We start from the raw sequence: 113,794 nt of genomic DNA, 5'->3' as shown, positions 1-113,794 counted from the left end.
GGGCGGCCGGAGAAGGCGCTGGACATGGCCGGCGCACCCGAGGTGCACAAGCTCGACAAGGCCGGGCAGGTCGAGATGCGGCTCGTCGCGGCCGGCGCACGGCGTGACATGGGGCAGCTGGACGCGGCGATCGTGACGTTGCAGAGCCCCGAGCTGGCCTCCAACTCCGTGCAGCCGTGGACCGCGCGGCTGCGGTACGCGTACGCGGACGCGTTGCTCGCCGCCGGGCGTGAGGGCGAGGCGCGCGAGTGGTTCGCGAAGGCCGTGGAGGCCGACCGGGACGGCAGCACGGACGCGTCCGACCGGCTGGCCGAGATGGACGGCGTGGAGTTCGTCGACGCGCTCGACGAGGAAGCCGTCAAGGACGAGCCGGCCGAGCGCCACGACGACGCCGACGACGCTCAGGACTGAGGCGTCGAGGCGCAGGCATCGAGGCCCAGACACTGAGGCCCAGGCGCTGACGCGCTGGAAGTGAGAGGGGCGGGATCACGGTCGTCATGACCGCGATCCCGCCCCTTTCATGTGTCCGGGGTCAGAGGTCCAGCGCGCGCAGGACCAGGCCGGAGGCCGGCTTCGGGCCGAACGACGTCGACTTGCGGGGCATCGTGACGCCCTGGCGGGCCAGGTCGCGGACGACCTCCTCGCGGACCGGGTGCAGCAGGACCGCCGTCCCGCCGTCGCGCTCCGCCTTCTCGACGGTGGCGGCCGTGTCATGGATGTAGGCGATGCGCGTGGGGTCGTCCTCGGGGATGTGCCACACGTGGTCGAGGAGGGTGGCGTGCAGGACGGTCGCGTCCAGGGTGCGCCAGGCCGGCGGGCGGTCGGTGGGGACCGTGCGGGCGAGGAGGTCCGCGTCCGGGCGGTCGAGGAGGTGGAAGGCGCCGTCGCCGGCCAGCAGGAAGGCGTTGCCCGTGACCGCCGCGTCCCCCAGGGCGTCGAGTGCCCCGGACAGCGGGGAATCCAGGCGGCGGACGCGGAACAGGCCCTCGACGGCGGACAGCGCGTCGCGGACGGGCAGGCCGTGCAGGAGACGGTGGATGGCGCGGACGCGCAGCGGATAGCGCAGCGTGTCGACGAGGAGGACCAGGCCGTGGTCCCAGGGGCTGGGAGAGGTGTGCTCCGCGCGTAGACGGCGGTAGGTCGCCCAGCGGTGGTGGCCGTCGGCGATCAGGGCCTGGTGCGGGGCGAGGTCGGCCTGGACGCGGGCGAGTTCGGCCGGGTCGGTGATCGACCAGAGGCGGTGGCTGTAGCCGTCCTCCGTGGTCGTGCAGAGCAGCGGGGGCTGTTCGGCGGTGCGGTCCACGACGTCCGCGGTCGCGCCGTCGCCCCGGTAGGTGAGCAGGAGCGGTTCGAGGTTCGCGTTCGTGGCGCGCATCAGGGCCGCGCGGTCGGCGACGATGTGGGGCATGACGTCTTCGTGGGGGAGGACGACGCCGGCCGAGGGCTCGGAGACGCGCAGGGCCCCGATCAGGCCGCGCTGGAGCATGCCGTCGGCGTGCCGCTGCTCGTAGACGTAGAGGGCCGGCTCGGGGTCGGGGGCGAGGACGCCGTCGGCGAGCCAGCCGCGGAGGGTCTTCGCCGCCTGTTCGTTGCGTGCGCTCGGGGTGGTGGCCTGAGGGAGGATCAGGCGGACGATGTTGTGCGGGTCCGCGTCCTGGAGCTGATGCAGGCCGTCGGGGCGGACGACGACGTCGTACGGCGGGGAGGTGACGGCGGCGAGGCTGCCGACCCGGTCGGGGTCGTAGCGCAGGCCTCGGAACGGGGTGAGTTCCAGGCCTCGGGGCGCCGTTGCTTCCGAGTGACCTGCTGTGTTCATCCCGGCATCGTACGTGTGTCGGTGGCGTGCGCGATGATCGAGGCAAGAGCGAGCGAACGAGGAGCGATGCGGAATGAGTCCGAGCGTCAGGACGAGGCCCGAGGGCAGTGGGCAGGCCCTGAGCGAGGCGTACGACACGGCGCTGCTCGATCTCGACGGGGTGGTGTACGCCGGCGGGAGCGCGATCGTGCACGCCGTCGAGTCGTTGGCGACGGCCCGCGCGGGCGGGATGCGTCTCGCGTACGTCACCAACAACGCGCTGCGGACGCCCGACGCGGTGGCCGGGCATCTGACGGAGCTGGGGATCGCGACGGAGGCCGATGACGTCATCACCTCGGCGCAGGCGGTCTCCCGGCTGATCAGCGAGCAGGTGCCGGCCGGCGCGCGGGTGCTGGTGATCGGCGGGGAGGGGCTGCGGGTCGCGCTGCGCGAGCGGGGGCTGACGCCGGTGGAGTCCGCCGACGACGATCCGGCGGCCGTGGTGCAGGGCTTCGGCGGGCCCGACCTGCCGTGGGGGCGGTTCGCCGAGGCGTCCTACGCGGTCGCGCGCGGGGTGCCGTGGTTCGCGTCCAACACCGATCTGACGATCCCCAGCGGACGCGGGATCGCCCCGGGCAACGGGGCGGCGGTGGAGGTCGTGCGGATCGCGACCGGGGCCGAGCCGCAGGTCGCGGGCAAGCCGCTGCCTCCCATGCACCGGGAGACGATCCTGCGGACGGGCGCGGAGCGGCCGTTGGTGGTCGGGGACCGGCTGGACACCGACATCGAGGGCGCGTTCAACGGGCGGGTCGACTCGCTGCTGGTGCTCACCGGGGTGACCGACGGGGCGCAGCTCCTCGCCGCGCCGCCGCAGCACCGGCCGACGTACGTCGACGCCGATCTGCGCGGGATGCTCACCGGGCAGCCGGAGGTGACGGCGGACGGGGACGGCTTCCGGTGCGGCGGATGGACGGCGACGGCGGGCGCGGAGAGTCTGCGGCTCGACGGGGACGGCGAAGCCCTCGACGGGCTGCGGGCGTTGTGCGCCGCCGCATGGACTTCGGCGGGGGAGGGTTCGTGCGGGCTGGATTCGGGGAAGGCGTTGGCCCGGCTGGGATTGTGAGACCGTCACCGTCCCGGCGCTGCGCCGGGCCCGCGACCAGGGAACCGACCGCAAAGGAGGGTAGGCTAACCTAACCGGGTGTTGGTCGACAGTGTTCCCGAACAGCGCGCGGAGACCGCCCCCGCGCCCCCAACCCGCCGGGCGATACGTTTCGCCGGACTGCTCCTCTCCGTCGCGGTCCTGCTGCTGGTGGCGATGGCGAGCATCGCCATCGGGGCCAAGGAGTTGTCCCTCGCGCAGGTCTGGCACGGTCTGTTCGAGAGCACGGGGACCTACGCGGACGTCGTCGTCGACGAGCGGCAGTCGCGGACCGCGCTGGGGCTGCTCGCGGGGGCCGCGCTGGGCCTGTCCGGCACCGTGCTCCAGGCCCTCACCCGCAATCCGCTGGCCGACCCCGGCCTGCTCGGCATCAACGCGGGCGCCTCGGCCGCCGTCGTCACCGCCATCACCTACTTCGGCGTCACCAGCCTGAGCGGCTATGTGTGGTTCGCCTTCCTCGGCGCGGCGGCCGTCGGCGCGCTGGTGTGGTTCCTCGGCGGCAGCCGCGGTGCCACGCCGGTACGGCTGGCGCTCGCCGGCACCGCGATCAGCGCCGCCCTCTTCGGCTACGTCCAAGCCGTGATGATCATGGACAAGGCGGCGCTCGCCAGGATGCGTTTCTGGACGGTGGGTTCGCTGTCCGCCGCGACCGAGGACATGATCTGGCAGGTGGCGCCCTTCCTCGCGGTCGGCACGCTCCTCTCACTCGCCCTCGCCCGCCCGCTGAACGCGGTGGCCATGGGCGACGACACCGCCAAGGCGCTCGGCGCCCACCTCGGCCGCACCCGGGCGCTGTCGATGCTCGCCGCCACCGTGCTGTGCGGCGCGGCGACCGCCGCCTGCGGGCCGATCGTGTTCGTCGGGCTGATGGTCCCGCACGTCGTCCGCTCCTTCACCGGCCCCGACCTGCGCTGGATCATGCCGTACGCGGCGATCCTGTCGCCGGTGCTGCTGCTCGGCTCCGATGTGATCGGGCGCGTCGTCGCCCGCCCGTCGGAGGTCCAGGTCGGCATCATCACGGCGATCATCGGCGGGCCGGTCTTCATCTTTCTCGTACGACGGCGGAGGACGGCCCAGCTGTGAAGACCGCACCCCACACCGCACCGGAGAGGACCACGGAGACCGGGCCGGACACCCGGCCGGACGCGCGGCCGGGCGCACGCACCCCCGGCGCTCCCCGCGCCCTGCGCACGCCCGGCGGACTCTCCCTGCGCCTCGACCCGCGCGCCCTGGCCGTCGTCGTGCTGCTGCTGGTCGCCGCGCTCGCCGCGAGCGTGGTGCTGATCGGCACCGGCGACTTTCCGATCTCCGCCGGGGACGTGCTGAAGACGCTGGCCGGCGACGGCACCGAGGGCCAGGAGTTCATCGTCAACGAGCTGCGGCTGCCGCGCGTCCTGGTCGGGCTGCTGGTCGGCGCCTCGCTCGGGCTCGGCGGCGCGGTGTTCCAGGCCGTGTCCCGCAACCCGCTGGGCAGCCCGGACGTGCTCGGGCTCGGGCAGGGGGCGGCGGCCGGCGCGCTCGTGGTGATCGTGCTGATGTCCGGCTCCGCCAACCAGGTCGCCGTCGGGGCGCTCGTCGGCGGTCTGGTCACCGGCGCCGCCATCTACCTGCTCGCCTGGAAGCGGGGCGTGCACGGCTACCGGCTGGTGCTCGTCGGCATCGGCGTCTCGGCCATCGCCACCGCGGTCAACGGCTATCTCATCACCAAGGCCGACCTCGTGGACGCGGCCCGCGCGATCGTGTGGATGACCGGCTCGCTCGACGGCCGTGACTGGAAGCAGGTCTGGCCGCTGCTCGGGCTGTTCTGCGTGCTCGCCCCGCTCGTCCTCGCCAACGCGCGCGGCCTGCGGATGATGGAGATGGGCGACGACGTCTCCAACGCCCTCGGGGTGCGGGTGGAGCGCGTACGGCTGCTGCTGATGGTGGCCGCCGTGCTGCTGACCGCAGCCGCGACCGCCGCCGCCGGCCCCGTCGCCTTCGTGGCGCTCACCGCGCCCCAGCTCGCCCGGCGGCTGACCCGCTCGCCCGGGCCGAACCTCGTGCCCGCCCTGTGCATGGGCGCCGCGCTGCTGGTCACCGCCGACTGGGCCGCGCAGCGGCTGTTCGGCGACGGGCAGCTGCCCGTGGGCGTGGTCACCGGCGTCCTCGGCGGCGTCTACCTGCTCTGGCTGCTGGTCACCGAGCGCCGGGCGGGCCGGATATGAGCCCCCGCACTCCCGAGAACCGCGGGACGAACAACCCTAGGAGCACCGTGAACCGCCTGTCCGCCGAGAACGTCACCCTCGCCTACGACCAGCGGGTCATCGCCGAACAGCTGTCGGTGGAGATCCCCGACAACTCGTTCACCGTGATCGTCGGTCCGAACGCGTGCGGCAAGTCGACTCTCCTGCGGGCGCTGTCGCGGATGCTGAAGCCGAACGAGGGCCGGGTGCTGCTCGACGGGCAGGTCATCCAGTCGATGCCCGCGAAGAAGGTCGCGCGCACGCTGGGCCTGCTGCCGCAGTCCTCCATCGCGCCCGACGGCATCACCGTCGCCGACCTGGTGGGCCGCGGCCGCTACCCGCACCAGGGCATCCTGCGCCAGTGGTCCACCGAGGACGAGCGGGTCGTCCAGGAGTCCATGGCGCAGACCGGCGTCGCCGAACTCGCCGACCGGTACGTCGACGAGCTGTCCGGCGGTCAGCGGCAGCGCGTGTGGATCGCGATGGCCCTCGCCCAGCAGACCCCGCTGCTGCTGCTCGACGAGCCGACCACCTATCTCGACATCCAGCACCAGATCGACGTCCTCGACCTGTGCGCCGAGCTGCACGAGGAGCAGGGCCGCACCCTGGTCGCCGTGCTGCACGACCTCAATCACGCCGCCCGGTACGCCACGCACCTGATAGCGCTCAAGGGCGGCACCGTCATCGCCGAGGGCGCGCCGGACGACGTCGTCACGGCGGGGCTGGTCGAGGAGGTCTTCGGGCTGCGCTGCCAGGTCATCGACGACCCGGAGACGGGGACGCCGCTGGTGGTGCCGGCGGCGCGGAAGGCGCGGACGGGGGCGAAGGCCGAGGTGGCGAAGGTCGCGGCCACCGAGGGCGCCTGAGCTCCTGGGCTACAGGAGTTTCCGCAGGCGGAACAGGTCGCGCAGGCCCGCCTCCAGCCGCACCCGGCCCGAGCCCCACGCCTTCGCGAAGTTCAGCTCGCCGTCGACCAGCGCCACCAGGTCGTCGCCGGCCATCGCGAGGCGGATCTGCGCCTTCTGCGGCGGCGGCCCCTGGAGGGTGTCGTCGATCCGTATGCGGCCGTCGCTCATGCGGCCGGCGAAGGTGACGTCCAGGTCGGTGACATGGCAGCTGACCGAGCGGTCCATGGCCGCGGCATCGCGGGCGTCGCCCTCGGCGTCCCGCAGGTTCTCCGAGAACTTCTCCAGTGCCGCGCGGCACTCCTCGATCGTGGCCATCGCGCTCGACGGTACCTCAGGGGTTCGCGGTAGCGTCGAGGCATGAACGACTCAGTGCCGGACGGCGAGGTCCCGCGGGACGCGCCGGCCGGATCCGGGGACGACCCGTACACCGGCCCCGGGACCGACCCGTACAGCGGCCCTGAGGCCGACCCGCGGTCCGCCTCCGAGGCCGACCCCGGCGCGCCCGCCCCGCTGCTCGTCCCCCGCACGCCCACCGGCCACGCCGAGGTGGACGGGCACCTGGACCGGCTCGCCGACGCCGACCACCTCGCGACCGACGGCCATGTCGAGGTGTACGAGGATGTACACCGGGGGCTGCGCGACGCGCTCACCGCGCTCGACGCCCGCCCGGGACCTCCGGGTCCCGCCCGCCACCCGACCACCACCCCTCAACGAGACCCTTCGGGTCGCCCCCTTTGATTCGCCGTACGGACAACACAGGAGCTGAACCGAACGTGGCAGGAGTCGCACGTCGTCGTCTGGACGCGGAGTTGGTGCGCCGCAAGCTCGCGCGGTCGCGGGAGCACGCCGGCCAGCTGATCGCCGCGGGGCGGGTCACGGTCGGCAGGACCGTCGCGACCAAGGCGGCCACGCAGGTGGAGACCGCGGCCGCGATCGTCGTCGCGACCGACGACGGCGATCCTGACTACGTGTCACGGGGCGGGCACAAGCTGGCCGGAGCGCTGGAGGCGTTCGTGCCGCGAGGGCTCGTCGTCGAGGGGCGGCGGGCGCTGGACGCCGGCGCGTCCACCGGGGGGTTCACCGATGTGCTGCTGCGCGCGGGGGCGGCGCACGTCGTCGCCGTCGACGTCGGATACGGACAACTCGCCTGGTCTCTGCGGAGCGATGAACGCGTCACCGTCAAGGACCGTACGAACGTACGCGAGTTGACGCTCGAAGCGATCGATGGGGAGCCTGTGGATCTTGTCGTGGGGGACTTGTCCTTCATTCCGCTCGGGCTGGTGCTGCCGGCCCTGGCGCGGTGCACCGAGCCGGACGCCGATCTGGTGATGATGGTCAAGCCGCAGTTCGAGGTGGGTAAGGAACGGCTGGGCAGCGGGGGCGTCGTGCGCAGCCCGCAGCTGAGGGCGGAGGCGGTGCGGGGTGTGGCCGACAAGGCGTGGGATCTCGGACTCGGGGTGAACGGGGTCACCGCCAGTCCGCTGCCCGGTCCTTCGGGCAACGTCGAGTACTTTCTGTGGCTCCGGGCCGGGGCGCCTGCCCTGGACCCGGCCGATGTCGACCGTGCAGTGGCGGAGGGGCCGCGTTGACCCAGAATCGAGCTCGTACTGTTTTCCTGCTCGCCCACACGGGCCGGCCCGCCGCGATCCGCAGCGCGGAGCTGGTGGTCAAGGGGCTGCTGCGGTCCGGCATCGGGGTGCGCGTCCTCGAGTACGAGGCCGCCGACCTGCCGCTGCCGAGCGAGGTGGAGCTGGTCTCCGAGGCCACCCCGCAGTGCCTGGAGGGCTGTGAGCTGCTCATCGTCCTCGGCGGCGACGGGACGCTGCTGCGCGGCGCGGAGTTCGCGCGGGCGTCCGGGGTGCCGATGCTCGGCGTGAACCTGGGCAGCGTCGGCTTCCTGGCCGAGGCCGAGCGCGACGACCTCGACAAGGTCGTCGACCGGGTGGTGACGAAGGCGTACGAGGTCGAGGAGCGGATGACCGTCGATGTCGTCGTGCACCGCAACGGTGACATCGTGCACACGGACTGGGCGCTGAACGAGGCGGCCGTGCAGAAGGCCGGCGCGGAGAAGCTGCTCGAAGTGGTGCTGGAGATCGACGGGCGGCCGGTCACCGGCTTCGGCTGCGACGGGATCGTCCTGTCGACGCCGACCGGGTCCACGGCGTACGCGTTCTCGGCGGGCGGGCCGGTGGTGTGGCCCGAGGTGGAGGCGCTGCTGATGGTGCCGATCAGCGCGCACGCGCTGTTCGCGAAGCCGCTCGTGACCTCGCCGAACTCCGTGCTCGCGGTGGAGCTGCTGCCGCACATCCCGCCGGGCGTGCTGTGGTGCGACGGACGGCGGACCTTCGAGCTGCCTCCGGGGGCCCGGGTGGAGGTGCGGCGCGGCTCCGTGCCGGTGCGGCTGGCCCGACTGCACCACGCGTCGTTCACCGACCGCCTGGTGGCGAAGTTCGCGCTGCCTGTCGCCGGGTGGCGGGGGGCGCGGCACTAGCCGGTACGCGAGGGGGCCCGAAGGCAACGAAGTTCGCCTCATGGAGGTAACGCCCGCTCCTCGTTACGGGGGGTGGCGTCGCACGGCGTCGGCAAAACCTCGTATGGTCGGGGGCGTGCTGGAGGAGATGCGGATACGGTCACTCGGGGTCATCGACGACGCGGTCGTCGAGCTGTCGCCCGGCTTCACCGCCGTCACCGGTGAGACGGGCGCGGGCAAGACCATGGTGGTCACCAGCCTCGGGCTGCTGCTGGGCGGGCGCGCGGACGCCGCGCTCGTGCGGATCGGCGCCGAGAAGGCGGTCGTGGAGGGGCGGATCACCGTGCCCCCGGGCGCGCCGGTGGTCGTGCGGGCCGAGGAGGCCGGGGCCGAGCTCGACGACGGCGCGCTGCTGATCAGCCGTACCGTCTCCGCCGAGGGGCGCTCGCGGGCGCACGTCGGCGGGCGGAGCGTGCCCCTGGGCGTGCTGGCCGACCTCGCGGACGAGCTGGTGGCCGTGCACGGGCAGACCGACCAGCAGGGGCTGCTGAAGCTGTCCCGGCAGCGGCAGGCCCTCGACCGGTACGCCGGGGACGCCGTGACCGTGCCGCTCGCCAAGTACACCGAGGCGTACCGGCGGCTGCGGGCCGTCGCCGTCGAGCTCGACGAGATCACCACGCGTGCGCGTGAGCGGGCCCAGGAGGCCGACATGCTGCGCTTCGGGCTCGAGGAGATCGGCGGCGCCGAGCCGCGCGCCGGGGAGGACGTGGAACTGGCGGAGGAGGCGGAGCGGCTCGGGCACGCCGAGGCGCTGTCCTCGGCCGCGACGGCCGCCCACGCCGCGCTGGCGGGCAATCCCGAGGATCCCGAGGGCATCGACGCCGCGACGCTCGTCGCGGGCGCGGCGCGGGCGCTGGAGGCCGTGCGTGCGCACGACCCGGCGCTGGCGGCGCTCGCCGACCGGATCGGGGAGATCGGGATCCTGCTGGGCGACGTGGCCGGTGAGCTGGCCGGGTACGCCGACGACCTGGACGCCGATCCGCTGCGGCTGGCGGCGGTCGAGGAGCGGCGGGCCGTGCTCACCGCGCTGACGCGCAAGTACGGCGAGCACGGTGAGGGCGTCGACGCGGTGCTGGCCTGGGCCGAGCGGGGCGTCGCGCGGCTCACCGAGCTCGACGGCGACGACGAGCGGATCGACGAGCTGACCGCCGAGCGGGACGCGCTGCGGGCCGAACTGGGCGGACTGGCGCAGGCGTTGACCGACGCGCGGGCGGAGGCCGCGGAGCGGTTCGCCGCCGCCGTCACCGCCGAGCTGGCCTCGCTGGCGATGCCGCACGCGCGCGTGTCGTTCGAGATCCGGCAGACGGAGGACCCGGAGGGCGTGGAGGTCGGCGGGCGTGCCGTCGCCTACGGGCCGTCCGGCGTCGACGAGGTCGAGCTGCTGCTCGCCCCGCATCCGGGAGCGCCGCCGCGGCCCATCGCCAAGGGCGCGTCCGGCGGTGAGCTCTCGCGTGTGATGCTCGCCGTGGAGGTCGTGTTCGCGGGCACGGACCCGGTGCCGACGTATCTCTTCGACGAGGTCGACGCGGGCGTGGGCGGCAAGGCGGCGGTGGAGATCGGGCGGCGGCTGGCGCGGCTCGCGAGGACCGCGCAGGTCGTGGTGGTCACCCACCTTCCGCAGGTCGCCGCCTTCGCCGACCGGCAGTTGCTGGTGGAGAAGACGAACGACGGGTCGGTGACCCGGTCCGGGGTGAAGGTCCTGGAGGGCGAGGAGCGGATCCGGGAGCTGTCCCGGATGCTCGCCGGCCAGGAGGACTCCGAGACGGCACGGGCGCACGCGGAAGAGCTGTTGGCGACGGCGCGAGCGGACGCATAGGAGGCGCGGAGGGGCGCGTTCAGGGGGCGTGAACGCGTTCACGCCCGGGTGCGAGCGGGACGCCCTTGAACGGAACCCCGGCTTCCTTCACTCGTGTGGGTGATAGCCGGGGCCGTGTTGCCAGGAGCGCGGCTGCTCGGCGGCACGGAACACCCGTACGTGCTGGCATCCTTGGCACAGGACGTGGAGGAGCCCGAGCGGTCCACCCCTTCGCGCGGCCCTTCTGTACGTTTCCTCGTGACCGTCCGACGCCGAACCAGGAGCCCCGGCCCCGTGAGCAGCCACTCACCGCACGGCCAGTCGCCGCTGCGCACCGTGCAGGTGCTGGGCGGCGGCAACGCCGGCAGCAGCGCCCATGTGCGCTCCCTGGCCGCGGGGCTCGTCGCACGGGGCGTGCGGGTGACGGTGTGCGCCCCCGCCGAGGCCGATCACGCCCACGGCTTCACGGGCGTCGGCGCCGGACACGTGCACGTGCCGCGCAGCAGCGACCCCGGGTCCGTGGCGGCTCTGCGCGCGGCCTGCACGGACGCCGACCTCGTCCACGCGCACGGGCTGCACGCCTCCTTCCGGGCCGTCCTCGCGCTCAGCGGACGCCGCACCCCGCTCGTCGTCACCTGGCACAACCGGGCGCACGCCGAGGGCGCCCGCGCCCATCTGCTGCGGCTGCTGGAGCGGCGGGTGGCGAAAGCGGCGTCCGTCGTGCTCGGCACCACCTCCGACCTCGTGGACCGGGCGCGCCGGACGGGCGCGCGGGACGCGCGACTGGCCGCCGTGGCGCTCGCCGGGGCCCGGCCCGCCGCGGAGGACCCCGACCGGCCGCGCTCCAAGGTGCGGGCCGAACTGGGCGCGATCGACCGCCCGTTGCTGGTGGCCGCCGGGCCGCTGGACCGGCATCGCGGTCATGACGTCCTGCTGGACGCCGCGCGCGCGTGGCGCGGGCTCGACCCCCAGCCGCTGGTCGTCGTCGCGGGGGAGGGGCCGCTGCGGGCGGAGCTCCAAGGGCGCATCGAGGCCGAGGAGTTGCCCGTCCGGCTCGTCGGACACCGCGACGACGTGGGCGAACTGCTCGCCGCCGCCGACCTCGCGCTGCTGCCCGGCGACGGGGAGTCGCGCTCGGTCCTGGCCCAGGAGGCCCTCCACGCGCGTGTGCCGCTGGTCGCGGTCCTCACCGGCGGAGTGCGCGAACTCGTCGGCGACGCCGCGCAGCTCGTCCCGCACGGCGACGCGGAAGCCCTCGCCGCCGCCGTCGTGGACCTCCTCGACGACCCCGCCCGCTGCGACCGCCTCCGCCACCTGGGCGCCCGTCAGGCCGGCACCTGGCCCACGGAGGACGAGACCGTCGCCCAGGTCCTCAGCGTCTACGACGAACTGACCCAGCCCCGCCCGATGATCTGATGGCCGGGAGGCTGCCCGGCCGCCGGGCGCACCGGGTCACGGCGTGTGCGCGCCGCCCGGGTCACGGCGTGTGGCGGCGGGCCCGCAGGGCCAGGCTCAGGGCCAGGACCGTCTGGGGGTCGTCCAGGTCGGTGCCCAGGAGTTCGCCGATCCGGGCCAGGCGGTTGTACAGGGTCTGGCGGTTCAGGTGCAGTTCGCGGGCCGTCTCCGCCTTGCGGCCCGCGTGGGCCAAGTAGGTCTCCAGCGTGGGCAGCAGGGGCGGCTTCGAGCGGCGGTCGTGGTCGCGGACCGGGCCGATCGCCCGCTCCACGAAGGCCGCCAGGTCGGGATGGTCGCGCAGCCGCCACAGCAGCAGGTCGATGTCCAGGCGGCGGGCGTCGTACCAGGGGCGGTCCGCCAGGCCCTGCGCCGCCGTCGCCGTCTCCGCCGCGTGTCTGAGGCCCGCCGAGGCCGCCGCCCAGCCGCCCGCCACCCCGACGACCACGACCGGCGGCCGGGAACCCGGCCGCTGGATCCCGGCCCGCTCCACCCCGGCCCGCAGCGCCGCCGCGACCCGGTCCGCCACCGCCGGCCGCTCCGACTCCGACCGCAGGCCGAGCAGCAGGGGCACCCGGCCCTCCACCGGACGCACACCCAGCAGCACCGGCACGCCCACCGACGCCAGCTCCTCCCCGACCGCCCGCGCCAGCACCGCCCACCCGCCGCCGGGGGAGAGCGTGTCGCCCAGCCGCATCACCACCGGCAGCAGCGTGCCCGTGCCGGGCTTGAAGCCCAGGACGCGCGCCTGCGCCGGCGCGTCCTGCGCCGCTACCCGGCCCTCGGCGAGGTCCGTCAGGAAGTCGCCCCGGCCGCGCGCCGCCAACTCCTCCTCCTGGCGCGCCTGCATCAGCACCACGGCCAGGATGCCCGCCGCCCGCTCCGCGGCGATCCGGTGCACCGGAGCGAGCGGGGCGCGCACGGGGAGCAGCACGAGCCGGGCGCGCGCCGAACCCGCCCCCGCTCCCGACGCCGCCCCCGAGCCCGTCCCCGGCCCGCCGCCGGGCACGTCCACCAGCAGCGAACCGGCGGGCGGCGGCGCGCCCTTGTGCGGGCCGCGCAGCCCCTCCCACACCTGGAGCGGATCCGCCCCCTCCGGCCCGGCCCCCGCGGCGTACAGCAGTTGGCCGTCGGTCGTCTCCAGGAAGACGGGGTTGCCGCTGAAGTCGGCCAGGATGCCCAGCACTTGGGGGATGCCGCCGCCGCCCAGCAGGGCCTCCGTGCAGCGGCGGTGCACCTCCTCCGCCCGCTGGAGCAGGGCGTAGTGGCCGTTGACGATCTCGGTGTGGATCTCCTCCGTGACCGTCACGAACGCCACCTCGCGGTGCAGTTGAACCAGGGGGAGGCCGGTCGCCCGCGCCGTCTCCACCAGGGCCGAGGGCAGGCGCGTGAAGCGCGGGCCCAGCTCGATGACGAGGGCGGCGATGCCCCGCTCGGCCAGGGTGCGGACGAACGCCCGCTGCTCGGCCGGGCGGGTGCCCAGGCCGTAGCCCGTGGTCAGCAGCAGCTCGCCGCCCTTGAGCAGGGAGGCGATGTGCGGGACCTCGCCCGCGTGCACCCAGCGCACGGTCCGGCCGAGCCGCTCGGCGCCGGCCAGGACCTCCGGCAGCCCGCTGTGCAGCCCCGGCAGCTCCAGCGCGCGCCGCACCGTGATGCCGGCGGCCTGGCTGTCGAGACGGTGGGGGTCCGTACGGCTGTCCATGCAGCGGACGCTACCTCCCGTGCCCGGCCGGCTCACTCCCCCATAGGGCGATCACCACGCGAGTCAGGCCGCCGACGCGGGGTAGCGGCGCGGGCATGGACTTCAGTGTGGTTGCCGTGGCCCGTGAGGACGACAGCCCGGTCGACGAGCCGCTGCGGGTCGCGGCGCTCGCAGACCGGCTCGGCTTCCGGGAGGTGTGGGCCGGGGAGGGGCCGACCTGGGACGCGTTCGTGCTCGCGGCGGCGCTCGGACGGGTCACCGAGCGGGCCGCGCTGACGGCCGGGCCCGTGCCGGTGAACGTGCGTGATCCCTACACGCTGGCCCGGGGCGCCGCCTCGGTCGCCGCCGTCACCGGGCGGTCGGTCGGGGTGGCGCTGGGCACCTCCAGCAAGCGGGTGGTCGAGGGCGTCCACGGACTCCCTCGTACCCGGCCCGCCGCCGCCCTGGCGCGGTGCGCGCAGGAGCTGCGCGGTCTGCTGCACGGGGCGCCGGGCGAGCCGGTCGTGCCCGGCAGCCCGTTCGTACGCCGGCTGCCGCCGCCCGGCGGTCCGCTCACCGTGGCAGCGTTCGGCGACCGGGCGATCGAGGCGGCCGTCGCCCACGCCGACCGTCTGCTGCTCGACCTCGTCTCCCCGGAGCAGGTGCGCGATCTGCGCGCCCGGATGACCGCGGCGGCCGAACGGGCGGGCCGCACCCCGCCCACGCTCGCCGCCTGGCTGCCGGCTGCCGTCGACCCCGACCCGGAGTCGCTCGCGCAGGTGCTGGGCAGCATCGCGGGCTATCTGACCGTGCCCGGCTACAGCGACGTGTTCGTGGAGGCCGGCTTCGGCGAGGCCGTCGAACTGGCCGCGTCCGGCGCCGACCGCGCCACCCTGGTCCGCGCCCTGCCCGCGGCGGCCGCGGCCACGGTCGGCCTGATCGGCGACCCCGACACCGTACGGTCCCGGATCACCGCGTACGCCGAGGCCGGCCTCGACGAGATCGCCCTGGTCCCGGCGACGGCGGGCGACCCGGCGGGTGAGCGCACGCTGACGGCGCTCGCCCCGTCCTGACGACGCACCGGAGGTCGGGCCGGCACAGCGTTCCACTCGGCCATTCGGAAACATGGCCGTCTCGGCCGGCCTCACGGCCGGGTCAGCCCGGCTTGACCGCCAGCGTCGCAAAATAGTTCGACATGTATTGAGCGGATGCGTTGGATTGGTGCGGCGCTTCCGCGAAGCCGGTGAGGACGAAACCCGCGGCGAGTTGCCCGCCGATCTGGTCGGTGAGGGTATGGCTGTATTCAAGAGCGGCATCCGCGCCGAATTTCGTGGCGCGTTCCTCGGCGGAGTACTGCGTGACATCGCTATAGGGCAGCTTGTGTACGACGATCATCTCGCCGCGTTCGTCGAGCGCCTCAGGGTCGAACAAGTACACATCAGGGTTGAGGAAACCCGCGAGCAGTGTTCCGCCCGGTCGCAGGACGCGGAAGCACTCACGCCACACCAGTGCCAAGTCTGGTACGAACAGGTTGGAGACCGGATGGAATACGACGTCGAATGTTGCGTCGCCGAAGGAGCTGAGGCCGCGCATGTCGCCCAGAACGGTGCGCAGCTCGAGCCCGTCGCGCGCCGCCACCATCTGGTCCTGGCCGAGCTGGCGGGGTGAGTTGTCGAACACGGTGACCCGCGCCCCTGCGGCGGCGAGGATCGGACCCTGCTGGCCACCGCCGGAGGCCAGGCACAGCACGTCCTTGCCGGTCAGGTCCGTCGGCAGCCAGGAGCGGTCGACCGGCTCACGCCCGATGAGAACGATCGACCAGTCGCCCATGCGGGCGCGCTCGACATCCTCAGCCCCCACCGGCCTCGACCACTCGCTGCCCTCTTGGACATACCTGTCCCAGGCCGCCCGATTGTGGGCGACGGGGTCGACGACAATGTCCTGCACGTTCAACTCCCTGCTACAGCCAAGCGGACGCCTGCGGTACTGACAGTTCGGTGCCGCTAGCCAACACGATTGCAGGATGCGGGCTCAACCGAATTGCCGGGCATCGAAGGGAATTACCGTGGCGGTGTGGTGGCATGCCGGCAGCGTTCATGAATCCCGCTCACCTGTCGTATCCGGCACGGCTACGACAGCCTCGCGCGGAATCCGACACGGGGAACGGGATCCCGCAAGTCGCTCAGCCCCCGTACGCGCCCGACGCCGTGAGGCGCAGGGCCGTGTCGATCAGGGGGACGTGGCTGAAGGCCTGGGGGAAGTTGCCGACCTGGCGCTGGAGACGGGGGTCCCATTCCTCGGCGAGGAGGCCGAGGTCGTTGCGCAGGGCGAGCAGCTTCTCGAAGAGCTTGCGGGCCTCGTCCACGCGGCCGATCATCGCGAGGTCGTCCGCCATCCAGAACGAGCAGGCGAGGAACGCGCCCTCGTCGCCGGGGAGGCCGTCGACGCCCTCGTCGCCGCCCGAGGTCGGGTAGCGCAGGATGAAGCCGTCCGGCGTGGACAGCTCCCGCTGGATCGCCTCGATGGTGCCGATGACGCGCTTGTCGTCGGGCGGCAGGAAGCCCATCTGCGGGATCAGCAGCAGCGACGCGTCCAGCTCCTTCGAGCCGTAGGACTGCGTGAAGGTGTTGCGTTCCTTGTCGTAGCCCTTCTCGCACACGTCCCGGTGGATGTCGTCGCGCAGCTCGCGCCACTTCTCCAGCGGGCCGTCCGCGTCGCCGGACTCGATCAGCTTGATCGTGCGGTCGACCGCGACCCAGGCCATGACCTTGGAGTGCACGAAGTGGCGGCGCGGGCCGCGCACCTCCCAGATGCCCTCGTCCGGCTCGTCCCAGTGCTTCTCCAGGTAGCGGATCAGCTTCAGCTGGAGCAGCGAGGCGTAGTCGTTGCGGGCGAGGCCGGTCATGTGGCCGAGGTGCAGGGCCTCGGTGACCTCGCCGTACACGTCCAGCTGGAGCTGGTGGGCGGCGCCGTTGCCGACGCGCACCGGCGCGGAGTTCTCGTAGCCGGGCAGCCAGTCCAGCTCCGCCTCGCCGAGCTCGCGCTCGCCGGCGATGCCGTACATGATCTGGAGGTTCTCCGGGTCGCCGGCGACCGCGCGCAGCAGCCACTCTCGCCAGGCGCGGGCCTCCTCGCGGTAGCCGGTGCGCAGCAGCGAGGACAGGGTGATCGCCGCGTCGCGCAGCCAGGTGTAGCGGTAGTCCCAGTTGCGGACGCCGCCGATGTCCTCGGGCAGGGAGGTGGTGGGCGCGGCGACGATGCCGCCGGTGGGGGCGTAGGTGAGCGCCTTGAGCGTGATCAGGGAGCGGATCACGGCCTCGCGGTAGGGGCCGTGGTACGTACAGTGCTCGACCCACTCGCGCCAGAAGTCCTCCGTCGCCTCCAGCGACTGCTCCGGCTCGGGCAGCGCCGGCGGCTCCTTGTGGGAGGGCTGCCAGGAGATGCTGAACGCGATCCGCTCGCCGGGGGTGACCGTGAAGTCGGCGTAGGTGGTCAGCGACTTGCCGTAGGTCTCCGCCTCCGCGTCGAACCACACGGAGTCCGGGCCGGCGACGGCCACCGTGCGGCCCTCGTGCTTGTGCACCCAGGGGACGACCCGGCCGTAGGAGAAGCGCATGCGCAGGGTGGAGCGCATGGGGACGCGGCCCGAGACGCCCTCGACGATGCGGATGAGCTGCGGGGCGCCGTCACGCGGGGGCATGAAGTCGGTCACCCGGACCGTGCCGCGCGGGGTGTCCCACTCCGACTCCAGGATCAGGGAGTCGCCCCGGTAGCCGCGCCGCACCGCGCGTGGCGGTTCCGCGTCGGCGGCGTGCGCCGGGCCCAGCCGCCAGAAGCCGTGTTCCTCGGTGCCCAGCAGCCCGGCGAAGATCGCGTGTGAGTCGAAGCGGGGCAGGCAGAGCCAGTCCACCGTGCCGTCCCGGCAGACCAGCGCCGCTGTCTGCATGTCTCCGATGAGTGCGTAGTCTTCGATGCGCCCGGCCACGTGCAACTCCAGTCGAACGGCCACGTCACCCCACGAGGGGGCTGTCGCTAGTGCGGTCAAGGGGGGATGTTGTGCTGCGTCGTACTGCGTCGTTGAGCGTTCAAGCAAAGCAGTCGCCCAGCTTCATTGGCAAAACGCCAATTCTTGCTCAACGAACTGACGAGCTCTCGTTGTTCCGGTGAATACGGACGGGGGTGGTGCCGCGTTCGGAAGGTCGGGCTCGGCAGCGAGTGTCCGAGCAGGATACGACGCACGTAGATGATCTGTGTGCCGCTCCGGGCAACGCGGGTGAGCCGAACGGGTGAGCAGGGGTGATGAGCCGCCGCGTGTGCGCACGTCCGTGTCGGCCCGTGCGCGGAGCGTGGCCGGAAGCCATCTCCCCGAGGCGCTGATACCCTGGTAGCCCGTGGACCGGTGGGCACGAAACCCCCGAACCGCAGCGACGGCACCCCCGGAGATCCCCGGCGGAATCCGCTGGTGACAGCCTCCGGGAGCCGCACCGCACCCCCAGACCGCGACCACGGGAGCCCCCTCTTGGCCATGCCGCCCGCTGCTTTCCGAAACAGCACCACGACGACCAAGCACATCTTCGTCACCGGGGGTGTCGCCTCCTCGCTCGGCAAGGGCCTGACGGCCTCCAGCCTCGGCATGCTGCTCAAGGCCCGTGGCCTGCGCGTCGTGATGCAGAAGCTGGACCCGTACCTCAACGTGGACCCCGGCACGATGAACCCCTTCCAGCACGGTGAGGTGTTCGTCACCAACGACGGCGCCGAGACCGACCTGGACATCGGCCACTACGAGCGCTTCCTCGACCGCGATCTGGACGGCTCCGCCAACGTCACCACCGGCCAGGTGTACAACACCGTGATCGCCAAGGAGCGGCGCGGCGAGTACCTCGGCGACACCGTGCAGGTCATCCCGCACATCACCAACGAGATCAAGCACCGCATCCGCCGCATGGCGACGGACGAGGTCGACGTCGTGATCACCGAGGTCGGCGGCACGGTCGGCGACATCGAGTCGCTGCCGTTCCTGGAGACCGTCCGCCAGGTCCGGCACGAGGTCGGCCGGGACAACGTCTTCGTGGTCCACATCTCGCTCCTGCCCTACATCGGCCCCTCGGGCGAGCTGAAGACCAAGCCCACCCAGCACTCCGTCGCCGCCCTGCGCAACATCGGCATCCAGCCGGACGCGATCGTGCTGCGCTGCGACCGCGAGGTCCCCACCGCGATCAAGCGGAAGATCTCCCTGATGTGCGACGTGGACGAGGCGGCCGTGGTGGCCTGCCCCGACGCGCGCTCGATCTACGACATCCCCAAGACCGTGCACGGCGAGGGCCTGGACGCCTATGTCGTACGGAAGCTGGACCTGCCGTTCCGCGATGTGGACTGGACGACCTGGGACGATCTGCTCGACCGCGTCCACAACCCCGACCACGAGATCACCCTCGCCCTGGTCGGCAAGTACATCGACCTGCCGGACGCCTACCTCTCGGTCACCGAGGCGCTGCGCGCGGGCGGCTTCGCCCACAAGGCCCGCGTGAAGATCAAGTGGGTCACCTCGGACGACTGCAAGACCCCGGCGGGCGCCGCGGCGCAGCTCGAGGACGTCGACGGCATCTGCATCCCCGGCGGCTTCGGCGACCGCGGCGTGCTCGGCAAGGTCGGCGCGATCAAGTACGCCCGCGAGAACCGGATCCCGCTGCTCGGTCTCTGCCTGGGCCTCCAGTGCATCGTGATCGAGGCCGCCCGCAACCTGGCCGACATCTCCGACGCCAACTCCACCGAGTTCGACTCCGCCACCGGGCACCCGGTCATCTCCACCATGGCCGAGCAGCTCGACATCGTCGCCGGCGAGGGCGACATGGGCGGAACGATGCGCCTGGGCATGTACCCGGCGAAGCTGGCCGAGGGCTCCATCGTGCGCGAGGTGTACGACGGCAAGGAGTACGTCGAGGAGCGGCACCGTCACCGCTACGAGGTCAACAACTCCTACCGCGCGGAGCTGGAGAAGAAGGCGGGCATCCTGTTCTCCGGCACCTCCCCGGACGGCAAGCTCGTCGAGTACGTCGAGTACCCGCGGGACGTCCACCCCTACCTGGTGGCCACGCAGGCGCACCCCGAGCTGCGCTCCCGCCCGACGCGACCGCACCCGCTGTTCGCCGGTCTGGTGAAGGCCTCCGTCGAGCGTCAGCAGGCCGAGGGCGCGCGGAATTCGAAGTAACGCACCGGTTGTACGGTGGCCGGGGTGACTGCCTTCAAGAGGTGGTCGCCCCGGTTCTCGTTTTCCGGGTATTCGTTCGCGGCACAGGGAAGGGCACCCCATGACGATCAAGGACACCGCCGAGGAGTGGGAGATCCGGGCGACGGAGACCCCCTTCGTGGGCAACAAGACCTCCGTCCGCACGGACGAGGTGGTCATGCCCGACGGCACGGTGGTCGGCCGCGACTACCAGGTCCACCCCGGCTCGGTGGCCGTCCTCGCCCTCGACGACGAGGACCGGGTCCTGCTCATCAAGCAGTACCGGCACCCCGTCCGCGAGAAGCTGTGGGAGATCCCGGCCGGCCTGCTCGACGTGCCCGGCGAGAACCCGCTGCACGCCGCCCAGCGGGAGCTGTACGAGGAGGCGCACGTCAAGGCCGAGGACTGGCGGGTGCTGACCGACGTGTACACCACGCCCGGAGGCTGCGACGAGGCCGTACGGATCTTCCTCGCCCGCAACCTGTCCGAGGCCGAGGGCCGGCGCTTCGAGGTCGAGCACGAGGAGGCCGACATGGAGCACGCGCGTGTGCCGGTCGACGAGCTCGTGCGCGGGGTGCTCGCGGGCGACCTGCACAACACCTGCCTCGTCGTCGGAGTCCTCTCCCTGGTCGCCGCGCGCACCGGCGACGGGCTCGACGCGCTGCGCCCGGCTCAGGCGCCGTGGCCGGCCCGTCCGTTCGAGGCCTAGAACGGTCGAGGCCTGAACGTTCGAGGCCTGAACGCGGCACGCCCCGGTGTGACGATCGCCTGATCCGATCGGGCGACGCCACCGCCGCGCTCCTCCCGGTACGTCGCAGAGCGTGAACTAGGCTCTGGAATCGCCCGATCCGGAGTCCCGGCGGGCTTGCGCGCGCGGTGGTACGGGAGGGTGGCCCGTGACGGATCAGGCAGTGGACACAGACGGCGTCCAGCTGTCGGGACACGCTGTGACGGAGGGCCATTTCCTGGGCCGCACCCGGGAGTTGAAGGAGCTGTGCGCGGACATCGAACGCGCGGGCCTGGACACCCTGGCAGGGAAGAAGGCCCCCCGCGCACGCGTGCTCCTCATCGCCGGACGGCCGGGATCCGGCCGCAGCGCCCTCGCCGAGGCACTCGTCCGCCGGGTCGCCGCCCGCTACCCCGACGGAGTGCTGCGCGCCCGCCTCGGCGAGCCCGACGGCGCCCCTGTCCCGGTCGAGCGGGCCGCCCGCGAACTGCTCGCCGCCCTCGACCGGCCGGCCCCGGCGGGCGCCTCGCAGGACGACCTCTCGGCCTGTCTGCGCGAAGCGCTCGCCGAGCGGCGCGCGCTGATCCTGCTCGACGACGCGGCCGGCGCCGAGCAGGTCGACGCACTCCTCCCGGACACCCCGGAGTGCCTGGTCGTCGCCGTGTCCGCGGGACCGCTCACCGGCATCTCCGACGTGCGCCCCTGCACCCTGGGCGGCCTGGACACCAAGTCCGCGCTGGAACTGCTGACCCGCCACATCGGCTCCGTGCGCATCACCGTCGACCCGTGCTCCGCCGAGGGCCTCGTCGAGACCTGCCAGGGGCATCCCGTCGCGCTGATCCTCGCCGGCGGCTGGCTCGCGGCCCGCCCCAAGTCGGCCGTGGCCGACCTCGCCAAGCAGCTCCACGCGGAGGGCGACGAGGGCACCCCGCTCAGCCGGGTGTTCGGACTCGTGCACGCCGGTCTGCCCGCGACCGCCGCCCGGATACTGCGACTGCTCTCCCTCGCCCCCGCCGGGCTCGTCGACGCCCACACCGCCTCCGCGCTCGCCGGCTGCTCGATCGGCGCCGCCCGCGGCACCCTGGACGACTTCGCCGCCCTCGGCCTGCTGCGGCCCGTGGCCTCCTCGCCGCCCCAGTACGAGGTCCCCGGCTGTCTGCACCCTTTGCTGCGCACGGCCGCCGAGGCCCATGAGCGGCCGGCCGAGCTCCAGCTGGCCCGCGCCCGCATGCTGGAGCGCACGGTGCGGCTGCTCCAGTCCTGTCGCGCCGTCACCGAGACGGACAACCCGCAGGCCCGCGAGAAGCTCCAGGGCATGCCCCGCGCCCTGCGCTTCGACTCCCCGCACGCCGCCGCCGAGTGGCTGAGCGTCCGCCGGCCCGCGCTGCTGGGCGCCGCCCGGCTCGCGGTCGCCGACGGCGAGCTGGACACCCTGGCCAGGCGGCTGATGGCGCAGCTGGTCAAGGCGATGGTCGCGCACTTCGGCACCCAGGGCGCCGCGCCCGATCTGTACGGCGTCCACCAGCTCGTCCTGGACGTCGCCGAGCGCCGCGGGCTGCCCCGGGAGAAGGCCGCCGCCCTGCTGAACCTGGGCGACGTGGACGCCCGCACCGGGCGCACCGCGGAGGCGCTGGTGCGCTACCGGGCCGCGCTGGACGCCGGACGCGAGGCGAACGACCCGTACGCGACCGGCCGCGCGATGGAATCCGTGGGCGGCGCGCATCTGGAGCTCGGCGACTTCGAGCGGGCCGCCGACTGGTTCGGGCGGGCCCTCGCCCAGCGGCTGGCCCGCGACGAGCGCGTCGACGCCGCCCGCCTGTACGGCCGGATCGCCACCGCGCACACCTACGCGGGCCGCTACGGGGAGGCGCAGCGCGGCTGGCGGGCCGCGGCGGCCGTGCACCGCAAGAACGGCGATGTGGCCGCGCAGGCGCGGGCGTTGAGCGAGCTGGCCCGCGTCCAGGAGTACGCGGGCCGGCCCGCGGATTCGCTGCGCACCTGCCAGGAGGCGGTGGAGTGGGCGCGCCGCGCGCGGGACGCGCGTCTCCAGGCCGCGCTGCACCTGCGGCTGGCCGACACCTGCGAGCACCTCGGCGACCCGGCCGCCGCCCGCCTGCACCGGGGCGCTGCGGAGCGCATCCTGGGAGAAGAGGCCCCCGGCAGTGAGTCAGGGCCGGAACAGGACGCTAACGCCTGCGAAATCCGCAGTACACCTGCTGAAGATTGATGCTTTGAAAGGCTAGACAGCGGGAACACCTTCATTAGACTGGCTCTGCCGCGTTCTCCTGCGGTGTATCCCGGTGTGCCCTTCGCATCCGGGTTCGTACTGATATGACCCCACACCCCCTGAGCCAAGGACCGTGATCGACGTGAAGGTCGGCATCCCCCGCGAGGTCAAGAACAACGAGTTCCGCGTGGCCATCACCCCCGCAGGCGTGCACGAGCTGGTGCGCCACGGCCACCAGGTCGTCGTCGAGCAGGGCGCCGGCGTCGGCTCGTCGATCCCGGACGAGGAGTACGTGACCGCCGGCGCCCGCATCCTGCCGACCGCCGACGAGGTCTGGGCCACGGCCGACCTGCTGCTGAAGGTCAAGGAGCCCATCGCCGAGGAGTACCACCGCCTCCGCAAGGACCAGACGCTCTTCACGTACCTGCACCTGGCCGCGTCCAAGGAGTGCACCGACGCCCTCGTCGAGTCCGGCACCACGGCGATCGCCTACGAGACCGTCGAACTGCCCAACCGCGCGCTGCCGCTGCTCGCCCCGATGTCCGAGGTCGCGGGCCGGCTCGCCCCGCAGGTCGGCGCCTACCACCTGATGGCCGCCAACGGCGGTCGCGGCGTGCTGCCCGGCGGCGTCCCCGGCGTGCTGGCCGGCAAGGCCGTCGTCATCGGCGGCGGCGTCTCCGGCTGGAACGCCGCGCAGATCGCCATCGGCATGGGCTTCCACGTGACCCTGCTCGACAAGGACATCAACAAGCTCAAGGAAGCCGACAAGGTCTTCGGCACGAAGATCCAGACGGTCGTCTCCAACGCCTTCGAACTCGAGAAGGCCTGCCTGGAGGCCGACCTCGTGATCGGCGCCGTCCTCATCCCGGGCGCCAAGGCCCCGAAGCTCGTCACCAACGAGCTGGTCTCCCGGATGAAGCCCGGAAGTGTCCTTGTCGACATCGCGATCGACCAGGGCGGCTGCTTCGAGGACTCCCGCCCGACCACCCACGCCGAGCCGACCTTCCCGGTCCACAACTCGGTCTTCTACTGCGTCGCCAACATGCCCGGCGCGGTCCCCAACACCTCCACCTACGCGCTCACCAACGCGACCCTGCCCTACATCGTCGAACTCGCCGACCGGGGCTGGGCGGAGGCGCTGCGCCGCGACCCCGCGCTGGCCAGGGGCCTCAACACCCACGACGGCAAGGTCGTTTACCGCCAGGTCGCCGAGGCCCACGGCCTCGAGCACGTGGAGCTCGCCTCGCTCCTCGGCTGAGACGCTCCGCCAAGTCACCTTTTCGTAAAGGCGATACGTCAACAAGATGCCGCAAGGGCGTACGCACGGCCGGACCTTGCCCGACAAGGTCCGGCCGAGTGTGTGTATGGTCACTTTGCCGCTCTCGGCCAACTCGCCTCGAACGTAAGCCTTCGACCGATTCGCACACCGGTGAAACCTGCTGTGCGACGGCCGTACGCCCTTGACAGCGGGATGTTTCATTGCCGACACATCGGGCCGGGTCCGGCGGATTGTGTTGCTGCGGATGCCCGACACGCCATAGAGTCGCCAATCGTCGGCATGGTGCCACGCTGACCTTGTCTAGAAGTTTCCTGGTCACCAAGGAGGTAAGACGACTTGTGAATGAGTCGACATTTTCTCCCGGGGGTGGTCATCCAGGAACGCCTACGCGGGGCCCGGGCCCCGCGGGGCGCGAGGCTGTCGGCTCCGTCGCTGTCCGAACCTTCGCAGCCCATCAGAGCCAGAGAAGCCCCCATATGGCTCAGCCAGCACTCCACAGCATGGATGGCCATCACGTGAACGCCATGGCCGGCGACGGAAGTGGCGCGCCCCGCAACCACTTCGCCGACTACGACGAACTGCCCGAAGGGCACTTCTACGACCCCGACGCCGAGTACGAGCCCGACCCCGAGTACGCGGCCACGCTCGCTCCCGACGCGGCACGCCAGCGTCGCGAGCGCATCGGCCCGACCGGTCGCCCGCTGCCGTACTTCCCGATCCCGGGCCCGCTGACCGATCACGGGCCCGCGAAGATCATCGCGATGTGCAACCAGAAGGGCGGCGTCGGCAAGACGACGTCGACCATCAATCTGGGCGCCGCCCTCGCGGAGTACGGACGCCGGGTGCTGCTCGTCGACTTCGACCCGCAGGGCGCGCTGTCGGTCGGTCTCGGCGTCAATCCGATGGAGCTCGACCTCACCGTCTACAACCTGCTCATGGAGCGGGGCATGTCGGCGGACGAGGTGCTCCTGAAGACGGCGGTCCCCAACATGGACCTGCTGCCCAGCAACATCGACCTGTCCGCCGCCGAGGTCCAGCTGGTCTCCGAGGTCGCGCGCGAGTCGACGCTCCAGCGGGCCCTGAAGCCGCTGCTGGACGACTACGACTTCATCGTCATCGACTGCCAGCCCTCGCTCGGCCTGCTCACCGTCAACGCGCTCACGGCCGCCCACAAGGTGATCGTGCCGCTGGAGTGCGAGTTCTTCGCGCTGCGCGGTGTCGCGCTGCTCACCGAGACCATCGAGAAGGTCCAGGAGCGGCTCAACCCGGAGCTGGAGCTCGACGGGATCCTGGCGACCATGTACGACTCGCGCACCGTGCACAGCCGTGAGGTGCTCGCGCGTGTCGTCGAGGCGTTCGACGACCACGTCTACCACACGGTCATCGGGCGCACGGTCCGCTTCCCGGAGACCACGGTCGCCGGCGAGCCGATCACCACCTACGCCTCCAACTCCGTCGGCGCCGCCGCCTACCGCCAGCTCGCCAGGGAGGTGCTCGCCCGGTGTCACGCCGAGTGAGTCTGCCGGGGGCCGACGAACTCTTCCGTACGACAGGGGGGACGGCGCTCCAGCCGTCCGCACCGCGCCGCCCGGCCAACGGCGAGGCGCGGGTACCGGCTCCCGCCGGGGAGAGCGACACGGCGGCAGCGGCGGCCTCGGCCGAGGACGCGCCGCAGGCCGTGCCCGCGCAGGGCGGTGACGGCGAGGGCGCCGAGCACGTGGCGGCCGACGCCGACCAGGGCGACGCCGGGGAGTCCCGCAGCCGGGCCGCCGGCGCGGAGCGCTCCGCGCGCCGCCAGGGAGCCGCGCAGGAAGGTTCTGCCACCGCCGGCGAGGCGACCCAGCCCCGCAAGCGCGGCCGGGCCGCGGCCCGCCGGCCCAGCGGCCGGGAGCGACACGACGAGAAGATCACCGTGTACGTCTCCGCCGAGGAGCTGATGGACCTGGAGCACGCCCGACTGGTGCTGCGCGGCGAGCACGGGCTGGCCGTCGACCGGGGCCGGATCGTCCGTGAGGCGGTCGCCGTCGTCCTGGCGGACCTGGAGGCCCGCGGGGACGCCAGCATCCTCGTACGCCGGCTGCGCGGGCGGTAGCGGTAGCCTGCGGGGGTCATGACCTCGAACGACGTCCCTTCCCCCGCCCCCGCCTCCGGCGGTCCAGCCGGTGGCCGCCGGCGTGCGCTGGGGCGCGGGCCGGGGGCGCCTGCCGCGCCGCCGGCGGCCGAGGCTGAGGTCGCCGTCGAGGTCGAGCCCGGTGGGCCGTCGAGCCCGCCCGCTGCTCCCAGCGGAACGCCTGTCCGCGACGGAGGTGAAGCCGTCCCGGCGGAGGGCGAGTCCTCCGACGGGGAGACCTCCGACGGGGAGACCTCGGACGGGGTCTTCACCGTTCGGCTGGCCAACTTCGAGGGGCCGTTCGACCTGCTGCTCCAGCTGATCTCCAAGCACAAGCTGGACGTCACAGAAGTCGCGCTCTCCAAGGTCACCGACGAGTTCATGGCGCACATCCGGGCGATGGGGCCGGACTGGGACCTGGACCAGACCACCGAGTTCCTGGTCGTCGCCGCGACGCTGCTCGACCTGAAGGCGGCCCGGCTGCTGCCCGCCGCCGAGGTCGAGGACGAGGCCGACCTCGCCCTCCTGGAGGCCCGCGACCTGCTCTTCGCGCGCCTGCTCCAGTACCGCGCGTACAAGCAGATCGCCGACATCTTCAACGGCAGGCTCGACGAGGAGGCCCGCCGCTACCCCCGTACCGTCGGCCTCGAAGCGCACCACGCCGAACTGCTGCCCGAGGTCGTCATCAGCATCGGCCCGGACGGGTTCGCGAAGCTCGCCGTCAAGGCGATGCAGCCCCGGCCCAAGCCGCAGGTGTACGTCGACCACATCCACGCCCCGCTGGTGAGCGTGCAGGAGCAGGCCCAGATCGTCGTCGCGCGGCTGCGGGAACTCGGCGAGGCAAGCTTCCGGGTGCTCGTCGAGGACACCGACGACACCCTCACGGTCGTGGCCCGCTTCCTGGCCCTGCTCGAGCTGTACCGGGAGAAGGCCGTGGCCCTGGAGCAGGAGACCGCCCTGGGCGACCTGCTCGTGCGGTGGACCGGCGGGGACGGGGACGAGACGCCGAGGGTGACCGACGAGTTCGACCGGCCGCCCGAGCCGCCCGAGAAACCCGAGCCGCCCGAGAAACCCGAGCAGCCGGAGAGGCCCGAGGAGGAGAGGACGCCGTGAGCGAGGAGACCATCGGGACCGCCGGAGCCCCGGCCGGGCCGCGCACCGTCGCGGACCTCGCGCTCAAGCCCGCCCTGGAGGCCGTCCTGATGGTCGTGGACGAGCCCGCGACCGAGGAGCACCTCGCGAAGATCGTGGAACGGCCGCGCCGGCAGGTCGCGGACGCGCTGCGCGAACTGGCCGACGAATACACCGTGCAGGGGCGCGGATTCGAGCTGCGGCTGATCGCCGGCGGCTGGCGGTTCTACACCCGGCCCGAATACGCCGCGGCCGTCGAGCGGTTCGTCCTGGACGGGCAGCAGGCCCGGCTCACCCAGGCCGCGCTGGAGACCCTCGCGGTGGTCGCCTACCGCCAACCGGTCAGCCGTTCCCGGGTGTCCGCGGTGCGCGGGGTGAACTGCGACGGCGTGATGCGCACCCTCCTCCAACGCGGTCTCGTCGAGGAGGCGGGCGCGGAACCCGAAACAGGTGCGATCCTGTACAGGACGACGAACTACTTCCTGGAGCGGATGGGCCTGCGCGGTCTGGACGAGCTCCCGGAGCTCGCGCCCTTCCTCCCGGAGGCGGAGGCGATCGAGGCCGAGACCCAGGAAGCCGTACCGTCGTTCGACCCGGACGCCCCGGACCCGGACGACGGCGCGGGGACGACCATGCCTGACACGACGACGACGGAACTTTGATGCGAAGCAGCGGTAGCGGTAGCGGTAAGGGCGGCGGGCGCGGCAACCAGCGCGGCGCCGGCAACAACAGGGACCAGAAGCAGGGGCAGGGGCAGGGGCGTCCCCGCAAGCCCCGTCCCGAGGAGCGCCGCTACGACGTGGGCCCCGGCGCGTCCCCCGAGGGCCCGAAGTCGGGGCGCGGCGGCGCGGCGCGCGGCGGCGCCAAGGGCGGACCCAAGCAGTCCCCGCAGGGCGGTCGCGGCCGTACGGCGCCCGCGCGCTCCCGGGAGTACGAGGCACGCGCCGAGGAGCGCAACCGCGAGCGGTACGCCGGCAAGAAGGACGTCAAGCTGCCCAAGACCTTCCCGGGCGCCGAGCAGGAGGGCGAGCGGCTCCAGAAGGTCCTCGCGCGCGCGGGCTACGGCTCCCGGCGCGCCTGCGAGGAGCTGATCGAGCAGGCGCGGGTCGAGGTCAACGGCGAGATCGTCCTGGAGCAGGGCAAGCGGGTCGACCCGGAGAAGGACGAGGTCAAGGTCGACGGCCTCACGGTCGCCACGCAGTCGTACCAGTTCTTCTCGCTCAACAAGCCGGCCGGCGTCGTCTCCACGATGGAGGACACGGAAGGCCGCCAGTGTCTCGGCGACTACGTGACCAACCGCGAGACGCGGCTGTTCCACGTCGGCCGGCTCGACACCGAGACCGAGGGCGTCATCCTGCTCACCAACCACGGCGAGCTGGCGCACCGGCTGACCCACCCCAAGTACGGCGTGAAGAAGGTCTACCTCGCGCACATCGTGGGCCCGATCCCGCGCGACCTGGGCAAGCGGCTGAAGGACGGCATCCAGCTGGAGGACGGGTACGCGAAGGCGGACCACTTCCGCGTCGTCGAGCAGACCGGCAAGAACTACCTGGTCGAGGTCACCCTCCACGAGGGCCGCAAGCACATCGTGCGCCGCATGCTGGCGGAGGCGGGCTTCCCCGTCGACAAGCTGGTGCGCGTCGCGTTCGGCCCGATCACCCTGGGCGACCAGAAGTCGGGTTGGCTGCGCAGGCTGTCGAACACCGAGGTCGGCATGCTGATGAAGGAAGTCGACCTCTAGACGTCGATCCCTGGACAGGGGGCGGGCGAGCGCGGCTCGCCCGCCCCCTTCACCGTTGTATCCACCGTCGTGGCGGCCGACGTTCGTGCCGCGACCGTCCCGGGAAGGACGTTCCGCATGACCGCCCCCACCACCGTCAGGAAGCGCGCCGCCACCGGAGCCCTCGTGGGCCTCGCGCTGGGCGACGCGCTCGGGTTCCCGACCGAGTTCAACGACGTCCCCTCGATCCTCGCCAAGTGCGGGCCCTGGCGGCAGATGCGCCTGGCCGAGCCCGCCTTCGTCTCCGACGACACCCAGATGACGCTGGCCGTCGGACACGCCCTGCGCACGGCCATGGACCGCGGGCTGCTGGTGCCGTCCCGGCTGGCGCGCCCGCTGCGCGAGGAGTTCGTGAACTGGTACCGGTCGCCGGAGAACAACCGCGCGCCCGGCCGGACCTGTTTGACGGCGTGCGACCTGCTCGAGGACGAGCGCCGCCCCTGGCAGGACGCCGGCCAAGTCGGCTCCAAGGGATGCGGCGCGAACATGCGCGTCGCGCCCCTCGGCCTCGCGCCCGGCCTCAGCGACGAGCAGCGGGCCGGCGCCGCCCAGCTCCAGTCAGGCCTCACCCACGGCCACCCCACCGCGCTCGCCGCCTCCGACCTCACCGCCCACGCCGTACGGCTCCTCGCGCAGGGCGCGCAGCCGGCCGAGCTGATCGGGCTGCTGCGCTCGTACGCCCGGGAGAACCGCAGCCGCTACCACGAGCGCTGGCTCGGCGACCTGTGGACCCGCGCCCAGGACCCGACCCCCGAGCACTTCATCGCCCGCGGCTGGGACGACTGCCTGGCCGTCCTGGACCGCCTGGAGGCGGCCCTGCGCGACCCCTCGCCCGAGACCGACCCCTGCCTCGACACGGGCGAGGGCTGGATCGCGGAGGAGGCCATGGCGGGCGGTCTGCTGTGCTTCCTGCTCTTCCCCGACGAGCCGGTGACCGCGCTGCGCCGGGCGGCCTGCTCGTCCGGGGACTCCGACTCCATCGCCTGCCTCGCGGGAGCCTTCGCGGGCGCGTACGCGGGGGCCGAGGCGTGGCCCACGGAGTGGGCGGACCGGATCGAGTACCGAGGGGAGCTGGTGACCCTCGGGGCCTTGTGGGACCTGTGACGGCCCCAGGCTCCAGGCCGTCGGCCCCCGGCTCCCGAGGGCTCGCGCTCACGCCAGCCGGATGGCGTTCCCCTCCACCGTGATCTGCTCCGCCGGCAGCGGCCTGGTCGCCGGGCCCGCGGTGACCGCGCCGTCCGTGATGCTGAAACTGCTCTTGTGGCAGGCGCAGTTGATCGTGCTGTCGGCGACGCTGGTGACCGTGCAGCCCTGGTGGGTGCAGATCGCGGAGAAGGCCTTGAACTCGCCCTCCTTCGGCTGGGTCACCACGACCTTCTCCTCCTTGAAGATCGTGCCGCCGCCGACCGGGATGTCGGCCGTGGTCGCCAGTTCCTGACCGGCGGAGGCGGCCGGCGACTCGGCCCCGGCGGTCCCGCTGGCGGCGGGCGTCTCGGACTCGGCGGAAGAGCCGCCGTCGCTCTCGCTGCAGCCGACGGCGAGTGCCGCCGCGCCCGTCGCGAGGAGGACCGTACGGCGGGTGGCGGTGTGCGTCATGTCGTCACTCCGAAGGTGCGGAAGGTGCGAAGAACAGCCGGTGAGGCGCTCCGAACGGAGCATCAGCAATCTTGGCACCGAACCCACCGAAGAAGAAGCAACTCGGGAGGGAACGCCGTAAAACGCACGCCGGGCCCGTCTCAGCGGGCGGGCGGCGGGCACCCCCCGGACGCGGGCTGACTAGGCTGGACGCAGAGCCGACGCCTATGCGAACGAGGAGCAGCACCGTGGCGGTACGAGCGGTCCGCGGGGCCGTCCAACTGGAGCGGGACGAGGCCGGCCACATGGACGAGCAGGTCGGAGCCCTGCTCACCGCCATCATGGACCGGAACTCGCTCAGCGCCGACGACCTCATCAGCATCTGGTTCACGGCCACCCCCGACCTGCACAGCGACTTCCCGGCGGCCGCCGCCCGCAAGCTCGGCATCGTCGACGTCCCGCTGATCTGCGCGCAGGAGCTCGACATCCGGGGCGCCATGCCGCGGGTCGTCCGCGTCCTCGCCCACATCGAGTCCGACAAGCCGCGGACCGGCATCAACCACGTCTACCTCGGCACCGCCGCCGCCCTGCGCAAGGACATCGCCCAGTGAGGACCGCGCTCGTCATCGGAACCGGGCTCATCGGCACCTCCGCCGCCCTGGCCCTCGCCCAGCGGGGCGTCGTCGTCCACCTGGAGGACCACGACCCCGAGCAGGCCCGCACGGCCGCCGCGCTCGGCGCCGGCACCGACGCGGCCCCCGACGGCCCGGTGGACGTCGCCATCGTCGCCGCGCCGCCCGCCCACGTGGCCGCCGTGCTCGCCGACGCCATGCGCCGGGGCGTGGCCCGCGGCTACCTCGACGTGGCCAGCGTCAAGGGGGGCCCGCGCCGCGAGCTGGAGGCGCTCGGCCTGGACCTGTCGACGTACCTCGGCACGCACCCCATGTCGGGCCGGGAGAAGTCCGGTCCGCTGGCCGCGTCCGCCGACCTCTTCGAGGGCCGCCCCTGGGTGCTGACGCCCACCCGGGACACCGACACCGAGGTGCTCAACCTCGCCCTGGAACTCGTCTCGCACTGCCGGGCCGTCCCGGTGGTCATGGACGCCGACGCCCACGACCGGGCCGTGGCGCTGGTCTCCCACATGCCCCATCTGGTCTCCAGCATGGTCGCCGCCCGCCTGGAGAAAGCCGAGGAGGCCGCCGTACGGCTGTGCGGGCAGGGCATCCGGGACGTCACCCGGATCGCCGCCTCCGACCCCCGGATGTGGATCGACATCCTCTCCGCCAACCCCGGGCCGGTCGCCGACCTCCTCGCCGACGTCGCCGGCGACCTGGAGGAGACGGTGCGGGCGCTGCGGGCGCTCCAGTCCGCCGACGAGGCCAAGCGGCGCGAGGGGGCCGGCGGCGTCGAGGACGTCCTGCGGCGCGGGAACGCGGGGCAGGTCCGCGTCCCCGGCAAGCACGGGTCCGCTCCGCGGGCGTACGAGGTGGTCGCGGTGCTCATCGACGACCAGCCGGGGCAGCTGGCCCGGATCTTCGCCGACGCGGGGCTGGCGGGGGTCAATATCGAGGACGTCCGGATCGAGCATGCGACGGGGCAGCAGGCGGGGCTGGTGCAGCTGATGGTCGAGCCCAAGAGCGTGGGGGTGTTGTCTTCGGCGTTGCGGGAGCGAGGGTGGGCGGTGCGGCAGTAGGTCGCCGCCTGTGCGCCCGGGTGTGCGGCCGGACGAGTGAGTCGTACCCAGTAACCTTGTCCGGGGCGTGTTCTCGCCCCGTGGTCCTCCGCCTCGCACCAGGAAGGTGTCCCCCCGTGGAAAACGGCGCCGCCCAGCCCGTGATCGTCGCCATCGACGGTCCCTCCGGCACGGGCAAGTCGAGCACGTCCAAGGCCGTCGCCGCCCGGCTCGGGCTGAGCTACCTGGACACCGGTGCGCAGTACCGGGCGATCACGTGGTGGATGGTGAGCAACGGGATCGACATCGAGGACCCCACGGCGATCGCCGCCGTCGCCGGCAAGCCGGAGATCGTCTCCGGCACCGACCCGTCGGGCCCGACGATCACCGTCGACGGCGTCGACGTGGCCGGTCCGATCCGCACCCAGGAGGTCACCTCCCAGGTCAGCGCGGTCAGCGCGGTGCCCGAGGTGCGGACCCGGATCACGGAGCTCCAGCGGTCGCTGGCGGTCTCCGCCGAGCGGGGGATCGTCGTCGAGGGGCGGGACATCGGCACCACCGTGCTGCCGGACGCCGATCTGAAGATCTTCCTCACCGCCTCCCCGGAGGCCCGCGCCGCCCGCCGCAGCGGTGAGCTGAAGGGCTCGGACGTGCACGCCACCCGCGAGGCGCTGATCAAGCGCGACGCGGCCGACTCCTCCCGCAAGACCTCCCCGCTCGCCAAGGCGGACGACGCCGTCGAGGTGGACACCACCGAGCTGACGCTGGCCCAGGTCATCGAGTGCGTCGTCACCCTCGTCGAGGAGAAGCGGGCGGGGAAGTGACACCGCCGTCCGCGCCCTCGGAGAAGGGCGCCGAGGTCGGACGCCGGATCGGCGTCGGGCTGATGTACGGGCTGTGGCGGCCGCGTGTGCTGGGCGCCTGGAAGGTGCCCGCGACCGGCCCGGTGATCTTCGCCGTGAACCACTCCCACAACATCGACGGACCGATGGTCATGGGCGTCGCGCCCCGGCCGACGCACTTCCTGATCAAGAAGGAGGCGTTCGTCGGCCCGCTCGACCCGTTCCTGACCGGCATCGGCCAGCTCAAGGTGGACCGCGAGACCACCGACCGCACGGCCATCACCCGGGCGCTGGGCGTGCTGGAGAACGGTGGGGTGCTGGGGATCTTCCCCGAGGGCACCCGCGGCGAGGGCGACTTCGCCTCGCTGCGCGCCGGGCTCGCCTACTTCGCGGTGCGCGGCGGAGCGCCGATCGTGCCCGTCGCCGTCCTGGGAAGCACGGAGCGGCGCGGACGGTTGATGAAGGGGCTGCCCCCGCTGCGGTCCCGCGTCGACGTCGTCTTCGGCGACCCGTTCGACGCGGGCGACGGCAGCGGGCGGCGCACGCGCAAGGCGCTGGACGAGGCGACCGAGCGCATCCAGAAGCAACTCGCCGCGCACCTGGAAAACGCCAGGCGTCTCACCGGGCGCTAGGCGACACTGAGTAGTGGATCACCTGACGAGGGAGGTCCACCGATCACCACGATGAACGAGGTACGGACTTCATGAACGACCACATCCAGCCCGGCGGCTCGGACGGGTTCGAGCACGATCACGGGGCGCTCGGCGAAGCCGAGTACGCGGAGTTCATGGAGCTCGCCGCCGAAGAGGGCTTCGACCTGGAGGACGTCGAGGGCGCCATCGAGGCGGCCGGCCACGGGCCGCTGCCCGTGCTCGCCGTCGTCGGCCGCCCCAATGTCGGCAAGTCGACCCTGGTGAACCGGATCATCGGCCGCCGTGAGGCCGTCGTCGAGGACAAGCCCGGCGTCACCCGCGACCGGGTCACCTACGAGGCCGAGTGGGCGGGCCGCCGCTTCAAGGTCGTCGACACCGGCGGCTGGGAGCAGGACGTCCTCGGCATCGACGCCTCCGTGGCCGCCCAGGCCGAGTACGCGATCGAGGCCGCCGACGCCGTCGTGTTCGTCGTCGACGCCAAGGTCGGCGCTACCGACACCGACGAGGCGGTCGTACGGCTGCTGCGCAAGGCCGGCAAGCCGGTCGTGCTGGCCGCCAACAAGGTCGACGGCCCCAGCGGCGAGGCCGACGCGTCCTACCTGTGGTCCCTGGGCCTCGGCGAGCCGCACCCCGTCTCCGCGCTGCACGGCCGCGGCACCGGCGACATGCTGGACGCCGTCCTGGAGGCGCTGCCGGAGGCCCCCGAGCAGAGCTTCGGCGCGGCGGTCGGCGGACCGCGCCGCATCGCCCTCATCGGCCGCCCGAACGTCGGCAAGTCCTCGCTGCTGAACAAGGTGGCGGGCGAGGAGCGCGTCGTCGTCAACGAGATGGCCGGCACCACCCGTGACCCGGTCGACGAGCTGATCGAACTCGGCGGCGTCACCTGGAAGTTCGTCGACACGGCGGGCATCCGCAAGCGCGTCCACCTCCAGCAGGGCGCCGACTACTACGCCTCGCTGCGCACCGCCGCCGCGGTCGAGAAGGCCGAGGTCGCGGTCATCCTGATCGACGCCTCCGAGTCCATCTCGGTCCAGGACCAGCGGATCGTGACGATGGCCGTCGAGGCGGGCCGCGCGATGGTCATCGCCTACAACAAGTGGGACAACCTCGACGAGGAGCGCCGCTACTACCTGGAGCGGGAGATCGAGACCGAGTTCGGCCAGGTCGCGTGGGCGCCCCGGGTGAACGTCTCGGCGCGCACCGGACGGCACATGGAGAAGCTGGTCCCCGCGATCGAGACCGCCCTGGCCGGCTGGGAGACCCGGGTCCCCACGGGCCGTCTGAACGCCTTCCTGGGCGAACTGGTCGCCGCCCACCCGCACCCCATCCGGGGCGGGAAGCAGCCGCGCATCCTCTTCGGCACCCAGGCCGGCACCAAGCCGCCGCGGTTCGTGCTGTTCGCGTCCGGTTTCATCGAGGCCGGCTACCGGCGCTTCATCGAGCGCCGGCTGCGTGAGGAGTTCGGCTTCGAGGGCACGCCGATCCACATCTCGGTGCGGGTGCGCGAGAAGCGCGGCAAGAAGAAGTGACGACGTGAGGACGTGACGCGACGGCTGGAGGGCGGCGCCCGGGGGTGGGGCGCCGCCCTCCAGCCGTGTCGGGAACTCCCGTGGCTCAGTAGCCCCGGCGGGCCGGCGGCAGGGCCGCCGGGATGTGCTGCATCCCCGTCTGCCCCTGCGGCCGGCCGACCTGGGTGAGCGGGCCGACCCGCTGCCACTGGGACTGCTGCCCGAGCCCGTTGCGCGCGCTCTGCGCGCCGGCGCTGTAGGCGCTGTAGCCGCCGCTGAACGCGTTGCCGAGCGTGCTGCTGAACGACCCGGTGCTGTGCGGGACGTTCCCGAAGGCGGTGAACGCCAGCTCTTCCTCCCCGCTGCGGTCACCCGGCAGCGAGCGGAACGACTTGACGTACTCGGCGTAGAGCGCGTCGTAGATCGGCGTGGCCGAGGGGCCGCCCTGGGGATCCTGGTCCGGCCGGGCGGTCGAGGTCGGCTGGAAGGCCTGGCGGCGCGGAACGTCGTAGGTGTGCACGTATGTCCAAACGACCCGGCGCGGGAAGGGATGCGGCCGGACGGCCCGCGTCGGGGGGGGGCGGGGGCCCCCCCCCCCCGCCGCCCCCCCCCCCCCCCCCCCCCCCCCCCCCCCCCCCCCCCGCCCCCGTCTTCCGCCCCCGCCCCCGTCTTCCGCCCCCGCCCCCGGCTTCCGGCCCCGGCTTCCGTCGCCCGGTTGCCTGCCGGGGTGCGTCAGGCGGGGCTCAGGTGCCCGCGAGCGGCAGGGCCGCGCCGACGAGCTTGCCGGCCGCCGCGGCCTTGTCCAGCGCGTCCCGCAGCAGGTCCTCCCGGGGCTGACGCCCGATGGAGCCCACCGGCGCCGCGAACATCAGCACCTGCTGGTGCTTGTTGGCGGCGGCCCGCCATCCCTCGGTGACCTGGAGCGGCTGGTGCGCCTGCCACCAGGCCACCGGCTGGCCTCCGTTGGCCGAGGGCTGGAGCACAGCGTGCAGCTGCCCCATCGCCAGCAGCACGGACCAGCCGTGCTGCACCGGCGGCGCCTCGGACAGCTCGGTCAGCGGCATGAAGCCCTGCTCGATGAGGAGCGGCAGGAAGTCGTCGCCGAGACCGGTGGCACCGGGGCGCGCGATGGGCGCGGTCGGCTCGACGACCAGGGCCGGGTGCAACTCCCCGGCGATCAGGACGAGTCCGCTGGTGACCCCGAGCACGGCCTGCTCGGGCACGACCCTGGCGGGGTCCGGGGCGGCGTCGCCGCTGATGGAGCGGACCGCGCCCTGGAGCTGCTCCTCGGTGACCTGGACGACCTGCGAGGGCAGGCAGGTGGAGTGGGCGAAGGCGAGGACGGCGGTCTCGTCCCCGATGAACAGGACGGTGCTGGTGCGCTCGTGCGCGGAGTCGCCCGGGGTGCGGCAGGACGTGCAGTCGTAACTGCCCGGGGCGTTCTCTCCGGCGAGCAGCCGGTCGGCTTCTTCGTCGCCGATCTCGGCGCGTACCTCGTCGCTGACGTCGAGCATGCGCGGCACGGGTGGCTCCCTCGGAATGCGGTGCGTTGGCGGGGCCGGGATGCTCCCCGGCTCATGAAGAAGACAACGGCGGATCTGTGGCGGGAGTCACGCTGCACGGCGAAGGGAATCGAACCGCCCTGCGCGCACGGTCACGAGGTGTGCGGAATCGAACACTCACCGTCAAGTAACGAGATGCTAACGGAAGTTGGTTCCGTGAGGTGGGACACAGATCAACAAGGTGGCTGGCCCGACAAATGGCGACATCGCCGGATCAATCAGTGCGTTCAATGGGGGGTGTTACTTGCGGTAATGGCCAACTGGCCTGCGACAACCTGGAGTTGGTTGATAACGAACCGTCAGAGTCCATAGATTCCTCCGCCGTGTGCAGCCAGCACCGCCCGGGAACGTCCGCCGACCGCGCAGAGCAACACACCGCGCAGCACCACCGTCGGCGGACAGGGCGGAGCGCGACGACCGCGTCCTTGCGCGGACGGCGCGCCCCGCTCGGGGGGAGACCCGGGTTCGCAGAGAGGGATCTACATGTCCGAATGTGCCGATAACACCCGCTCCACCACCCGCTCCACCGCCCGTACGGGCGCCGGCAAGGCGCGGACGACGGCGGTCATCGCCGGGGCGGCGCTGCTCGCCCCGCTCGGCCTGCTGGCCGCGACCGGCAACGCCGCGGCGGCGGACAGCGGGGTGTGGGACCGCATCGCCCAGTGCGAGAGTGGCGGCGACTGGCACATCAACACCGGCAACGGCTACTACGGCGGACTCCAGTTCTCCGCCTCCACCTGGCGGGCGTTCGGCGGCGCGCAGTACGCCTCCACCGCCGACAAGGCCAGCAAGTCCCAGCAGATCTCCGTCGCCACCAAGGTGCAGCGCTCCCAGGGGTGGGGCGCGTGGCCGACCTGCTCGGCGCGCGCCGGGGCGTCCGGGAGCGCTCCCTCGGGCGGCTCCGCCTCGGCCGACTCGGGCTCGTCGACGTCCAAGTCCTACGGCTCCAAGTCGACCGGCTCGTCCAAGAAGTCGTCGTCCGGCTCGTCGAAGAAGTCGTCGACCGGCTCGTCGAAGAAGTCCTCGGCCGCGAGCGGCTCGGTGGAGCGTTCGGCCGGCTCGGGCCACAGCAGCCGCGACAGCTCCCGCGGCGACTACACCGTCCGCGAGGGCGACACGCTCAGCACCATCGCCGCCGGCAACGGCACCACCTGGCAGCGGCTCTACGCCGCCAACAAGGACGCCGTCGGCGCGAACCCCGACCTGATCATGCCGGGCCTGCGCCTGGCCTTCTGAGGGCCGCTCACGCCCCGGCCCCACCCCGGTTGCCCGGACCGGGCGGGGCCGGGGCGTCCCGCGCGGCTCAGTGGCCCGCCTGATGCTTCTTCGGCTCGGGCTGCGGGATCTGCGCCGCGTACTCCGGGTGGTTCAGGTCGAACGCCGGGGACTCCGAGCGGATCCGGGGCAGCGCGTGGAAGTTGTGACGGGGCGGCGGACAGGACGTCGCCCACTCCAGGGAGCGGCCGAAGCCCCAGGGGTCGTCGACCTCGACCTTGCGGCCGTACCGGGCGGTCCTCCAGACGTTGTAGAGGAACGGCAGCGTCGACAGGCCGAGCAGGAAGGAGCCGATGGTGGAGACGGTGTTGAGGGCGGTGAAGCCGTCCGCGGCCAGATAGTCGGCGTAGCGGCGCGGCATGCCCTCCGCGCCCAGCCAGTGCTGCACCAGGAACGTGGTGTGGAAGCCGACGAACAGCGTCCAGAACTGGATCTTGCCGAGCCGCTCGTCGAGCAGCTTGCCGGTGAACTTGGGCCACCAGAAGAAGAACCCGGCGAAGATCGCGAAGACGACGGTGCCGAAGACGACGTAGTGGAAGTGCGCCACCACGAAGTACGAGTCGGTGACGTGGAAGTCCATCGGCGGCGAGGCCAGGATCACCCCGGTCAGCCCGCCGAACAGGAACGTCACCAGGAAGCCCACCGCCCACAGCATCGGCGTCTCGAAGGACACGGAGCCCTTGAGCATGGTCCCGGACCAGTTGAAGAACTTCACCCCGGTCGGCACCGCGATCAGGAACGACATGAAGGAGAAGAACGGCAGCAGCACCGCGCCGGTCGCGAACATGTGGTGCGCCCACACCACCACCGACAGACCGGTGATCGCCATCGTCGCCCCGACCAGCGTCAGATAGCCGAAGATCGGCTTGCGGCTGAAGACCGGGATGATCTCCGTGATGATCCCGAAGAACGGCAGCGCGATGATGTACACCTCGGGATGGCCGAAGAACCAGAACAGGTGCTGCCACAGCAGCGCCCCGCCGTTGGCCGCCTCGAACACCTGCGAGCCGAACCGCCGGTCCGCCTCCAGCACCAGCAGGGCGGCCGCCAGCACCGGGAACGCCATCAGGATCAGGATCGACGTGAACAGGGTGTTCCAGGTGAAGATCGGCATCCGGAACATCGTCATGCCGGGCGCGCGCATCCCGATGATGGTGGTGACGAAGTTGACCGCGCCGAGGATCGTCCCGAAGCCGGCCAGCGCCAGGCCCATGATCCACAGATCGGGGCCGAGGCCGGGGGAGTACGCCGCGTCGTTGAGCGGCGCGTAAGCGAACCAGCCGAAGGCGGCGGGCCCGTCCGGGATCAGCAGCGAGCCCAGCACGATCAGCCCGCCGAACAGGAACAGCCAGTACGACAGCATGTTCAGCCGGGGGAAGGCCACGTCGGGTGCGCCGATCTGGAGCGGCATCAGCTCGTTGGCGAAGCCCGCGAAGGTCGGAGTGGCGAACAGCAGCAGCATGATCGTGCCGTGCATCGTGAACAGCTGGTTGAACTGGTTGTTGTCCACGATCTGGAGCCCCGGGCGGGCCAGTTCGGCCCGCATGATCAGCGCCATCGCCCCGCCGACGAGGAAGAACGCGAACGACGTGATCAGGTAGAGGTGTCCGATCTTCTTGTGGTCGGTGGTGGTGAGCCAGTCCACGACCACCCGGCCGCGCCGCCTCGCCCCGGTGGTCCGTGCCGTGACCGCCACGGTCTGCGTCCCCATCGCTCGCTCGCCCCTTCGCTCGTCGCGCCCCGGGCCCGCTGACGCCCGCGCCGCACGGGTGCGCGCGAGCTCTCGTCATGATGCTCGCGCGGCGGCCCGCTCCGACAGGGGGCGTACGGAGGACGTGTGGGGGAGCCGTGCATTTCCTATGGTGAGAAGGCTCCGCGAGGCCCTGCGGAATGGGAATGGAACGGGCTCCGGGGACGGTTCTCCGGGCACTTTCCGCCGGGTTTTCAGGGGAGCGGGGACGACACGCGGGAATTACGTTCGAATGCGCGCGAAAGATGCAGGAAACCGCTCGTACGTGTGACACGTCACCGCGCCGGAAGTCGTTTCCCGGAGTCCTAAACGTGTGTCATGGTCCTGTGACAGAAGTGTGACCGGAGTGATCCACATCTCCGGTTCGGGGTTCCCGGGAGGGCGCGCTCCGCCTAGCGTGGCGGTATGGCACCGAATCCCACTCCGCCCGCGGAGCCCCAGGACAGCCCGGACGGGTACGTCGGCCTCGACGCCGAGCGCGCCGAGCGGCTCGCCCGCGAACGGGGGTGGTCGACGGTGCGCTCACTGGCGCCCGGCACGATCGTCACCATGGAGTACCGCGAGGGCCGACTGAACTTCGAGGTGGACGGCGGCCGAGTGACCCGCTCCTGGAAGGGCTGACCCCCGGCCCCCAGCCCCCGGCCCCCCGCCGGCGACGAACGGCGAAGGCCCCGGCTCCTGAGACGTGAGGTTCAGGAGCCGGGGCCTTCGTGCGCGGGCGGGCGAGACGCGAGCGTGGGCCGGAGAGCGCGGGCCGGAGGGTGCGTACCTGTGGCTCGCGTCGGACGGTCAGTCGGCGGTCAGCTGCCGGTGGCGGGGTGGGCTGCCGAGGTGGTTGCGCCGCGTGGCAGCCGGTCGGCGTGCGGTGGGCGGCGGCTGCCGACCGGGGCGAACGGGGGGCGCTCCGAGCGCGTCCCGTGCGGGCCCGTCGTGAGATGCAGCGTCGACCTGGGAGAACGGGCCGGCCCCGAGACCTCGCAGGCCACCGGGGTCTCGCCCGGGGGCGTGCTGCGCGTCGTGATCGGCACGGACACCGGGACCGGCGTCGGCGCGGGCAGAGCGCCGCTCTGGCGGGCGCGCCAGCGTTCGCGCAGCTCGAAGATCCGGACCTCGGCGCGGGCGATCAGCGGCTCGAACCAGGGCAGCGCCAGCAGGATCAGCAGCCCCGCGGCCCAGCCCAGGACCACGTCGCTCAGCCAGTGGGTGCCGAGGTAGACGGTGGCCAGTCCGACGCCGAGCGAGGTCACCGCGGAGAGCGCGGACAGCCAGCGGCGGGCTCTCGGGGTGGAGGCCAGATACGCCAGGATTCCCCAGGTCACGACCGCGTTGGCGGTGTGGCCGCTGGGAAATATATCGCCGCCCAGACCCATCTCGTTGGCGCCGATGGCGGTGGCGTAGTGCGGCCCGAGACGGCCCATGCCGATCTTGGCGGCGCCCACGGTGATGTTGAGCAGGAGCAGCGAGGCGCCCAGCGTGAGCAGCGGACGCAGGGTGTGCTGCCGCCATGATCTCCAGCCGAGCCAGGCGGCGACCATCACCGCGGTCGGGCCGCGCTGTCCGAGGACCACGTAGTAGTCGACGAACCAGTGGATCCCCGGCCACTGCTGGTACGGCCGGAAGAACATGACCTGCCAGTCGAGGCGGACCAGCCACGACGTGATCACCACGAGCCACACGATGGCCAGGTAGAAGGCCAGGGTCGCCGCGAACAGCACGACCCGGTGCCGGCTCATCTTCGGCACATCGATGTGGGACGGTCGTTCCGGCTCTCGGTCGAGCCTGGCGAACACCCGGTCCAGACGGGTGAGGGTTGGTTCGGTACGCACCCAATCGACGTTACAGCGAGTGATCTCAGTTCCCGGCCGATTCCACGGGTTTGTGATGACGATGTGATGTGGGATTGCTCTCAGCGGGGCTGATATTCCTACGGAATCCGTAATCCCGGGCGTTCATGCCCTTCAATTCTTTTGATCGTTCTGAAGGGTTGTTTTAGGAAACTTATGAATACGCTGATCGATCGCCGTGTCACGGCGGACCGGATCCGTTCAGCCACCACGCGCCGTACACGGCCGCCGCCACCGCCGCACCGCCGACCACCAGCGCCGATCGCCGCGTCCGCAGCCGGACGAGGGCCAGGGCGAGCGGGAACAGCAGCGGGAACGCGGGCAGCAGCAGCCGCGGCTTCGAACCGAAGTAGCTCGACGCGCAGAGCGCCAGCGCGAGGACCACGCCCGTGTACGTCAGCAGGGGCCACGGCTGGCCCTGCCGGACGCAGACGACGTAGAGCCGGATCAGCAGCGCGACGCCGACGACCAGACCGACCCCGGCGAGGGCCGACGGGAACGACGTGAACTTGTCGGCGACGAAGCGGGCGAAGGCGTAGCCGCCGTCGAAGCCGTTGCGCCAGCCCGCCTGGACGTCGAGATAGCCGAGCAGGCCCCCGCCGGTGCGGTGGCCCACCCACAGGACGTAACCGGCGGTGCCGAGAGGCGCGAGGAGGAGCCCGAGGGCGCGCCGCACGGCACGCGCGCGCCCGCCGGGAGCGGCTGTGCCGCGCTCCCGCACGAACGAGACCGTGCCGGCCACCCATACCGCCGCCACCACCGCGAGCCCCACCGGCCGGGTCAGCCCGGCCAGCGAGGCCAGCACGCCCGCGGTCACCCACCGCCCGGTGAGCACCGCGTACAGCGACCACGCGGCCAGCGCCGTGAACAGCGACTCGCTGTACGCCATCGACTGCACGATCCCGACCGGCAGCACCGCCCACAGCAGCACCGCGCACACCCCGGCCCGACGGCCGTGCGTGGGGCCGTACACATGGTCGGCGACCGCGAAGATCCCCCAGGCCGCGGCGAGCGAGGCGAGCAGCGAGACGACGAAACCGGCGGCCGCGTACGACAGCGGCGTCGTCGTGTGCAGCAGCCGCTCCAGCCACGGCAGCAGCGGGAAGAAGGCCAGGTTGGAGTGCACGTCGCCGTTCGGCAGCCGTACCTCGTAGCCGTACCCCAGCTCGGCGACCCGCGTGTACCACAGGGAGTCCCAGCGGGCCGTCAGCAGCGTGTACGCGCTCTTGTCGCGCGCGGCGCTCCACACGGCGAGCGCGAGCAGGCCGAGGGCCCGCACGGCCGCGTACCCGAGGAGGGCCGGGGCCGCTCGGCGCAGGGTCGCCGGGCCGGCGGACGTCGAGCCGGCGGACGCCGTCCTCGCCGCACGATCCTCGGTCACGGGAGCGTCGAGATCGGTCACGGGCCCGATTATCGACCGGGCACGCAAGCGGAGAGTGCGCCGGGGCGCACAGGCCGGTGAACTACGTGGCGTACACCACACAGGTTGCCGCTGACTGTGAGAGGTCCGCCACGTGGCCGACGCGCGAACTCGCGTACGCTGCCAATCACTCGTCGTTCGTTGCGCGGGCCGGAGACCACCGCTCCTCTCCGGCCGAGTCGCGGGAGTCCCCGCTCCGCGAGCCCGCCGAATCCGAGGAAACACCTGGGAGGTACGTACATGTCCGGGACGACCGCGGCTGCCGTCGGGCTGCGCCGCCGGGCGGCCGGGGCCGGTGCCAACCGCTGGGTCGTGCTCCTGGTGCTCTGTGTCAGCCTGCTCCTGGTCGCCGTCGACGCGACCGTGCTGCACGTCGCGGTGCCGGCGGTCACCGAGGACCTGCGGCCCGGCGCGATCGAGCTGCTCTGGATCGTCGACACCTACCCGCTGGTCTGCGCCTCGCTGCTGATCCTGTTCGGCACGCTCGGCGACAAGGTCGGCCGCAGACGGGTCCTGCTGCTCGGCTACGCGCTGTTCGGCGTCGCCTCCGCGATGGCGGCGTTCGCCGGGACCGCCGAGATGCTCATCGTCGCGCGGGCGCTGCTCGGCGTCGGCGGCGCGATGATCATGCCCGCGACGCTGTCCATCCTGCGGCAGGTCTTCCCCGACCGGCGGGAACGGGCGCTCGCGATCGGTGTCTGGAGCGCGGTGGCCGCGGTCGGCGCGGCCGTCGGACCGCTGCTCGGCGGCTTCCTGCTGGAGCACTTCTGGTGGGGCTCGGTCTTCCTCGTCAACATCCCGCTGATGCTGATCAGCCTGCCGGTCGGCCGGCTGCTGCTGCCCGAGTCGCGCGGCGCGGGGGACGGGCCGTGGGACGTCGTGGGCGCGCTGATGGCGGCGGCCGGACTGTTCGGCCTGGTGCTCGGCGTGAAGCGGCTCGGCGGCGGGGAGCTGGGCCCGCTGACCGTGGTGCCGCTGGCGGTGGGTGCGGCGCTGGTCGCGCTGTTCGTACGGCGTCAGCGACGGCGGAAGCACCCTCTGGTGGACCTGCGGATGTTCGCGCGGCCGGCGTTCAGCACCTCGGTGGGGTGCATCGTGCTGGCCATGCTGGCGCTGGTGGGTCTGGAGCTGATCGCCGCGCAGTATCTGCAACTGGTGCTGGGGCTGTCCCCGCTGGAGACGGGGCTGCGGCTGCTGCCGCTGACCTTCGCCGCGATGGCGGCGGGGCTCGCCGGGGCGCGGCTGCTGCGGCGGTTCGGGCCGCGGCGGATGGTGTGCGGGGGGTTCTGTCTCACGGCGGCGGCCGTGGTGACGCTCACCGCGATGGGCGAGGCGGACAACCCGGCGCTGATGCTGCTCGGGTTCGTGCTGCTCGGGTTCGGGCTGGAGACGACGCTGTTCGCGGCGTACGAGTCGATGCTGAGCGAGGCTCCGCCGGAGCAGGCGGGGGGTGCGGCGGCGATCGGTGAGACCTCCTACCAGCTGGGGGCCGGGATCGGGATCGCGCTGCTGGGCAGCGTGATGAACGCGGCGTACGCGCCGGGGTTGTCGTCGGTGCCCGGGGTGCCGACCGCGGCCTCCGCTGCGGCGGGGCGTTCGCTGGGGGAGGCGTACGAGGTGGCCGGGCGGCTCGGGGGGCCGGCGGGGGATGTTCTGCGGCGGACCGCGCGGGACTGTTTCGTGCACGGGCTGCATGTCACGTTGCTCGTGAGTGCGGGGTTGTTGTTGCTGGGGGCGGTGATGGCGTTGCGGTTGCCGCGGGCGATGCAGTGTGAGGTGCCTTCGGTGGAGGTGCCGGGGCCTCGGGAGGTCTCAGAGCCGAAGGTCTCGCTGCGCTGACTGACCTGCGGGGCGCGTTCGCCGTCGGCGGCTGCGGGTGGGGGGTGCGCCGACGGTGTTGTGGGCTCGCCGACGAGACGTTCACCTTTTCATCGGTGGTGGACGGGGGGTGTGGGGGTGGGGAGACTAGCGGTGTTAGTTTTTTTGGGTTGTGGAGGTGGCGTCGTGGCGTTCGATCCTGCGGATTTTCTGGGTGTCGACGAGTTGTTGAGCGTCGAGGACCTGGCCGTTCGGGACACCGTGCGGGCCTGGGCCCGGGACCGGGTGCTGCCGCATGTCGCCGAGTGGTACGAGAAGGGGGAGCTGCCCGGGATCCGGGAGCTGGCCCGTGAGCTCGGCGCGATCGGGGCGCTCGGGATGCCGCTCCAGGGATACGGCTGCGCCGGCGCCAGCGCCGTGCAGTACGGGCTGGCCTGCCTCGAGCTGGAGGCCGCCGACTCCGGCATCCGCTCGCTCGTCTCCGTACAGGGCTCGCTCGCGATGTACGCCGTCCACCGCTTCGGCAGCGAGGAGCAGAAGCAGACCTGGCTGCCCCGCATGGCCGCCGGCGAGGTCATCGGCTGCTTCGGGCTGACCGAGCCCGATCACGGATCCGACCCCGCCTCCATGCGGACCCACGCCAAGAAGGACGGCGACGACTGGATCCTCAACGGCCGCAAGATGTGGATCACCAACGGGTCCGTGGCCGGCGTCGCCGTGGTGTGGGCGCACACCGAGGAAGGCATCCGCGGATTCGTCGTCCCCACCGACACCGCCGGATTCTCCGCGCCCGAGATCAAGCACAAGTGGTCGCTGCGGGCCAGCGTCACCAGCGAGCTCGTGCTCGACGACGTACGGCTGCCCGCCGACGCCGTGCTGCCGGAGGTCGTGGGGCTGAAGGGCCCGCTCAGCTGTCTGTCGCACGCCCGGTACGGGATCGTGTGGGGAGCCATGGGAGCCGCGCGGTCCTGCTTCGAGACCGCGCTCGACTACGCGAGGACGCGGGAGCAGTTCGGACGGCCGATCGGGGGCTTCCAGCTCACCCAGGCCAAGCTCGCCGACATGGCGGTCGAGCTGCACAAGGGGATCCTGCTCGCCCATCATCTGGGGCGGCGCATGGACGCCGGCCGGCTCCGCCCCGAGCAGGTCAGCTTCGGCAAGCTGAACAACGTGCGCGAGGCCATCGAGATCTGCCGTACGGCGCGGACGATCCTCGGGGCCAACGGGATCTCCCTGGAGTACCCCGTCATGCGGCACGCGACCAACCTGGAGTCGGTGCTCACCTACGAGGGCACCACCGAGATGCACCAGCTCGTGCTGGGCAAGGCGCTCACCGGACTCGACGCCTTCCGCTGACCCCGGAGGGGGCAGGGCCGGCGAGCGGCCCTGCCTCAGCTCTGGTTGAAGAATCCGTCGGACCGGCGCGCCGCCGGATCCCCGTTGATGATCTCGGTGTTGGCGGGGGTCAGCAGGAACACCCGGTTGGAGACCCGGTCGATCGAGCCGCGCAACCCGAAGATCAGGCCGGCCGCGAAGTCGACGACGCGCTTGGCGTCGGCGGGCTCCATGGCCGTGAGGTTCATGATGACCGGGACGCCCTCGCGGAACAGCTCGCCGATCGCCCGCGCGTCCCGGAAGCTGTCCGGGGTGACGGTGCCGATCCGACGGCCTCTCTCCTCGGCCGAGTCGGTGGCGACCTTCACCCGCGGGTCGGTGACCCAGGCGTCTCCGGAGTCGGTCCCCTCGGAATAGTCGTCGTCGTAGTAACGCTCGTCATCGTTGTCGTCGACGAGGCCAAGCCAGGCACTCGCCTTGCGTACCGATCCCATGGACGCCTCCTCTCACTGCGGTCATTCTTGCCTTCCGCATTCCCCATGGTCGTCCATGATGCGGATGTCGCGCCAAGTGGATAGACGCCGCGCGGGGGGTTTGTGACGGTACTGGTGCACAGCCGATCCGTCGAGAGTCCAAGTGCCCCAAGGGTCCTGCCGTACACAGGTGCTGACTGAGAGTGAAATATGATTCTTCTCGGCGTCCGGGTGACGAGTAGGGCGTACGGGTGAACCGGGCGAGCCGTTGCCGCACGACGGTCCGCGGCTACGATGCCGCACGTCGCGGCAGTTCAACGTCGCACGGATCATGGGGGATCGATCGTGTTCGGAATCGTCAGGCCCTGCCGGCACCGGCTCGGTGAGGGGCTCAGCAGGCAGTGGATGGCGCATCTGTGCGGGCTCTGCCTCGCGCTGCGCAAGGACCACGGGCAGTTCGCCCGGGTCGTCACCAACTACGACGGACTGCTGATATCGGTCCTGACGGAGGCTCAGGCCGAGCGGGGCGAGGGCTCGCGGCGTACGGCGGGGCCCTGCCCGCTGCGGGGGATGCGCACCGCGTCCGTGACGCAGGGTGAGGGCGCGCGGCTCGCGGCGGCCGTCTCCCTGGTGCTGGCCGCCGCGAAGGTGCGCGACCATGTGGCCGACGGGGACGGGCTGCTGGCCCGCCGTCCGGTGGCCTCGGCGGCGCGCCGGGTGGCCGCGGGCTGGGGCGCGGCGGGGGCCCGTACCGGATCCGCCGTCGGGTTCGACACGGCCGTGCTCGTCGACGCGGTGGACCGGCAGCTCGGCATCGAGGCGCTCGCCGGGGCCGGGACGCCGCTGCTGACCGTCACCGAGCCGACCGAGACGGCCACCGCGGCGGCCTTCGCGCACACCGCCGTGCTGGCGGGCCGGCCGGGCAACGCCGAGCCGCTCGCCGAGGCCGGCCGGCTCTTCGGGCGGCTCGCCCATCTGCTGGACGCCGTCGAGGACCGGGAGGCCGACGCCGCGTCGGGCGCCTGGAACCCGCTCACCGCGACCGGCACCTCCCTGCCGGAGGCGCGCCGGCTCGCCGACGACGCCGTGCACGGGATCCGCCTCGCGCTGCGCGAGGTCGCCTGGGCGGGCGGGAAGTCCCCGCAACAGCACGACGCCGAGGCGAAGTTGGCCCATGTGCTGCTGGTGCACGAGTTGCGCGGCTCCGTCGACCGCGCCTTCGGCACGGCCTCGTGCGGACACGCTCACGCGACGGGGCGGCACGGCCCGCCGCCGGGCAATCCGTTCGCGCCGGGCGGGCCCGGCGCACCGCCGTCGCCGCCGGAGCCGCCGCGCCGCGACCGGCGCGGCCTTCTCGCCGGGTGCCTGGTCTGGGCGGGCCTCGCCTGTACGTGCCAGATGTGCTGCGGCGAGTACGAGGACCCGTGGACGCGGGAACCCAAGGACGGCTTCTGCCGGCGCTGCGACGACTGCTCCGATTGCTGCGACTGCTGTGACTGTTGCGGGAACTGCTGCGACAACTGCGGTTGTGACGGCTGCGGCTGCGACTGCTGAGGTGGCTCGGGTCCGTCCGCCGGCGGGGCGGGCCCGGGTCGGTGAGGGAAGCGCTGAGGGAGGGGAAGGCGCGGGTGAAGGCGAGAAAAGGCGAGAAGGAGGCCAGAGAAGGGGAGTGCTCAGGCGGGAATGCGCGGCCGGCGCCCAGGGACCAGGGCGGCAGGTGGTCGGCTCAACAGGAACAGGACCACACTCGACCGAAGTCGATGTGGGAGCGGGTGACCAGCCACTGCTGCGGATGCATGGGCCAAGTGGAACAGGCATCCGATGTCCCGTCAACGAATTGAGATCTACGGCTCACAGTGTGGACAGCCTTGACAGTGAGGGGAAACGCCGCCGTAGTCTCGGGGCACGGCCCTGCTGAGGGGCTCGGCCGTATCGCGCCGCGCGGCGCATCGGTGTGAAGGCACCCGCCCTCACCGTCCTCGGCTCCGTCCGAGCGGGAGGGACACCCGTCCGACTCGCTGTCACGGAGCCTTCGCATGTCCTCAGACACCTTCCTCCCGTCTCCCGGAACCACCCGATGAGGCACTCGCTGGTGATCGTCGGAGCCGGACCGCGGGGGACCGGACTCATCGAGCGGATCGCCGCCAACGCGCCCGAGCTGTACGCCGGTTCGGGCCTCGACATCCATCTCGTCGACCCGCATCCGCCGGGCGCGGGACGCATCTGGCGGGCCGCGCAGTCACCGCTGCTGTGGATGAACTCGCACGCCGAGGACGTCACCATGTTCACCGACGAGACCGTGGACATGGCCGGACCCGTGCGCCCCGGGCCCACCCTGCACGAATGGGCCGGCGTCGACGGACGGCTCTTCGCCGACCGGCAGCTCCAGGGCTCCTATCTGCGCTGGGTGCACGAGCAGGCCGTCGCCGACCTGCCCCCCGAGGTCACCGTCCACCACCACCCGCGGCGCGCCCTCAGGATCGGCGGACCGCGCGAGGGACGCCAGCAGGTCTGGCTGGAGGGCCGGCCCCGGCCGCTCCTCGCCGACCTCGTCGTCCTCGCCCTCGGCCATCTCGACGCCGAACTCGACGACGAACAGAGCGCGTTGGCGTCGTACGCGCGCCAGCACGAACTCACCCATCTGCCGCCCGACTTCACCGCCGACAGCGACCTGTCCGCACTGCGGCCCGGCGAACCCGTCCTGGTGCGCGGCTTCGGGCTCGCCTTCGTCGACCTGATGGTGCTGCTCACCGAGGGCCGCGGCGGACGGTACGAGGGGGACGCCTACGTCCCCTCGGGGCGGGAGCCGGTGCTGTACGTCGGCTCCCGGCGCGGGGTGCCGTACCACGCGAAGATCGGCTACGACTGGACCGGGGAGCGGCCCCCGGTGCCCCGGTTCCTCGGGCCCGCCGAGATCGACGAACTGCTCGCCAGACCCGGTGGGTTCGACTTCCGGCGGGACGTGTGGCCGCTGGTGGAGAAGGAGTTGGGGTTCGCTCACTACCACCGGCTCTTCACGGCCCACCCGGAGCGGACGACCGTCGCCTGGAGTGACTTCGAGGAGAAGTACGCCGCGGCCGACGGGACCGTCGAGCGGGAGGCGCTCGTCGCGTCGGCGGTGCCCGACCCGCGCGACCGGCTCGACCTGGACGCGCTCGACCGGCCGTTGGACGGGGTGCGCCACGCGTCCTCCGAGGAGTTCCAGGAGGCGCTGCGGGAGTACGTCGAGCGCGACCTGAGCCGCCGTCACGACCCCGCGCACAGCACCGACCTGGCCGTCTTCCTCGCCCTGCTGTCCGTCTACGGGCAGTTGGTGCGGCTCGGGGACATCGGGTCGTGGTGGCACGGGTTCTTCAGCTATCTGGCCTCCGGTCCGCCCGGCCCCCGGCTGCGGCAACTGCTCGCGCTGTCACGGGCGGGGGTGCTCAAGTTCGTCGGCGCGGACATGGCCGTACGGGCCGAGGATGGGGTGTTCCGGGCGTCCAGCCCCACGGTGCCGGGGGCCGTCGTGGAGGCGCGGGCGCTGGTGGAGGCCAGGCTGCCCGAGCCGACGGTGCGGCGCGCCCGCGATCCGCTGCTGCGCGCGCTGCACGAGGACGGGGCCGCCGAGACGCCCGACGGGCTGCTGCGGGTGGACCGCGCCGACGGACGGATCCTCGACCGGGCCGGCCGGCCGCACCCTCGGCGTTTCGCGCTCGGACCGCACACCGACGGCCGGACGCCGGGCGCGTTCACCCGGCCGCGAACGGGCGGGCCCGCGTTCCGGCAGAACGACGCCACCGCGCGGGCCGCGCTGACCTTCCTGCGCGCCCTCGGCCAGAGCGCCGCCGCATGACCTCCCACCGACCGACATCCGGAAAAAGGGGTGCTCCGAGATGACTTCCTCGCCCGGCCGCGGCCTGCTGCACCTGGCCGCCGCCGTCGACCAGCCGAGGGTGGACGACATCGGCCGTCACGTCGAGCTGGTGCGGCTCGCCGAGCGCGGCGGGCTCGACTTCGTGACGCTGGACGACGGCTCCCACGGCCGCGGCGGCTCTGCCGGCTCTGTCGGCTCCGCCGGCCCCGGCGGCTCTGATGGTCCTGGCGGCGCTGGCGGTCCTGGCGGTCCTGGCGGTTCCGGCCCGGACGCGCCGGCCGTGCTGTCCCGGGCGGCGGCCGTCACGCACCGCGTCGGACTGGTGCCGACGGTCGCCGTCGCGCACACCGGGCCCGCCCGCGTCCGGGCCGCCGTCGCCGCCGTCGCCGCGCTCGACCGGGTCAGCCGGGGCAGGGCCGGACGGTGGATCGAGGTGGCCGCCGCCGAGGACGAGGCCCGCCTCGCCGACCGCGGCCCCGCCGCGCCGCCGACGGCACTATGGCGGGAGACGGAGGAACCGGCCTACGCCGACGCGGAGTTGTGGGAAGGCGGGGAGGGCGACACCGAACGGGGCCGTCCCGTGCGGGTGATCGACGCGACCGAGGGGCACGCCCGCGCCGTCGCCGCCCGGTACGCCGACGTCGCCCTGGTGCGGGCGGCGAACTCCGCCCAGGCCCGTGCCGTACGGGACGAACTGCGTGCGGCGGCGCGGGAGTCGGGGCGCGACCCGGGCTCCCTGCGCGTCCTGGCCGCCCTCTTGATCGACCTCGGGGACGGCGAGCACGCCGCCGAACCGGGCCACGGCGGAGGCGGCCCCCGGCAGAGCGCCCGGGGCCCGCTCTACCGGGGCGGCCCCGTCGACCTGGCCGACCTGATCAGGACCTGGCACCAGGACGGCGCCGCCGACGGCTTCCATCTGACCCCCGTCGAACCGCGCCGCGATCTGGAACGACTCGTCAACGGCACGGTGGCGCTGCTCCAGCACCGCGGACTGTTCCGCACCTTCTACCCGGGCAGCACGCTGCGCGAGCACCTGGGCCTGTCCCGGTCCGCCCCTCGGTACGCCGTGCCCGGGGGAGCGTCATGAACGCCCCACGGGCCGCGCACCGGTAGATTCTTCTCCCGCGCGGCACGCCGCACGAAAGCTCATCGGCGGGCGACTTCCGGACACCCCCGGGACATGGGTGGCCGAAGGGGAAGGGGTGACGCCGACCGCGACCGACGCCGACGGGCTCGCCGCCGACGGAGAGCCGCTCGCGGGGCTTCGAGTGAGCGTGCGGTACGACGGCTCGCCGCGCGGCCGTGCTCTGCGGCGACCGGGGCGGGGAAGCGCAACCCGGTCCGAGGCGGGACAAGGGGGCGCAACGGGGCCCAACGGGGGCCCAACTCCCACAGTCGGTTCAAAGGTTGACGGCCGAAAGGCGCCCTTGCGCCGACCGTCCGTTCGGCCGAATACTCCCCCACAGCGCTTGTCAGGGGCATTACCTGTCCGAATTTCGGACATGTGGGCGTCCTCGACTGCGCCTCACGGGCCCCGACCCCCACGCGGGCCCCCGACTTCCCCTGGGAGGGAACGAAACGTGAGGATCAAGCGCACCACCCCCACCAGCGGCATCACCAGACGGACCCGGCTGACCGCCGTCGCCACCGGGTTCGTGGCCGCGGCCGCCATCGCGATTCCCCACGCGAGCGCGGCGGACGTCACCCCCTTCAGCGCCGCCGAACTCGGCAGCGCCAGCGGCGCGGTGCTCAAGGCCGACATCCCGGGCACCGCCTGGACGGTCGACGCCAAGACCAACCGGGTCGTCGTCACCGCCGACAGTACGGTGTCGCAGGCCGAGATCGCGAAGATCAAGGAGCAGGCCGGCGCCAACGCGGACGCCCTGACGATCAAGCGCACCGACGGCAAGTTCCAGAAGTACATCCAGGGCGGCGACGCGATCTATGCGAGTAGCTGGCGCTGTTCCCTGGGCTTCAACGTCCGTGACAGCGCGGGGAACTACTACTTCCTGACCGCCGGTCACTGCACCGACGGCGCGGGCACGTGGTACTCCAACTCCGGCCGCACCACGGTGCTCGGTCCGACGTCGGGCTCCAGCTTCCCGACGAACGACTACGGCATCGTCCGCTACACCAACACCTCGATCGCCAAGGCGGGCACCGCCGGCGGCGTCGACATCACCCGTGCGGCCAACCCGACCGTGGGCACCACCGTCTACCGCGACGGCTCGACCACGGGCACCCACAGCGGACGCGTGACCGCGCTCAACGCGACCGTCAACTACGGCGGCGGCGACGTCGTCTACGGCATGATCCAGACCAACGTCTGCGCCGAGCCCGGTGACTCCGGCGGCTCGCTCTACGGCAGCAACGGCGTGGCCTACGGTCTGACCTCCGGCGGCAGCGGCAACTGCACCTCCGGTGGCACGACGTTCTTCCAGCCCGTGGTGGAGGCCCTGAACGCCTACGGCGTCAGCGTCTTCTAGTACGGCGGCGCCCCACGACAGGCGGCAGCGGACGAGCCCCCGCACGCGCGATCGCGTGCGGGGGCTCGGACATGCGTGCTTGTGCCCGGGTGGTGAAGAAGCGGAGGGCGCGCGGTGGTCACCGTGTGCGCTTCCGGAAGTCGACCTTGTGTGCTCCCTGTGGGGTTGGGAAGAGTGGGCGGTCGTCGACCAAGCCTTCCGGTCCGCGGCGGTCCCCACAACCGTGCGGGCCGACCCCCCACAGGAGGACACGAGTTGAAGCATCGACGCATACCCGGGCGACGGGCCGTCATGGCGGGAGCGGGCGTGGCCGCCCTCGTCGCCGCGGGAGTCACCTTCCAGACCGCGAACGCCAGTGAGCCCGCGCCCACTTCGCAGCCCCGGCTGCTGAGCGCCCTCGCGGCCGGGAAGCTCGCCTCGACCCTCGGCCAGGACCTCGGCGCCGACGCGGCGGGCACCTACTACGACGCGAAGACCAAGAGCCTCGTGGTGAACGTGCTCGACGAGGCCGCCGCCAAGACCGTCGAGGCGGCCGGCGCGAAGGCCAGACTGGTGGAGAACTCCCTCGCCGAGCTGAGGAGCGCCCGCACGGCGCTCACGAAGGACGCCACCATCCCCGGCACTTCCTGGGTCACCGACCCGACCGCCAACAAGGTCGTCGTCACCGCCGACCGCACGGTCTCCGCCGCCGAGTGGGCCAAGCTCGCCGAGGTCGCCGACGGTCTCGGCGCCACGGTGGAACTCCAGCGCACCAAGGGGGAGTTCAAGCCCTTCATCGCGGGCGGCGACACCATCACCGGCGGCAGCGGGCGCTGCTCGCTCGGCTTCAACGTGGTCAAGGGCGGCGAGCCGTACTTCCTGACCGCCGGTCACTGCACCGAGTCCATCACCACCTGGTCGGACTCCTCCGGCACGCGGATCGGCGCGAACGAGACCTCCAGCTTCCCCGGCGACGACTACGGCCTGGTCAAGTACACCGCCGACGTCGAGCACCCGAGCGAGGTGAACCTCTACAACGGCTCGACGCAGTCGATCACCGGCGCCGCCGAGGCCACCGTCGGCATGCGGGTCACCCGCAGCGGCTCGACGACCCAGGTGCACTCCGGCACGGTCACCGGCCTGGACGCCACCGTGAACTACGGCAACGGCGATGTCGTCAGCGGCCTCGTCCAGACCGACGTCTGCGCCGAGCCCGGCGACAGCGGCGGCTCCCTCTTCTCCGGCAGCAGCGCGATCGGCCTCACCTCCGGCGGCAGCGGCGACTGCACCTCCGGCGGGGAGACGTTCTTCCAGCCGGTGACGGAGGCGCTCTCGGCGACAGGCGCCCAGATCGGCTGACCCGCCCGCCCACCCTCCGAACCCACCGAGGTCCCGCCCCGAGCACGAGGGGGCGGGGCCTTCTGCGTGTTCCCGGTGCGTTTTCGCAGGTGAGGGGCGCTCGGACGGCAGTCGTACAGATGTTCGGGAATTGGTCTATGGTGGGGGTGAGGGGTTAGGGAACAGATGTTCGAGAGTCGGTGTGGGCTCACGAGTGCGGGAGGTGCGTGTGCCGGGGTTCTCGCATCTGCGCACCGTCTCCGGGTTCTCCCTGAGGTACGGGGCCTCCCATCCGGAGCGGCTGGCCGAGCGTGCCTTCGAGCGGGGCATGGACGCCCTCGCTCTCACCGACCGCGACACCCTCGCCGGGGCGGTCCGCTTCGCCAAGGCCTGCGCCAAGGCCGGTGTGCGCCCGCTGTTCGGCGCCGACCTGGCGGTGGCGGGACCCGAGCCCGTACGGAAGGAAGGGCCCGCACGAGGGGAGAGGCGCCGCACCCCCGTGCGCGGCGGCGCCTTCCTCGACGAGTCGGGCCCCCGCGTCACCTTCCTCGCCCGCGACGGCGCCCGGGGCTGGGCCGACCTGTGCCGGCTCGTCACGGCCGCCCACGCGGGGGAGGGCTCCCCGCTGCTGCCCTGGGCGGACAACGGTGGAGACGGCCTGACCGTCCTGCTCGGCCCCGCCTCCGACGTCGGCCGCGCCCTCGCCGCGGGCCGCCCCGACCGCGCGGCCAGGCTCCTCGTCCCCTGGCGGGAGATTTACGGCGACGCCCTGCGCCTGGAGGCCGTCTGGCACGGCCGCACCGGCACGGGACCCGGCTCGCTGCGCCTGGCCGCCCGCACCGTCGGCTTCGCCGCCGAACAGCGGATCCGCCCGGTGCTCAGCAACGCCGTCCGCTACGCCGACCCCGGCCAGGGCCCGGTCGCCGACGTCCTGGACGCCGCCCGCCGGCTGGTGCCGATCGACCCGACCGGGGAACTGGACTCGGGGGAGGCCTGGCTGAAGGGGCCGGACGCCATGCTGCGGGCCGCCGAGCGGATCGTGGAGGCCGCCGGCTTCCGGCGCGACACCGCCCACCGTCTGCTGGAGCAGACCCGGGCCACGGCCGCCGAGTGCCTGGTCGACCCCGAGGACGACCTCGGCATCGGCGCCGTCCACTTCCCCGAGCCGCACCTCGTCGGGGCCGGCCGCCGCACCGCCCAGCGGACCCTGGCCTCGCGGGCGGCGGCGGGGATGGTGCTGCGCGGCTACGACGGGCGGCGCGCGTACTGGGAGCGGATGCACCACGAGCTGGACGTCATCGCCCACCACGGCTTCGCCTCCTACTTCCTGACGGTCGCTCAAGTCGTGGACGACGTACGGGAGATGGGCATCCGGGTCGCCGCGCGCGGCTCCGGGGCGGGCTCGCTCGTCAACCACCTCCTCGGCATCGCGCACGCCGACCCGATCGAGCACGGGCTGCTGATGGAGCGCTTCCTGTCGAAGGAGCGGGTCGTGCTGCCCGACATCGACGTCGACGTGGAGTCCGCGCGCCGTCTGGAGGTCTACCGCGCGATCATCGGCCGGTTCGGCGCCGAGCGCGTCGCGACGGTCGCGATGCCGGAGACCTACCGGGTCCGGCACGCGATCCGGGACGTCGGCGCGGCCCTGTCCATGGACCCCGCCGACATCGACCGCCTCGCCAAGTCCTTCCCGCACATCCGCGCGCGCGACGCCCGCGCGGCGCTGGACGAGCTGCCCGAGCTGAAGGCGCTCGCCGGGGAACGGGAGAAGTACGGAAGGCTGTGGGAGCTGGTCGAGTCCCTCGACGCCCTCCCGCGCGGCGTCGCCATGCACCCCTGCGGAGTGCTCCTGTCCGACGCCTCCCTGCTCTCCCGCACGCCGGTCATGCCGACCAGCGGCGAGGGCTTCCCCATGTCCCAGTTCGACAAGGAGGACGTCGAGGATCTCGGGCTGCTCAAGCTCGACGTGCTCGGCGTGCGGATGCAGTCGGCGATGGCGCACGCGGTCGCGGAGGTGGCGCGGGCGACAGGGGAGCGGATCGACCTGGACTCGCTCCCGGAAGGGGACCCGCGGACGTACCGGCTCATCCGGTCCACCGAGACGCTCGGCTGCTTCCAGATCGAGTCGCCGGGCCAGCGGGACCTGGTCGGGCGGCTCCAGCCGGCCGGCTTCCACGACCTGGTCGTCGACATCTCGCTGTTCCGGCCCGGCCCGGTCGCCGCCGACATGGTGCGGCCGTTCATCGAGGCCCGGCACGGGCGCGCGCCGGTGCGCTACCCGCACCCGGACCTGGAGGAGGCGCTGAAGGGCACCTACGGGGTCGTCGTCTTCCACGAGCAGGTCATCGACATCGTCGCCGTCCTGACCGGCTGCGGGCGCGGCGAGGCGGACCGGGTGCGGCGCGGGCTGTCGGACCCGGAGTCGCAGGGGCGGATCAAGGTGTGGTTCGCCCAGCACGCGGCGGCGAGGGGATACAGCGCGGAAACGATTCAGCGCACCTGGGAGATCGTCGAGGCCTTCGGCTCGTACGGCTTCTGCAAGGCGCACGCGGTCGCCTTCGCCGTGCCGACGTACCAGTCGGCGTGGCTGAAGGCGCACCACCCGGCCGCCTTCTACGCGGGGCTGCTCACCCACGACCCCGGGATGTACCCCAAGCGGCTGCTGCTGGCGGACGCGCGGCGGCGGGGGGTGCCGGTCCTGCCGTTGGACGTGAACCGGTCGGGGGTCGCCCACCGTATCGAACTGGTGTCTGAATCACCGTCCGGGGCCGCCTCCGGGGTCGGTGCGTGGGGGCTTCGGCTCGCCCTCTCCGATGTGCACAACATCAGCGAGGCCGAGGCGAGGCGGATCGCGGACGGACAGCCCTACGCCTCACTGCTCGACTTCTGGGAACGGGCCCGCCCGAGCCGCCCGCTAGCCCAACGCCTCGCTCAAGTAGGCGCGTTGGACGAGTTCGGGGCCAACCGACGCGACCTGCGACTGCACTTGACCGAGCTGCACCGGGGGTCCCGCGGCGCGGGCGGCGGCCAACTCCCGCTGGCCGGAGGGCGGAAGACGGCTCCGGCCGGGCTGCCCGACCTCACCTCGGCGGAGCGGCTCAGCGCCGAGCTGGGCGTGCTGTCCATGGACGCCTCGCGCAACCTGATGGACGACCACCGGGAGTTCCTGCGCGAGCTGGGCGTGGTCTCGGCCCGGCGGCTGCGCGAGACGCGGCACGGGGAGACGGTGCTGGTGGCGGGCACCAAGGCGGCCACCCAGACCCCGCCGATCCGTTCCGGCAAACGCGTCATCTTCAGCACCCTGGACGACGGCACCGGCCTGGTCGACCTCGCCTTCTTCGACGACTCCCACGACGCCTGCGCCCACACCGTCTTCCACTCCTGGCTGCTGCTGGTGCGCGGGGTGGTGCAGCGGCGCGGCCCGCGCAGCCTCAGCGTGGTGGGCGCCGTCGCCTGGAACCTGGCCGAACTGCTGGAGGTGCGGCGCGAGGAGGGCCTCGAAGGGGTCGCGGCCCGGCTGGCCGAACCGGCCCTCCCCGCGCCCTCGGACGGCGAGGGGGACTCGCCGGGCGACGCCGACGGACCGGCGCGCAGACGGCTCGCCGGTTCGGACGGGCTGCCCGCGCCGGCCGGTTCCGCGGCCCAGGACGCGATGGAGCGGCGGCACATCCGCATGCCCACGGGGTACGAGATGCACCCCTGGGCCGATCTGCGCCCCGCGGGCGAAGGGCCCGCGGTGGGAAGGAAGTTGTGGCACCAGAGTCCGGGGAGTGCGGGATGACCATCCTCTGCGTACGTTTCCGTCCGCCGTCGGCACATGAGGTGGCGTTTCCTGAACTGCTCGCCCTGCTGGAGGAGTTCACCCCGGTCGTCGAGGCGCTGCCGCCGGACGGGGCGCTGGCCGATCTGCGGGGCGCCGAACGCTACTTCGGCCGCGGCGCGGTCGAACTGGCCTCGGTGATCCGGGTCCGCGCCCTCGCGCTGCACGGCGTCGACTGCGTGATCGGCGCCGGACCGGGCCCGACGCTCGCCCGTGTGGCGCTGCGGGACGCCCGGCCCGGGGCGACCTGCGCCGTGCCCGAGGATCCCGACGATCCCGAAGGCGCGGTACGGGAGTTCCTCGCCGGGAAGCCCGTCGCCGTGCTCCCCGGCGTCGGCGCCGCCACCGCCCGCACCCTGTGCGAGTACGGCCTCGACACCCTCGGCCGGGTCGCCGCCGCGCCCCTGTCCACGCTCCAGCGCCTGGTCGGCGCGAAGGCGGGCCGGGAACTGCACGAGAAGGCGAACGGCGTCGACCGCGGCCGGGTCGTCCCGAACGCGGTCTCCCTGTCCCTGGCCACCGAACGCCCCTTCCCGCGCGACGAGTTGGACCCGGTCCGGCACCGCAGGGCGCTCCTGTCGGCCGCCGAGGAACTGGGCGCCCGGCTGCGCGCCCTGGAGAAGGTCTGCCGCACCCTGACCCTCACCGTCCGTTACGCCGACCGGTCGTCCACCGCCCGCAGCCGCACCCTGGGGGAGCCGACCGCGCACTCCGCCGACCTGACGAGGACGGCGTACTCCCTCTACGAGGCGCTCGGCCTGCAACGCGCCCGGGTCCGCGCGATCGCCCTGCGCGCCGAGGGGCTCGGCCCCGCCGGCCGGGCCTCCCGCCAGCTCACCTTCGACCCCGTCGACGAGAAGGCCCGCCGTATCGAGGAGGTCGCCGACCGTGCGCGGGCGAAGTTCGGGCCGAGGGCGGTGATGCCCGGGGGACTGGCGGCCTGAGCGACCCCGGTGCCGGGCGGCCCACTTGGCACAAGGACAGGCTCAGTTGGCCCACGGGGGCGTGATCCGGGTGCCGTCGGCCAGCACCGCCTCCAGACCGAGGGAGGTGGTGACCCAGGTCAGCGCGGTGTGCCCGGTCGGGTTCGTCAGGCCCAGGGTGGCGCCGGCGTGGACGATCAGCGTGTCGCCCGCCGTGATCCGCTCGGTGCGGCCGTCGAGCGTGACGTCCAGCTCGCCGACGAGGAGATGGAAGATCTCCTCCCGGCTGACGGTGTGCGCCGGCGCCTTCGTCCCCGGCGGGATCTCGCCCCGCCAGGCGGCCAGTTCCCTGCTGCCGGTGAGCGGGGTGGCGTACGAGACGAAGCGGGCGCCGTGGATCTCGTGGGTGACGGCGTCGGCGGAGCGGACGACGGGCATGGAGGACTCCTCGCTCAGTGGATTTGGTCAAGCCGCTTGACCGACTGACAGGACCTTATGGTCAAGCAGCTTGACCAAATCGTCAAGGGTGTTTCAATGCAGGCGTGCAGAACTCCGAAGCCCTCGCCCTGTCCGCCGCCCTGCTCGCCGTCGCCGGCGACCTCACGCGCCGCATCGACGAAGGGGTGCGGGCCCGTGGGTTCGAGGGGCGGCCCGCCTACGGGTTCGCCTTCACCCGGCTCGCGCCGGACGGGGCGACGGTCACCGAGCTGGCCGTCCATCTGGGCGTCACCAAGCAGGCGGCGAGTCAGCTCGTCGACGAGCTGGTGCGCAAGGGGTACGTCGAGCGGGGGCCGCATCCCGACGACGCGCGCGCCCGGCTGGTCGTCCTCACCGAGCGGGGGTGGGCGTGCACCCGGGCGGCGGAGGAGGCCGCGGCGGAAGCGGTGCGGGCGTGGTCCGATGTGCTCGGCGAGAGTGAAGTGCGCGTGTTGCGCGACCGTTTGGGACGCATCGCCCCCTACGGTCCCGTCAGGCCCGCCTGGTGACGGAACGTCAGGAGCAGCACGGACACCGACTGTCACCGGAAGTTTTTACCGACGCGTAACTTCTCACTTCACCTACTCGCCCGTAACTTGACAAGTGAACAGCATCCTCGTGATCCGGATCACAGGCGTAAGGCCGTCGACCCTCCCTTGAGCCGCAAGGAGATCACGCGATGCTGCCCTGGAAGCGCCTGGCCAGACCCCTGGCCGCCCTGCTGCTGGCCACCGCGGCCCTCACCGCCACCGCCCCCGCGACCTCCGCCGCCCCCGCCACCTCCCTCTCCGCCGCCACCGCCTCCGAGTCGTCGTCCGCCGCCTCTTCGTGGGGCGGCTGGAACGACTACGACTGCGAGCCCTCCGCCGCCCACCCCCGCCCCGTCGTCCTGGTCCACGGCACCTTCGCCAACTCCGTCGACAACTGGCTCGCCCTCGCGCCGTATCTGACGTACCGGGGCTACTGCGTCTTCTCCCTCGACTACGGCCAGTTGCCGGGCGTCCCCTTCTTCCACGCCCTCGGCCCCATCGAGAAGTCGGCCGAGCAGTTGTCCGCCTACGTCGACCGGGTGCTCGCCGCGACCGGCGCCGCCGAGGCCGACATCGTCGGTCACTCCCAGGGCGGCATGATGCCCCGCTACTACCTCAAGTTCCTCGGCGGGGCCGCCAAGGTGAACGCCCTCGTCGGCATCGCCCCCAACAACCACGGCACCACCCTGGCCGGGCTCACCCACCTGCTGCCGTACTTCCCCGGCGCGGAGGACCTCCTCACCGCCGCCACTCCCGCCCTCGCCCAGCAGATCGTCGGCTCCGAGTTCATGACGAAGCTGAACGCGGGCGGCGACACCGTCCCCGGCGTCCGCTACACGGTCATCGCCACCCGGTACGACCAGGTGGTCACGCCGTACCGGTCGCAGTTCCTGAGCGGCGCGAACGTGCACAACGTCGTCGTCCAGGACCTGTGCGCGCTCGACCTGTCCGAGCACGCGCTGCTCGGGCTGACCGACCGGATCGCCTTCCACGAGGTGGCCAACGCGCTCGACCCGGCCCGCGCCACGCCCACGACCTGCGCGTCCGTCCTGAGCTGACGCGGGCCGTCTGCTGACGCAGATCGTTCTGCCGGGGCCTGACCGACCTGAGCCGCCGGTCAGGCCCCGGAGTCCGTCCGGTCAGCGGCCGTGCCGGCCGCCGACCGCGCGCCGCCGCACCGACAGGAACAGCGCCGCCGCACCCAGCGCCAGGACGGCGGCCCCGCCGACGGCGAGATACGGGGTGCTGCCGTCGCCGCCGGTCTCGGCGAGGTTCTGACCAGGGCGGGAGTCGGCTCCGGCAGCCTTCGGCCTGTCGGCCGCCGATGCCGCCGACGCCGCCGGGGTGGCGGAGGAGACGGACGTGGAGGGCGCGGAGGGCGTGTCCGAGGCCGGTCCTGGCGTCGGGTCCGTGGTGGTCGTGGCGTCGTGGCCGCCGTGGCCGCCGTGCTCGATCGTCGACTCGTCCGCGCCGTCCGCGCCGTCCGCGATCTGCTCCTCGGAGGGCGCGGAAGCGGACGGCGCCGGCGCGGATCCGCCCGCGCTCCCGCTCCCGCCTTCGCCCCCGCCGAAGACGACGTCCGAGCAGGAGTAGAACGCCTCCGGGCTGTCCGAGCGCTGCCACACCGCGTACAGCACATGCCGTCCCGAGCGCTCGGGCAGGCTGCCGGAGAACGTGTAGAAGCCGCCCGCGGCCACCGGGTCCACGGCCGTCGCCACCGGGCGCGCGAGGTCCAGGTCGGACCAGGCGAGCGGCTGTGCCGGGTCGTAGCCGGCCTTGGTGACGTGCACCGTGAAGGCGCCCTTGTGCGGAGCGGTCACGCGGTACTTGAAGGTGTACGAGCCGCCGCGCACGCTCGTCGCCGGCCAGTCGGCGCGGGCCAGGTCGAGGCCCTTGAACGCCTCGTTGTTCGCGCTGCACAGCTTGCCGTCGGGGATCAGCTGCTCATGGCGGCCGTTCGCGTCGCCGATGCGCACGCCGTTCCAGTCGTACAGCGCCTGCGTCCCGCCCGCCGCGACAACCGCCTCGCAGGCGTCCGACCTCGGGCTCTCGGGGCCCTCCGCGTAGCACTGGGCGACCCGGCTCACCGGGTCGCCCAGCGAGCCGTGCGCGACCGCGGGGGAGGCGGACAGCGCGGTCAGGGCCAGCGGGGTCAGTCCCAGGACGGCGACGACGGCGGCCTCACGGCGTGCGGACATGGTGGATCTCCTCGAACCGGCGGTGATGGGTGCCGGAACAAAGAAACCCTGAAAACCCCTGCTTGCGAACGGTCCTGGCGATCTTTAGGACCGCCTTAAGGAACCCCTGAGCCTGCGCTCAGACAGGAGGCTGCCGCGCTCGCGCTCTCAGCCGTCCGGCCACCAGGTGCGCGCGATGTCCTTGCGCACCTCGGGCCGTCCGGCGGGGCGCTCGTCCGCCTCTTCACGGAGCCGGCGGGAGTCCGTCTTCTTCAGGGGCTTCTGCACGGTCGTACGGCGCATGGCTGCCTCCTTCGGAGCTACCGGGTTCCGCGATTCCACGGAGGTAGACCCTTTTCCGGAGAGTTACTCATCGATGCCTGTTCTGTCAGTGGCGGGTGTCACACGACGTGGGTGTCCGTGGCGGGTGCGCCTCAGGTGAACAGCGACTGGAGACCGCCCTCGACCACGGCGAACGCCTCCAGCGCGGCCAGGGCCGCCAGGGCGGCCGCCGCGGCCTCGGGGTCCCGTTCGGCCAGTCCGCTCTCCGCGAACTCGTCCTCGTCCAGCCTGCGGACGTCGGTGCCGTCGGCGGAGCGCCACAGGTCCAGGTCGAGGTCCTCGACGACCAGCTCGGCGCCGGTGAGCATCGCGGGGCGGGTGATGTCGCAGTACCAGCCCTTCAGGACGCCGGACGGGTCGCGGACCTCCTTCACGGAGTACCACCGGTCACGCCAGTAGTGCTCCGTGAAGACGTCGCCCGGCTCGAACCGTACGAAGCCGAAGTCGCGTACGCCCTCGCCCGCCCAGGAGGCGCGGACGGCGATCCGCACACCGTCGTCGGACAGCACCTCGGCCGGGTAGCGGATCTTCGTCCGGCCTGCCTTGACCAGGACGACGTCCACGGCGTCCCCGTGACCGACGGCGGCGGCCCCGTGGCCGACGGCGTCAGCCGAGTGTGCGGACATGGCGGACCTCCGTCGCGCAGATCTCGTACCCGAACCACTCGTTGATCGCGAGCATCGGCCCGTTCCCGCTGTCGTTCCCGGTGAACGCCTCCCGGTAGCCCGCCGCGCGGGCGCGGTGCAGCGAGTCGTTCTTCGCCAGCTTGGCCAGGCCCCGGCCGCGGAACGCGCGGGCGGTGCCGGTCATGCCGCTGGAGTAGCGGGTCGCGCCGTCCGTGCGGGCCGCGGTGAACGCGGCGGGACGGCCGTCCACCACGGCGACCGTGCTCAGGCCGGTGTCGAGGAGCGGGTGCCGCCAGGTCTCCTCGATCCAGGCCTCGTAGTCGGTGATCTCGGCGCCGACGTCGCTCGGCTCGTCGGCGGTCGTCTCCGCGTCCAGCTCGAACAGCGGGCGGGGATCGTCGGCGAAGTCGGCGGCGGTGCGCAGTTCGACGCCGGGCGGGGGAGCCTGGAGCGGCGGCAGCGTCCCGTCCGCCAGGTCGAGGCGGAGGAAGTGGGCGGAGCGGCTCGCCCGGTAGCCGTGCCGCTCGGCGAAGCCGCGGTTGTCCGGCCCGTCCAGGACCCAGGCGTACACCCGGGTCGCGCCGTGCGCGCTCAGGTGCTCCTCGCCGACGCGGGTCAGCAGCGAGCCGGCGCCCCGGCGCGTCCGCCCGGGATGCACGTACACGTTGACGAAGCCCCGCCCGGGCTCCGGGCTCTCATGGGCGAGGCCGACCTGCGCCGTGCCGATGATCTCGCCGTCCTCCTCCGCGACGAGCTGCCGGAAGCGGGCGTCGGGATGGGTACGGACGAGGTCGTGGACCACGGACCGAGGGGTGGACACCATGAACGGCAGCGCGAGCCGTCGCACCCGGACGAAGCCCTCGACGTCCGCGGGCACCTCGGGACGCAGATCACGCACGATGACGGTCATGGCCCGCACGCTATGCGGCCGCCGCTTCGGCATGCCTCCCATTTTCCCGACGGTACGGGAGAATCGGGCCGTGACCTTGAAGATCGACATCCTTGAGGGCGCCGCGGGCGGCGCTCCCTACGAGCAGGTGCGGGCGCAGATCGCCGAGCAGGCGCGGTCCGGCGCGCTGCCGGTCGGCTACCGGCTGCCGACCGTGCGGGGGCTCGCCGAGTCCCTGGGGCTGGCGGCGAACACCGTCGCCAAGGCGTACCGGGCGCTGGAGACGGACGGGGTGATCGAGACCCGGGGCCGCAACGGCACGTTCGTCGCCGCCGCGGGCTCAGCCGCGGCGCGTGAACTGGCCGCCGCCGCTCAGACGTACGCGGAGCGGGCGCGCCGGCTGGGCCTCACGGAGGAGGAGGCGTCGGCGGCGGTACGGGACGCCCTGCGGGCGGCTTACGGGGAGTGAGGCCGGCACCGGGTTCACCGGCGTGCGTCGGGCCCATCGGGCGTGCGCCGGGCTCACCGGCCCACGAGGGAGCCCGGGGCGGGGACGCGGGTCGGGGTGAGGCCCGCTCGTTGCGCCGTCCTCCCGAACGCCACCGCGTCGCGCACCGCCGCTCCGCCCGGATCGTTGTTGAAGTACGCGTACACGTCCGCGTCGGCGGGCCAGGTCGTCGCGACGCGGTCGAGCCAGGTCTCCAGGGCCTGTCGCCCGTACCGGGGCCAGGGGTGCGCCCGGCCCTGGTGGAAGCGGACGTACCCCCAGTCCGCCGTCCGCCACAGCGGGGTGACCGGGCGGGACAGGACGTCGGCCCAGCACAGGGCCGCGCCTCGGGACTCCAGGACCTCGCGGACCGCCGGCGTCCACCACGAGTCGTGCCGGGGCTCCACCGCCACGCGCGTACCGGACGGGAAGCCGGCCAGACAGGCGTCCAGCAGCGCCGCGTCGCAGCGCAGGTTCGGCGGGAGCTGGAGGAGCACCGGGCCGAGCCGCGCCCCGAGCCCGGCCGCGTGGCTCATCAGGCGGTGCACCGGCTCCTCCGGGTCCTTCAGCCGCTTTATGTGCGTGAGATAGCGGCTGGCCTTGACCGCGACCGTGAAGTCCGGCGGGACGCGCTCGCCCCAGGACGCGAAGGTCTCCCGCGACGGGAGCCGGTAGAACGCGTTGTTGATCTCGACGGTGGCGAAGTGCGCCGCGTACTCCTCCAGCCAGCGCCGCACGGGCACGTCGGGCGGGTACAGGACGCCCCTCCAGTCCTTGTACTGCCACCCCGACGTGCCGACGAGCAGGGCCATGACTCCATCAAAGCACCACGCAACCCGTCACAGCACCCGCGGAACGCGGCACCCACGGAGTCCGTCAGGGCGCTAGAGGTACAGCCCGGCGTCCGCCCCGCCCCGCGGCTCCGGCAGCGACGTCGGGGACGTGCCCCGGCGCAGCGCGTACAGCTCCGCCAGGGTCGAGCCCTCGCGGCCGACGCCCTCCTCGGAGCCGAGCCACGCCACCGCCTCCGCGCGGGTCAGCCCGCCGACCTCGATCCGGGCCAGACAGCGGCCGGGGCGGACGACGGCCGGGTGCAGACGCTCCAGGTCCTCGTTGGTGGTGACGCCGACCAGGACGTTGCGCCCCTGGCCGAGCAGGCCGTCGGTCAGGTTCAGCAGCCGGGACAGCGCCTGGCCCGCCGTGTGCTTGGCCTCGCCGCGGATCAGCTCGTCGCAGTCCTCCAGCAGCAGGAGCCGCCAGCGGCCCTTGCCGGGGCCGTCCTCCTCGCCGATCGCGATGTCCATCAGGTAGCCGACGTCGGAGAACAGCCGCTCCGGGTCCAGGACGCAGTCCACCTGGCACCAGTCCCGCCAGGAGCGGGCGAGGGTGCGCAGCGCGGAGGTCTTGCCGGTGCCGGGCGGGCCGTGCAGGAGCAGCAGCCGGCCGGCGATGTCCTCCGGGGTCGTCGTCATCAGGCGGTCCATCGCGTCGGCCACCGGGGCGGTGTAGTTCTGCCGCACCTCGTCCCAGGTACCCGCGGAGATCTGACGCGTCGTGCGGTGCGGGCCGCGGCGCGGGGACACGTACCAGAAGCCCATCGTCACGTTCTCGGGCTGCGGTTCGGGCTCGTCGGCCGCGCCCTCCGTGGCCTCGCTCAGGATCTTGGCGGCCAGTTCGGGGCTGGTCGCGGTGACCGTGATGTCGGCGCCCCGGTTCCAGCGGGAGACCAGCAGGGTCCAGCCGTCGCCCTCGGCGAGGGTCGCGCTGCGGTCGTCGTCGCGGGCGACGCGCAGCAGGCGTGCGTCCGGCGGGATCAGGTCGGCGCCGGAGCGCACGCGGTCGATGTTCGCCGCGTGCGAGTACGGCTGCTCGCCCGTCGCGAAGCGGCCGAGGAACAGCGCGTCGACGACGTCGGACGGAGAGTCGGAGTCGTCGACGGTGAGCCGGATCGGCAGAGCGTCGTGTGGGTGCGCGGACATGCTGGCCATGATCCGGCACGCGGGGCCCGTGTGCACCCGGTTTCCGTGCTGCGCGTCGGTGTGTCGGATTCGTCCGGTCGCACGCGCGGAGGTCCCGACGGCCCGAGCGGCCGTCGGGACCGTCCGTTCACGAGACGGCGTCCGCCGCTCTGCGCCGGATCCGCCGGGTTCGGCGCACCACCGCGTACCCCTTGGTGAGGGCGCGGTCCCGGGCGAAGACGCGGGCGACGGCCCGGCCGTCGAGGAGCCGTACGAACTCCTCGGCGTCCGTGCCGCGCCGTACGGTCACCCGGCGCAGGGCGTACGGCCCCTGGGCGCGCCGCGCGAGGGAGTTGCCCACGGCGAGCGCCTGGGCGAAGCCGTGCTCCCGTACCGCCGTCCGCACTCGTCGGCTGGAGTAGCCGTACGGGTAGGCGAACGACGCCGGCGGGGCGCCCGACTCGGCGGCGACGATGTCCCGGCAGCGGGTCAGCTCGGCGCGCAGCGCGGTGTCGTCGAGCTGGTCGAGCTGCGGGTGGGTGTGGCTGTGGCCGCCGATCTCGACGCCGGCGTCAGCCAGTTCGCGCACCTGCCGCCAGTCGAGCATGGCGTCCAGGCCGCCGCCGGTGTCGTGAGCGCCCCGGATCCAGCCGGTGGACACGAACAGGGTGGCGGGGAAGCCGTGTCCGGCCAGCGCGGGGAGGGCGTGGCGGTGCACGCCCTCGTAGCCGTCGTCGAAGGTGATCAGCACGGGACGGTCGGGCAGGGGGCTGCCCGAACGCCAGCGCGCCGCCAGGTCGGCGGTGGTCATCGGCGTGAGGCCCCGCTCCGCGATCAGCGCCAGCTGCTCGCGGAACGCCTCCGGTGAGACCGAGAGAGCGCGGGTGGCGTCGTTCGGTTCGGCCGACACCGCGTGGTACATGAGGATCGGAACCTGAGCCTCCGTCACCCGCCCACCTCCTGCGAGGCCTCGACCGGATCCACCCCGGCGCCGGGCTGAGCGAGGGCTGCGGGTACCCCGGCACCGCGGGGTGCCACCGCGCCCTCGCGGTGCGCCCGGGTGGCGCGACTGCCCGTAGCTGGGGCGTCTGGTGCATCCGGCCCGGCGCCCTCGCCCGCCCGGGCGGCGCGACCGCCCGCAGTCGGGGCGTCCGGTGTGTCCGCCCCGGTGCCCTCGCGGTGTGTCCCGGTGGCTTGGCCGATCGCAGGTGCCGTGTCCGGTGTGGGGGCGATCCGCGGTGCTGTGAATCTCGTGTTGTTGCGGTGGGCCCTTATCGTGCCCACCGCGTAGCCGCTCGCCGCTGTCAGGACGCCGGTGACGATCGTGGCGGCGCGGCGGGCGCCGCCGGGGCGGGAGCGGAGGCGGTCGCGCAGGCCCCGGACCACTCCCGCCGGCAACACCCGGGTGGTGTACCGGCGTTCGGATTCGAGTCCCTTCTCCGCGCCGACGCTGCGGGCGACCAGGGCCTTGGACAGCCCCTCGGCGTAGGTGCGGGTGCGGAAGTAGGCGAAGCGCTCGCGGGCCTCGGGCACCTTGTGGTGGATCACCGCGCGGTCGTCCATGAGCAGGATCGCGTCAGGGAGGGCGCGGCTGAGCCGGATGCACAGCTCCGTCTCCTCCCCGCCCAGCGGACGCTTGTCGCCGTCCCGTCCGATCCCGGTGGCGAAGCCGCCCGCGAGGTCGAACGCCGTACGCCGGAACGAGGCGTTGCCGCCGAGGACGTTGCGCACCCGGACCAGGCCGGGCGGCACGCCCCGGTAGGAGCAGCCCACCACCCAGTCGAACTCGTCGGGGAACCAGACGGGCCGCCGGCCGGAGGCCCAGACGGGCAGGGTCCGGCCGCCGACGGCCATCACACGCGGGTCGTCGTAGCCGGCGGCGAACCGGCGGAGCCAGTCCCGTTCGGCCACGGCGTCGTCGTCGAGGAAGGCGATGACCTCGCCGCGCGCCGCCGCGATGCCGGTGTTGCGGCCGGCCGACAGCCCGCGCGGGCCCGCGTTGGGCAGCACCCGCACGTCACCGGTCTCGCCGTACTCCTTCGTCAGGCGGTCGAGTAGCGCCGGGTTGTGGTCGACGACCAGCAGGGTCTCCAGCGCCGGGCGGCTCTGCGCGCGCACCGAGGCGACCGCCGCGAGGATGTCCTCCCAGCGGTCCTCGGTGTACGCGCAGACGACCACCGACATGGCGGGCCCGCTCAAGACACCTCCCCCCGGACCGAGTCGAGCACGGGCGAGTCGAGCACGGGCGAGTCGAGCACGGGCGAGTCGAGCATCGGCGAGCGGCGGGCCGCGCGGCGCAACGCCCGCCGGTTGGACCGCTCCTTGAGGATGACCCGCAGCACCCGCAGCCCGTCGCGCACGGCGCGCAGATTGCTGACGCCGTGGATGCGCAGATACTCGTGGCTCGGGATCTCCTGCACCTTGAGTCCCGCCTTGACGACCCGGATGTTCATCAGGGTCTCGACCTCGAAGCCGGTGCAGTCGAGCTCGATCTTGTCGAGGCAGTGCCGCCAGAAGGCGTTGTAGCCGTAGCACAGGTCGGTGTACCGGGCCCCGAACTTGCGGTTGACGATCGCGCACAGCACCCGGTTGCCGAGCCGGCGGATGAAGGTCATGTCGTCGGTGCCGCCGCCGTTGGCGAAGCGGGAGCCCTTGGCGAAGTCGGCGCCGGAGACCAGCGCGGAGACGTACGACACGATCTCGTTGCCGTCGGCCGAGCCGTCCGCGTCGACCATGACGATGATGTCGCCGCTGCACGCCTCGAAGCCGGTGATCAGGGCGTCGCCCTTGCCCCGACCCTGCTGCCCGACGACCTTGACGCCGGGCCACAGGTTGCGCGCGACCCGCACGGTGTCGTCGGTGGAGTTGCCGTCGACCAGGACCACTTCGTGGATCCAGTCCGGCAGCGTCTTGAACACGTACGGAAGGTTCTCGGCCTCGTTCATCGCGGGGATGACCACGCTCACCGGCGGCGCGATGGCCAGGTGAGAGGAGATGGGCCGGTACTTGCCGACGGTGGACGGAGCCTCGAAATCCTGGCCCTGTGTCGCCGGTTGAAGAACGGAACTCATGAGTCTGGTCCCTCTCGTCCGGTGGGCCGCCCGCCCCTGGGCGGCCCGGAATCCGCGTCCGGTTCGAAAGGGGGGTTGGTTCTCACCCACGGCCGCACGGCATGACGGAAGACCTCTCCGCCCGGCCCCGCGACACGGCACACGGAGGACTTCTCCGCACGCCGGGTGAGCTGGCATTGCTGGTCGGCCCCGGAGAAGAATGGCAGCCGACTGCGCGGCACGGCCCGATGACAAGTGCGCTCACCGAGCTCGGCACCCCCCTGCCGCGCCCCGCGCCGGAGACCATCGCGGTCCTTGAGCCCTCCCCTAGAGCCGCTTGCTGACGGTCCGATGCGGGTGAGATGTCTGACGGTATTGACGAATACGCCCGTATGGCAAGACCTGGAAAAGAACCTCACCTTTTTGTTCGTTTGACCGTTACACAGTGAGTCGTCCCCCGGCCGCCCCGGACTTCGTTAGTCATGGACCTGACACAAGCGTTCCCCGGAGGCAGCCTTCGCCTCCGGGGAACGGGGTCAACTCACCGCCGCTTCAGCGGCCCTGCTCAGGGAACGATCTTCAGCAGACGGTTCGGGGAACCGGTGCCCGGGCTGGTCACCTTGCCCGCGGTGGAGCCGTTGACCAGCGCCGTGGCGACCTGGGCCGGGGTGGCCGAGGTGTGGCCCGCCAGGTAGACCGCCGCCGCGCCCGCGACGTGCGGGGTCGCCATCGACGTGCCCGAGATGGTGTTGGTCGCGGTGTCGCTGGTGTACCAGCCCGCCGTGATGGAGGAGCCGGGGGCGAAGATGTCCAGGACCGAGCCGTAGTTGGAGTAGCTGGCCCTGGCGTCGGTGCTCGTGGTGGCGCCGACGGTGATGGCCTCCGTGACGCGCGCCGGGGAGTACGAGGAGGCGTTGGCGGAGCTGTTGCCCGCGGCGACGGCGTAGGTGACGCCGCTGGCGATGGACCGGCGCACCGCCGCGTCCAGGGTGGTGGACGCGCCGCCGCCCAGCGACAGGTTGGCGACCGAGGGGCCGGAGTGGTTGGCCGTCACCCAGTCGATGCCGGCGATGACGCCCGCCGTGGTGCCGGAGCCCGCGTTGTCGAGCACGCGCACCGCCACGATCTTCGCCTTCTTGGCGACGCCGTAGGTGGAGCCCGCGATCGTGGTGGCGACGTGGGTGCCGTGGCCGTTGCCGTCCTGCGCCACGGTGTCGCCTTCGACGGCGTCGTAGCCGTTGACGGCCCGGCCGGTGAGCTGGGTGTGGGAGATGCGCACGCCGGTGTCGATGACGTACGCCGTGACGCCGCTGCCGGCGGTGTCCGGGTAGGTGTACGTGGTGGACAGCGGCAGCGAGGTCTGGTCGATGCGGTCCAGGCCCCACGGCGCGCTCGACTGCGTGGTGTCGGCCACCCGGACCGTCTGGTCCTGCTCGACGGCGGCGACCGACGGGTCCGCGGCCAGTCTGCGGGCCTCGGCGGCGGAGAGGGTGGCGGTGTAGCCGTTCAGCGCGGCGCCGAACGTCTTCTTGACCGTGCCGCCGTACTCCTCGACGAGGTCGCGGCCCGTCGCGGAGGACGCCTTGAAGCCCGCGTCCTGCTTGAGCGTGACGATGTAGCTGTCCTTGACGGCGGTGGGGGAGCCGGCCGCCAGCACCCTGCCCTCGGCCGGTGCGGCCTGGGCGGGTATCGCGGTGAGCCCGCCGACGAGGGTGGCGGCCGCCACGGCGGCTGCGGCGGCGATGCGGACCTTGTTGCTGCGAAGTTCTGCCATTACGAGGGAGTCCTCCTCTAGGCGGCGCGCGCCTGGGTGGGGTGCGCGTCTGTGGGGGATGCGCGCGGAGTCGCGCACACGGCGTCGAGCGTCGCGGCGTTCCGCTCTCGGCTTGCGGCAAAGCCTGTGCCATCTACAGGCGTAGAACAAGGGGGTTGACGGGCCGTCAACAAATTTGACATGGCCACGCAATAAACCTGCCCGGATCAATCGTGTTACCGGTTGAAAAGCTTGGCATGGACACTTCCCGTCAACACGCGTAGTTGCTACGACGGTTGTGGCAGAGATCCTGCTAAAGGGAGGTTCCATGAGACGTTCCCGACTTGTCGTACTCCTGAGTTCGCTCCTCCTCGCCGCATGCGCCGCCCTCACCGGGGCGACCGCGGCCCACGCGTCCCAACTCGCCGCAACCGGCGGCTACGTGGCGCTCGGCGACTCCTACTCCTCCGGTGTCGGCGCCGGTGCCTACATCAGCTCCAGCGGCGCCTGCAAGCGCAGCAGCAAGGCGTTCCCGTACCTCTGGAACGCCGCCCATTCACCCTCGTCGTTCGCGTTCACCGCTTGCTCGGGCGCTCGTACGGGTGATGTTCTCTCCGGTCAGCTCGGCCCGCTCAGCGCCTCCACCGGGCTGGTCTCCATCACCATCGGCGGCAACGACGCGGGATTCGCCGACGTCATGACGACGTGTGTGACGAGCTCCGACAGCGGCTGCGTCTCCCGGATCAACACCGCACGCGCGTACGTCGACTCCACGCTCCCCGGCAAGCTCGACGGCGTCTACTCGGCGATCCGCTCCAAGGCGCCCAACGCGCGCGTGGTCGTCATCGGTTACCCCCGCTTCTACAAACTCGGCACGACCTGCCTGGGCCTGTCGGAGACCAAGCGCACCGCCATCAACAACGCCGCCGACCACCTCGACGCCGCCATCGCCAGGCGTGCCGCCGCCCACGGCTTCGTCTTCGGCGACGTCCGCACCACTTTCACCGGCCACGAGATCTGCTCCGGCAGCTCCTGGCTGCACAGCGTCAACTGGCTCAACATCGGCGAGTCCTACCACCCGACCGCGTCCGGTCAGTCGGGCGGCTACCTGCCGGTCCTGAACGGCGCGGCCTGACCACGGCCCGCCGATGACCCCGGGCCCGCCGACGGCCCTACTCGGTAGGTGAGGACGAGGGGGAGGTCCCGCTCGACGGGGCCTCCGTCTCGCAGGTCACCGAGAACGGCACGTAGTTCGACGTCGCGCTCACCGGGCCGCGCACCTCGACGCCGATCGAGTTGCGCTGCGTCCCGCTCTCCGCGTTCGTCGACACGACCACCTTGTCCTGCTTCGACTTCCCGCCGCCCGACGGGAAGTCGAGCGTCTTCCACGTCTGGCCGGACAGCTCGCCCTCCCGCGTCACCCAGCGGTAGGTCACCGTCGCCGGCAGCCGCCCCACCGTGAGCGTGACGGCGAAGGCCGGGGCGGAGGCGTCCGGCGGCGGACAGGAACCGGTGTAGTCCGTGTGCGCGCCGGTCACGTTCGCCGTGACGGACTGGGCCGGCGCCTCACTCGTGGCGCTCTCGCTCACGCTCGCACTCGGGCTCGCACTCGGCGAGGGGCGCTCGCTTTCCTGCGTCCTGCTCGCCTCGGGCGTCGCCGACGGCGTCACCCCCTGCGGCTCGCTGACCGTGACGTCCTGACCGGCGTCGTCCTTGCCGTCGTCCTTGTTCAGCAGCGCGTACGTCAGCCCCGAGACCGCCAGCGCCAGCGCCACGACGCCGGCGATCAGGACGCCGGCCGCACGGCGGTTGCCGTCCCGCTCGGTCCTGCCGGTCGTCTCCGGCCTCGTCTCCGAGCCCGACCACGGCGGGGCAGGCTGCGGCGACGGCATCCGGCCCGTGCGCCCCGACTGCGCGAACGCGTCCGTGCGCGCCGTCCCGGCCGCGCCGGTGACCGTCGGCGGGTACGGGGCCGACGGCACGGCGCCGGTCCGCACGGACCCGCCCGCGGCGACGATCCTCAGATCCCGCTCGGCGTCGGCGGCCGACAGCCGCTCGCCCGGCTCCTTGCGCAGCAGCCCCTCGATCACCGGGGCGAGCGGGCCCGCCCGGCGCTGCGGCGGCAACTCCTCGTCGACGATCGCGCGCAGCGTGCTCAGCGGCGTGTTCTGACGGAACGGGGAGTTGCCCTCCACCGCCGCGTACATCAGCACACCCAGCGACCACAGGTCCGACTCGGGCCCCGGCGTACGCCCGAGCGCGCGCTCCGGCGCGAGGAACTCGGGGGAGCCGATGACCTCGCCCGTCATCGTGATCGCGGAGCTGCCCTCGACCGAGGCGATGCCGAAGTCGGTGAGCACGACCCGGTCGTCGTTCGACATCAGCACGTTGGCCGGCTTCACGTCCCGGTGCAGCACCCCGGCCTCGTGCGCCGCCCGCAGCGCGGCCAGCACCTCGGCCCCGATGTGCGCGACCCGCGCCGGCTCCAACGGACCCTCGGCGTCCAGCAGTTCGGCCAGCGAGATGCCCCGCACCAGCTCCATGACGATCCACGGCCGGCCGTCCTGCGCGGCCACGTCGTACACCGTCACCACGTTCCGGTTCGCGACCCGGGCCGCGGCCCAGGCCTCGCGCTCCAGCCGCGCGTACATCCGCTCCACGTCCGAGACCGCGAGCCCCGCCGGGGCCCGCACCTCCTTCACGGCGACCTCACGGTGCAGCACCTCGTCACGAGCCCGCCACACCGTGCCCATGCCGCCCTCGCCGAGCGGGGACAGCAGACGGTAGCGGCCGGCGATCAGACGTTCACCGCCCGGTTCTTCGGACACCGATCCCCCTTCGCATCACCGCGAACACCTCCACAAACGTAGCTCAGACGAGGACGGATGCGGCCCCCTTGAGGACCAGTCCCACCCCTAGGGCGACGACGACCAGCGCCGACCACAGCGGCATGTTCCGGCGGACCAGCACGGCGGCGGGGTGCGCCATCCAGCGCGGGCTGCGGTCCAGGAACCGGGCCGCGCCCGTGCCCATCTTGACGACGGCGAACCCGGCGGCGGTGAGGGTCAGCGCGAGGCCGACGCCGTACGCGACGACGAGCAGCAGCCCGAACCAGGCGTGCCCGAGGGCCGCCGCGCCGACGAGCACGACGACGGCGGACGGGCTGGGGACGAGTCCCCCGGCGAAGCCGAGGAGGATCGTGCCGCGCAGGGTGGGGGCGACGGGGTGCGAGTGGGTGAAGCCGCCGTGGGTGTGGGTGTGCATGCCGTGGCGGGTGTGACCGCGGTCGTGTCCGTGCAGGTGGTCGTGGCGGTGACCTTCGTGGCCGTGGTCGTGGTGCTCGTGGGTGTGGCCGTTCCCGTGGTCGTGGTCGCTGTGTCCGGCGGTCGTCGTACCCGCGGTGGAGCCGACCAGGGCGAGCTGACGGGCCGACGCCTCGGCGTGCTCGTGGGTGTGGCCGTGTGAGTGGCCGTGGTCGTGCGCGTGGCTGTGCCCGTGGTCGTGCTGGTGCTCCTGGTCGTGATCGTGCTCGTGGTCGTGCGTGTGCGCGTGACCCTGGGCGTGTGCGTGGCCGAGGTCGTGGCGGCGGTGGTGCCAGGCGCGGCGGGCGAGGGTGGCGCCCGCGAACAGGACGAGCGCGCCGCTCGCCACGCCCAGCCAGGCGATCACCGACGGGGCCGCGGCCGAGCCGGCGGTGACGAGGAGGCCGAGGGCGACCACGCCCAGGGTGTGGGTGACCGTGACCGACGCGGCCAGGGGCAGGACGTCCTTCATCCGGGCCTTGCCGCCCCGCGCGGCGGCGGTCGCGGCCATGATGGTCTTGCCGTGCCCCGGGGCCACCGCGTGCATCGCGCCGAGGACGACCGAGAGCAGCAGGGCGAGCGCGGCGAAGCCGACGGTGAGGTCCTGCCGGGCGACCAGGCTGTCCAGGGCCCGCGTCCAGCGGTCGACGCCGCGCGGCAGGACGGACGCGCCGGGCGCGTCACGCTCCTCCGCTTCGAGGGCCGCGCCGCCGGGCCGCACCCGCAGGGACGCGGTCGCGGTGTCGGCGGGGGAGGAGAGCAACTCCTGCGGGTAGTCGGTGAGTTCCTTCGACATCGACTCGGTCGGCACATCGGAGCCGGTGAGCGTCATCCGGTCGCCGCGCGCGGTGATCTCGCGCCAGCCCGGACCGGCGGAGGCACCCGCGCCGTGGAAGGAGAGGGAGACCGTCGTGTCCTCGGGCAGCGGGGCGGTCAGCCGGCACTCCACGCGCAGGGTGTCCAGCCCGGCCTGCCCCGGCCGTACGACGGCCTTGGCGGCGCCGGCGGTGAGGGGGACCGGGCGGCCGTCGACGGTGAGGGCGCTGTCGGCGGCGGCGGTCGCACAGCGCTGCCGGGCCCACTCGGTCATGCCGAGCCGTTCGACGTCAGGCTTCGCCTGGGTCGCCGGGATCTCGGCGAGGTCCTCGACGTGGTCGACGCGGAGCTGACCGGGGGCGACGACCAGACCGTCGTAGCGGTTGACGGTGAAGTTGCCCAGGGGGTGCGCGCTCGCGCTGCTGGAAGGGAACAGCACGAGCGCGCACCCGGCCGTCAGGACGGCCGCGCAGGAGGCGAACAGACGACGGGTCCTCACTTGTCCGCCTCCAGCGTCTTGAGTGCCGAACGCGCCTCGCGGGCGCCCTCGGAGGAGAAGCCGGGGTTCAGCTTCAGTGCCGCCGAGAGATGGGTGCGGGCGTCCTCGGCGTGGCCCGTGGCGCGTTCGATCACGCCCCGGTGGTACAGGAAGGTCGCGTTGCGGTAGCCGGTCGCCGTGGCCTGCCGGGCGTAGGGGAGGGCCTCCGCGTCCTTGCCGTTGACGTGCAGCGCCCAGGCGAGGGCGTCCGCGGTGTGCACGGTGCGGCGGCGGTCCCACTCGGCGCGGGCCGCGCGCAGCGCCGCCGCCTTGTCGCCGTGGTCGGCGGCGGCGAGCGCGGTGTCCAGGTCGGCGTTGACGCCGTTGGCGCGGGCGAGGGCGGTCCAGGCGTCGACCAGGGTGTACTGGTCCTCGGCCTTGGCCGCGTCGCCCTGCTCGCCCCGGGCCTCGTACAGCTCGCCCAGTTCGACGAGCGGGCCGGGCAGCGGGAAGCGGGCGACGACGTGCTCGAGGCCCGTGATCGCCTCTCCGGGCCGCCCGTTCGCCGCCTGGGCGCGGGCGCGGCCCTCCAGCGCCGGGAGGTAGTTCTCGTCGGCGGCGAGGGCGCGGGCGTAGTAGGTGAGCGCCCCGGTGTAGTCGCCCTGGTTCCAGACGAGTTGGCCGAGCTGGGTGGCGACGTAGGCGATGTCGCCGGGCGAGGACGACGCCGCGAGGGCGCGCTCCAGGACCCGGCGGGCGGTGGCGACGTCGCCGCGCAGCTCGTGGACGTAGGCGTAGCGGGTGAACACCGGTACGCCCGGGCGGCGTTCGTCGGCGGTGACGGCGGCCTTCTCCGCGTCGGCGTACCGGCCGAGCTCGACGAGCGCGTCGACACGGGAGCACAGGGCGCGTTCGCTGTAGGGGTTCTGCTCCAGGGCCTGGTCGGCGTACTTCAGCGCGCCGGGGAAGTCATGGCGGGCGGCGGCGAGGGCGGCGCGCCCGGCGAGGGCCTGGTCGTTGTCGGCCCGCAGCTCCAGGGAGCGCTTCAGGGCCTGCTCGGCCTGCGGGTAGCGGGAGGGGTCGCCCTTGGTGCGGGCCTGCTCCACATAGGCGAGACCGAGGGTGGCCCAGCCGCCGAAGTCCTTGGGCTGGGTGCGCAGATGGGCCTGGAGCGAGGTGATGCCCGCGTCGAGGTCCCCGTCGGCGAGCAGCCCCGGCGAGACGGCGGCGGCAGCGGCGACGGGCACGCTCCCGCCGTCCCGAGCGGCCCCGAACGCGATGGCCCCGGCGGTCATCGCCACGGCCAGCATGGCGGCACACGCTCCGAGTTGCACGGACCGCCACCGCCGCCCGGCGGCGGCGACCCGCCGCACCGCGGCGACGCGCACGTCGACACCGTCCCCCTCCGCCACCGGCGCCTCGGCACCGGGCTCACCGCCCGCGGAGGACTCGGCGCCGGGCTCGCCGTCCGAGGCGATCTCGGCGGCGGGGTCCGCGGCGGCCTCGGTGGCGGTCTCCGACGTCTCGTCGGCCGGCGGAGCACTCGTCTCCCGCGAAGTCGCGGAGGCGGCCTCGGGGTTCTGGCCGGCAGGCGGTCGTTCGCGCTCCGGTTCGCCGTCGTTCGTACGCGGGGACATGCCCTCTCCTCGGTCGCCTGGGGTGGTTCAGCCTGCTGGTGGCGCGGCCCGCGCCGTGGGGGATGAGTACGCGGGCCGCGCCAGTCGGTGGGGGGTTGGGGCCGGGGAGCGCAGGATTCTCCCCGGCCCGGTCACGAGGGGGGCAGGCCTAGTAGGCGCGTCCCCGCGTCCGGCGCCACCACATCAGGCCGCCGCCGATGAGCAGGATCCCCGCCGCGCCCGCACCGGCGGACAGGGCGATCAGACCGGTGTCGCCGCCGGCCCAGCCGGACGACTGGAGCGAGTCGCCGAGCTGGTTGCGGACCTCGTTGCCGGCGCCCTTGGCGACGGGACCGCGCGAACCCTCGGTCGGCAGCGCGACGTACGGGAAGGCCTTCTCGAATTCCTTGTCGTTCTTGTCGACCGCGTCACCGAGGTCGTTCTTGGCACCGAGCAGCTCGCCCTCGACGACCTGGAGCGCGGCGTCGATCACGTCGTCGGTGAGCCGACGCCCGTTCGGGAAGCCCGCGTTGTCGCCGTCCAGCACGCCCAGCCGCTTGGGGCTGGCGGCCGGCTTGATCGAGGTGTTCAGCCGCAGCTGCTCCGAAGGCGTCACGTACGGAGGCTGGTTGAGGCCCTTGACACCCTTCAGGAACACGTCCACGAGGTCGTTGCGCGGCTCGGCGGGCGCCTTGATCTGGTAGATCGCCTCGATGAGCTTCGGCAGCTCGGGGTTGGTGACGTTCTTCAGGAACTGGGCGTCGTCCTTCGGGTCGGACGCGTTGAACTTGTCCTTGTCCTTCATGGGGTTGACGACCTCGTTGACCAGCGGCATGCCGAGGCGGGAGACCTGCTTGTAGTCGCCCTTCGCGTTCTCGCGCTGCGTGGTCGACCAGATGCCGACGATCGGCTGGTCGTGCGACTGGGCGATCAGGTCGTTCGGCACCTGGAGGGCGATCGAGTTGACGTTGTAGCCCTTGAGCGTGTCGTTGCCGACCTCGGAGAGGTTCCCGCCGTACAGCAGGTCGAAGACGCGCAGGTCCAGGAAGAACGGGTCGTCGGCCTGGCCGGCGAAGGTCTTCGCGCCGTTGGAGAGCTTGTAGATCGCCTGCTCGCGCAGCTTGGCGTAGTTCGGCATCGACGCCTTGCCGACGTTCGACGGCGCCACCGGCACGTCGTCCGCGAGCTTCGTCTTGTGCTGGACCTTGCCCTTCTTCAGCTTGAACAGCTCCAGGTCGTACGTCTGGAGGACGTTCAGGTCGGGGTCGTCCAGGCTCTCGACCGCACCGGTGTTGTAGAGGAACGTCTTCTTGTTCTTCACATGCGTCTTGAACGTGTACCGGAACAGCAGGTCCTCGCGCGCATCGCCGTCGTTGTCGATGCGGAGGTCGTACTGCGCGTCCTCGGCGAAGGGGAAGAAGTTCGGACCGCCGGCCGGTTCCTCGAACGGGGTCCAGTTGGCGACGATCGTCGTCGTGTCCGGGTGGTCCGGGCTGACGAACGCGTACACGTCGGTGTTGTCGAACTGCGGGGTGCCCGAGATGAGCGGGGCCTCCCGGTGGCTGGAGGCGGCGGCCTCCCCGGGCGCCAGCGTGGCCACGCCGGCGGCCGTGAGCGCGCCGGCGGCCAGTGCACCGCATATGAGGGTCGCGACGCCCTTGCGCCCGGACCCGCTCCTGGAGATAGCTGTCATGCCGTCCGTCCTCTGTCCCAACTTGCCTGACGGACAGAGATACGGAGCGGAGGGCCGGATCGGATTGGTCAGATCCAAAAAACTTTTTCTTTGCTGCTCACCCGCGTTTTCGGCCATCTCGTCCGTACCTCCTCCGGAGGTGTGTGCGTTGCGAATGCCTGGTAAGACAGGACGGTCCGGGTGCGGCCGTGGGGAGGGGGACCGGATGGAGGCGGACGAGCTGTTGCTGCTCGTCGCGCGAGGCGACCAGATGGCATTCGAACAGCTCTACACACTGGTGTCGGGACCGGTGTTCGGTCTGGTGCGACGGGTGGTGCGGGATCCGGCGCAGTCGGAGGAGGTGTCGCAGGAGGTGCTGCTCGAACTCTGGCGCTCCGCCGCGCGGTTCGACCCCGGGCGCGGCAGCGCCCTGTCGTGGATCCTCACCCTGGCCCACCGGCGCGCCGTCGACCGGGTGCGCAGCGTGCGCGCGGCCGGCGAACGCGAGCAGCGCGAGGCGCAGCGCTCCCACCATCCCGCCTTCGACCAGGTGACCGAGGAGGTGGAGGCGGGCCTCGAACGTGAGTGGGTGCGTCGCTGCCTGGACCGGCTGACGGCACTTCAGCGCCAGTCCGTCACCCTCGCCTACTACGACGGCTACACCTACCGAGAGGTCGCCGAACGGCTCTCGCTGCCGCTCGGCACCGTCAAGACCCGTATGCGCGACGGACTCACGCGGCTGCGCGACTGTTTGGGAGGCGCCGCATGAGCGGACTGTCCGGCCTCTTCCGCCGCGAGGACCTGCACTCGCTGGCCGCCCCCTACGCCCTGGACGCGCTCGAACCCGACGAGCGCCGCCGCTTCGAGAAGCACTTGAGGACCTGCGACCGCTGCACCGCCGAGGTGCGCGAGCTGGCCGAGGACGCCGTGCGGCTCGCCTGGTCGACGGCCGCCCCGGCACCGCTCGCGATGCGCGACCGGGTGCTGGCCGCCGTACGGTCCACCCCGCAGGATCCCGCGCCGGCGTTCGCGCGGGAGCAGCGCGCCACCCAACTGCCGCCGCACGTCTGGGGCACGCAGCCGCTGCCCGCGCGCACCCGTGCGCCCCGTGCGCGCCGCCCCCTGTTCGCGTCGTTCGCCACGGTGGCGGCGGCCGCCGCCGTCGTGGTCGCCGCGTTCTTCGCCGTGCAGGCGAACCGCACCCAGGACCAGCTGACCGCCGAGCGGGCCCAGGCACGTGAGATCGCCCACGTTCTCGCAGCTCCCGACGCCCGGGCGAGCACCGGCAAGGACGCTCAGGGCCGCAGTATCGGAGTGATCGCCTCCGCATCGGCGGGCGAGGCGATCGTCACGCTGAGCGGATACGGCGGCCTGCCGACCGGACAGGTGCACCAGCTGTGGGTCATGCGCCCCGACGCGCAACCACGCTCCCTCGGCCTCTTCCAGGGCGACACGCCCTTGGTCGCCACCGGTCTCGATCAGTCCTCGGCGTCACTCGCAGTGACCGTCGAGCCCGACGGCGGGTCGGCGCAGCCCACTACGCAGCCGGTTGTCCAACTCACCCTGAAATCGGTCGGATTCGGAGAGTGACGGAAGAGGCATCGTCAACCCCCTTACGGGGAAGGTGAATCCTGGGACCGCGATACACGTGTGCCCCGCCGGGGCGATAGGGTTAACCTGCCCGGGCCGGGTGGACTCGTACGGGTGGGGAGTGACATGGAACAGATAACGATGCGCAGCAGGGCGAGGGTCCCTGCCATCACCTGCGGGAGCAGCGCGACCAGCTCGCGGCTCGACCGCCACCTCTCGGTGCTGTCGGGTCCCGCGATACCGCAGCGCGAGACGGTCGAGGCGACCTCGCTCATGCGGGAACTGACCGCGCGTGAGCCCGCCCGACGCAGCCCCAGGGGCGCCCGCGTCAGCCGTGTCTCGCTCTTCGCGCCGCTGCGGCGGCTGCGCCGTTCGCTCTTCGGCGGCAACAAGCACTGAGCCCCGCGCTCAGGCGGCCACACCGTCCCGGCGCAGCGCTGCGATCTCCTCGTCCGTCATCCCCACGGCACGCAGCACCGCCCCGGTGTGCTCCCCGAGCGCGGGCACGGCCCCCATCCGCGCCTCCGCCCCGCCCGGCAGTGTGATCGGAGGAAGCAGCGCCCGCAGCGGCCCGGCCGGCGAGTCCACCGCCCGCCACCGCTCACGGGCCGCCAGCTGCGGATGCTCCGCCAGTTCGCGCAGGTCCCGCAGCCTGGCGCAGGCGATGCCCGCGCCCTCCAGCCGGGCCAGCGCCTCGTCCGCGTCCAGCGCGCCCAGCGCCGTGGCCACCAGCGCGTCCGTGCGCTCCCGGTGGGCGACCCGCGCCGCGTTCGTCGCGTACGCCGGATCCGAACCCAGCTCCGGCCGCCCGATGACGTGTTCGGCGAGCCGCCGCCACTCCCGGTCGTTCTGCACCGACAGCAGCACCCGCCCGCCGTCCGCCGTCGGGTACGCGTCGTAGGGCGCGATCACGGCGTGCGCGAGGCCCGTGCGCGCCGGGGCGTCGCCGCCGTGCATCGTGTGATGCAGGGGGTGCCCCATCCACTCGGCCAGCGCCTCCAGCATCGACACCTCCACCGGACCGCCGCGCCCGGTGACGCCCCGCCGCACCAGCGCCGCCAGCACCCCGGAGAAGGCGTACATGCCCGCCGCGATGTCGGCGGCCGGGATGCCCGCCTTCACCGGCTGCTCGGGCGTCCCCGTCACCGACACCAGCCCCGCCTCGCACTGCACGAGCATGTCGTACGCCCGCTTGTCCGCGTACGGGCCGCTCGCGCCGTAGCCCGAGATGTCGACGGCGACCAGCCGCGGATGCTCCGCGCACAGGGCCGCCGCGTCCAGGCCGAGCCGGGCCGCCGCCCCCTGCGCGAGGTTCTGCACGAACACGTCCGCGCCGGCGATCAGCCGCCGTACGACGTCCAGCCCGCGCGGGTCCTTCAGGTCCAGCGCGACCGACTCCTTGCCGCGGTTGCACCACACGAAGTGCGAGGCGAGGCCGCGGGCGGCGGTGTCGTAGCCCCGCGCGAAGTCCCCGCCGTCGACCCGCTCCACCTTGATCACCCGCGCCCCGAGATCGGCGAGCTGCCGGGTGGCGAACGGCGCGGCGACGGCCTGCTCGACGGCGACGACGGTGACGCCCTCCAGGGGCGGCGGGAGTAGGTCCATGGGATGGATCATGACCTGCGCCGCCCCGTTCTGTCATGGCCGCGCGTACCGGCGCACGGCGAGCGGCGCGAACACCGCGAGCAGTACGGCGCACCAGGCCAGTGACCCGGCGACCGGATGTGCGACCGGCCAGGCGGCGCCGTCGGGGACGGGCGCGTTGCCGAAGAGGTCCCGCAGGGCCGTCGCCATCGCGCTGAGCGGGTTCCACTCGGCGAGCGTGCGCAGCCAGCCCGGCAGGTCGTCCGTGGGGATGTAGGCGTTGGACAGCAGCGGCAGCATGAAGGTCGCGCTGCCCAACTGGCCGGCCGCCTCCTCGCTCCTGGTCAGCAGCCCGAGGAAGATCCCGATCCAGGTGCAGGTGAACCGGAACAGCAGCAACAGGGCCACGGCGCCCGCGGCCGCCGTCGCCGGACCCTCGACGCGCCAGCCCACCGCGAGACCCACCAGCAGGAACGGCACCGTCCCGGCCGCCGTGACGAGGGTGTCGGCGACCGCCTGCCCGAGCGGCACGGCCGCCCGGCTCACCGGCAGGGTGCGCAGCCGGTCCGTCACCCCGCGGTGGACGTCCTGCGCCGCCTGGAACATGCCGGTCATGATCCCGTTGGCGGCGGTCGCGACCAGCAGGCCCGGCACGAGGAACGACCGGTACTCGGCGCCGGGCATCGCGAGGGCGCTGCCGAAGACGTAGCCGAAGAACAGCAGCATGGTGATCGGCATCGTCTGGGTGAGGATCACCAGCGCCGGGTTGTTCCTGACGCGCAGCAGCTGGCGGCCCAGCATCGCCGTGCCGTCGAAGACGAGGGTGCTCATGCGGCGACCTCCTGGTCGGCTGCGGCGACCTCCCGGTCGGCGGTGAGGCGCAGGAACACCTCGTCGAGGGTCGGCGGGCGCAGGGTCGCGTCCAGCAACGGCACGCCCGCCGCGTCGAGTTCGCGCACCAGGCGGGGGAGGGTGAGCGTGGAGTCCCGGGTGACCGCTCCGACGGCTCCGCGCTCGTGGTCGAACGCCGCCTCGGCGCCGGTCAGCCGGTCCAGGACGTCCGCCGCCTTCACGAGGGCGTCCGGGTCCGCGACGACCGCCTCGGCGTAGGAGCCGATGAGCGCCTTCAGTTCGCTGGGCGAACCGGTGTGCGCGACCCGCCCCCGGTCCATCAGGGCGATGTCGTCCGCGAGTTGGTCGGCCTCCTCCAGATACTGGGTGGTCAGCAGGACCGTCGTGCCGTCCTGTCTCAGTTCGCGGACGGCGTCCCGGATGCCGCCGCGGCTCGCCGGGTCGAGACCCGTCGTGGGCTCGTCGAGGAAGAGCACCTCGGGCCGGCGGATCAGGCTCGCCGCGAGGTCGAGGCGGCGCCGCATACCGCCCGAGTAGGTGGACGCCGGCCGGTCGGCCGCCTCGGTGAGTCCGAAACGGTCCAGCAGCTCCGCGCTCCTCCCGCCGGGGTCGCGCATCCTGTGCAGCCGGGCGAACAGGCGCAGGTTCTGGCGGCCGGTGAGGTCGCCGTCGACCGACGCGTACTGCCCGGTCACGCTGATGGCCCCGCGGACGGCGGCCGCTTCTCGGACGAGGTCGTGTCCGGCGATCCGGGCCGACCCCGCGTCGGGCCGCAGCAGCGTCGTCAACAGCCGTACGGCCGTCGTCTTGCCCGCTCCGTTCGGGCCGAGCAGGCCGCAGACGGTGCCCCGGGGGACGGCGAGGTCGAGGCCGTCGAGGGCGCGCACCTCGCCGAAGCGCTTCTCCAGACCTTCACTGAGTACAGCGTACGTAGAAGTCATGTGTCGACCATAGCGCACTACGTACGCTGTACGTAACTAGGATGGTGGCCGAGGTGATGATCGATGGCTGGCCGAGCGGCCGTACCCGAAGTGATCTGGGCCCGTCCCGAGCGGACGGGCCGGGGTCCGAAGCCGGCGTATACGCGGGCGGACATCGCGACGGCGGCGGTGCGGATCGCCGACGCGCGGGGGCTGGACGCGGTGTCGATGCGGCACGTCGCCGCGGAGCTGGGCTGCGGCACGATGTCGCTGTACAACTACGTGCCCCGCAAGGAGGACCTGCACGAGCTGATGGTGGACGCGGTCAGCGGGGAGCATGAGCTGTGGGAGCCGAGCGGGGACTGGCGCGGCGACATGCTGCGGGCGGGGCGTCAGACGCGGGCGCTGATGCACCGGCATCCCTGGCTGCCGCGGCTGATGTCACCGGTGTACGGGTTCAGCCCCAACGCGCTGCGCTATCTGGAGCACTGTCTGGCCTGTCTGGATCCGCTGGACCTGAGCTACGGGATGAAGATGCAGCTGGTGGGGATGGTCAACGGGGTGGTGACGATGTACGTCTCCACCGAGCTGGCCGGCGCGGAACGGACGCGCTCCCTGCCCTGGTCCGAGGAGGAGGAGAACGCGGTGCGGATCGCCTACCTGGGGGGTCAGGTGGCCAGCGGGGCGTATCCGCGGATGGCGGCGGCGTTCGCGGAGGATCCGGGGCCGATCGACATGGAGGCGGTGTTCGAGTCGGCGTTGGTGAGGGTGCTCGACGCGTTCGCGCCCCGTCCCTGAGGAGGAGCTCAGAGCAACGTGAACTGGCCTTCCGGGCCTTCCTCCTGATGGTCCAGGACCGAGGCCGGCCCGCGCGTCCAGCCCGGCGGCGGGAGCACGCCCGCCTCGCGCAGGTCCGCCGTCGTGATCCGGTCCGTCGGTTCCAGCTCGTCCTGCTGCGGGCGCAGTTCCGCCAACAGCGCCAACACCGTGATCAGTTCCAGGAGTTCCGAAGTCCAGGCCTGGGGCCAGGCCGTCGGGCGGATCGAGCCGAGTGTGCCCGGGGCCGGCTCGGTCGTTCGCGCGGTGAACCACTGCTCCAGGACCCGGACGCCGCCCGTCTCGAAGTCCCACGCCTCCGGCGGGACCGGCGCGATCCGGCCCTCGTCGAGGTGCAGGGCCTCCTCGTCGCGGTCGTAGCGCACAGCGAGCGGGACGGCGGGCAGCGGGGCGCGCACGTACGGGCGGCGACCGCCGGGGAGCTTGGGGCGCGCGCCGTCGCGGCGCAGCAGCCACAGCAGACGACGGCCCAGTTCGACGCCCCGGGCCCACAGCCCGGGGTCCCGGGTGAGCGGGACGGTGAGGTCGGGCCGTACGGCGGCCAGCGTCCAGGCCAGGAAATCCAGCGGGTCGGCGGAGTGGCCGAGGTGGGCCAGCAGCCCCGGGGCCAGGTTGGGCTCCTCGCCGCCGGGACGGCGGTACAGGGGTCGGACACGGCCCGCGCGCAGCGACGGGAACAGCGAAGTCGCCAGCAGGAAAGGGGAGTAGGGGGTCTCCACCACGAAGACCTGACGCTCGTCCGCCACCCGCCACAGCTCCGGGCGGGCCGCGTCGATCAGCCGGTGGTCCGGGATCAGCCACTGCTCGTCGAAGGGGGCGGCGAGCACGCGCACCGGTTCGGGACAGGGCCCCGAAGCGTGGCACAGCCGCACCGTGCCGGCGGGGTGTCCGGGCAGCTGTCCGACCGCCGTGAGCAGGGTGCGGGCGCGTGTCGGCTCGAACAGGGCCTCGCGGTCCGGGCCCTCGGCCTTCGTCAGGGCGTCCCAACGGGCCTTCAGGGAAGCCGGGTCGGGCGCCGCCGGCCACGCCCGGCCGAGCCGCGGCGGTGCGACGGACCACGGCATGAGGTCCGCCAGCGGCGGAGCGTCGTCGTGCGTCACGCTGGGCATCGTACGACGGCCTCGCGCTCCGTAGGTCAGGTGGCGTCCAGCGTCACCGTGAAGGAGAAGCGGTCGCCCCGGTAGTGGATGACGGCCACGTCCAGAGGGCGGCCGTCGGGGTCGCAGGTGACGCCCGTGTAGTGCAGGATCGGGCTCAGCAGCGGCACCCGCAGCAGCCGGGCCGTCTCCGGGTCGGCGAGCCGCGCCTCCACCGTGTCCGTGATGCTGCCGATGTCCGCGCCCACCACGTCCCGCAGCACCTTCGTCATCGGCCAGCGGACCAGATCGGCCGGGTCGATCCGCGCGGCGAGCTCCGGACGGACGTAGTTGCGGGCGTGGTTGGTCGGCTCGCCCGTCTTCTCGTCGCAGCGCAGCCGGTGATAGGCCGCCACCTCCGTCATGTCCGGGAAGTGCTCGGCGAGTTCGGCCGGGGTCGCCGTCGTGCCGTGGTCCAGCAGCTCCGTCGCCATGCCGGACTGCTGGGCCACGATCGCGTCGACCGAGCCCAGCAGCCGCACCGGCGCGCCCCGCCGCACGCCGGGCTCGATGAAGGTGCCGCGCCGCCGGTGCCGGGTGATCAGCCCCTCGTCCTCCAGTTCCTTCAGCGCCTGCCGCATGGTCAGCACGCTCACCCCGTAGTGCCCCGCCAACTGCTCCTCGGTGGGCAGCCGCAGCGGCTCCTGGGGCGAGCGGCCCAGTATCGAGGCGCGCAGCGACTGCGACACCTGATACCAGAGCGGCAGTTTGCGGTTGAGGACGATCGAGTCCGGGGCGAAGGAGGTCACGGGGCTATCCGTACCGGTCGGGGAACGGTCAGTGCAACGGGCGGAAGTGCCGTTCGAGGCCCGACCACACGTCGTCGTAGCCCTGTTGCAGATGGTCCGCCCCGGCCGCGCCCGGGGTGAGGGCGATCGGCCAGCGCGTCTCGAACATGAACGCGAGACCGTCGTCGATCCGCTGCGGCCCCAGCTCGGCGGCGCTCGCCCGGTCGAACGTCTCCCGGTCCGGGCCGTGCGCCGACATCATGTTGTGCAGCGAGCCGCCGCCCGGCACGAAGCCCCCCTTCCCGGCCGTCTTCGCGTCGTACGCGCCCTCGATCAGGCCCATGTACTCGCTCATCACGTTCCGGTGGAAGTACGGCGGCCGGAAGGTGTCCTCGCCCACCAGCCAGCGCGGCGCGAAGACGACGAAGTCCACCCCGGCCAGGCCCGGGGTGTCCGACGGGGACGTCAGCACCGTGAAGATCGACGGGTCCGGGTGGTCGTAGGAGACCGTCCCGATGACGTTGAAGCGGCGCAGGTCGTAGACGTAGGGGACGAGGTTGCCGTGCCAGGCGACGACGTCGAGCGGGGAGTGGTCGTAGGTCGCGCTCCACAGTCGGCCGCAGTACTTGTTCACCACCTCCACCGGGCCCTCCACGTCCTCGTACGCGGCGACCGGCGCGCGGAAGTCACGGGGGTTCGCCAGGCCGTTGGCGCCGATCGGGCCGAGGTCGGGGAGACGGAAGGGCGCGCCGTAGTTCTCGCAGACGTAACCGCGGGCGGTCGGGCGGTCCGGCCCGCCCTCGGGCGCGGCGTCCAGCAGCTCGACGCGGAAGCGGACGCCGCGCGGGATCAGCGCCGTCTCGCCGGGCTCGACGTGCAGCAGGCCGAACTCCGTCCGCAGCAGCAGACCGCCCTGCTCCGGGACGATCAGCAGCTCGCCGTCGGCGTTGCCGAAGACGCGGTCCATCGAGGCGTCGGCGTGGTACAGGTGCACGGCCATGCCGGCGCGCTGGGCGGCGTCGCCGTTGCCGCCGAGGGTCCACAGGCCCGCCAGGAAGTCGGTGCCCGGCGCGGGCGCGGGCAGCGGGTCCCAGCGCAGCCGGTTCGGGTCGGGGACCGTCTCGGCGAAGGGGGCCGTGCGCAGGGCGCCGCCCTCCACGCGCGTGAACGCCGGGTGCGCGGCCGAGGGGCGGATCCGGTAGAGCCACGAGCGGCGGTTGTGGGCGCGCGGCTCGGTGAACGCCGTGCCGCTGAGCTGCTCCGCGTACAGGCCGAGGGGGGCGCGCTGCGGCGAGTTGCGGCCCTCGGGCAGGGCGCCCGGGACGGCCTCCGAGGCGTGCTCGTTGCCGAAGCCCGACAGGTAGGTCAGCCCTTCGGCCGTCTTGCGTGCGTCCCCGCTGCTCATGCGTGCTCCCTTGCGCCGCCGATTCCTATGCGACACCGTAGGATTGCGTTTTCCCGCGCGCAAGAGGTCGTCCCCGGCCGCTCACTCCCCGGTCCTCCATCGCAAGGACGATCACCGGCCGCCGGAACCAGACTCCAGGGGGATCCCCGCTGTCGTACCCGTGTTCTACGCTCCCCGGCATGTCGTGGAAGCGCGGAACGATCGCCGCACTCGCGGTCGGTGTCCTGCTGGCCGGATCCGCGGGTTGCGGCACCAGCGGTGCGGCGGAGGGCGGGGGCACGGCCTCACCCGTGGGCAGGGTCCTCGAGGACACCGACGCCGACGGACGCCACTACCGTGAGGTGGACGAGAAGGGTGCGCCCCGGGTCAGGGTCGAGGTGGAGCCCGACGCCGACGGCAGCTGGGACGTCCGGCTGACGGTGACCGACTTCCGGTTCTCGCCCGTGGGCGCCGGGAAACGCGCGACGCCGGGCCACGGCACCGCCCGGCTCTTCGTGGACGACCGCCCGGTCGCCGAGCTGCGCCGGACCTCCCACCGCATCCCGGCCGGCTACCTCCCGCACGGCACCCACCAGGTCACCGCCCGCCTCTACGCCGACGACGGCACCGTGTGGGCGGTCGACGGCGAACCCGTCGAGAGCACCGCGGCCATCACGGCGTCATCGGCGGAACCGAAGGGCGCGACGCGTTGAGTGCACCGGCCACCTTTCTCCGTACCCGGGGGCGAGGTTCACCGGACCGCGGCGGAAAGGCATCATGAAGCCCGTGCCCCATGCGACATCGCTACGCCGTGCGCCCGTGCAGCGGCGCAGTGCCGAACGTCTGACCAGAATCCTCGACGCCTGCGCCGACCTCCTCGACGAGGTCGGCTACGACGCCCTGAGCACCCGTGCCGTCGCCCAGCGCGCCGGCGTCCCCATCGGCTCCGTCTACCGCTTCTTCGGCAACAAGCGGCAGATGGCCGACGCCCTCGCCCAGCGCAACCTGGAGCGTTACGCCGAACGTGTCACCGAGCGCCTGAAGGGCGCCCAACGCGGGGACTGGCGGGCCGCGATGGACGCCGTGCTGGACGAGTACCTGGCGATGAAGCGCACCGCCCCCGGCTTCTCCCTCGTCGACTTCGGCAACCAGATCCCGGTCGGCACCCGCGCCGAGCCCAACCACCGCGTCGCCGACCGCCTCACCGAGCTGCTCTCCGACTACCTCGGCCGCGAGCCCGACGACGAGCTGCGCCGCACCTTCCTGATCGCCGTCGAGACCGCGGACACCCTCGTCCACCTGGCCTTCCGGATGGCTCCGGACGGAGACGCGAGGATCATCGAGGAGGCCAGGGAGCTGCTGCGGGCGTATCTGGCGCGGGCGCTGGACTGAGGCGCGCGGGCGCTGGACCGAGGCGTGCGCCGGACCGAGGCGCGCAAGGCCTCCCCAGCGTCCGTACCGGTCGGTATGCTCGCAACGGAAGAGGCACCGCTGCCCCCGGGAGGACCCGTGTCCCGCACCGCCCTGCGAATCTGTCCGTTGTGCGAGGCCACCTGCGGGCTGACGCTCACCCTCGACGAGACCCGGGTCACCGGCGCCCGCGGCGACCGTGACGACGTCTTCAGCAAGGGGTTCATCTGCCCGAAGGGCGCCTCCTTCGCGCAGGTCGACGGCGACCCCGACCGGCTGCGCACCCCCCTCGTGCGCCGGGACGGCGAACTGCGCGAGGCCACCTGGGAGGAGGCCTTCGACGCCGTCGCCGCCGGGATCCGGCAGGTCGCCGACCGGCACGGACCGCACGCCGTCGGCGTCGTCCTCGGCAACCCCAACGTGCACACCGTGGCCGGCGCGCTCTACCCGCCGGTGCTCCTCGCCGGGCTCGGCACCCGCAGCCTGTTCACCGCGTCCACGGTCGACCAGATGCCCAAGCACGTCTCCAGCGGGCTGCTGTTCGGCGACGCCAACGCCATCCCCGTGCCGGACCTCGACCGCACCGACCACCTGCTGCTGATCGGGGCCAACCCGCTGGAGTCCAACGGGAGTTTGTGCACCGCGCCCGACTTCCCCGGCAAGCTCAAGGCCCTCAAGGCCCGCGGTGGCACCCTCACCGTGATCGACCCGCGCCGCACCCGCACCGCCAGGCTCGCCGACCGGCACATCGCGATCCGGCCCGGCACCGACGCCCTGCTGCTCGCGGCGATGGCCCACACCCTCTTCGAAGAAAGCCTGGTCGATCTGGGGGAATTGACCCCCCATGTCGAAGGAATGGCCGAACTCCGCGACGCCGTACAGGACTTCACCCCCGAAGCCGCGTCCGAGGCCTGCGATGTGGACGCCGCCGAGATCCGCGCCCTCGCCCGCGAACTCGCCGTCGCCCCCACCGCCGCCGTCTACGCCCGCATCGGCAGCTGCACCGTTCCGCACGGCACCCTCGCCAGCTGGCTCGTCGACGTCCTCAACATCCTCACCGGCAACCTCGACCGGCCGGGCGGCGCCCTCTTCCCGCAGGCCGCCACCGACCGGACGCCCCGCCCCGCCGGCCCCGGCCGCGGATTCACCCTCGGCCGCTGGCACTCACGGGTGAGCCGGCACCCCGAGGCCAAGGGCGAACTGCCGCTCTCCGCGCTGGCCGAGGAGATCGACACCGCCACCGAGGAGGGCGAGCCGGTCCGCGCGCTGATCGCCGTGGCCGCCAACCCGGTGCTGTCCGCGCCCGACGGCGACCGCCTCGCCAAGGCGCTCGACTCCCTCGACTTCATGGTCAGCGTCGACCCCTACCTCAACGAGACCTCCCGCCACGCCCATGTCGTCCTGCCGCCGCCCCCGCCCTCGCAGAGCCCGCACCACGACTTCGCCTTCAACACCCTCGCCGTCCGCAACCAGGTCCGCTACACCCGCCCCGCGGTCCCGCTGGAGCCCGGCCGGATGGCCGAGAGCGAGATCCTCGCCCGGCTCACCCTCGCCGCGACCGGCATGCACGGCGCCGACCCGTCCGCCGTCGACGACCTGGTGATCGGCCAGACCCTCGGCAAGGCGGTGAAGGAACCGCACTCGCCCGTGCACGGACGCGACCCGCGGGACCTCGCGGCCGAGCTCACCGGCGACACCGGCCCCGAACGCCGGCTCGACATGATGCTGCGCCTCGGCCCCTACGGCGACGGCTTCGGCGCCCGGCCCGACGGACTGAGCCTGGCCCGGCTGCTGGAGCACCCGCACGGCATCGACCTCGGACCGCTCCGCTCCCGCCTGCCGCAGCCGCTGAGGACCGCGAGCGGACGGATCGAGCTGCTGCCCGCGCCGATCGCCGGCGATCTGCCCCGGCTGCGGGCCGCGCTGGCGGAACGCCCCGACGGGCTCCTCCTCGTCGGACGCCGCCATCTGCGGTCCAACAACAGCTGGATGCACAACGTCCCCGCCCTCACCGGCGGCACCAACCGCTGCACCCTGCACATCCACCCCGACGACGCCGAACGGCTCGGCGTCCGCGACGGCGCCCCGGTGCGCCTGAAGGGCGCCGGGGGAGAGGTGACCGCCCCGGCCGAGGTCACCGACGGCGTCCGCAGGGGCGTCGTCAGCCTCCCGCACGGCTGGGGACACGACCGTCCCGGCACCCGCCTCAGCCACGCCTCCGCCGACCCCGGCGTCAACGTCAACCAGCTCCTCGACGGCAGCCTGCTCGACCCGCTGTCCGGCAACGCGGTCCTCAACGGCGTCCCCGTCGAGGTGTCCGCGCTCGCCGCGCCCGCGACGGCGACGACGGCCGCCGGGGCGGCCCCGCAGCCCGAAAAAGTCATGCCGCTGACCTGAGCAAAGCTGTGACCAGGACTTTTGCGCTTATTGCTCGCACGTCAACGTCTTGTTAACACCGTTTGAACGGTCCTAACGTCGACGCACCGCCGACCCCCAGGTGGGATGTTCAAGGGCGAACGTTAGGTATCCACTCATGCTGACCATCCTCGGCTTCGCCATGATCGCGACCTTTCTGGTCCTGATCATGATGAAGAAGATGTCGCCGATCGCGGCGCTCGTGCTGATCCCGGCACTCTTCTGCGTCTTCGTCGGTAAGGGCGCCAAGCTCGGCGACTACGTCATCGACGGCGTCACCAGCCTCGCCCCCACCGCGGCGATGCTCATGTTCGCGATCGTCTACTTCGGTGTGATGATCGACGTCGGCCTCTTCGACCCGATCGTGCGGGCCATCCTGAAGTTCTGCAAGGCCGACCCGCTCCGCGTGGTCGTCGGCACGGCGCTCCTCGCCGCGATCGTCTCCCTCGACGGCGACGGCTCCACCACCTTCATGATCACCGTCTCGGCGATGTACCCGCTGTACAAGCGCCTGAAGATGAGCCTGGTCGTGATGACCGGTGTCGCCGCGATGGCCAACGGCGTGATGAACACGCTGCCCTGGGGCGGTCCGACGGCCCGCGCCGCCACCGCGCTGAAGCTCGACGCCAGCGACATCTTCGTGCCGATGATCCCGGCGCTCGCCGTGGGCCTGCTCTTCGTCATCGCCCTCTCGTACGTCCTCGGCCGCCGCGAGCGCAAGCGGCTCGGCGTGCTGACCCTGGACGACGTCCTGGTCGAGGAGGGACCCGGCTTCGTCAAGGACGAGGCCGCGGCGAAGGCCGAGCGGAAGGAGACCGAGACGGTCCTCGTCGGCGCGGGCTCCGCCGCGGCCGGCACGGGCGGCACGGGCGCCTCCGGCGACGCCAAGTCGCCGGTGAGCACGGGCGGTTCGGGCTCCGGCACGGACGCGGACGCCGACGACGAGCCCGAGGAGACCTTCGCGGTCCTCGACCCCGAGCGGCCCACCCTGCGTCCCAAGCTGTACTGGTTCAACGCGCTGCTCACGGTCGCGCTGCTGACCGCCATGATCATGGAGTACCTGCCGATCCCGGTCCTCTTCCTGCTCGGCGCGGCGCTCGCCCTGACGGTCAACTTCCCGCACATCCCCGACCAGAAGGCCCGGCTCGCCGCCCACGCCGACAACGTCCTGAACGTCTCCGGCATGGTCTTCGCCGCCGCCGTCTTCACCGGCGTCCTCCAGGGCACCGGCATGGTCGACCACATGGCCAAGTGGATGGTGGACGTCATCCCCGAGGCGATGGGCCCGCACATGGCCCTCGTCACCGGTCTGCTGAGCCTCCCGCTCACCTACTTCATGTCCAACGACGGCTTCTACTTCGGCGTCCTGCCGGTGCTCGCCGAGGCGGGCGCGGCGCACGGCGTCTCGCCGCTGGAGATGGCCCGCGCCTCGCTCGTCGGCCAGCCCCTGCACATGTCCAGCCCGCTGGTCCCGGCCGTCTACGTCCTGGTCGGCATGGCCAAGGTCGAGTTCGGCGACCACACGCGGTTCGTGGTGAAGTGGGCGGCGCTGACCTGCCTGGTGATCCTCGCCGCCGGAATGCTGTTCGGAATCATCTGATCGCACGGAGGAAAACCATGGGGCCCGGTGGGAACCGCGGCTGGCTGCTCCGCCTCGTCATCGCCTTCGGCTTCGCGCAGGGGGCGGTGTCGATGGCCCGGCCCGCCGTCTCCTACCGGGCCCTCGCGCTGGGCGCGGACGAGCGGGCGGTCGGCGTCATCGCCGGCGTGTACGCGCTGCTCCCGCTGTTCTTCGCGGTCCCGCTGGGACGCCGTACCGACCACGGCCGGTGCGCGCCGCTGCTGCCGGTCGGGGTGGTCCTGATATCCGGCGGCTGCGCGCTGAGCGGCGTCGCCGGCTCGCTGTGGACGATGGCCCTGTGGAGCGGGGTGATGGGCCTCGGACACCTCTGCTTCGTCATCGGCTCGCAGTCCCTCGTCGCCCGCCAGTCCGCGCCGCACGAACAGGACCGCAACTTCGGTCACTTCACCATCGGGGCCTCCCTCGGCCAGTTGGTCGGACCGGTCGCGGCGGGCGGGTTGATCGGCGGCCACGACATGGCCGGCAGCAGCGCGCTCGCGCTGCTCGTCGCGGGCGCGGGCGCGGCCGTCGCGTTCACCTCGCTGTGGCGCATCGAGCGGCGCGACTCGACGGGCAAGTCCCGTACCGCGAAAGGGGACCGGGTGCCGGTCGGCCGGATCCTGCGCGCGCGGGGCGTGCCCGGGGGTATCCTCGTCAGCCTGTCGGTGCTGTCGGCGACCGACATCCTCACCGCGTATCTGCCGGTGGTGGGCGAGCAGCGGGGCATCGCGCCGTCCGTGATCGGCCTGCTGCTCAGTCTGCGCGCGGCGGCCTCCATCGCCTGCCGCCTGGTGCTCACCCCGCTGCTGCGGCTGCTCGGGCGGACGGCGCTGCTGACGGTGACCTGCCTGCTGGCGGCGCTGCTGTGCGCGGGGATCGCGCTGCCGGCGCCGGTGTGGGCGCTCGGCGTGACGCTCGCGCTGCTCGGCTTCTGCCTCGGGGTCGGCCAGCCGCTGTCGATGACGACGGTCGTCCAGGCCGCGCCGGACGGCGCCCGCTCCACGGCCCTCGCGCTGCGCCTGACCGGCAACCGCCTCGGCCAGGTGGCGGCCCCCGCCGCCGCGGGGCTGATCGCCGGGGTGGCGGGGGTGGGGGCGCCGTTCGTGATGCTCGGGGGGTTGTTGGTGCTGTCATCCGGGGTCGCACTGCGATCACCTGCGGCGGCACCGAAGAACCCCGAGGCGGCGTCGGCCGGGCGAGGGTCGGACAAGGGGACTGTCGGGGGCGGCTGATTGTGGGTCGGTGCGGGGGACTGGGCATCGGCGGGAGTGGCCCCACCCAGGGGCGCGGGGAACTGCGCGAACGACCACGGACGGGGCCGCACCCGCCTTGCCGCCTGTGGGCCTACGGCGCCCGCCGCGGGGCGGTGCGGGGCGGCGCGGGGGACCAGGGATCGGCGTGAGTGGCCCCACCCAGGGGCGCGGGGAACTGCGCGAACGGCCACAGACAGGCCGCACCCGCTCCACCACCCGTGGGACCCGCTCCACCGCCCGTGGGCGCCGGGCGCCCGAGGCGGGCCGTTGGGCCAGGTGAGGGAAAAGTGACGGTGTGTCGAGGGGTGTCGGCCGGGGGTGAGGTGTGGGTGTGAAAGAGAGTCAGGTGAAAGCGCGATTTGTATGAAAATCGTCTGACTCGGAGGAACATCCATGTCCACCTTGATGCTCCCGACCGCGGCCGGCGCACGCCTCGGCGTCACGGCCCTCGCGGTGCTCGGCGCCGCCGGGGCCACCTGGCTCGCAGCCCCCACCGCCGTGGCCGCGCCCGGAGACGGCGCCGACATCAGGATCCACAATGAGCGCGTCCCCTTCGGAGTGTCGAAGGACGACCCCGTGGTCTGCCGGTTCTACCTCGACGCCGCCAACTTCGGCGAGGTGACGAGCGTCGCGTACACCATCGAGGCGCAGCCCCCACTGCCCACCGCCGCCACGGTCTCCGGCACCATCACCCTCGCCGGCGGCGCCGGCCACACCGACACGCTCGGGCTGGCCGACGGGCAGTACCGGCTCACCTGGACCGTCGTCGGCGGCACCGGCCCGCGCGAGAAGGTCTTCCGGGTCGACTGCGACGACGACCGCCAGGGCTTCGGCAACCAGTCGAACAACGGCAACGGCAACGGCAACGGCAACGGCAACGGCGGCCAGGGCAACGGCCCGCAGTCCAACGGCAACGGCAACAGCAACGGCGGCGGTCAGGACAGCGGCCGTGGCCAGGACCCCGGCAGCCCGATCTCGGACAGCGGCCGTGAGGGCGAGGGCCCCAAGGGCGGCGTCCACGCCGGCGGCGGCGGCCTCGTCGACACCATGCAGGCGTACACCCCGCTGAGCGCGGCCGCCGCCGTGGGCCTGGTGGTCCTCAGCGGCGCCGCGTACCTCCGGCTGGTCCGCCGTCGCTCGCATGGTGCCGCGTAGGCGCCGACGCAGGCCCTGGTACCGGACCCGCGTCTACCGCCTCGTCAGGACGGCCGCCCTCGCGGCCGTCCTGGTGACGGCCGGGGTCCGGTGCGGCGGCCCCCACCAGTCGGCCGACCCGGCCGCCGGGGGCGACGCGCGTTCCCGGGCCGGGTCCGCGTCGGCCGCCCCGACGCCCCCGCCCCGCCCGCTGCCCCGCTCCCGGGCCACCACCCTGCGCGTGCCCTCCCTCGGGATCGACGCCCCCGTCCTCGGACTGCGGCTCGGCCGCGACCGGCAGCTGGAGACCCCGCCGCTCGACAAGCCCAAGGTCGTCGGCTGGTACGAGGGCGGGCCCAGCCCCGGCGAGCGCGGCACCGCCGTCATCGTGGGCCACCGCGACACCAGGACCGGCGCCGCCGTCTTCGCCGCCCTCGCCCGCGTGAAGGCCGGCAGCCGGGTCGAGACCCGGCGCGCCGACGGCCGCACCGCCGTGTACACGGTCGACCGGGTCAAGGTCTTCGACAAGGCCCGCTTCCCCGACAAGGAGGTCTACGGTCCTCGCAAGCGCCCCGAACTGCGGCTGCTCACCTGCGGCGGTCTCTTCGACCGCAGGACGGGCTACACCAGCAACGTCGTCGTCTTCGCCCACCTGGCCGCGACCCGCTGACCCCGCCCCCGCGCGGCCGGCGGGTCCGTGAGGCGTCGCACCCGGGGTGCCCCTGGCGTCCAAAAACTATCGACGCTAGTTTAGGGCGCGGACGACGAGGACCGCCCGAAGGGAACGCGAGCGATGAAGGCACACGACGGCATCTACCTCGACGGCGCCTGGCGCCCCGCCGCAGGCCAGGACGTGATCGAGGTCGTCGACCCGGCCGACGAGCGGGTGATCGCCACCGTCCCGGCCGGAACCGCCGAGGACATTGACGCCGCCGTGCGGGCCGCCCGCGCCGCCCTCCCGGGCTGGGCCGCGACGGCGCCCGCCGAGCGGGCCGCACGCCTCGCCGCCCTGCGGGACGCGCTGGCCGCCCGCAAGGACGAGATCGCCGAGACCGTCACCGCCGAACTCGGCTCCCCGCTGCCCTTCTCCCAGGCCGTCCACGCCGGCCTCCCGCTCGCGGTCGCCGGCTCCTACGCCGAACTGGCCGCCGCGCACCCCTTCGAGGAGAAGGTCGGCAACTCCACCGTCTTCCACGAGCCGATCGGCGTGGTCGGGGCCATCACCCCCTGGAACTACCCGCTCCACCAGATCGTCGCCAAGGTCGCCCCGGCCCTCGCCGCGGGCTGCACCGTCGTCCTCAAGCCGGCCGAGGACACCCCGCTCACCGCCCAACTCTTCGCCGAGGCGGTCCACGAGGCCGGCGTCCCGGCCGGCGTCTTCAACCTCGTCACCGGCCTCGGCCCGGTCGCCGGGCAGGCCCTCGCCGAGCACCCGGGCGTCGACCTGGTCTCCTTCACCGGCTCCACCGCCGTCGGCCGCAGCATCGCCGCCACCGCCGGCGCCGCGATCAAGAAGGTCGCCCTCGAACTCGGCGGCAAGTCCGCCAACGTCATCCTCCCGAGCGCCGACCTCGCCCGCGCGGTCAACGTCGGCGTCGCCAACGTCATGTCCAACTCCGGCCAGACGTGCAGCGCCTGGACCCGCATGCTGGTCCACCGCGACCAGTACGAGGAGGCCGTCCAGCTCGCCGCGGCCTCCGCCGCCAAGTACGGCGACCGCATCGGCCCGCTCGTCAACGCCAAGCAGCGGCAGCGGGTGCGGGGTTACATCGAGCAGGGCGTCGCCGAAGGGGCCAGGGTGGTCGCGGGCGGACCCGAATCCCCGCACGAGCGCGGCTACTTCGTCAGCCCCACCGTCCTCGCCGACGTCACCCCCGACATGACCGTCGCCCAGGAGGAGATCTTCGGCCCGGTCCTGTCGATCCTGCGCTACGAGGACGAGGACGACGCCCTGCGCATCGCCAACGGCACCGTCTACGGCCTCGCCGGAGCCGTCTGGGCCGGCGACGAGGCGGAGGCCGTCGCCTTCGCCCGCCGCATGGACACCGGGCAGGTCGACATCAACGGCGGCCGCTTCAACCCCCTCGCGCCCTTCGGCGGTTACAAGCAGTCGGGCGTCGGCCGCGAACTCGGCGCGCACGGCCTCTCCGAGTACCTCCAGACCAAGTCCCTCCAGTTCTGAGGAGCCCTCACATGGTCCGAGCAGCCGTCCTGCCCGCCGTGGGCGCGCCCCTGGAGATCACCGAGATCGACCTCCCCGATCCCGGGCCCGGACAGGTCCGCGTCCGGCTAGCCGCCGCCGGCGTGTGTCACTCCGACCTCTCCCTGACCAACGGCACCATGCGCGTCCCGGTCCCGGCCGTCCTCGGCCACGAGGGCGCGGGCACGGTCGTCGCCGTCGGCGAAGGGGTTGCGAGCGTCGCGCCCGGTGACGACGTCGTCCTCAACTGGGCCCCGTCCTGCGGCCGTTGCCACGCCTGCGGGCTCGGCGAGGTCTGGCTGTGCGCCAACGCCCTGGTCGGCTCAGCCGACGTGTACGCGCGCACCGCCGCCGGCACGGACCTCCATCCCGGCCTGAACGTCGCCGCGTTCGCCGAGGAGACGGTCGTCCGGGCCTCCTGCGTCCTGCCGTTGCCCGACGGCGTCCCGCTCGCGGACGCCGCGCTCCTCGGCTGCGCGGTCCTCACCGGCTACGGCGCGGTCCACCACTCCGCGCGCGTGCGGGCCGGCGAGACGGTCGCCGTGTTCGGCGTCGGCGGAGTCGGCCTGGCGACCCTCCAGGCGGCCCGCATCGCCGGGGCCTCGACGATCGTCGCCGTGGACGTCTCCCCGGAGAAGGAGGACCTCGCCCGCGCCGCCGGTGCCACCGACTTCCTCGTCGCCTCCGACAACACCGCCCGCGAGATCCGCGCCCTCACCGGGAAGCAGGGCGTGGACGTGGCCGTGGAGTGCGTGGGCCGGGCGGTCGCCATCCGCACGGCCTGGGAGTCGACCCGCCGCGGCGGCCGGACCACGGTCGTCGGCATCGGCGGCAAGGACCAGCAGGTCACCTTCAACGCCCTGGAGCTCTTCCACTGGGGCCGCACCCTCTCCGGCTGCGTCTACGGCGACTCCGACCCGGCCCGCGACCTCCCCGTGCTGGCCGCCCACGTCCTCGCCGGCCGGCTGGACCTGTCCGCCCTGGTGACCGAACGGATCGCCCTGGAGGGCATCCCGGCGGCCTTCGACAACATGCTCGCCGGGAAGGGGGGACGGGCGCTGGTGGTCTTCTAGCGGGAGCCTCCTGCCTGGAGGTTTTCTCCCCCGGAGGTCTTCTGGTGGGAGGTCTTCGAGGGGACGTCGGCCCCGTCGCTCACGGGTCGCCGGCGTCGCCTCGACCGCGACACCGCCACCCCCGCCAGGCACAGCGCCCCGCCCGCCAGCGTGAGCGGGCCCGGCACCTCGTCGAGCGCCAGCCACGACATCAGCACCACCAGCGCCGGGACGGCGTACGTGGTGGCGCCCATGCGCCCCGCCGTCGTCCGGGCCAGGGCGTACGCCCAGGTGGTGAAGGCGAGCGCGGTCGGGAACACGCCCAGATAGACCATGTTCAGCGTGGCCGACACGGGCGCCTGGGCCGCCTCGTGGACCAGCTGCCCGGCGAACGGCAGACACAGCAGCGCCCCCACCAGGCACCCGAACGTCGTCACCTGAAGGGCGCTCGCCGTGCCCAGCGCGGGCTTCTGCGCCACCACCCCGCCCGCGTACCCGACGGCGGCCAGCAGGCACAGCACCACCCCGAGCAGCGAGGAACCGTCCCCGCTGGACATGGACAGCCCCACGATCGCCGCGCCCGCGAAGGACACCGCCATCCCGGCCAGCAGCCGCGGCGGCAGCCCGTCCCCGAGGAACCGGGCCGAGAGCAGCGCGATCAGCAGCGGACCGACGTTCACCACCAGGGCCGCCGTCCCCGCGTCCACCTCCCGCTCGCCCCAGTTCAGGACCACCATGTAGCAGCCGAACCACAGCACGCCCGACACGGCGATGCCGCGCCAGGACGCCCTCGGCGGCCACCCCTCCCGCCGGACCAGGCAGATCAACCCCAGCGTCAGGACCCCGGCCAGCAGCCGGCCCAGCGCCAGCGCGCCCGGCGAGTACGCGCCGCCCGCACTGCGGATCGAGACGAACGCCGAGGCCCACAGCACCACGGTGACGGCAGCCGCACCGGCCGCGAGGAGTTCCGTACGACGAGGGATGTGCATCATGCTCCAGAGGCTAGGAAGGGAAAGGGGCGCGGGGCTCGCGGATTTCGGACCGACGGCTACCGGAGCGCCGCCCCGTCGACGCCCAGCAGGTCGGCCAGCGCGCGTTCCCCCGCCGCCGTCACCCGCACCGCCCGCTCGGAGCCGATGCGTTCGCACCATCCCGCGTCGAAGGCGTGCCGGCACAGGGCCGCGCCCGCGACGCCGGCGAGATGGGGCCGGCGCTCGGTCCAGTCGAGACACGCGCGGGCGAGCGGCCGCCGGCCCCCGCGGTCGAGGCCGATGCCGACGCCCTCGAACCACCGCAGTCCCGCCTCCGTCAGCGCGAACCCCGTCTCCCGGAGCAGCAGTCCGCATGCCCCGAGGGCGTCGGTGACCGTGATGCCGAGCCGCCCGGCGAGATGGTCGTAGCAGGTGCGGCCACGCGCCATCGCCGACCCCGCGCTCGACGCGCGCAGGCTCCGGGGCCCCGCGACGGCGTCCGGGGCGACCTGGGCCGCGAGGTCCTCCACCAGCTGGGCGACCCGGGCGTCGGCCAGCCGCACGTAACGGTGCCGGCCCTGCCGTTCCTCGGCGAGCACGCCGCCCGCGACGAGCTTGCCGAGGTGCTCGCTCAGGGTGGACGCGGCGACACCCGCGTGCCGGGCCAGCTCGCCCGCGGTCCACGCCCGGCCGTCGAGCAGCGCCAGCAGACACGCGGCCCGCGTCTCGTCGGCGAGCAGCCCGGCCAGCCGGGCCAGCAGCGGGGCCCGCGGATCCCTGGTGGTCATGCCACCCAGCATGCGCCACGGACGTTTCGGCGCCCGCCGAAGTGTCCCGGGGTGAGGGGCTTGGGCGCCGTCACGCGGCTCACGCGCCGCGCCGGACCTGCTCGTACTGCTGCGCCAGCCCGTCCAGCAGCGCCGTGAGACCCGTCTCGAAGGCCCGTTCGTCGACCTTCTCCTGCTGGTCGGCCAGCAGATGGGCCTGCCCGAGGTGCGGGTAGTCGGCCGGGTCGTACGCACCGGCGTCGCCCACGAAGCCGCCCGCGAAGGAGCCGAGCGCGGAACCCATGATGAAGTACCGCATCAGCGCGCCGATGGAGGTGGCCTGCGCGGGCGGCCAGCCGGCGTCGACCATCGCTCCGTAGACCGCGTCCGCGAGCCGCAGCGCGGCCGGACGGCGGCCGGGGCCGCGGGCCAGCACCGGGACGATGTTGGGATGGTCGCGCAGGGCCGCCCGGTAGGAGACCGCCCAGTCGTGCAGCGCGGTCCGCCACTCCCGGCCGTCCTGGAACATCGCCAGGTCGACCTGGGCGCTCACCGAGTCGGCGACGGCCTCCAGGATCTCGTCCTTGGTGCGGAAGTGGTTGTAGAGCGAGGGCCCGCTCACCCCCAGCTCGGCGGCGAGCCGGCGGGTGGAGACGGCCACCAGGCCCTCGGCGTCCACGAGCGCGCGGGCCGTCTCGACGATGCGGTCGGTGCTCAGCAAGGGCTTGCGCGGTCGGGCCATGGCGCACATAGTAGGGCGGGCACCAGAAACTAGCAGTGCTAATTAAAAGGTGGGGTGACGCGTCATGCAGCTGGGGCTCAGCGAGGAGCAGGAGGCCGTCCGACGGCTGGCCCGGGACTTCGTGGAGCGCGAGATCGCCCCGCACGCCGTCGCCTGGGACCGCGCCGAGGAGGTCGACCGCGGCATCGTGAAGAAGCTCGGCGAGGTCGGCTTCCTGGGGCTGACGATCGACGAGGAGTACGGCGGCTCGGGCGGCGACCACCTCTCGTACTGCCTGGTCACCGAGGAGCTGGGCCGCGGGGACTCCTCCGTGCGCGGCATCGTGTCCGTCTCCCTCGGGCTGGTCGCCAAGACCGTCGCGGCGTGGGGGAGCGAGGAGCAGAAGCGGCGCTGGCTGCCCGGCCTGACCTCGGGCGCGTACGTCGGCTGCTTCGGTCTGACGGAGCCCGGCACCGGCTCGGACGCCGGGAACCTCACCGCCCGCGCGGTCCGCGACGGCGACGGCTATGTCATCGACGGCACGAAGACGTTCATCACCAACGGCACCTGGGCCGACGTCGTGCTGCTCTTCGCCCGCTCCACCGACGCCCCCGGGCACAAGGGCGTCTCCGCCTTCCTCGTCCCCGCCGACACGCCTGGACTGACCCGCCGCACCCTGCACGGCAAGCTCGGCCTGCGCGGCCAGGCCACCGCCGAACTGGTCCTGGAGGGTGTGCGGGTGCCCGCGTCCGCGCTGCTCGGCGAGGAGGGCAAGGGCTTCTCCGTCGCGATGTCCGCCCTCGCCAAGGGCAGGATGTCGGTCGCGGCGGGCTGCGTCGGCATCGCCCAGGCCGCGCTGGACACGGCCGTGCGGTACGCGGGCGAGCGCGAGCAGTTCGGGAAGACCATCGCCCACCACCAGCTCGTCCAGGAGCTGATCAGCGACATCGCGGTCGACGTGGACGCCGCCCGGCTGCTCACCTGGCGGGTCGCGGACCTGATCGACCGCGGGCTGCCCTTCGCCGTCGAGTCCTCCAAGGCCAAGCTGTTCGCCTCGGAGGCCGCCGTGCGCGCCGCCAACAACGCCCTCCAGGTCTTCGGCGGCTACGGCTACATCGACGAGTACCCGGCGGGCAAGCTGCTGCGCGACGCCCGAGTGATGACTCTCTACGAGGGCACCAGCCAGATCCAGAAGCTGGTGATCGGGCGGGCGCTCACGGGCGTCTCGGCGTTCTGAGGCCGCGTGACGGCGTTGTGAGGCGCGTGACGGCGTTCTGAGTACGGGACTGAGTAGGTGCGCGGATGTGGCGTGGGCCACGCCGGCCCGATGCTGTGCCCATGAGTGACACACCGGTCAAGCAGCAGAACACCGCCGCGTTCTACGGCCAGGCGGTCGCGTCCTTCGCCGTGGCCATGGCGGCGACCGCCGTCGGCATCTACCAGTTGAACGCCGACGCCTGGGTGCGGGCCTTCCTGGCGATCGCCGTCCTCTACCTGGTGACGTCCGCCTTCACCCTGGCGAAGGTCATCCGGGACCGGCAGGAGGCCGGGCAGATCGTGAGCCGGGTCGACCAGGCCCGCCTGGAGAAGCTCCTCGCCGACCACGATCCCTTCGAGAAGCTCTGAGCGACCCGGCTGAGCGGGCGATCTAAGCGAGCGCTCAGCTTCGGCGGTATGGTGGAGCTCCTGTACCGAGAGGGGCGAACCAGCGATGAGTACGGCGGAGGAGACGACCGGCGGCGAGATCGAGCCGTGGGAAGAGGTCACCCCTGACGCGGCCCGGCGACTGCTCGTCGCCGCCGTGGAGGCCTTCGCCGAGCGCGGCTACCACGCGACCACCACCCGCGACATCGCCGGCCGCGCGGGCATGAGCCCGGCCGCCCTCTACATCCACTACAAGACCAAGGAAGAGCTGCTCCACCGCATCAGCCGGATCGGTCACGACCGGGCGCTGGACATCCTGCGCACGGCCGCGAACGGCGACGGCAGCGCGACGGAGCGGCTCGTGGAGGCGGTGAGCTCGTTCGTGCGCTGGCACGCCGGGCGGCGCACCACCGCCCGGGTCGTGCAGTACGAGCTGGACGCCCTCGGCCCGGACGCCCGCGCCGAGATCCTCGACCTGCGCCGGCAGGTCGACGCCCAGGTGCGCGGGATCATCGACGAGGGCGTGGCGAGCGGCGAGTTCGAGGTGCGGGACGTGCACGGGACGACCCTCGCCGTGCTGTCCCTCTGCATCGACGTGGCCCGCTGGTTCAACGTGGACGGCCCCCGCACGCCCGACGAGGTCGGCGCGCTGTACGCCGACCTCGTGCTGCGGATGGTGGGCGCGGCGAAGTAGCCGCGGGGGCGGTGCGGGGCCGGGGAAGGGCCGTGGCCGCGACCGGGGGCCGCGGTCAGAGGTAGTCGCGGTCAGAGGTAGTACCGGGCCACCGACTCCGCGACGCACACCGGCTTGTCCCCGCCCTCGCGCTCCACGGAGAACGCGACGGTGACCTGGACGCCGCCGGTCACCTCGTCGACCGCGCTGATCGCCGCCGTGGCGCGCAGCCGGGAGCCGACCGGGACGGGGGAGGGGAAGCGGACCTTGTTCGTCCCGTAGTTGACGCCCATCTTCACTCCCTCGACGGAGATCAGCTGCGGCCCGAACAGCGGCAGCAGCGAGAGCGTCAGGTACCCGTGCGCGATCGTGGTGCCGAACGGCCCCGAGGCCGCCTTCTCCGGATCGACGTGGATCCACTGGTGGTCACCGGTGGCCTCGGCGAAGAGGTCGATCCGCTTCTGGTCGACCTCCAGCCAGTCCGTGTATCCCAGCTGCTCGCCCACCGCAGCCCTCAGCTCGTCCACGGACGTGAAGATCCTCGGCTCAGCCATGTCCCGGCCTCTCGTGTGATGTCTAAGCGACTGCTTAGCATGGTCGCGGTCGGGGGCGCTGTCAACGGACCGGAGGGGTGAGGCGGTGGGTAGGCTCTGGGAAGTGCCCCAGATACCCGAGAAGATCCACGAGCTCACGGTCGGCCAGCTCGCCGCCCGGAGCGGCGCCGCCGTCTCCGCCCTGCACTTCTACGAGTCCAAGGGGCTGATCAGCAGTCGGCGCACGCCGGGCAACCAGCGCCGGTACTCCCGCGACACGCTCCGGCGCGTCGCCTTCGTGCGCGCGGCGCAGCGGGTGGGCATCCCGCTGGCCACGATCCGCGAGGCCCTCGCCGAGCTGCCCGAGGAGCGCACCCCCACGCGTGAGGACTGGGCGCGTCTGTCCGAGAACTGGCGGGCCGAACTCGACGAACGCATCAAGCAGCTCAACCGCCTCCGCGACCACCTCACCGACTGCATCGGCTGCGGCTGCCTCTCCCTCGCCACCTGCGTCCTCTCCAACCCGCACGACGCCTTCGGCGAACGGGCGGCGGGATCACGGCTGTGGGTGGAGCGGAAGGGGTGCGACGGGAAAGCCTGAAGCCCGCCGTGCACTCCCGCCGGCCACCAGTCCCGCGCAGTGCGGCCGGTAGGGCGGGTGCGGCCCGCATGTGGCCGTCCGCGCAGTTCCCCGCGCCCCTTGGTCAGACCGCTCACGCCGATCCCCAGTCCCGCGCAGCTGCGGGCAGTCGTGCCGCTGGGGCGATGGGGGAGGGTGGGCGCGGCGGCACCCCGTGCAGTCGGGCGGGTGCGGCCCGTCCGTGGCCGTTCGCGCAGTTCCCCGCGCCCCTGGGCGGGGCCACTCACGCCGATCCCCAGGCGCCCTACTCGTACTCGGTCCCGCCCTTCCTGGTCAGGTACGCCGCGCTCACCGCCTTCGCGATCGCCCGGCCCCCCGTCACCGGGCTGTACCGCTCCACCGCCGGCCGTATCACCAGCCCCTCCCGCAGGTGCAGCCCCCGCCCGGACACCGTCTCGCGCCCGCTTGCCAGCGCCAGCACCTCCGCGCTGTCGTACGGTCCCTCGAACAGCCGTGGCACCAGCGGCAGTTCACCGTCCAGCACCTCGACCACCTCCGCCGAGTCCAGCCACCGCACTGCGCCCCCGACCTCCACGGACACGTCGAACACGGCGTACCCGAGGTCCTCCCGCCGCCCGTCCGCGCCGTACGTCAGGTCCTGCACCCCCGCGCCGTACACCTCGCCGAAGATCCCGACCCGTCGCGCGCCGAGCCGTTCGGCGATCCGGGCCGCCGTCTCCGCGACGCCGTGCCCCCGCACGGCCCGCCAGTACAGGTTCCGGGCCTCCTCCTTCAGCGCCAGCGACTTCCCGCCGAAGCCCTTGGAGGACGCGTACACCCGCTCCTCGTCGGCGACATACGTCATCAGGCACGCCGACCCGTGCAGCTTCTCCGTCAGCACCACCTGCTCGCCCGGCTCGAAGACGTCCGGATAGCGCTGGATGTTCTCGATGTCCACCCAGGGCAGCAGGTCGAGGGCCCTCTCGACGTCACCGTCCATGGTGGGCGGGATCGGCGGCACCCACTTGGTGATGCCGAGCCGCTCCGCGAAGTCGGTCCCCGCCTCCACCGCCCGCTCCAGGTCGACGTCCGCCAGCGCCTTCGGCCGGCACACGATCCCCTGGGACAGCTCGCCCCGCAGCCGCACCGCCTTGACCCGGTCCGCCCCGCTCCCGGCCAGCCGCCCGGTCAGCCCCAGCTCCTCGATCAGGCCGGCCGGCAGCACCGCCTGCTCGGGGATGTAGACCGCGGCGTCCCCGGTGCGGTACGCCCCCTTGGCGACGACCGCTCGGTACAGGCCCACCTGGGCCAGTTCGAGGGCGTCGGCGTTGGGGTGTTCATGGACGGTCAGCACTTCGGCGGTGACACGCAGGGTCGACATGCGGTGCTCCTTCAGGACCTCGGAGAGGTCTCGTCAGACGGGTCTCATCCCGCCCAACTCTCCTTACGGGAAAGGGATGGAGCGAACGGATTATCGACTGCTACCGTCACGCGCCCCGCCCGCACCCCGTCCGCGCTCCTCCACGCGCCGCACGCTCCCGCCGCAGGATCGCCAGCCCCGCCGCCACCAACTCGGCGTTGGACGCCGCCCGTCGCCCGTCCGGCAGGAACAGCGTGTCCTCCAGGCCGATGCGCGACGCCAGCCCCAGCCGCCCCGCCAGCCGCAGCACGGGCCACGCGCCGCCGTCCTCGCCGTGCAGCAGCACCGGGCGGCCGAACGCCCCGTCCAGGGCGGACAGCAGGGCCCGCGCCGACGACTCCGCGCTCTCCGCGTCCGTGTCCGTCACCTCGGCCAGCACCCGCAGCACCCGCGGCGCGCTCGGCGAGGCGGCGAAGCGCGCGGCCCCGTCCGTCCCGGACCAGATGCCCGCCTCCACGCCCACCCCGCGCTCCAGCAGCGCGGCGGCGAGTTCCTCCGCGCCCGGTTCATGCCAGTTGACCGAGGCGTGGTCGGGCAGCACAATCCACGCGCGCACCCGTGCCGCCCGGCCTGCGGGGTCGGGCTCGGCCCAGGCGCCCGTGGTCACGCCGACCGGCACTCCCACCCGTGCGCGTATCGCGTCGACCGTCGCCGCGACCGCGTGCGGCGACAACGTGTCCCGCCCGCACGGCGTCTTGGGATGGACATGGACGTCGGTGGCCCCCGCCGCGACGGCCTCGGCCGCGGCGTCGGCCGACGCCTGGGGCGACAACGGCACCACCGCACCGTCGCCCGCCCCGCGCGCCCCGTTCAGACAGACCTGCACCATGCCCCGATGGTGACATCCGCCACTGACAATCCATCCGGCGGAACTCCCGGCGAAGGCGCATCAGGGGGTGCGGCATCCCCGGCGCACCCCCAGCCGTACACGCGCCTTGCTCCCGGGCCGACCGGCGGTTCACCGAACTGGTCCGCGCAGCCGGTCGGCCGGTCGGCCGCTCCGCTCAGGCCGACATCAACAGCCGTCCCCGCCTGGCGTACGCCAGGGCCTCCGGGGTGAGCACGGGCCGGGGCACGAGTATCCCGCAGTCCGTGCAGACCGGACCCGCCGACGGCTCGTGGTCCAGGTCGTACTTCCACTGGAGCCGCTCCCCGCCGCACACCGGGCAGCCGGAGCCCGGTTCGCGCTCCAGCGCGGCGATCAGCCGGCGCAGTACCTCGGCCAGCGGCTCACGGGGATGCACCCGCGGGTCGTCGCACCACGCAACACCGAAGCCGCCCCAGGTCAGCCGGTGCCAGTCGTCCACGCTGCCCGGCCGGCGCAGCCCGTCGTACTTCTCCTTCTTGCGGCGTTCGGCGAACTCGACCTCGTAGGCGAGCCACACCGCCCGCGCCTCCTCCAGTTCGTCCAACGCGGCCACGAGCCGCGCGGGGTCGGGGGAGCGGTCCTCGGGACCGAACCCGGCCCGGGAGCACAGATGGTCCCAGGTCGCCCTGTGCCCGTAGGGAGCGAACCGCTCCAGGCACTTGCGCAGTGAGTAACGCCGCAGCGCCAGATCGCACCGCGGGTCACGCACCTGTCTCGCCAGACTCCGGAAACCGGCCATCGCCTTGCACCTCCGTCACATCTGCACCTGCACTTCGGTCACTTCGGCGTCCATCACGCACGGACTTCGCGCACAGTCCGCGAGGACTCCGCACGGCGTCGCCGAATAGACGTATCGACAAGCGATTCGGCTCCCTTCGGCTCCGTCCGATGTGCGACGCCGCCCATAAGCCGGATGAGGCGACTCTGAAAAGTGACGCATGTTCATCTTCAATACCGGGGATACCGGCGGTAACCTTCCGGCCACCCCCGTCGCTAGGAGTTGCCGATGCCACGGCGAATCCCATGCACCGCTCCCGTCAGACTGAGAACTCCCGGCAGATTCCCCGGGTTCCTGAAGACGGCCTCGGTATGCGCCCTCATTGCCGGTCTTTTGACGCCACTTTCCGTCGGGACGTCCCGCCCGGCGGCGGCGGCCGAGCTCGCGGCCGCCGCCGACCATTGCGGCAACCAGTGTTCCGACATCCTGCCGCCCGGCCAGAACGGCAACGCCACCCTCGCCCAGATCCTGCTCAACCAGGCCTTCGGCACCCAGCCCGCGCACGCCGAGGACCAGCTCGGGCCCTACGCCAACCTGGCCAAGGGGCACACGACCCTCACCAACGCCACGATCAACACGTTCTTCAACGACGCGTCGTTCGGGGTCCCCGCCGATCAGGTCGCCTCCACCGTGAAGCCCGCCGGACGCGGCGACGTCACGATCGTCCGCGACAAGAAGACGGGCGTGCCGCACATCACCGGCACCACCAGATACGGCACCGAGTTCGGCGCGGGATATGCGGCGGCTGAGGACCGGCTGTGGCTCATGGACGTGTTCCGGCACGTCGGTCGCGGTCAACTCACCTCCTTCGCCGGCGGCGCCGCCGACAATCAGGGCCTTGAACAGCAGTTCTGGCGCAACGCCCCGTACACCGAGGCCGATCTCCAGGCCCAGATCGACAACGCCGTGGCCACCAACGGCGCCCGCGGACAACAGGCGCTCGCCGACGCCAATGCCTACCTCGACGGCATCAACGCGTATATCGACGCCTCCGACAGCGGCCGCTACTTCCCCGGTGAATACGTTCTGACCGGCCACAAGGACTCAATCACCAACGCGGGGACCATCGCCCGATTCAAGATCACCGATCTGGTGGCCCTCGGCTCGGTCATCGGCGCGCTCTTCGGCTCCGGCGGCGGCGGCGAGGTCGACAACGCGATCTCCCTGCTCGCCGCGCAGGAGAAGTACGGCGTCGAACAGGGCACCAAGGTCTGGGAGTCGTTCCGCGAACGCAACGACCCCGAGGCCGTCATGACCCTGCACGACGGCCAGAGCTTCCCCTACGCCGTCCGGCCCGAGAACCCGCAGGGCCTCGCCCTCCCCGACGCCGGCTCCGTCGTCGGGGAGCCCCTCGTCTACGACCGCACCGGCAGCGCCGCCGCCTCCACCGCCGCCACCGCGTCGTCCACGGCGGCCGCCACCGCCCTCGGCTCCGCCCGCCGGGGCATGTCCAACGCCCTCGTGGTCAGCGGCGACCACACCGCGAGCGGCCACCCCGTCGCCGTCTTCGGCCCCCAGACCGGCTACTTCGCCCCGCAACTCCTGCTGCTCCAGGAGATCCAGGGCCCCGGCATCAGCGCCCGCGGCGCCTCCTTCGCCGGCCTGAGCATGTACGTCGAGCTCGGCCGCGGCCAGGACTACGCCTGGAGCGCCACCACCTCCGGCCAGGACATCATCGACGCCTACGCCGTCGAGCTCTGCCAGGACGACTACCACTACCTCTACCGCGGCGTCTGCACCGCGATGGAGAAGGTCGAGCAGAAGAACGTCTGGAAGCCCACCACGGCCGACAGCACCCCGGCCGGCTCGTACACGATGCGCGTCTGGCGCACCGAGTACGGTCCCGTCACCCACCGCGCGACCGTCGGCGGCAAGAAGGTCGCCTACACCACCCTGCGCTCGTCCTTCCTCCACGAGGCCGACTCCATCATCGGCTTCCAGATGCTCAACGACCCGGACTACGTGAAGGGCCCGGAGAGCTTCCAGAGCGCGGTGCAGCACATCAACTACACCTTCAACTGGTTCTACGCCGACTCCGAGCACACCGCGTACTACAACAGCGGCGACAACCCGGTGCGCGCCGCCGGCGTCGACGCCGAGTTCCCGGCGTGGGCGCGGCCCGCGTACGAGTGGCGGAGCTGGGACCCGGCGACCAACACGGCGGCGTACACCCCGCCTTCGCAGCACCCCAACTCCATCGACCAGGACTACTACATCTCCTGGAACAACAAGCAGGCGAAGGACTACGCGACCGCGTCCTGGGGCGACGGCTCCGTGCACCGCGGCAACCTGCTGGAGACCCGGGTGAAGAAGCTCGTCCAGGCCGGGGGCGTCACCCGCGCCGCGCTGGTGAAGGCGATGGCCGACGCCGCCCTCGCCGACCTGCGCGCCGAGGACGTCCTGCCCGACCTGCTGAAGGTGATCAACAGCTCGGCGGTCACCGACACCGCCGCCGCGGCGGCGGTGAGCAAGCTCCAGGCCTGGCTGACGGCCGGCGGCAAACGCACCGAGACCACGGCCGGTTCGAAGACGTACGGGCACGCCGACGCAATCCGCATCCTGGACGCCTGGTGGCCGCTGCTGGTGAAGGCCGAGTTCGAACCCGGCCTCGGCGCCGGCCTGTACGCCGCGTTCACCGCCAACCTCCCGGTGGACGAACCCCCTTCGGCGGCACACGGCCCGACCGGCGCGCACGCCGGCAGCTCCTTCCAGTACGGCTGGTGGAGTTACGTCGACAAGGACATCCGGGCGGTGCTCGGCGAACCGGTCCAGGGCCCGCTGGCGCAGAAGTACTGCGGCGGCGGCAGCCTGAGCGCCTGCCGCACCACCCTCATCGCCACGCTGAAGGAGGCGGCGGGCAGGACGGCGGCCCAGGTGTACCCCGGCGACACCCTGTGCGCGGCGGGCAACCAGTGGTGCGCCGACTCGATCGTGCAGCGCACCCTCGGCGGCATCAAGCACGGCAACATCAGCTGGCAGAACCGGCCCACCTACCAGCAGGTGGTGGAGTTCACCTCGCACCGGTGACCGCAGCCACCGGTGACCGCAGCCACCGGTGACCGCACCGGCCACCGGTGACCGATCGCGCGGCGGGCCGTGTCTCAGCGGATGCGGCCCGCCGCCAGCACCAGCCGCGCCAGTTCGGGGTGCACGATGTCGCTGTGCGCCCCGGACGGCGGTCCGCCCCGGCGTACGACGGCCGCCACGTCGACGTTCACACAGCCCGACGTCGGCAGGGGAGCGGCCAGCGCCTCGGCGAGCGTGCACGCGCGGGTGCCCGGCACCGCCCGCACGCCCCCGTACCCCATCGCCCCCCACTTGGCGTCCGACACCCCGGGGATCCCGAACTCCTCGGCCGCGCCGCGCGCGTCGCCCGCCATCCGGGAGGCCAGCGGATAGACCGTGCCCAGCGCCGAGTCGTGCCGGGAGTGACAGCACACCAGCGGTCCGTCCACACGGCTCTGCCGGCCCTGGAGCACACCTCCCGCGCGCGCGTCGTGCGGCAGCCGCGCGGCGAACGCGTAGTGGGAGAAGGCCCCTTGGAGCAGGGTCACCGACTTCACCGCGCGCACGCCCTCCGGCAGCCCCCGCAGCGCGAACGACACCAGTCGCCCGCCGAAGCTGTGCCCCACGAGATGCACCCGCAACTGCGGTGCCGCGCCGGCCAGTCGGCCGACGAGCGGACCGAGCCCCCGCTCGCCGACCGTCCCCGCCCGCCGCTTCATCGCGTAGTACGTCGCCTGCCGCAGCAGCTCGTGCGCACCGTCCCAGGGGTTCGGCATCCTGAACTCGGCCTGACCTGGCGGCACTTCGTGCTCGGCCTCACCGGGCGGTGCTCCGCACCGGTCCAGCGCCCGCGCGAACTCCTCGCAGACCTCCGCCGTCGGCTCGTGCAGCATCCGCGGCACGCCCTCCGCCTGGATGTCCGCCGCGCACCGGGTGTCCGCCGCGAACGGGTCCTGCGGCCCCGGCGGCACCTCGTTCACCAGCAGCCGCACCAGCCGTCCGAACTCCTCCAGCCCGGCGTCTCCGGGCGGCCGTCGCTCCAGCAGCCGCGCGATCCGCTCGACGACGTCGGCCCGGCCCGGGAACGTCCCCAGCAACGCGACCCGCGTGTCCTCGTCGAGCGCCGGACGCCGGGGCGGTCCCGCGGCCGTCTCCGCCGCGACGGAGCGCGGCAGATCCGGGATCGGCTCGTCCGCGAACCGCATCGACGGCCACACCACGCCCACGTACCCGATCCTCGCCGCCGGGGCGAGCCGGGGGAACGGCGCGAAGAAGCGGCTGTAGAGCGCGGTCGCGCCCGAGCGGTCGTTGTTCCAGCCGTGCGCGAACGCGACCAGGTCCCGCACCCCGTGCCGGACCGCCCCGGCCAGCAGCCGGTCCCGCTGCCCGCCGTCCACGTCACCGTCGGCGTCGAAGGTCACCTCCCAGTAGGGAGACACGCTCATCGCGCCCGCGGCGCCCTGAGCGTCCGCGGCCCCCGCAGCGCTGGTCGCGCTCGCAGCGCTCGTCGCGTTCGTCGCCGGATCCGCCATGACAGGCCCCCTCGCCCCCGCAGCGTGCGCCAGGTGAGCGCATCGTCCTGCCAACGGCGGCTGTTGGCCAGACGTCACGCGCCGGTGACGTCAGCACCCTTCTCTCGAACATACCGACCGGTTAGTCTGACGGCTACGAGGAGCAGCGTCGAAGGGGACCGAAGGTGGAAGCCGTGCTGGGTGCCAATGTCATCGTCACCGGAGCGGGAGGCGGCATCGGGGCCGCGCTCGCCCGGCGGTTCGCCGCCGAGGGGGCCCGGGTCGTCGTCAACGACCTGGACGCCGACCGGGCGAAGGCCGTCGCCGACGAGATCGGCGGGATCGCGGTGGCCGGCGACGCCTCCGGGATCGTCGGCGAGGCGCGCGACGCCCTCGGCGGCACGGTCGACGTCTACTGCGCCAACGCCGGCGTCGCCTCGGGCGGATCCGAGGCCGCCGACGAGGCCGTGTGGGCGCTCGCCTGGGACGTCAACGTCATGGCGCACGTCCGCGCCGCCCACGCCCTGCTGCCGGGCTGGCTGGAGCGCGGCCGGGGCCGGTTCGTGTCCACGGTGTCCGCCGCCGGGCTGCTGACGATGATCGGCGCCGCTCCCTACAGCGTCACCAAGCACGGCGCGTACGCCTTCGCCGAGTGGCTGTCGCTGACCTACCGCCACCGCGGGATCAAGGTCCACGCGATCTGCCCGCAGGGCGTCCGCACCGACATGCTGGACGCCACCGGCGCCGCCGGCGACCTGGTGCTCAAGCCGACGGCGATCGAGCCGAAGGACGTGGCGGACGCCCTGTTCCAGGGCATCGACGAGGACCGCTTCCTGATCCTGCCGCACCCCGAGGTCGCCGGGTACTACGGGGCGAGGG

At 72.8% G+C, this 113,794-nt stretch carries 100 protein-coding genes and 1 pseudogene (2 of these 101 running past the window's edge); 60 read left to right on the top strand and 41 right to left on the bottom strand.

Annotated features, from left to right (window positions below):
* Positions 1-411, top strand: the 3' portion of a protein-coding gene (locus ACFYX4_RS21150) for a hypothetical protein (protein ID WP_389335232.1). It extends 330 nt beyond the left edge of the window; 411 of the gene's 741 nt are visible here — the last part of the coding sequence; its start codon lies off the left edge, out of view; its stop codon occupies positions 409-411.
* A gap of 121 nt (positions 412-532) precedes the next feature.
* Here the strand turns inward: ACFYX4_RS21150 and ACFYX4_RS21145 are convergent, their stop codons facing one another.
* Positions 533-1,816: a DUF1015 domain-containing protein gene (locus ACFYX4_RS21145; RefSeq protein WP_389335188.1), complete on the bottom strand. Its 1,284-nt coding sequence runs from the start codon at positions 1,814-1,816 to the stop codon at positions 533-535.
* 73 nt (positions 1,817-1,889) lie between these two features.
* Here ACFYX4_RS21145 and ACFYX4_RS21140 point away from each other — a divergent pair, with 73 nt between their 5' ends.
* The 4 genes from ACFYX4_RS21140 to ACFYX4_RS21125 all read left to right on the top strand — a co-directional run bounded on the left by ACFYX4_RS21140 (position 1,890) and on the right by ACFYX4_RS21125 (position 6,045).
* Positions 1,890-2,918 carry an HAD hydrolase-like protein gene (locus ACFYX4_RS21140; protein WP_389335185.1) on the top strand — a complete coding sequence of 343 codons (1,029 nt, stop codon included), beginning with the start codon at positions 1,890-1,892 and terminating at the stop codon, positions 2,916-2,918.
* A 78-nt stretch (positions 2,919-2,996) separates the two neighbouring features.
* Positions 2,997-4,040 carry a FecCD family ABC transporter permease gene (locus ACFYX4_RS21135; protein ID WP_389335182.1) on the top strand — a complete coding sequence of 348 codons (1,044 nt, stop codon included), beginning with the start codon at positions 2,997-2,999 and terminating at the stop codon, positions 4,038-4,040.
* Between the two features lie 101 nt (positions 4,041-4,141).
* A complete protein-coding gene (locus ACFYX4_RS21130) occupies positions 4,142-5,161 on the top strand; it encodes a FecCD family ABC transporter permease (RefSeq protein ID WP_389335229.1) in 1,020 nt (339 codons plus the stop codon).
* A complete protein-coding gene (locus ACFYX4_RS21125) occupies positions 5,158-6,045 on the top strand; it encodes an ABC transporter ATP-binding protein (protein WP_389335178.1) in 888 nt (295 codons plus the stop codon). Before ACFYX4_RS21130 ends, ACFYX4_RS21125 begins: the two co-directional genes overlap by 4 nt.
* 9 nt (positions 6,046-6,054) lie before the next feature.
* On the opposite strand, the gene ACFYX4_RS21120 is transcribed toward ACFYX4_RS21125, so the two are convergent.
* A complete protein-coding gene (locus tag ACFYX4_RS21120; protein WP_389335175.1) occupies positions 6,055-6,402 on the bottom strand; it encodes an SCP2 sterol-binding domain-containing protein in 348 nt (115 codons plus the stop codon).
* Between the two features lie 42 nt (positions 6,403-6,444).
* Between ACFYX4_RS21120 and ACFYX4_RS21115 the strand changes: the two genes are divergently transcribed.
* From ACFYX4_RS21115 to ACFYX4_RS21095, 5 genes are all read left to right on the top strand, one after another.
* A complete protein-coding gene (locus ACFYX4_RS21115; RefSeq protein ID WP_389335172.1) occupies positions 6,445-6,825 on the top strand; it encodes a hypothetical protein in 381 nt (126 codons plus the stop codon).
* Positions 6,826-6,860: 35 nt separating this feature from the next.
* Positions 6,861-7,676 (top strand): TlyA family RNA methyltransferase, encoded by an 816-nt coding sequence (locus tag ACFYX4_RS21110; protein WP_389335169.1) that lies wholly within the window; start codon positions 6,861-6,863, stop codon positions 7,674-7,676.
* Positions 7,673-8,578, top strand: a complete 906-nt coding sequence (locus tag ACFYX4_RS21105; protein WP_389335166.1) for an NAD kinase — start codon at positions 7,673-7,675, stop codon at positions 8,576-8,578. Before ACFYX4_RS21110 ends, ACFYX4_RS21105 begins: the two co-directional genes overlap by 4 nt.
* 103 nt (positions 8,579-8,681) lie before the next feature.
* Positions 8,682-10,433, top strand: a complete 1,752-nt coding sequence (recN, locus tag ACFYX4_RS21100; protein WP_389335163.1) for a DNA repair protein RecN — start codon at positions 8,682-8,684, stop codon at positions 10,431-10,433.
* 273 nt (positions 10,434-10,706) lie between these two features.
* Positions 10,707-11,828: a glycosyltransferase family 4 protein gene (locus tag ACFYX4_RS21095; RefSeq protein ID WP_389335160.1), complete on the top strand. Its 1,122-nt coding sequence runs from the start codon at positions 10,707-10,709 to the stop codon at positions 11,826-11,828.
* 61 nt (positions 11,829-11,889) lie between these two features.
* On the opposite strand, the gene ACFYX4_RS21090 is transcribed toward ACFYX4_RS21095, so the two are convergent.
* Complete coding sequence (locus ACFYX4_RS21090; protein WP_389335157.1) at positions 11,890-13,566, bottom strand: PucR family transcriptional regulator; 1,677 nt, start codon at positions 13,564-13,566, stop codon at positions 11,890-11,892.
* A 95-nt stretch (positions 13,567-13,661) separates the two neighbouring features.
* Here ACFYX4_RS21090 and ACFYX4_RS21085 point away from each other — a divergent pair, with 95 nt between their 5' ends.
* Positions 13,662-14,618: an LLM class F420-dependent oxidoreductase gene (locus ACFYX4_RS21085; RefSeq protein WP_389335154.1), complete on the top strand. Its 957-nt coding sequence runs from the start codon at positions 13,662-13,664 to the stop codon at positions 14,616-14,618.
* Positions 14,619-14,700: 82 nt separating this feature from the next.
* Here ACFYX4_RS21085 and ACFYX4_RS21080 read toward each other — a convergent pair whose 3' ends face one another.
* Both ACFYX4_RS21080 and ACFYX4_RS21075 read right to left on the bottom strand, forming a co-directional pair.
* Complete coding sequence (locus ACFYX4_RS21080; RefSeq protein ID WP_389335151.1) at positions 14,701-15,492, bottom strand: class I SAM-dependent methyltransferase; 792 nt, start codon at positions 15,490-15,492, stop codon at positions 14,701-14,703.
* 235 nt (positions 15,493-15,727) lie between these two features.
* A complete protein-coding gene (locus ACFYX4_RS21075; RefSeq protein ID WP_389335226.1) occupies positions 15,728-17,530 on the bottom strand; it encodes a glycoside hydrolase family 15 protein in 1,803 nt (600 codons plus the stop codon).
* Between the two features lie 540 nt (positions 17,531-18,070).
* Here ACFYX4_RS21075 and ACFYX4_RS21070 point away from each other — a divergent pair.
* The 10 genes from ACFYX4_RS21070 to ACFYX4_RS21025 all read left to right on the top strand — a co-directional run bounded on the left by ACFYX4_RS21070 (position 18,071) and on the right by ACFYX4_RS21025 (position 30,129).
* Positions 18,071-19,753 carry a CTP synthase gene (locus ACFYX4_RS21070; RefSeq protein WP_389335223.1) on the top strand — a complete coding sequence of 561 codons (1,683 nt, stop codon included), beginning with the start codon at positions 18,071-18,073 and terminating at the stop codon, positions 19,751-19,753.
* A gap of 100 nt (positions 19,754-19,853) precedes the next feature.
* The gene (locus tag ACFYX4_RS21065) at positions 19,854-20,480 is read left to right on the top strand and encodes an NUDIX domain-containing protein (RefSeq protein WP_389335148.1); all 627 of its coding nucleotides are present in this window, start codon (positions 19,854-19,856) and stop codon (positions 20,478-20,480) included.
* A 187-nt stretch (positions 20,481-20,667) separates the two neighbouring features.
* A complete protein-coding gene (locus tag ACFYX4_RS21060; RefSeq protein WP_389335146.1) occupies positions 20,668-22,725 on the top strand; it encodes a tetratricopeptide repeat protein in 2,058 nt (685 codons plus the stop codon).
* A gap of 133 nt (positions 22,726-22,858) precedes the next feature.
* Complete coding sequence (gene ald, locus ACFYX4_RS21055) at positions 22,859-23,983, top strand: alanine dehydrogenase (protein WP_389335143.1); 1,125 nt, start codon at positions 22,859-22,861, stop codon at positions 23,981-23,983.
* A 497-nt stretch (positions 23,984-24,480) separates the two neighbouring features.
* Positions 24,481-25,521: a ParA family protein gene (locus ACFYX4_RS21050; RefSeq protein WP_389335140.1), complete on the top strand. Its 1,041-nt coding sequence runs from the start codon at positions 24,481-24,483 to the stop codon at positions 25,519-25,521.
* Entirely contained in the window at positions 25,506-26,096 is a 591-nt protein-coding gene (locus ACFYX4_RS21045; RefSeq protein ID WP_389335137.1) for a hypothetical protein, read from the top strand. Before ACFYX4_RS21050 ends, ACFYX4_RS21045 begins: the two co-directional genes overlap by 16 nt.
* Positions 26,097-26,114: 18 nt before the next feature.
* Entirely contained in the window at positions 26,115-27,227 is a 1,113-nt protein-coding gene (locus ACFYX4_RS21040) for a segregation and condensation protein A (protein ID WP_389335134.1), read from the top strand.
* Positions 27,224-27,907: an SMC-Scp complex subunit ScpB gene (scpB, locus tag ACFYX4_RS21035; protein WP_389335131.1), complete on the top strand. Its 684-nt coding sequence runs from the start codon at positions 27,224-27,226 to the stop codon at positions 27,905-27,907. Before ACFYX4_RS21040 ends, scpB begins: the two co-directional genes overlap by 4 nt.
* Positions 27,907-28,986, top strand: a complete 1,080-nt coding sequence (locus ACFYX4_RS21030) for a pseudouridine synthase (RefSeq protein WP_389335129.1) — start codon at positions 27,907-27,909, stop codon at positions 28,984-28,986. Before scpB ends, ACFYX4_RS21030 begins: the two co-directional genes overlap by 1 nt.
* A gap of 117 nt (positions 28,987-29,103) precedes the next feature.
* Positions 29,104-30,129, top strand: coding sequence for an ADP-ribosylglycohydrolase family protein (locus ACFYX4_RS21025; protein ID WP_389335127.1), 1,026 nt, complete (start codon positions 29,104-29,106; stop codon positions 30,127-30,129).
* Positions 30,130-30,177: 48 nt separating this feature from the next.
* Here the strand turns inward: ACFYX4_RS21025 and ACFYX4_RS21020 are convergent, their stop codons facing one another.
* Positions 30,178-30,621, bottom strand: coding sequence for a Rieske (2Fe-2S) protein (locus tag ACFYX4_RS21020; protein ID WP_389335124.1), 444 nt, complete (start codon positions 30,619-30,621; stop codon positions 30,178-30,180).
* Between the two features lie 227 nt (positions 30,622-30,848).
* Here ACFYX4_RS21020 and aroH point away from each other — a divergent pair, with 227 nt between their 5' ends.
* The 5 genes from aroH (at position 30,849) to der (ending at position 35,296) form a co-directional block, all read left to right on the top strand.
* Positions 30,849-31,211, top strand: coding sequence for a chorismate mutase (gene aroH, locus ACFYX4_RS21015; protein ID WP_389335121.1), 363 nt, complete (start codon positions 30,849-30,851; stop codon positions 31,209-31,211).
* A complete protein-coding gene (locus ACFYX4_RS21010) occupies positions 31,208-32,293 on the top strand; it encodes a prephenate dehydrogenase (protein ID WP_389335118.1) in 1,086 nt (361 codons plus the stop codon). The genes aroH and ACFYX4_RS21010 overlap by 4 nt, the downstream gene beginning before the upstream one ends.
* A gap of 116 nt (positions 32,294-32,409) precedes the next feature.
* Entirely contained in the window at positions 32,410-33,096 is a 687-nt protein-coding gene (gene cmk, locus ACFYX4_RS21005; RefSeq protein WP_389335115.1) for a (d)CMP kinase, read from the top strand.
* A gap of 62 nt (positions 33,097-33,158) precedes the next feature.
* Positions 33,159-33,746: a lysophospholipid acyltransferase family protein gene (locus ACFYX4_RS21000; protein ID WP_389335220.1), complete on the top strand. Its 588-nt coding sequence runs from the start codon at positions 33,159-33,161 to the stop codon at positions 33,744-33,746.
* A gap of 71 nt (positions 33,747-33,817) precedes the next feature.
* Complete coding sequence (gene der / locus ACFYX4_RS20995; RefSeq protein WP_389335112.1) at positions 33,818-35,296, top strand: ribosome biogenesis GTPase Der; 1,479 nt, start codon at positions 33,818-33,820, stop codon at positions 35,294-35,296.
* An 85-nt stretch (positions 35,297-35,381) separates the two neighbouring features.
* Here der and ACFYX4_RS20990 read toward each other — a convergent pair whose 3' ends face one another.
* Together ACFYX4_RS20990 and ACFYX4_RS20985 are read right to left on the bottom strand one after the other, a co-directional pair.
* Positions 35,382-35,795: a hypothetical protein gene (locus tag ACFYX4_RS20990; RefSeq protein WP_389335109.1), complete on the bottom strand. Its 414-nt coding sequence runs from the start codon at positions 35,793-35,795 to the stop codon at positions 35,382-35,384.
* Positions 35,796-36,018: 223 nt separating this feature from the next.
* A complete protein-coding gene (locus tag ACFYX4_RS20985; protein WP_389335107.1) occupies positions 36,019-36,798 on the bottom strand; it encodes a hypothetical protein in 780 nt (259 codons plus the stop codon).
* Positions 36,799-37,320: 522 nt separating this feature from the next.
* Here ACFYX4_RS20985 and ACFYX4_RS20980 point away from each other — a divergent pair.
* Entirely contained in the window at positions 37,321-38,073 is a 753-nt protein-coding gene (locus ACFYX4_RS20980; RefSeq protein ID WP_389335104.1) for a transglycosylase family protein, read from the top strand.
* A gap of 67 nt (positions 38,074-38,140) precedes the next feature.
* On the opposite strand, the gene ctaD is transcribed toward ACFYX4_RS20980, so the two are convergent.
* Positions 38,141-39,823 carry a cytochrome c oxidase subunit I gene (ctaD, locus tag ACFYX4_RS20975; RefSeq protein WP_389335102.1) on the bottom strand — a complete coding sequence of 561 codons (1,683 nt, stop codon included), beginning with the start codon at positions 39,821-39,823 and terminating at the stop codon, positions 38,141-38,143.
* Between the two features lie 444 nt (positions 39,824-40,267).
* On the opposite strand from ctaD, the gene ACFYX4_RS20970 reads away from it, so the two are divergent.
* A complete protein-coding gene (locus tag ACFYX4_RS20970) occupies positions 40,268-40,483 on the top strand; it encodes an I78 family peptidase inhibitor (RefSeq protein WP_389335099.1) in 216 nt (71 codons plus the stop codon).
* A 179-nt stretch (positions 40,484-40,662) separates the two neighbouring features.
* Here ACFYX4_RS20970 and ACFYX4_RS20965 read toward each other — a convergent pair whose 3' ends face one another.
* Together ACFYX4_RS20965 and ACFYX4_RS20960 are read right to left on the bottom strand one after the other, a co-directional pair.
* The gene (locus ACFYX4_RS20965; RefSeq protein WP_389335096.1) at positions 40,663-41,688 is read right to left on the bottom strand and encodes a phosphatase PAP2 family protein; all 1,026 of its coding nucleotides are present in this window, start codon (positions 41,686-41,688) and stop codon (positions 40,663-40,665) included.
* Between the two features lie 199 nt (positions 41,689-41,887).
* The gene (locus tag ACFYX4_RS20960; RefSeq protein ID WP_389335093.1) at positions 41,888-43,108 is read right to left on the bottom strand and encodes a mannosyltransferase family protein; all 1,221 of its coding nucleotides are present in this window, start codon (positions 43,106-43,108) and stop codon (positions 41,888-41,890) included.
* 258 nt (positions 43,109-43,366) lie between these two features.
* On the opposite strand from ACFYX4_RS20960, the gene ACFYX4_RS20955 reads away from it, so the two are divergent.
* Together ACFYX4_RS20955 and ACFYX4_RS20950 are read left to right on the top strand one after the other, a co-directional pair.
* A complete protein-coding gene (locus tag ACFYX4_RS20955; protein WP_389335090.1) occupies positions 43,367-44,965 on the top strand; it encodes an MFS transporter in 1,599 nt (532 codons plus the stop codon).
* 165 nt (positions 44,966-45,130) lie between these two features.
* Positions 45,131-46,300 (top strand): acyl-CoA dehydrogenase family protein, encoded by a 1,170-nt coding sequence (locus ACFYX4_RS20950; RefSeq protein ID WP_389335087.1) that lies wholly within the window; start codon positions 45,131-45,133, stop codon positions 46,298-46,300.
* Between the two features lie 35 nt (positions 46,301-46,335).
* Here the strand turns inward: ACFYX4_RS20950 and ACFYX4_RS20945 are convergent, their stop codons facing one another.
* Entirely contained in the window at positions 46,336-46,773 is a 438-nt protein-coding gene (locus tag ACFYX4_RS20945) for a cell division protein SepF (RefSeq protein ID WP_389335084.1), read from the bottom strand.
* Between the two features lie 324 nt (positions 46,774-47,097).
* Here ACFYX4_RS20945 and ACFYX4_RS20940 point away from each other — a divergent pair, with 324 nt between their 5' ends.
* The 7 genes from ACFYX4_RS20940 to ACFYX4_RS20910 all read left to right on the top strand — a co-directional run bounded on the left by ACFYX4_RS20940 (position 47,098) and on the right by ACFYX4_RS20910 (position 59,175).
* Entirely contained in the window at positions 47,098-48,306 is a 1,209-nt protein-coding gene (locus tag ACFYX4_RS20940) for a DUF5685 family protein (protein WP_389335081.1), read from the top strand.
* Between the two features lie 523 nt (positions 48,307-48,829).
* Positions 48,830-50,587: an FAD/NAD(P)-binding protein gene (locus tag ACFYX4_RS20935; RefSeq protein ID WP_389335078.1), complete on the top strand. Its 1,758-nt coding sequence runs from the start codon at positions 48,830-48,832 to the stop codon at positions 50,585-50,587.
* Positions 50,588-50,627: 40 nt separating this feature from the next.
* The gene (locus ACFYX4_RS20930) at positions 50,628-51,695 is read left to right on the top strand and encodes an LLM class flavin-dependent oxidoreductase (protein ID WP_389335075.1); all 1,068 of its coding nucleotides are present in this window, start codon (positions 50,628-50,630) and stop codon (positions 51,693-51,695) included.
* A 493-nt stretch (positions 51,696-52,188) separates the two neighbouring features.
* On the top strand, positions 52,189-53,094 hold the full coding sequence (locus ACFYX4_RS20925; RefSeq protein WP_389335072.1) for a S1 family peptidase: 906 nt from the start codon (positions 52,189-52,191) through the stop codon (positions 53,092-53,094).
* A gap of 255 nt (positions 53,095-53,349) precedes the next feature.
* On the top strand, positions 53,350-54,432 hold the full coding sequence (locus tag ACFYX4_RS20920) for a S1 family peptidase (protein ID WP_389335069.1): 1,083 nt from the start codon (positions 53,350-53,352) through the stop codon (positions 54,430-54,432).
* A 208-nt stretch (positions 54,433-54,640) separates the two neighbouring features.
* Positions 54,641-58,192, top strand: coding sequence for a DNA polymerase III subunit alpha (locus ACFYX4_RS20915; RefSeq protein ID WP_389335066.1), 3,552 nt, complete (start codon positions 54,641-54,643; stop codon positions 58,190-58,192).
* On the top strand, positions 58,189-59,175 hold the full coding sequence (locus tag ACFYX4_RS20910) for a hypothetical protein (RefSeq protein WP_389335063.1): 987 nt from the start codon (positions 58,189-58,191) through the stop codon (positions 59,173-59,175). The genes ACFYX4_RS20915 and ACFYX4_RS20910 overlap by 4 nt, the downstream gene beginning before the upstream one ends.
* A 42-nt stretch (positions 59,176-59,217) precedes the next feature.
* Here the strand turns inward: ACFYX4_RS20910 and ACFYX4_RS20905 are convergent, their stop codons facing one another.
* Positions 59,218-59,592 (bottom strand): cupin domain-containing protein, encoded by a 375-nt coding sequence (locus ACFYX4_RS20905; protein ID WP_389335061.1) that lies wholly within the window; start codon positions 59,590-59,592, stop codon positions 59,218-59,220.
* A 104-nt stretch (positions 59,593-59,696) separates the two neighbouring features.
* On the opposite strand from ACFYX4_RS20905, the gene ACFYX4_RS20900 reads away from it, so the two are divergent.
* Positions 59,697-60,140: a MarR family winged helix-turn-helix transcriptional regulator gene (locus tag ACFYX4_RS20900; protein WP_389335058.1), complete on the top strand. Its 444-nt coding sequence runs from the start codon at positions 59,697-59,699 to the stop codon at positions 60,138-60,140.
* A 170-nt stretch (positions 60,141-60,310) separates the two neighbouring features.
* Positions 60,311-61,219, top strand: a complete 909-nt coding sequence (locus ACFYX4_RS20895) for an esterase/lipase family protein (RefSeq protein ID WP_389335056.1) — start codon at positions 60,311-60,313, stop codon at positions 61,217-61,219.
* A gap of 81 nt (positions 61,220-61,300) precedes the next feature.
* On the opposite strand, the gene ACFYX4_RS20890 is transcribed toward ACFYX4_RS20895, so the two are convergent.
* The 4 genes from ACFYX4_RS20890 to ACFYX4_RS20875 form a co-directional block, all read right to left on the bottom strand.
* Positions 61,301-62,359, bottom strand: coding sequence for a lytic polysaccharide monooxygenase (locus tag ACFYX4_RS20890; protein ID WP_389335053.1), 1,059 nt, complete (start codon positions 62,357-62,359; stop codon positions 61,301-61,303).
* Between the two features lie 147 nt (positions 62,360-62,506).
* Entirely contained in the window at positions 62,507-62,641 is a 135-nt protein-coding gene (locus ACFYX4_RS20885; protein ID WP_389335050.1) for a hypothetical protein, read from the bottom strand.
* Positions 62,642-62,772: 131 nt separating this feature from the next.
* Positions 62,773-63,306 carry a DUF402 domain-containing protein gene (locus ACFYX4_RS20880; RefSeq protein WP_389335047.1) on the bottom strand — a complete coding sequence of 178 codons (534 nt, stop codon included), beginning with the start codon at positions 63,304-63,306 and terminating at the stop codon, positions 62,773-62,775.
* Entirely contained in the window at positions 63,287-64,216 is a 930-nt protein-coding gene (locus ACFYX4_RS20875; protein ID WP_389335044.1) for a GNAT family N-acetyltransferase, read from the bottom strand. Before ACFYX4_RS20875 ends, ACFYX4_RS20880 begins: the two co-directional genes overlap by 20 nt.
* Positions 64,217-64,286: 70 nt before the next feature.
* Here ACFYX4_RS20875 and ACFYX4_RS20870 point away from each other — a divergent pair, with 70 nt between their 5' ends.
* A complete protein-coding gene (locus ACFYX4_RS20870; protein ID WP_389335041.1) occupies positions 64,287-64,664 on the top strand; it encodes a GntR family transcriptional regulator in 378 nt (125 codons plus the stop codon).
* A gap of 53 nt (positions 64,665-64,717) precedes the next feature.
* Here the strand turns inward: ACFYX4_RS20870 and ACFYX4_RS20865 are convergent, their stop codons facing one another.
* The 6 genes and pseudogenes from ACFYX4_RS20865 to ACFYX4_RS20840 all read right to left on the bottom strand — a co-directional run bounded on the left by ACFYX4_RS20865 (position 64,718) and on the right by ACFYX4_RS20840 (position 71,464).
* Positions 64,718-65,494 (bottom strand): DUF72 domain-containing protein, encoded by a 777-nt coding sequence (locus ACFYX4_RS20865; RefSeq protein WP_389335038.1) that lies wholly within the window; start codon positions 65,492-65,494, stop codon positions 64,718-64,720.
* A gap of 72 nt (positions 65,495-65,566) precedes the next feature.
* On the bottom strand, positions 65,567-66,661 hold the full coding sequence (locus ACFYX4_RS20860; RefSeq protein ID WP_389335035.1) for a DUF5925 domain-containing protein: 1,095 nt from the start codon (positions 66,659-66,661) through the stop codon (positions 65,567-65,569).
* A gap of 127 nt (positions 66,662-66,788) precedes the next feature.
* Positions 66,789-67,589, bottom strand: a complete 801-nt coding sequence (locus ACFYX4_RS20855; protein WP_389335032.1) for a polysaccharide deacetylase family protein — start codon at positions 67,587-67,589, stop codon at positions 66,789-66,791.
* Positions 67,590-67,870: 281 nt separating this feature from the next.
* Positions 67,871-68,839 (bottom strand): annotated as a pseudogene (locus tag ACFYX4_RS20850) (glycosyltransferase family 2 protein); the annotation flags it as partial.
* Positions 68,836-69,711 (bottom strand): glycosyltransferase family 2 protein, encoded by an 876-nt coding sequence (locus ACFYX4_RS20845; RefSeq protein ID WP_389335029.1) that lies wholly within the window; start codon positions 69,709-69,711, stop codon positions 68,836-68,838. The pseudogene ACFYX4_RS20850 and the gene ACFYX4_RS20845, both read right to left, overlap by 4 nt.
* 544 nt (positions 69,712-70,255) lie before the next feature.
* Entirely contained in the window at positions 70,256-71,464 is a 1,209-nt protein-coding gene (locus tag ACFYX4_RS20840; RefSeq protein ID WP_389335026.1) for a S8 family peptidase, read from the bottom strand.
* A gap of 307 nt (positions 71,465-71,771) precedes the next feature.
* On the opposite strand from ACFYX4_RS20840, the gene ACFYX4_RS20835 reads away from it, so the two are divergent.
* Positions 71,772-72,578, top strand: coding sequence for an SGNH/GDSL hydrolase family protein (locus ACFYX4_RS20835; protein ID WP_389335023.1), 807 nt, complete (start codon positions 71,772-71,774; stop codon positions 72,576-72,578).
* Between the two features lie 37 nt (positions 72,579-72,615).
* On the opposite strand, the gene ACFYX4_RS20830 is transcribed toward ACFYX4_RS20835, so the two are convergent.
* The 4 genes from ACFYX4_RS20830 to ACFYX4_RS20815 all read right to left on the bottom strand — a co-directional run bounded on the left by ACFYX4_RS20830 (position 72,616) and on the right by ACFYX4_RS20815 (position 79,348).
* A complete protein-coding gene (locus ACFYX4_RS20830; protein ID WP_389335020.1) occupies positions 72,616-74,271 on the bottom strand; it encodes a serine/threonine-protein kinase in 1,656 nt (551 codons plus the stop codon).
* Between the two features lie 43 nt (positions 74,272-74,314).
* Entirely contained in the window at positions 74,315-76,060 is a 1,746-nt protein-coding gene (locus ACFYX4_RS20825) for a nickel transporter (RefSeq protein WP_389335017.1), read from the bottom strand.
* The gene (locus tag ACFYX4_RS20820; RefSeq protein ID WP_389335013.1) at positions 76,057-77,676 is read right to left on the bottom strand and encodes a tetratricopeptide repeat protein; all 1,620 of its coding nucleotides are present in this window, start codon (positions 77,674-77,676) and stop codon (positions 76,057-76,059) included. The genes ACFYX4_RS20825 and ACFYX4_RS20820 overlap by 4 nt, the downstream gene beginning before the upstream one ends.
* Positions 77,677-77,824: 148 nt before the next feature.
* On the bottom strand, positions 77,825-79,348 hold the full coding sequence (locus tag ACFYX4_RS20815) for a DUF4331 domain-containing protein (protein WP_389335010.1): 1,524 nt from the start codon (positions 79,346-79,348) through the stop codon (positions 77,825-77,827).
* Positions 79,349-79,553: 205 nt separating this feature from the next.
* Here ACFYX4_RS20815 and ACFYX4_RS20810 point away from each other — a divergent pair, with 205 nt between their 5' ends.
* The 3 genes from ACFYX4_RS20810 to ACFYX4_RS20800 all read left to right on the top strand — a co-directional run bounded on the left by ACFYX4_RS20810 (position 79,554) and on the right by ACFYX4_RS20800 (position 81,316).
* The gene (locus ACFYX4_RS20810) at positions 79,554-80,096 is read left to right on the top strand and encodes a sigma-70 family RNA polymerase sigma factor (protein WP_389335007.1); all 543 of its coding nucleotides are present in this window, start codon (positions 79,554-79,556) and stop codon (positions 80,094-80,096) included.
* The gene (locus ACFYX4_RS20805; RefSeq protein ID WP_389335004.1) at positions 80,093-80,917 is read left to right on the top strand and encodes an anti-sigma factor domain-containing protein; all 825 of its coding nucleotides are present in this window, start codon (positions 80,093-80,095) and stop codon (positions 80,915-80,917) included. The genes ACFYX4_RS20810 and ACFYX4_RS20805 overlap by 4 nt, the downstream gene beginning before the upstream one ends.
* Positions 80,918-81,043: 126 nt before the next feature.
* Positions 81,044-81,316 (top strand): hypothetical protein, encoded by a 273-nt coding sequence (locus ACFYX4_RS20800; RefSeq protein WP_389335001.1) that lies wholly within the window; start codon positions 81,044-81,046, stop codon positions 81,314-81,316.
* A gap of 9 nt (positions 81,317-81,325) precedes the next feature.
* Here ACFYX4_RS20800 and ACFYX4_RS20795 read toward each other — a convergent pair whose 3' ends face one another.
* Genes ACFYX4_RS20795 through ACFYX4_RS20785 form a run of 3 tightly spaced genes read right to left on the bottom strand, consistent with a single transcriptional unit; the run spans position 81,326 to position 84,294 of the window.
* Entirely contained in the window at positions 81,326-82,522 is a 1,197-nt protein-coding gene (locus ACFYX4_RS20795) for a CaiB/BaiF CoA transferase family protein (RefSeq protein ID WP_389334998.1), read from the bottom strand.
* A gap of 33 nt (positions 82,523-82,555) precedes the next feature.
* The gene (locus ACFYX4_RS20790) at positions 82,556-83,332 is read right to left on the bottom strand and encodes an ABC transporter permease (RefSeq protein ID WP_389334995.1); all 777 of its coding nucleotides are present in this window, start codon (positions 83,330-83,332) and stop codon (positions 82,556-82,558) included.
* The gene (locus ACFYX4_RS20785) at positions 83,329-84,294 is read right to left on the bottom strand and encodes an ATP-binding cassette domain-containing protein (RefSeq protein ID WP_389334992.1); all 966 of its coding nucleotides are present in this window, start codon (positions 84,292-84,294) and stop codon (positions 83,329-83,331) included. The genes ACFYX4_RS20790 and ACFYX4_RS20785 overlap by 4 nt, the downstream gene beginning before the upstream one ends.
* A gap of 63 nt (positions 84,295-84,357) precedes the next feature.
* Between ACFYX4_RS20785 and ACFYX4_RS20780 the strand changes: the two genes are divergently transcribed.
* Complete coding sequence (locus ACFYX4_RS20780; RefSeq protein ID WP_389334989.1) at positions 84,358-85,071, top strand: TetR/AcrR family transcriptional regulator; 714 nt, start codon at positions 84,358-84,360, stop codon at positions 85,069-85,071.
* 8 nt (positions 85,072-85,079) lie between these two features.
* Here ACFYX4_RS20780 and ACFYX4_RS20775 read toward each other — a convergent pair whose 3' ends face one another.
* From ACFYX4_RS20775 to hmgA, 3 genes are read right to left on the bottom strand one after another with little or no spacing between them, the layout of a single operon-like run.
* Positions 85,080-86,219, bottom strand: coding sequence for a type ISP restriction/modification enzyme (locus ACFYX4_RS20775; RefSeq protein WP_389334985.1), 1,140 nt, complete (start codon positions 86,217-86,219; stop codon positions 85,080-85,082).
* A gap of 26 nt (positions 86,220-86,245) precedes the next feature.
* Positions 86,246-86,995, bottom strand: a complete 750-nt coding sequence (locus ACFYX4_RS20770) for a GntR family transcriptional regulator (RefSeq protein ID WP_389334982.1) — start codon at positions 86,993-86,995, stop codon at positions 86,246-86,248.
* Between the two features lie 28 nt (positions 86,996-87,023).
* Positions 87,024-88,379 carry a homogentisate 1,2-dioxygenase gene (hmgA, locus tag ACFYX4_RS20765; protein ID WP_389334979.1) on the bottom strand — a complete coding sequence of 452 codons (1,356 nt, stop codon included), beginning with the start codon at positions 88,377-88,379 and terminating at the stop codon, positions 87,024-87,026.
* A 179-nt stretch (positions 88,380-88,558) separates the two neighbouring features.
* Here hmgA and ACFYX4_RS20760 point away from each other — a divergent pair, with 179 nt between their 5' ends.
* From ACFYX4_RS20760 to ACFYX4_RS20720, 9 genes are all read left to right on the top strand, one after another.
* Entirely contained in the window at positions 88,559-89,071 is a 513-nt protein-coding gene (locus ACFYX4_RS20760; protein WP_389334976.1) for a hypothetical protein, read from the top strand.
* A 64-nt stretch (positions 89,072-89,135) separates the two neighbouring features.
* Complete coding sequence (locus tag ACFYX4_RS20755) at positions 89,136-89,750, top strand: TetR family transcriptional regulator (RefSeq protein ID WP_389334973.1); 615 nt, start codon at positions 89,136-89,138, stop codon at positions 89,748-89,750.
* Between the two features lie 117 nt (positions 89,751-89,867).
* Complete coding sequence (locus tag ACFYX4_RS20750) at positions 89,868-92,165, top strand: molybdopterin oxidoreductase family protein (RefSeq protein WP_389334970.1); 2,298 nt, start codon at positions 89,868-89,870, stop codon at positions 92,163-92,165.
* 136 nt (positions 92,166-92,301) lie between these two features.
* Positions 92,302-93,783, top strand: coding sequence for a CitMHS family transporter (locus ACFYX4_RS20745; RefSeq protein ID WP_389334967.1), 1,482 nt, complete (start codon positions 92,302-92,304; stop codon positions 93,781-93,783).
* Positions 93,784-93,800: 17 nt separating this feature from the next.
* Positions 93,801-95,036 (top strand): MFS transporter, encoded by a 1,236-nt coding sequence (locus tag ACFYX4_RS20740; protein WP_389334964.1) that lies wholly within the window; start codon positions 93,801-93,803, stop codon positions 95,034-95,036.
* 414 nt (positions 95,037-95,450) lie between these two features.
* Positions 95,451-96,212 carry a hypothetical protein gene (locus tag ACFYX4_RS20735; RefSeq protein WP_389334961.1) on the top strand — a complete coding sequence of 254 codons (762 nt, stop codon included), beginning with the start codon at positions 95,451-95,453 and terminating at the stop codon, positions 96,210-96,212.
* Complete coding sequence (locus ACFYX4_RS20730) at positions 96,199-96,861, top strand: class F sortase (protein ID WP_389334958.1); 663 nt, start codon at positions 96,199-96,201, stop codon at positions 96,859-96,861. The genes ACFYX4_RS20735 and ACFYX4_RS20730 overlap by 14 nt, the downstream gene beginning before the upstream one ends.
* Before the next feature lie 123 nt (positions 96,862-96,984).
* Entirely contained in the window at positions 96,985-98,373 is a 1,389-nt protein-coding gene (locus tag ACFYX4_RS20725; protein ID WP_389334955.1) for an aldehyde dehydrogenase family protein, read from the top strand.
* 11 nt (positions 98,374-98,384) lie between these two features.
* Positions 98,385-99,464: a Zn-dependent alcohol dehydrogenase gene (locus ACFYX4_RS20720; protein ID WP_389334951.1), complete on the top strand. Its 1,080-nt coding sequence runs from the start codon at positions 98,385-98,387 to the stop codon at positions 99,462-99,464.
* Here the strand turns inward: ACFYX4_RS20720 and ACFYX4_RS20715 are convergent.
* The 3 genes from ACFYX4_RS20715 to ACFYX4_RS20705 form a co-directional block, all read right to left on the bottom strand.
* Complete coding sequence (locus tag ACFYX4_RS20715) at positions 99,461-100,435, bottom strand: DMT family transporter (RefSeq protein WP_389334948.1); 975 nt, start codon at positions 100,433-100,435, stop codon at positions 99,461-99,463. The two genes, ACFYX4_RS20720 and ACFYX4_RS20715, sit on opposite strands and share 4 nt — an antisense overlap.
* Positions 100,436-100,491: 56 nt before the next feature.
* Positions 100,492-101,202 carry an ArsR/SmtB family transcription factor gene (locus ACFYX4_RS20710; protein ID WP_389334945.1) on the bottom strand — a complete coding sequence of 237 codons (711 nt, stop codon included), beginning with the start codon at positions 101,200-101,202 and terminating at the stop codon, positions 100,492-100,494.
* A gap of 79 nt (positions 101,203-101,281) precedes the next feature.
* Positions 101,282-101,923, bottom strand: a complete 642-nt coding sequence (locus ACFYX4_RS20705) for a TetR/AcrR family transcriptional regulator (protein ID WP_389334942.1) — start codon at positions 101,921-101,923, stop codon at positions 101,282-101,284.
* Positions 101,924-101,987: 64 nt separating this feature from the next.
* On the opposite strand from ACFYX4_RS20705, the gene ACFYX4_RS20700 reads away from it, so the two are divergent.
* The 3 genes from ACFYX4_RS20700 to ACFYX4_RS20690 all read left to right on the top strand — a co-directional run bounded on the left by ACFYX4_RS20700 (position 101,988) and on the right by ACFYX4_RS20690 (position 104,240).
* Positions 101,988-103,139: an acyl-CoA dehydrogenase family protein gene (locus tag ACFYX4_RS20700; protein WP_389334939.1), complete on the top strand. Its 1,152-nt coding sequence runs from the start codon at positions 101,988-101,990 to the stop codon at positions 103,137-103,139.
* Positions 103,140-103,240: 101 nt separating this feature from the next.
* Positions 103,241-103,528, top strand: a complete 288-nt coding sequence (locus ACFYX4_RS20695) for a YiaA/YiaB family inner membrane protein (RefSeq protein WP_389334936.1) — start codon at positions 103,241-103,243, stop codon at positions 103,526-103,528.
* An 85-nt stretch (positions 103,529-103,613) separates the two neighbouring features.
* On the top strand, positions 103,614-104,240 hold the full coding sequence (locus ACFYX4_RS20690; RefSeq protein ID WP_389334933.1) for a TetR/AcrR family transcriptional regulator: 627 nt from the start codon (positions 103,614-103,616) through the stop codon (positions 104,238-104,240).
* A gap of 71 nt (positions 104,241-104,311) precedes the next feature.
* On the opposite strand, the gene ACFYX4_RS20685 is transcribed toward ACFYX4_RS20690, so the two are convergent.
* Positions 104,312-104,773 (bottom strand): MaoC family dehydratase, encoded by a 462-nt coding sequence (locus tag ACFYX4_RS20685; RefSeq protein ID WP_389334930.1) that lies wholly within the window; start codon positions 104,771-104,773, stop codon positions 104,312-104,314.
* A 103-nt stretch (positions 104,774-104,876) separates the two neighbouring features.
* On the opposite strand from ACFYX4_RS20685, the gene soxR reads away from it, so the two are divergent.
* Complete coding sequence (gene soxR / locus ACFYX4_RS20680; RefSeq protein ID WP_389334927.1) at positions 104,877-105,353, top strand: redox-sensitive transcriptional activator SoxR; 477 nt, start codon at positions 104,877-104,879, stop codon at positions 105,351-105,353.
* A gap of 283 nt (positions 105,354-105,636) precedes the next feature.
* Here soxR and ACFYX4_RS20675 read toward each other — a convergent pair whose 3' ends face one another.
* The 3 genes from ACFYX4_RS20675 to ACFYX4_RS20665 form a co-directional block, all read right to left on the bottom strand.
* On the bottom strand, positions 105,637-106,713 hold the full coding sequence (locus ACFYX4_RS20675; protein WP_389334924.1) for an RNA ligase (ATP): 1,077 nt from the start codon (positions 106,711-106,713) through the stop codon (positions 105,637-105,639).
* Positions 106,714-106,819: 106 nt separating this feature from the next.
* Entirely contained in the window at positions 106,820-107,581 is a 762-nt protein-coding gene (locus tag ACFYX4_RS20670; RefSeq protein WP_389334921.1) for a 3-keto-5-aminohexanoate cleavage protein, read from the bottom strand.
* Between the two features lie 175 nt (positions 107,582-107,756).
* Positions 107,757-108,359 (bottom strand): hypothetical protein, encoded by a 603-nt coding sequence (locus ACFYX4_RS20665; RefSeq protein ID WP_389334918.1) that lies wholly within the window; start codon positions 108,357-108,359, stop codon positions 107,757-107,759.
* A gap of 267 nt (positions 108,360-108,626) precedes the next feature.
* Here ACFYX4_RS20665 and ACFYX4_RS20660 point away from each other — a divergent pair, with 267 nt between their 5' ends.
* A complete protein-coding gene (locus ACFYX4_RS20660; protein WP_389334915.1) occupies positions 108,627-111,425 on the top strand; it encodes a penicillin acylase family protein in 2,799 nt (932 codons plus the stop codon).
* 74 nt (positions 111,426-111,499) lie between these two features.
* Here ACFYX4_RS20660 and ACFYX4_RS20655 read toward each other — a convergent pair whose 3' ends face one another.
* A complete protein-coding gene (locus tag ACFYX4_RS20655; RefSeq protein ID WP_389335217.1) occupies positions 111,500-112,849 on the bottom strand; it encodes a serine-threonine protein kinase in 1,350 nt (449 codons plus the stop codon).
* 251 nt (positions 112,850-113,100) lie between these two features.
* Between ACFYX4_RS20655 and ACFYX4_RS20650 the strand changes: the two genes are divergently transcribed.
* Positions 113,101-113,794, top strand: the 5' portion of a protein-coding gene (locus ACFYX4_RS20650) for an SDR family oxidoreductase (RefSeq protein ID WP_389334912.1). 89 nt of this gene lie beyond the right edge of the window; the window shows 694 of its 783 coding nt (coding positions 1-694); the start codon lies at positions 113,101-113,103; its stop codon lies beyond the right edge, outside the window.

The organism is Streptomyces sp. NPDC002328 (assembly GCF_042890065.1).
Lineage (GTDB): Bacteria > Actinomycetota > Actinomycetes > Streptomycetales > Streptomycetaceae > Streptomyces.
Note: the sequence above shows the minus strand (reverse complement) of the source record. Positions and strands in the feature narration are given on the sequence as shown.

Excerpts from the sequence above, each read along its gene's own strand:
- ACFYX4_RS21145 (WP_389335188.1), bottom strand. The coding sequence starts at position 1,816 with ATGAACACAGCAGGTCACTCGGAAGCAACGGCGCCCCGAGGCCTGGAA.
- ACFYX4_RS21140 (WP_389335185.1), top strand. The coding sequence starts at position 1,890 with ATGAGTCCGAGCGTCAGGACGAGGCCCGAGGGCAGTGGGCAGGCCCTG.
- ACFYX4_RS21125 (WP_389335178.1), top strand. The coding sequence starts at position 5,158 with ATGAGCCCCCGCACTCCCGAGAACCGCGGGACGAACAACCCTAGGAGC.
- ACFYX4_RS21120 (WP_389335175.1), bottom strand. The coding sequence starts at position 6,402 with ATGGCCACGATCGAGGAGTGCCGCGCGGCACTGGAGAAGTTCTCGGAG.
- ACFYX4_RS21115 (WP_389335172.1), top strand. The coding sequence starts at position 6,445 with ATGAACGACTCAGTGCCGGACGGCGAGGTCCCGCGGGACGCGCCGGCC.
- recN (WP_389335163.1), top strand. The coding sequence starts at position 8,682 with ATGGTCGGGGGCGTGCTGGAGGAGATGCGGATACGGTCACTCGGGGTC.
- ACFYX4_RS21090 (WP_389335157.1), bottom strand. The coding sequence starts at position 13,566 with ATGGACAGCCGTACGGACCCCCACCGTCTCGACAGCCAGGCCGCCGGC.
- ACFYX4_RS21085 (WP_389335154.1), top strand. The coding sequence starts at position 13,662 with ATGGACTTCAGTGTGGTTGCCGTGGCCCGTGAGGACGACAGCCCGGTC.
- ACFYX4_RS21070 (WP_389335223.1), top strand. The coding sequence starts at position 18,071 with ATGCCGCCCGCTGCTTTCCGAAACAGCACCACGACGACCAAGCACATC.
- ACFYX4_RS21065 (WP_389335148.1), top strand. The coding sequence starts at position 19,854 with ATGACGATCAAGGACACCGCCGAGGAGTGGGAGATCCGGGCGACGGAG.
- ACFYX4_RS21050 (WP_389335140.1), top strand. The coding sequence starts at position 24,481 with ATGGCTCAGCCAGCACTCCACAGCATGGATGGCCATCACGTGAACGCC.
- ACFYX4_RS21040 (WP_389335134.1), top strand. The coding sequence starts at position 26,115 with ATGACCTCGAACGACGTCCCTTCCCCCGCCCCCGCCTCCGGCGGTCCA.
- ACFYX4_RS21030 (WP_389335129.1), top strand. The coding sequence starts at position 27,907 with ATGCGAAGCAGCGGTAGCGGTAGCGGTAAGGGCGGCGGGCGCGGCAAC.
- ACFYX4_RS21025 (WP_389335127.1), top strand. The coding sequence starts at position 29,104 with ATGACCGCCCCCACCACCGTCAGGAAGCGCGCCGCCACCGGAGCCCTC.
- ACFYX4_RS21020 (WP_389335124.1), bottom strand. The coding sequence starts at position 30,621 with ATGACGCACACCGCCACCCGCCGTACGGTCCTCCTCGCGACGGGCGCG.
- ACFYX4_RS21000 (WP_389335220.1), top strand. The coding sequence starts at position 33,159 with ATGTACGGGCTGTGGCGGCCGCGTGTGCTGGGCGCCTGGAAGGTGCCC.
- der (WP_389335112.1), top strand. The coding sequence starts at position 33,818 with ATGAACGACCACATCCAGCCCGGCGGCTCGGACGGGTTCGAGCACGAT.
- ACFYX4_RS20980 (WP_389335104.1), top strand. The coding sequence starts at position 37,321 with ATGTCCGAATGTGCCGATAACACCCGCTCCACCACCCGCTCCACCGCC.
- ctaD (WP_389335102.1), bottom strand. The coding sequence starts at position 39,823 with ATGGGGACGCAGACCGTGGCGGTCACGGCACGGACCACCGGGGCGAGG.
- ACFYX4_RS20970 (WP_389335099.1), top strand. The coding sequence starts at position 40,268 with ATGGCACCGAATCCCACTCCGCCCGCGGAGCCCCAGGACAGCCCGGAC.
- ACFYX4_RS20955 (WP_389335090.1), top strand. The coding sequence starts at position 43,367 with ATGTCCGGGACGACCGCGGCTGCCGTCGGGCTGCGCCGCCGGGCGGCC.
- ACFYX4_RS20945 (WP_389335084.1), bottom strand. The coding sequence starts at position 46,773 with ATGGGATCGGTACGCAAGGCGAGTGCCTGGCTTGGCCTCGTCGACGAC.
- ACFYX4_RS20935 (WP_389335078.1), top strand. The coding sequence starts at position 48,830 with ATGAGGCACTCGCTGGTGATCGTCGGAGCCGGACCGCGGGGGACCGGA.
- ACFYX4_RS20930 (WP_389335075.1), top strand. The coding sequence starts at position 50,628 with ATGACTTCCTCGCCCGGCCGCGGCCTGCTGCACCTGGCCGCCGCCGTC.
- ACFYX4_RS20910 (WP_389335063.1), top strand. The coding sequence starts at position 58,189 with ATGACCATCCTCTGCGTACGTTTCCGTCCGCCGTCGGCACATGAGGTG.
- ACFYX4_RS20905 (WP_389335061.1), bottom strand. The coding sequence starts at position 59,592 with ATGCCCGTCGTCCGCTCCGCCGACGCCGTCACCCACGAGATCCACGGC.
- ACFYX4_RS20895 (WP_389335056.1), top strand. The coding sequence starts at position 60,311 with ATGCTGCCCTGGAAGCGCCTGGCCAGACCCCTGGCCGCCCTGCTGCTG.
- ACFYX4_RS20890 (WP_389335053.1), bottom strand. The coding sequence starts at position 62,359 with ATGTCCGCACGCCGTGAGGCCGCCGTCGTCGCCGTCCTGGGACTGACC.
- ACFYX4_RS20885 (WP_389335050.1), bottom strand. The coding sequence starts at position 62,641 with ATGCGCCGTACGACCGTGCAGAAGCCCCTGAAGAAGACGGACTCCCGC.
- ACFYX4_RS20880 (WP_389335047.1), bottom strand. The coding sequence starts at position 63,306 with ATGTCCGCACACTCGGCTGACGCCGTCGGCCACGGGGCCGCCGCCGTC.
- ACFYX4_RS20875 (WP_389335044.1), bottom strand. The coding sequence starts at position 64,216 with ATGACCGTCATCGTGCGTGATCTGCGTCCCGAGGTGCCCGCGGACGTC.
- ACFYX4_RS20865 (WP_389335038.1), bottom strand. The coding sequence starts at position 65,494 with ATGGCCCTGCTCGTCGGCACGTCGGGGTGGCAGTACAAGGACTGGAGG.
- ACFYX4_RS20860 (WP_389335035.1), bottom strand. The coding sequence starts at position 66,661 with ATGTCCGCGCACCCACACGACGCTCTGCCGATCCGGCTCACCGTCGAC.
- ACFYX4_RS20845 (WP_389335029.1), bottom strand. The coding sequence starts at position 69,711 with ATGAGTTCCGTTCTTCAACCGGCGACACAGGGCCAGGATTTCGAGGCT.
- ACFYX4_RS20840 (WP_389335026.1), bottom strand. The coding sequence starts at position 71,464 with ATGGCAGAACTTCGCAGCAACAAGGTCCGCATCGCCGCCGCAGCCGCC.
- ACFYX4_RS20835 (WP_389335023.1), top strand. The coding sequence starts at position 71,772 with ATGAGACGTTCCCGACTTGTCGTACTCCTGAGTTCGCTCCTCCTCGCC.
- ACFYX4_RS20820 (WP_389335013.1), bottom strand. The coding sequence starts at position 77,676 with ATGTCCCCGCGTACGAACGACGGCGAACCGGAGCGCGAACGACCGCCT.
- ACFYX4_RS20815 (WP_389335010.1), bottom strand. The coding sequence starts at position 79,348 with ATGACAGCTATCTCCAGGAGCGGGTCCGGGCGCAAGGGCGTCGCGACC.
- ACFYX4_RS20810 (WP_389335007.1), top strand. The coding sequence starts at position 79,554 with ATGGAGGCGGACGAGCTGTTGCTGCTCGTCGCGCGAGGCGACCAGATG.
- ACFYX4_RS20805 (WP_389335004.1), top strand. The coding sequence starts at position 80,093 with ATGAGCGGACTGTCCGGCCTCTTCCGCCGCGAGGACCTGCACTCGCTG.
- ACFYX4_RS20800 (WP_389335001.1), top strand. The coding sequence starts at position 81,044 with ATGGAACAGATAACGATGCGCAGCAGGGCGAGGGTCCCTGCCATCACC.
- ACFYX4_RS20795 (WP_389334998.1), bottom strand. The coding sequence starts at position 82,522 with ATGGACCTACTCCCGCCGCCCCTGGAGGGCGTCACCGTCGTCGCCGTC.
- ACFYX4_RS20790 (WP_389334995.1), bottom strand. The coding sequence starts at position 83,332 with ATGAGCACCCTCGTCTTCGACGGCACGGCGATGCTGGGCCGCCAGCTG.
- ACFYX4_RS20785 (WP_389334992.1), bottom strand. The coding sequence starts at position 84,294 with ATGACTTCTACGTACGCTGTACTCAGTGAAGGTCTGGAGAAGCGCTTC.
- ACFYX4_RS20780 (WP_389334989.1), top strand. The coding sequence starts at position 84,358 with ATGGCTGGCCGAGCGGCCGTACCCGAAGTGATCTGGGCCCGTCCCGAG.
- ACFYX4_RS20775 (WP_389334985.1), bottom strand. The coding sequence starts at position 86,219 with ATGCCCAGCGTGACGCACGACGACGCTCCGCCGCTGGCGGACCTCATG.
- hmgA (WP_389334979.1), bottom strand. The coding sequence starts at position 88,379 with ATGAGCAGCGGGGACGCACGCAAGACGGCCGAAGGGCTGACCTACCTG.
- ACFYX4_RS20760 (WP_389334976.1), top strand. The coding sequence starts at position 88,559 with ATGTCGTGGAAGCGCGGAACGATCGCCGCACTCGCGGTCGGTGTCCTG.
- ACFYX4_RS20755 (WP_389334973.1), top strand. The coding sequence starts at position 89,136 with ATGAAGCCCGTGCCCCATGCGACATCGCTACGCCGTGCGCCCGTGCAG.
- ACFYX4_RS20745 (WP_389334967.1), top strand. The coding sequence starts at position 92,302 with ATGCTGACCATCCTCGGCTTCGCCATGATCGCGACCTTTCTGGTCCTG.
- ACFYX4_RS20740 (WP_389334964.1), top strand. The coding sequence starts at position 93,801 with ATGGGGCCCGGTGGGAACCGCGGCTGGCTGCTCCGCCTCGTCATCGCC.
- ACFYX4_RS20735 (WP_389334961.1), top strand. The coding sequence starts at position 95,451 with ATGTCCACCTTGATGCTCCCGACCGCGGCCGGCGCACGCCTCGGCGTC.
- ACFYX4_RS20730 (WP_389334958.1), top strand. The coding sequence starts at position 96,199 with ATGGTGCCGCGTAGGCGCCGACGCAGGCCCTGGTACCGGACCCGCGTC.
- ACFYX4_RS20725 (WP_389334955.1), top strand. The coding sequence starts at position 96,985 with ATGAAGGCACACGACGGCATCTACCTCGACGGCGCCTGGCGCCCCGCC.
- ACFYX4_RS20720 (WP_389334951.1), top strand. The coding sequence starts at position 98,385 with ATGGTCCGAGCAGCCGTCCTGCCCGCCGTGGGCGCGCCCCTGGAGATC.
- ACFYX4_RS20715 (WP_389334948.1), bottom strand. The coding sequence starts at position 100,435 with ATGATGCACATCCCTCGTCGTACGGAACTCCTCGCGGCCGGTGCGGCT.
- ACFYX4_RS20710 (WP_389334945.1), bottom strand. The coding sequence starts at position 101,202 with ATGACCACCAGGGATCCGCGGGCCCCGCTGCTGGCCCGGCTGGCCGGG.
- ACFYX4_RS20705 (WP_389334942.1), bottom strand. The coding sequence starts at position 101,923 with ATGGCCCGACCGCGCAAGCCCTTGCTGAGCACCGACCGCATCGTCGAG.
- ACFYX4_RS20700 (WP_389334939.1), top strand. The coding sequence starts at position 101,988 with ATGCAGCTGGGGCTCAGCGAGGAGCAGGAGGCCGTCCGACGGCTGGCC.
- ACFYX4_RS20695 (WP_389334936.1), top strand. The coding sequence starts at position 103,241 with ATGAGTGACACACCGGTCAAGCAGCAGAACACCGCCGCGTTCTACGGC.
- ACFYX4_RS20690 (WP_389334933.1), top strand. The coding sequence starts at position 103,614 with ATGAGTACGGCGGAGGAGACGACCGGCGGCGAGATCGAGCCGTGGGAA.
- ACFYX4_RS20685 (WP_389334930.1), bottom strand. The coding sequence starts at position 104,773 with ATGGCTGAGCCGAGGATCTTCACGTCCGTGGACGAGCTGAGGGCTGCG.
- ACFYX4_RS20675 (WP_389334924.1), bottom strand. The coding sequence starts at position 106,713 with ATGTCGACCCTGCGTGTCACCGCCGAAGTGCTGACCGTCCATGAACAC.
- ACFYX4_RS20670 (WP_389334921.1), bottom strand. The coding sequence starts at position 107,581 with ATGGTGCAGGTCTGTCTGAACGGGGCGCGCGGGGCGGGCGACGGTGCG.
- ACFYX4_RS20665 (WP_389334918.1), bottom strand. The coding sequence starts at position 108,359 with ATGGCCGGTTTCCGGAGTCTGGCGAGACAGGTGCGTGACCCGCGGTGC.
- ACFYX4_RS20660 (WP_389334915.1), top strand. The coding sequence starts at position 108,627 with ATGCCACGGCGAATCCCATGCACCGCTCCCGTCAGACTGAGAACTCCC.
- ACFYX4_RS20655 (WP_389335217.1), bottom strand. The coding sequence starts at position 112,849 with ATGAGCGTGTCTCCCTACTGGGAGGTGACCTTCGACGCCGACGGTGAC.